The following is a 111,891-nucleotide window of genomic DNA, read 5'->3' on the forward strand; positions in this document are numbered from 1 at the left end:
GCTCCGCACCGCGCCATGTGGGTGGGTTTCCCCAGCCACGCCGAGCTGTGGCGGGAAGACCTCGACCAGGCCCAGGCCGAGGTGGCCGCCCTGGCCCGCGCCCTGGCCGGTCCCGGCGGCGAGCGCGTGCGGCTGATGGTGGTCGGCGACGAGGCCGAGGCCGCCGCCGCCGCCCTGCTGGGCGACACGGACGTCGAGATCGTCCGTGGCCAGTTCGGCGACATCTGGCTGCGCGACACCGGCCCGATCTTCATCGAGACCGCCGGCGGGGCCGTCGCGGCCGGCTTCCAGTTCAACGGCTGGGGCGGCAAGTACCAGATGGAGGGCGACGACATCGTCGCCGAGCAGATCGCCGCCGCCTCGGGCGCGCCGCTGGCCCGCAACGACTTCGTCCTGGAGGGCGGGTCGCTGGACCACGACGGCTCGGGCACGATCCTGACCACCCGCCAGTGCCTGCTGAACGCCAATCGCAACGCCGACTGGGACGAAGCCACGGCCAGCGCCGCCCTGGCCGCCGCCCTGGGCGCCAAGAAGCTTCTGTGGCTGGGCGACGGCCTGCTCAACGACCACACCGACGGCCATGTCGACAACCTGGCCCGTTTCGTCGCGCCGGGCGTGGTGGCCTGCCCGATGGCCTTCGGAGCCGACGACCCCAACGCCGAGGTCTATGCGCAAACCGCCAGGACGCTGGCCGCGATGACCGACAGCCGCGGTTCGCCCCTGCAGGTGATGCGCATCCCCTCGCCGGGCCGCATCCTGGACGAGGACGGCGAGATCATCCCGGCCTCGCACATGAACTTCCTGATCGCCAACGAGGCGGTGATCGTGCCGATCTACGCCGAGGAGTCGGGGGCCTTCGCCGTCGAGGTGATCAGCGGCCTGTTCCCCGAGCGCGAGGTGATCGGCCTGCCGTCGACCGCGATCCTGACCGGTGGCGGTTCGTTCCACTGCATCAGCCAGCAGGAGCCCGGCGAATGACCCGTACGCTCAGCGTCGCCGCCATCCAGACGTCCTACGGCATGGATCTGGCGGCCAACATCAAGAAGACCGAGGGCTTCATCCGCGAAGCCGCCGCCGGCGGCGCGCAGGTGATCCTGCCGTCCGAGCTGTTCCAGGGGCCCTATTTCTGCGTGACGCAGGAGGAGCGCTGGTTCGCGCAAGCCCATCCGTGGCGCGAGCATCCGGTGGTCAAGGCCATCGCTCCCCTGGCTGGCGAACTGGGCGTGGTCATCCCGATCTCGATCTTCGAGCGCGAAGGCCCGCACTATTTCAACAGCCTGGTGATGGCCGACGCCGACGGCGCGTTGCTGGGCGTCTATCGCAAGAGCCACATCCCCGACGGCCCCGGCTACCAGGAGAAGTACTATTTCCGGCCGGGCGACACCGGCTTCAAGGTCTGGGACACACGCTTCGGCCGCCTGGGCGTCGGCATCTGCTGGGACCAGTGGTACCCGGAGGCCGCCCGCGCCATGGCGTTGGCGGGGGCCGAGTGCCTGTTCTACCCCACCGCCATCGGCAGCGAGCCGCACGACCCGACCCTCAACACGACCTTGCCCTGGCAGCGGGCCATGCAGGGCCACGCGGTCAGCAACGTGATCCCGGTGGTCGGGGCCAACCGCATCGGCTTCGAGCCGTGGGAAGGCTATCCGAACGGCGGCCAGAGCTTCTACGGCTCCAGCTTCATCGCCGACCATCGCGGCGATCTGGTCAGCGAGCTGGGCCGGGACGACGAGGGGATCGTGGCCTCGACCTTCGACCTGGATTTCCTGCGGACCCACCGCGCGGCCTGGGGCTTCTTCCGCGATCGCCGGCCGGACCTGTACGGGGCGCTGGCGACGGGGCGGCCGGTTTAAAACTCACCCTCTCCCCATGGGAGAGGGTTCGTTATGAGCACCCCGTCGGGGCCCCGCTCGTCCGCGACGCCGCCACCTCGGCCTTGGCCGTGGCGAGATCCGCCTCGAACGCCGCGTTCTGGTGCAGTTTCGACACCATCGCCGAGCCCAGGTAGCGGCCGGCCTCGATGTCGCTCTGGAAGTGCACGCCGCAGATGATCCGGCTGTCGCCGAACTCGCGTCCGCGCGCCAGGACGGCGCTGGCGTGCTCGGGCGCGACCTCGGAGATCACCAGGGCCCACGACCAGCCGATCAGCCCGTGGCCGGACGGATAGGAGCCGTCGGTCTCGATCCATTTCTCGCGCGGCACGCAGATCGGCTTCTTGTTACCCACCGGCGGTCGCGGACGCCGGAACGCCGCCTTGGCCGGCTGGTAGAGCGTCGCCGCGTCGTCGGTCATCCGCAGCAGCATGCGGGTCAGGGTGGGGGTGGCCTCCGGACTGATCGTCGCGCCGGCGGCGCAGGAAAAGCTCTTGAAGCCCTGCTTGCCCGACAGGTCGGCGTCGGCGATCGCCTTGTCCCAGGCCGGCGTGCCGACCAGCTTGCGGGTTTCGTTGAAGGTCGCCCGGTCCGCCTTGCCCCGGGCCGAGTCCGGGGTCGGCGGCGGGCCGAGGATCGTCGCGCCGTCGAGACCCGGATTGGGGCCCAGATAGCCCTTGGGCGGCGTGGTCCAGCTGGCCGAACTGGCCGTCTTGGCCGGGGCGGCGGTCGGCGGGGAGAAGGCGTCGCGGATCGGCGCGCACCCGGCGACCAGCAGGCCGGCGAGAGTGATGGCGAGCAGGGCGTTGCGGGTCACGGGCGGTCTCCATCCGGTCATCCGCTCACAGAACGGCGACGATCGACCGCGTCAAGGCATGAAGCGCCTTGACGGATAGATATGTTATTTCATAACACATCTTAACGGTCGCTCCCTCGGCCAAGCTTGTCGGATTTCGCCCATGTCCCGTCGCGTCCTTTTCTCCGCCGCGAGCCTGCTGGCGGTCGCCCTCGTCGCGCCGCTGGCCCAGGCCGCCGAGACCCCGGCCGCCGTGGCCACCGGCGTCGCCCCCGAAGCGGGCGCGGGACCAGACGCCGTCGACAAGGTCGTGGTCACCGCCGCCCCCTACGCCGTGTCGCTCGACACCGTGACCAGCAGCGTCAATGTCATCACCCGCGACCAGCTGGACGTCGCCCCGGCGGCCGGCATCGGCGACATGCTCAACGGCCTGCCGGGCCTGCGCTCCACCTTCTACGGCCCCGGCGCCTCGCGGCCGGTGATCCGCGGCCTGTCGGGTCCCCGGGTGATGGTGCTGCAGAACGGGGTCGGCCAGGTGGACGCCAGCGCCCTGTCGCCCGACCACGCCGTGGCCAGCGACCCGGGCGAGGCCTCGCGCATCGAGGTGCTGCGCGGCCCCTCGACCCTGGCCTATGGCGGCTCGGGCATCGGCGGGGTGGTCAACATGATCGACGAGCGCGTGCCGTCGACGCCGGCCGCCAACGGCTTCGAAGGCCGGCTGTCGGCCTCGGCCTCGTCGGTCGACGACGGCTACGCCTACTCGACCGCGATCAAGGCCGGGAAGGGCCCGTTCGTGTTCGCCGCCGACCTGTCCAGCCGCCGCACCGACGACTACGACGTGCCCGTCGCCCCGGTCTCGGCCCGGCTGGCGGCCCGCGACGGCCTGACCGTCGATCCCGACAAGACCGTCAAGAACACCGACGTCGAGGTCGACGCCTACGGGGCCGGCGTCTCCTACGTCCACGACCGCGGCTTCTTCGGCGTGTCGGTCAAGCGCACCGACACCACCTACGGCGTGCCCTACGAGCAGATCCTGGCCCCGATCGACCCCAACGCCGAAGGCCCGGTCTCCATCCACCTGCAACAGACCCGCTACGACCTGCGCGGCGAGCAGGAACTGGACAATCCGTGGTTCGAGAAGGTCCGGGTCTCGATCGGCCACGCCGATTACGAGCACGCCGAGGTCAGCGTCGAGGACGGCGAGGTCGGCACCCGCTTCCTGTCGAACGGGACGGAAGGACGCGTCGAGCTGGTCCATCGCGAGCATGACGGCCACCAGGGGGCCATCGGCTTCCAGGCCCTGTCGCGCAGCTTCGAGGCGATCGGCGACGAGGCCTTCGTGCCCTCGACCGACATCAAGGAGTACGGAATCTTCACCCTGCAGCGCCTGGACCGCGGGACCTGGGGGATCGACGCCGGCCTGCGCTTCGATACCCGCTCGCTGAAGACGCCCGACGAGAAGCGCGATTTCGACAACATCTCGGCCTCGCTCGGCGTGTTCCTCAAGCCCACCGACCAGCTGTTCTATGCCCTGACCCTGTCACGCAACGGCCGGGCCCCGACCGAGTTCGAGCTGTTCGCCAACGGTCCGCACCCGGGCACTGGCGGTTTCGAGGTGGGCGACGACACCCTCGACAACGAGACCGTGACCTCGCTGGAGGCCACCGTCCGCTGGAAGGGCGAGCGCCTGCGCGCCGAGGGCCACCTGTGGGCCGCCAAGTATGGAAGCTTCATCGAGGAGGCCCCGACCGGCGCGGTCGAGGACGACCTGCCCGTCTACCAGTACTTCCAGACCAAGGCCGACTTCCACGGGGCCGAGTTCGAGGCCAGCTACGACGCCTGGCGCGGGGCGACCCAGTCGATCCGCCTGGAAACCACCTTCGACTGGGTGCACGGTGAGACCGACGCGGGCGTGCCGGCCCGCATCCCCCCGTGGTCGCTGGGCGGTTCGGTGGTGTGGAACATCCCGCGCGTCGAGACCACCCTGGAGGTCCGCCGCGTCGCCGAGCAGGACCGGGTGGCCGATTTCGAACTGCCCACCGACGGCTATACGGTGGTCAATCTGAAGGCGACGTTCAAGCCGATCGAGAACTCGCCGCTGCGCCTGTTCATCGACGGCCGCAACCTGACCAACGAGGAGACCCGCGAGCACGCCTCGTTCCTCAAGGACATCGCCCCGTCGCCGGGTCGATCGGTGCGGGCGGGCGTGGCCTGGAAGTTCTAGAGCCCGACCTGATTGCATCAGGCCGGGACTCTAGATTTCTGTTTTGGCGCATTTTCTTCACGCGAACCGGAATCCACTTCGCTCGAAAATGCTCTAGGCGGGCGGAACTCCCGCGCAGGGCGAACCAAGCGGGACCATAACGCCAAGGCGGAGGGGTTGATTGCGGGGCCCCTCCGGATCGGCTAGAAGCGCCGGACCTTTAAAGGCCGCCTGAGCGCAATAGGCGTCCGTTCATTAGCCTTTTGTCGAGCTGTTCATGGAAACGACCCAACCCGCCGGCGGGATCTCCGGCAACGTCCTGTTCTACAACTCGCCGGAGCCCCTGAGCCGCGAGCAACACGCCAAGCTGGGCCTGGTCCACAAGGACAAGCCCTACAGCTTCGCCCTCAGCGGCACCGCCGTGCCGCTCGCGGTCACCGAATTCGCGCCGGCCGCGCTGTCCTATCCGGTCATCTTCGCCGGCGAAGACCGCGTGCCGCTGGCCGTGATGGGCCTGAACACCGGCGAGAACCTGTTCGTCAAGGCCGATGGCGCCTTCGAGATCGGGGCCTACATCCCGGCCTATATCCGCCGCTATCCGTTCGTGCTGGCCAATGACGACGCGCAGGACCGTCTGATCGTCTGCATCGACCGCGGCTCCAGCCTGCTGGCCGAAGGCGGCGACACCCCGCTGTTCGACGAAAAGGGCGAGCCGACCGAATACACCCAGAACTGCATCAAGTTCTGCGACGACTTCGAAGTCGAACGCCGCCGCACCGACTCGTTCGTGCAACTGCTGAAGGACAACGACCTCTTCGAACTGAAGAAGGCGATCTTCACGCCGCAGGGCGCCAACGGCCAGCCGGGCGAGCCGCAGACCGTGGCCGAATATTTCGGCGTCTCGGAAGAAAAGCTCAACGCCCTGTCGCCGGAGAAGACCAAGGAGCTGCAAGCCAGCGGCGCCCTGGCCCAGATCTACGCGCACCTGGTGTCGCTGACCGGCTGGGACCGCCTGATCGCCCTGGCCTCCCAGCGCCAGGTCCAGACCGGCACGCTGAACTAAGCACGGCGCCTTCGGGCGTCGCGAAAGGCGGCGGATCCGAAAGGGTCCGCCGCCTTTTTCGTTTGGGGGTTGAAGGCTGAACCTAAAATCCGCTCATCCCGGCGAATGCCGGGACCCAGATCCCATAGCGGTGGGGATGATTGGATAAGCTCAGAGCCTTTGGCGTCAGACCCAGAGCTATTCCATCTGGGTCCCGGCGTTCGCCGGGATGAGCGGCGGTGGGAGGCCTTAAGCCGCCCGCCGAGCCTTCTTGACCTTGCTGATGGCGCGGTCGCGGCGCAGGCGCGACAGGTGGTCGATGAACAGCACGCCGGCCAGGTGGTCCATCTCGTGCTGGATGCAGACGGCGAACAGCTCTTCGGCCTCTTCCTCCACCGCTTCGCCCTGATAGTTCAGATAGGTCAGCTTGACCTTCGAGGGCCGCTCGACCGCGTCGTAATAGTCGGGCACCGACAGGCAGCCTTCCTCGTAGGCGAACAGCTCGTCGGACGACCAGGTGATCTTGGGATTGACGAAGTGGCGGGGCGCGGGCTCCTCGCCCTCGCGGGCCAGGTCCATGACGATGACATTGACCAGTTCGCCCACCTGGACGGCCGCCAGGCCGATGCCCGGGGCGTCGTACATGGTCTCCAGCATGTCGTCCATCAGGGCGCGCAGGGCGTCGTCGACGGCGGGCACGTCCTTGGAGACCTGCTTGAGAACCGCCAGATCGGCGGCGTTATCGACGGTGAGGATGCGACGGATGGCCATGATAAGTGTCAGGTAAGGGCCGCGCGGCCTGGGGTCAAGGCGACCTAAGGGCGCGGGGCGCCGTTCAGCCCAACACGGTCATGCTCAGGATTTGCCAAGCCAGCAGGCAGATGGCGCCGATCAGGATCAAGGCCGGTCCGCTCAGAGCCTTCACGCGCCCTTGCAGCAGCTTTTCGAAGCGCTCGGCGTCGATCGCCCGTTCGACCTTGGCCTTGCCGTAGGACTTGCTGACCAGCACGCCCGTGCGTCGCGCGTTGAGCACGGTCAGGCCTTGGGTCAGCAGCATGTAGAGCGACGCGATGATGGCGCCGGCGCAGGCGAAGAAGATCATCCGGCCAGCCTATGGTTTAGCTTGCAGCCTGGCAACCGAGGGTTCCGTCGCCGCCTCGCCCGCCAGCTTGATCAGCGGCCGCACCGCGCCCTCGACCGGCGTCAGCTCGGCGATTTCCTTGCCCTCGTGGTCCACCGACAGGTCCTCGAAGCGGCGGGCCTGGGTCAGGACCTGGCTTTCCAGCGAGCCGACGAACTGGTTGTAGCGGCCGACCGCCGCTTCCAGCGCCTTGCCCACCGAGCCGGCATGGGCCCCCATCACCGCGATGCGCTTGTAGAGCTCGCGGCCGACGGCGACGATGTTGGCGGCGTTCTTGGCCTGATCCTCGGCCCGCCAGCCGTAGGCGACCGCCTTGCACAGGGCGAACAGGGTGGTGGGGGTGACCAGCAGCACCCGACGGTCCATGGCCTCGGTCATCAGGTCGGGCAGGCGGTCCAGGGCGGCGGCCAGGAAACCGTCGCCGGGCACGAACATCGCCACGAAGTCGGGCGAGCCCTCGCTGGCGAACTGGTCCCAATAGGCCTTGGCGGAAAGCCCCTGCATGTGGGCGCGGACGCTGGCGGCATGGCGGATGAAGGCCGCCTCGCGCAGGTGCTCCTCGGTGGCCTCCTGGGCTTCGAGGAAGGCGTTGAGCGAGCACTTGGCGTCGATCACGAACACCCCGCCGCCGGGCATCTTAACCTTCACGTCCGGGCGGCGGCGGCCCTCCTCGCTGTCGATGCTGAACTGCTCCTCGAAGTCGAAGCGTTTATTGAGGCCAGCGGCCTCAAGAACGTTACGTAAAGTCTGCTCGCCCCAGCGGCCCTGGACGCCGGCCCCGCGACGCAGGGCGGCCGACAGCTTGCGGGCCTCGAACTGGGTGGCGACCGAGGCTTCCATCAGGGCGTTGATCTGGGCCTTGAGGCCGCCGGTCTCCTCGGCGCGGGCTTTCTCGACGGCGGTGACCTGGGCCTCGAACTTGGCCAGGGTCTCGGCCACCGGCTTGAGCTGGGCTTCGAGGCGGGCCTGGGAGAGCAGTTCGCGGCTCTTGAAGTTCTCCTCGGTGCGCTTGATCAGCGCCTCGGCGACGGTGTTGGCGGTCATGGTCGCCTGCTGGGCGGCCTGGGCGCGGATCAGTTCGCCCTGCGTGACCGCCTGGTCCTCCAGCAGCCGGGCCCGCTCGTCGGCCTGGACCAGCCGGGCGTTCAGCTCCCAGGCCCGGGCGTCGGCGCCGGCCGCGCGGCGCTGGCTGGCCAGGGCCCACAGCACGGCGACCACGGCGACAATCGCCAGCACGAGGGTGAGGATCAGGAACGGGTTGGAGAAGTTCATGCTCCGTTCTTAGCCGGAGTCGGGGGATCGGGAAAGCCAAGTCCTCCCCCCGTGGGGGAGGTGTCGGCGAAGCCGACGGAGGGGGGAGTGATCGGCAGGCGACCACACCTCCGATCGACGATCCTATAACTCCCCCCACCGATCGCTTCGCGATCGCCTCCCCCACAGGGGGAGGACTTTAAGTTAAGCCGGCCGTCTCGCCCGCAGCGCCTGGGCGATCGTCCCGTCGTCCAGCCAGTCCAAGTCGCCGCCGACCGGCACGCCACGCGCCAGCATGGTCACCGACACCCCGGTCGTCGCCAGGCGATCGGCCAGGTAGTGGGCGGTGGTCTGGCCGTCGACCGTGGCCGGCAGGGCCAGGATCACCTCGGTGATCTCGCCGCCGGTCGCCCGGCTCAGCAGTTCGCCCACCCGCAGCGCCTCGGGCCCGATCCCGTCCAGCGCCGACAGCAGGCCGCCCAGCACGTGGTAGCGGCCCTTGAACGACTGGCCGCGCTCCATGGCCCACAGCGAGCCGACCTCCTCGACCACGCACAGCAGGCGCGGGTCGCGGCCGCGGTCGGCGCAGATGGCGCAGGGATCGGAGGTGTCCAGCGAGCCGCAGGTCGAGCAGGTCCGCACCTTGGCCTGGGCGTCGACCAGGGCGGCGGTGAGCGGAGCGAGCAAAGTGTCCCGCTTCTTGAGAAGCGCCAGCGCCGCGCGCCGGCCCGAGCGCGGACCCAGCCCCGGCAGCTTGGACAGCAGGGCGATGAGGCGCTCGATCTCGGGTCCGGCGGAGGCGGCCATCAGGGTTTCGCCACCCGCGTGACCTGCGAATAGACCACCCGCCACTGGCCGTCGCGCCTGGCCCAGGTGTCGACGAACCGCACGACCAGGGCGAAGCGCTGGCCGCTGTCCGTGCCGGTCATGTTGACCCGGCCGCCGAGCAGGGCCGTGTCGCCGAGGACCTTCTCGACCGGCTCCTCGATGGTGAAGGGATCGAGCTTGAAGCCGGGGGTCACATAGTCGGCGATCAGCCGGGCCTTGTCCTGGACCTGACCCGCGCCGTTGACCAGCACGTAGTCGTCGGCCACCAGCCGTTCCAACGCCGCGCGGTCGCCATGCACCTGGGCCTCGTCATAGGCGTGGGCGGCGGCGGCCAGGTCGGCCGGCAAGGGCGCGGCCACCGCTAGGCCGGGCGCCAGCAGGGCCAGGATGGACAGGACGGCGAAGCGCCGGAAACGAGTTTGGACGGCAACCATCAGCGTGATCTCATCCCATTGAGTGTGTTGAGCCGGCCAGACTGGGCGGATCGGACCCGTCCCGAAAGAACCGATCTGCCAACCGCCCCGAATCGTCCCGCCAAGAGCATCCGGAGACGGATGCCAGGGCCGCCCGCTAGAACTTCATCCCCGGCATGCCGCCCATCAGGCCCGCCATCGGGCCGGCGGCCTCTTGCATCATCTGGGCCTGGGCCGCGTCCAGCTTGCGCTTGGCGTCGGCGTGGGCGGCGACGATCAGGTCGGCGATGACCTCGCCCTCGCCCGGCTCGACCAAGGTCTCGTCCAGCACCACGCGGGCCAGTTCGCCATTACCCCGCAGGGTGACGGTGACCATGCCGCCGCCGGCCGTGCCGTCCACGGTCAGTTCGGCCAGCCGCGCCTGGGCGTCGGCCAGTTTCTGCTGCATGGCCTGGGCCTGCTTCATCAGGCCGCCGAGGTCTTTCATGGTTCAAGCTCCAACTTCAAACGTGGCTCTCCCTCCCCCTGGAGGGGGGAGGGGCAGGGGTGGGGGTGGCGCCGCTGGTGGACACACTGCATCGCGGCGAAACCCTAAACGCTTCCACCCCCATCCCCGACCCTTCCCCCTCCAGGGGGAAGGGAGAAAACAAACTAGTCTTCCAGCTCGTCCGGCTCGATCGGCGGCGCCTCGGGCGTCAGGATCTTGCGGACCTCGACGATCTCGGCCCCGGGAAAGGCGTCCAGCACCGCGGCGACGAAGGGGTCGGCTCTGATCGATGCAAGTTCCTCCTTCTCTTCGCGCTTCTGGCGCTCGAGCAGGCTCTCGGCCCCGCCGCCGCCCTCGGCCGCCACCAGCCAGGGCTGGCCGGTCCATTCCTTCAGCGCCCGCACCAGCCGGCCGGCCAGATTGCCGGGCGCGTTGGGGGCGGGTTCGAAAGTGATCGCCCCGGGACGGAAGCTGATCGGCCGGACAAACTGCTCGACGTCGAGGCGCAGGCCGATGTCGCGCTTCTCGGCGATCAGCCGCACCACGTCCTCGAACGACGACAAGACCGGAGCCGCCGAGGCGACTGGAGCGGCCATCACCCGGGCCTGGGCGTTGACCGCCCCGCCGGCCTGGCCGCCGCCCATGGAGCCGCCGCCGCCGCCCGGACCGCCGCCCATGGGGGCGCCGTCGCGCAGCGCCTTCAGCGCCTCTTCCGGACCCGGCAGGTCGGCGGCGTAGCACAGGCGGATCAGCGCCATTTCGGCGGCGGCCATGGCGTCGGGCGCGCGGCGCACCTCGTCATGGGCCTTGAGCAGCATCTGCCACAGCCGCGACAGGGTCCCGGCCGAGGTCTGGGCCCCGATCGCGGTCAGGCGCGCGGCCTGTTCCTTGGGCAGGGTCAGGGCGTCGGGCCCCAGGGCCTTGGCCACCGAGGCGCCGTGGCAGTGGTCCAGCAGGTCCAGCATGACCACGGCCGGGTCGGCCCCGAAGCCCCACAGGGCGCGGAAGCCGGCCAGCGAATCGCCCGGCTTGCCGCTCATGACGTTCTCGAACAGGGCGATGGTCTGGCCGCGGTCGGCCAGGCCCAGCATGTCGCGAACCACGGCGGCGGTGACCGTCGAGCCGCGCTCGCCCTGGACGATGGCCTGGTCGAGCAGCGACAGGCCGTCGCGGACCGAGCCCTCGGCGGCGCGGGCGATCAGGGCCAGGCCGTCTTCCTCGACCTTGGCCCCTTCGTTGGCGGCGATGCGGCCGAAGTGCTTGACCAGCACGTCGGGCTCGACCCGGCGCAGGTCGAAGCGCTGGGTGCGCGACAGGATGGTCACCGGCACCTTGCGGATCTCGGTGGTGGCGAAGATGAACTTGGCGTGCGGCGGCGGCTCTTCCAGCGTCTTCAGCAGGGCGTTGAACGCCGCCGTCGACAGCATGTGCACTTCGTCGATGATGTAGACCTTGTAGCGGGCCTCGACCGGGGCGTAGCGCACCCCGTCCAGCAGCTCGCGCATCTCGTCGACCTTGGTGCGGCTGGCGGCGTCCAGTTCCAGCACGTCCATGTGCCGGCCTTCGATGATCGCCTTGCAGTGCCGGCCCTCGACGGTCAGGTCGACCGAGGGCTGGTGGACGGTGTCGGTCTCGTAGTTCAGGGCCCGGGCCAGCAGGCGGGCGGTGGTGGTCTTGCCCACCCCCCGGACGCCGGTCAGCATGAAGGCGTGGGCGATGCGGCCGGTGGAGAACGCATTGGCCAGAGTGCGGACCATGGCCTCCTGGCCGATCAGGTCCTCGAAGGTGCGCGGCCGGTACTTGCGGGCCAGCACGGTGTAGGCGGCGTCGGGGTCGGACGCCTGGCTGGTCATCGGCACGACGGCGGGCGCCGTGACCGGGGCGGCGGCGGGCGCGCCCCCGAAGATGTCGGCGGTGTTCTCGTCGCGCTCGTGTTCGGCCTCGGGGGGCTCATCCCACGGCGGCGCGGAATCGGTCTTGAGGTCGTCGTGGTCGGCCATGGTTCTCAGTGTAGAGCGCTGGAGCACGCAGCAAAAGGCTCGGCCCGCGCTTGCCGGGCAGAAGCTGACAGATTTCACTGGAAGATTTGGGGGAAGGTGGAGACCGGCAGACGACCCGGAGCGAAACTCGTTGTGGCTGCTGCCTCTCGGCCCTGACCAGATTGGCGAGGACTCCGCCCGTCACCGATCTCCAAGGCCTATATCGCGACTCCCGCGCGCCAATGCAAGATCGAGATGCGGGCGTGCGGCGTCGTGACGTCCGTTCGCGGCTGGTCTGGAGCGCCGACTTGATTGCATCAAGTCGGCGCTCCAGGTTTGTCGCAACGCATTTTCTTCACGCGAACCGGAATCCACTTCGCTCGAAAATGCTCTAGAGAAGCGTCATGGCTCTTTCGATCATCACCAACACCTTCGCCGGCAACCCGCTGGACCGCGCCGGCGAACGGCGCGGCGACGAGTCGTGGCTGGCCGAGAAGGCCGCCGACCCGCAGTCGCTGGCCGTGGCCATCTGGAACGGCAAGCCCCTGGTCGAGGACGCGCCACCTCCGGCGGACAAGGGCGGCGACGGCAAGTCGCCGGAAGCCAAGGGCGGCGTCCAGATCGCCTATCTGCGCGCCGACATGGCCAAGGACCTGGCCGCCACGCCCGAGCGGCTGCTGTTCCTGGGGCTGTGGAAGGACATCGCGGTGTTCGCCGTCGACCTGGAAGGCGGCCCCGATCCCGCCGAGGGTCCGTTGCAGGGCCTGGGCCGGTTCGAGGAGCTGCGCGCCATCGCCCCGACCCTGCCGCCGCCCGACGCCGGCATCCTGGCCACCGCCAAGTCGATGTTCGAATGGCGGCGCAAGCACAAGTGGTGCAGCAACTGCGGCCAGGAGACCCACGTCACCGACGGCGGCTGGAAGCGCCAATGCGCGTCCTGCAAGACCGAGCATTTCCCGCGCACCGACCCGGTGGCGATCATGCTGGCCCTGCACGACGGCAAGTGCCTGCTGGGCCGCCAGGCGGCGTGGCCGCCCGGCATGTACTCGGCCCTGGCCGGCTTCGTCGAACCCGGCGAGACCATCGAGGAGGCCTGCGCCCGCGAACTGATGGAGGAGGCGGGCCTGACCGCCACCGCCGTCCGCTACCACTCCAGCCAGCCCTGGCCGTGGCCCTCGTCGCTGATGATGGGCCTGATGGCCGACGTCGACAGCGCCGAGGCCGCCCCCGACCAGACCGAGCTGGAAGCGGTGAAGTGGTTCACCAAGGACGAGGCCAAGGCCCTGATCAAGGGCGAGCTGGAAGGCTTCTTCGCGCCCCCGCCGCTGGCCATCGCCCATCAGCTGATCAAGGCGTGGGCGGAGGAGGCTTAGGCTCAAAGGTCCTCCCCCCATGGGGGGAGGCGGTCGCGAAGCGACCGGTGGGGGGAGTTTTAGGACCTAAGATCCTGAACCGGCCGGCTGCCGATTACGCCCCCCACCGTCGGCTTCGCCGACACCTCCCCCACAGGGGGAGGACCTTGTGTTCTGACCCCTACCCGAACAGCACCATCAGCTCCCGCACCACCATCACCGCCAGGCAGATGGTCGACAACACGAACAGCAGGAACCGCAGGTTCACGATGTTCACCGTCACCTGCACCAGGCTGTGCAGCACGCGCAGGATCACGTAGGCCCAGGCCAGGTGCAGGGCCCAGCCGTCCGCATGGCCGCCGACCTGGATGGCCAGGGCCGCGGCGTAGAAGATGGTCGGCTGCTCCATCAGGTGGTTGTAGTTGTCGGCCGCCTGGCGGGCTCCGGCCGGCAGGCCGTTCAGACTGCCCGGAAACGCCGCGTCCTGCGGCTTGATCCCCGCCTTGCTCATCGCCGGCAGCCGCTGGACGTACATCCACAGCCAGACGGCCAGCGACCAGGCCACCAGCGCCATCACCGGCGCGATCAGAGTGTTCATGATTGTCCTCCCCAGGATCATTTGAGGCAGGTTAGGCGCCGATCGGTCAAATAGCGAAGCTTGCCGTTGCGGCAGGTGTCGGTCGGGGACAGACGCATGCGCCTGTCCCTAGTCAAATCCGACCTATCAGACCCGGTCCCGGAACGGATCGGCCGGATAAACGCCCAGGATCTCGAACTTGTCCGAGAAGAACTTCAGCTCGTCGAAGGCCAGGGCCAGGCTGCGGTCCTCGGGGCGGCCGTCGACCTCGGCGTAGAAGAAGGTCGCCGTGAAGTGACCGCCCTCCATGTAGCTTTCCAGCTTGGTCATGTTGACGCCGTTGGTCGCGAAGCCGCCCAGCGCCTTGTAGAGGGCGGCCGGCAGGTTGCGGACCTTGAACACGAAGCTGGTCACGCAGCGATGGGTGAACGGCGGCGGCTCGGGGGCCTTTTCGGCGGTCATCACCAGGAAGCGCGTGGTGTTGTTGCGCGCGTCCTCGATGTCGCGGGCCAGGATGTCGAGGCCGTAGATCTCGGCGGCCAGGGCGGGAGCCACGGCGGCGCGGGTCGGGTCGGGCTTGAGGGCCAGGGCCTTGGCGGCGCCGGCCGTGTCGCCGGCGCTCTCGTGGGCCAGGCCCAGCTTCTTGAGGCTGTGGCGGCACTGGCTGAGCGCGATCGGCATCGACGAGGCGATCTTCACCGTCTCCAGCGTCACGCCCCTGTTGGCCATCAGCTGGAAGCGGATCGGCTTGAAGCGTTCGCCGATGATCTTCAGGCCCGAAGCCGGAAGCAGGTGGTGGACGTCGGCCACGCGGCCGGCGATCGAGTTCTCGATCGGGATCATGCCCAGCTGGCAGGCCCCGGTCTTGATGGCCTCGAAGGCTTCCTCGAAGGTCGCGCAGGGCACGGCCTCGTAGTCGGGAAAATAGGTGCGGCAGGCCTCATGGCTGTTGGCGCCGGGTTCGCCCTGAAAGGCGATCTTCTTGAGGATGCTCATGCTTGTTTCCCGGCGCCCAGGGTCTTGGCGAACTGGCGCGCCGCTTCGAGGTCGGAAGGGTTGTCGACGGAGATCGGGGCCTCGGCGGCCACGGCGGCCCGCAGGGACAGGCCCAGCTCCATGGCCCGCAGCTGTTCCAGCTTCTCGCGCTTCTCCAGCGGCGAGGGCGGGGCGGCGTTGAAGGCCAGCAGGGCGGCGCGGCGGTAGCCGTAGATGCCGATGTGGCGCCAGATCGGCGCGTCGCCATAGAGGGTGGAGCGGGTGAAATAGAGGGCGCGGCCGGAAAAGCCATCCCGCTCCATGGCCAGCACCGCCTTGACCACGTCCGGGTTGCTCCGGTCGGCGGGCGAGGCCTCGGGAGCGACGACGGTGGCGATGTCGCAGTCGGGATGGGCGCTCAGCAGGTCGGCGCAGGCGGCCAGCACCGCGGGCTGCACGAACGGCATGTCGCCCTGCAGGTTGATGACCACGTCGTGGCGACCCTTGGGGTCCAGCACGTCGAGCGCCGCCAGGATGCGGTCCGAACCCGAGGCCAGGCCGGGGTCGGTCAGCACCGCCTGGCCGCCGGCCTTCTGGACGGCGGCGACGATCTCGATGTCGCCCGCCGCCACGGCCACCGGACCGATTCCCGCCGCCTGGGCCTGGCGCAGCACCCGCACGATCATCGCCACGCCGCCGATGTCGGCCAGCGGCTTGTTCGGGAGGCGGGTGGCCGCCATGCGGGCCGGAATGAGGACGATCGGATTCATGCTGGCGCCGGATACGGGGCAAAACCGTTGCTGCCCGGTTGCGCCTCGGGCGGTAGCGTGTAAGAGACGCGAGCGCAACATGGAGCGCGCGGGGGGAACCTCCGGGCGCGGATTCGGGCCTGTCGTCAGACGGCCCCCAAGAGGCTGGTAAGGCTTTAGATGAGCGACCTGACGTTCAACAAGATCGCTGGCGGCGTGCTGCTGACCGGCCTGATCATTTTCGGTCTGCGGGAAGCGTCGGACATCGTTTTCGCCAAGCACGAAATCGAAAAGCCCGGCTACGAGATCGCCGTCGCCGAAGAGGCCGGTGAAGGCGCCGCCGCCGCCGAGGTCGCGCCCGACTGGGGCAGCGTCCTGCTCGTTCCGGCCAATATCGAGGCCGGCAAGGCGGTCACCGCCAAGTGCGCCTCGTGCCACAGCTTCGAAAGCGGCGGCCCCAACGGCACCGGTCCGGACCTGTGGGACGTGCTGGGCCGCAAGCCCGGCTCGCACGGCGGCTTCGCCTATTCGGCGGCCATGACCGAGTTCGGCGGCAAGCAGCCGGTCTGGGACTACGACCACATCGACCAGTTCCTGAAGGCTCCGGGCAAGTACGTCTCGGGCACCAAGATGACCTTCGTCGGCCTGAAGAAACAGGAAGACCGCATCGCGGTCATCGCCTACCTCCACAGCTTGGGCTCCAAGCTGCCGGTGCCGGCTCCGAAGCCGGCCGGCGCGGCGCCCGCCGCCGCTGACGCCGCGGCGCCGGCCGCCGGTGCTCCCGCCGCTACCGCCGCTCCGGCGACCCCGGCTCCTGCCGCCGCCGCGCACTAGGCCGGCGGCCTTCGCGACAAGCATTCAAAGGCCGTGGGTTCGCCCACGGCCTTTTTGTTTGCCGTGGGTTTAGGCAATCGGGTCCGCCCCACAGCAAAGCTGGTTGCGCGATTTCCCTATTCCGTGAGTAGACTATCGAACCGCACCGTTTCACCGGAACCGTTCGAACATGACGCCTCGCCTCCTGGCCGCCGCGCTCGCCACGCTGATGATCGCCGCCCCGGTATCGGCCCTGGCCGCCAAGGCCCCGAAAGTGGCGCTGAAGTCGCTGGCCGACCTGCCGACCCCGCCCTATCCCTATGACGAGAAGGCCGACGCCGAGGCCGACGTGGCCGCCGCCCTGAAGCGCGCCAAGAAGGCCCACAAGCTGACCCTGATCGATTTCGGCGGCAACTGGTGCGCCGACTGCCGGATCTTCGCCGGCGTCATCGAGCAGCCCGACGTCAAGCCGTGGGTCGACAAGCACTACGAGGTCGTGACGGTGAATGTCGGCCGCTACGACAGGAACATGCAGATCCCGGCCCGCTACGGCGTCGACAAGCTGAAGGGCGTGCCCAGCTTCCTGGTGGTCGACGGCAACGGCAAGCTGGTCAATCCGGGCGCCTTCTTTGCCCTGACCGACGCCCGCAACATGACCCCGCAGTCGATCGTCGACTGGCTGGCCCAGTGGCCGAAGTAGCTAAGCTTGTCATCCCGGACGAGCGCGCAGCGCGACGATCCGGGACCGGCGCGTGAACGCAGGCGCTTCCGGCGGTCCCGGATAAGCCCTTCGGGCTTTCCGGGATGACAAGCCAAGGTTAGGGCCGCCGCCACCCCGTCGGCGCACCGCTGCCGGCCGCCTCGATCCGGGTGATCGCCTCTGCCAGGGGTTCGATCGCCACCGCCATGTGGTGGGCGTTGGCGTGCAGGATGGTGTCGGCGTCCAGCAGGATGGCCACGTGGCCCTTCCAGAACACCAGGTCGCCGCGCCGGCGATCGGCCTCGTTGATCGGCGGGAAGAACGCCAGCTGCATGTCGGTGTCGCGCGGGACCGCCTTGCCGCAGGCGGCCAGGGCCTGCTGGACCAGGCCCGAGCAGTCCAGCCCGAGAGATTCGCGGCCGCCCCACTGGTAGGGCGCGCCCAGGAAGCCCTGGGCCACGGCCACGGGGTCGCCCTGGGCCACGCCCACCGGCGACAGGTGGGCGGCGACGAACCACCCCGTGCCCTCGCCCTTGGCGAACCGGCCCTCGACGGCCTCGATCGCCGTCAGGGCGTTGAGCGAATAGAGGCCCACCGGGCTCGCCTTGATGTCCGGCTCGGCGAAGGCGTAGGTGCGCGGGACCGCGACCTGGTGGGTGGCCGGGGCTCCGGGCGCGGCCAGGTTCTCTTCGGCGACGAAGCCGACATAGCCGTCGCGGGCCGCCTGGCCCCAGGCGAAGCCGTCCTTGACCTCCAGCACCCGAAACAGCTCGCCGAACAGCAGCTGGTCCCATTGCTCGGCCATCGGATCGGCGGCCTTGCGCAGGGCGGCGGTGGGCGTGACCACCTGGCGAAGGCTGGGCGCCGCGTAGCGCTCAGCGCTGACCAGGCCCTGCAGGTCCAGGTCGGCCAGGTCCGGGCGGGCCAGGGTTGTTCTTGGGTCGTTCGGGCGCGGGTCGCTCATGCCCCGGCGCCCTTGGGGAACTTCGCCTTCAGCATGGCGTAGAGGCCGCGGATCACCTGGGCCTCGCCGCCGGCCGGGTGGCCCGGCCTGGCCTTGGGGTTCCAGGCGAAGATGTCGAAATGCGCCCAGACCCCGGTGGTCGGGGCGAAGCGTTGCAGGAACAGGGCGGCGGTCATCGCCCCGGCCTGGGCCCAGGCGTCGGGGTCGTTCTTGAGGTCGGCGATGTCGCTCTCGACCGCTTCGCGATAGCCGTCCCACAGCGGCAGGCGCCAGAGGGGGTCGCGGGCGGCCCGCGCGCCGACCTCGATCTCGCCGGCCAGGTCGTCGTCGGGGGTGAAGAACGGGATCACCTGCGGGCCCAGGGCGACGCGGGCCGCGCCGGTCAGGGTGGCCAGGTCGAGGGTCAGGACCGGCTCCAGTTCCGCCGCCCGGGTCAGGGCGTCGGCCAGGATCAGCCGGCCCTCGGCGTCGGTGTTGCCGACCTCGACGGTCAGGCCCGAGCGGGTGGCCAGCACGTCGCCGGGCCGCATGGCGTCGCCGGCGATGGCGTTCTCGACCACCGGGACCAGCACGCTCAGCGCCACCGGCAGGCCGGCGGCCATCACCATCCGACCCAGGGCCAGGGCGTGGGCGGCGCCGCCCATGTCCTTCTTCATCAGCCGCATGCCCGATGACGGCTTGATGTCCAGGCCGCCGGTGTCGAACACCACGCCCTTCCCCACGATCGCCACGCGCGGATGCGAGGCGTCGCCCCAGCTGATCTCGATCATCCGGGGCGCGCGGGTCGGCACGGCGGCGCGGCCGACGGCGTGGACGGCCGGATAGTTCTCGGTCAGCAGGTCGTCGCCGGTCACCACCGCGATCGTCGCGCCGTACCGCTCGGCGATCTCGCGGGCGATGGTCTCGATCTGCAGCGGCCCCAGGTCATTGGCCGGGGTGTTGATCATGTCGCGAGCCAGGGCGCAGGCGTGGGCCACCGCGCGGACCTCGTCCAGGTCGACCGCCGGGTCCGCGACCAGTCGTCGCGGCTCTTCACCGGTCCGCGGCCGATAGCGGTCGAACCTGTAGGCCCCCAGGGCGAAGGCCAGGGCGATCTGACCGGGGTCCAGCCCCTCGGGCGTCGCCGACAGGCGGAAGTCGCCGGCCGGCAGCCGGCCGGGCAGGGCGCGAAACAGCATGGCGTCGGCCTTGCCCTTCTCGCCCAGGCCGAGCAGCACGCGGTCCACGACCCCTTGCGGGGTCGGCAGGACCAGCACCTGGCCGGCCTTGGCCTTGAATTCCTCCAGAGCCACGAAGCCCTTCACGAAGCTGGGCCGGGCCTCGACGAAGGCGGCCAGCTCGGACTCGTAGAGGCAATGGATGGGCGTCGCCGCCCCATCCTCGGCGGACCGCAGCGAAGGGGCGATGATCGGTTCCGACATGGGCGCGCCTCAGGGGAGGAATTTATGCTTAACGATTCCTTGAGGGCCCCGCGCGAGGATGCGTGACCTTCCGGAGATCCGTCTTCATGTGTCGCAAGCGCGCGCTCCTCGCAACCGTTCTCGCCCCCGCCCTGCTGCTGGCGGTGTCGGGCCATGCCGCGGACAAGCCCGCGCCCGCCACCGTTACGGCCTCCGCGCCGCCCATGACGCCCCCGGCGTCGCGCAAGGCCGGCCCCGCCCAGCGGGCCGAGATGCAGCGCGCCGACCCGCTGATGCGCGCCGCCTTCTGGTCGAACGAACTGGACCTGGACGGCCGCGACCTGGAGGCCGGGGTCGGCCTGTCCCAGGCCCTGCGCGCCCTGGGCCGCTATGACGAGGCCGCCGACGCGGCCAGCCGCGTGCTGATCGCCGCCCCCGACAACTATGACGCCCTGATGGAGCTGGCGCGGGCCAATGTCGCGCGCGGCCAGGGCTTCTACGCCATCGACCCGGCCCGCCGCGCCGCCGCGCTGCAGCCCCGCGACTGGCGTCCGCAGTCGCTGCTGGGCGTGGCCTACGAACAGGCCAAGCGCGACGACGAGGCCGTGGCGGCCCACCGCCAGGCCGTGGCCCTGGCCCCGCTGGAGGCCGCGCCCCTGGCCAACCTGGCCATGCACATGGCGTCGAGCGGCGACCTGTCCGGCGCCGAGACGGTGCTGCGCAAGGCCGCCGCCTTGCCGACCGCGACCATCCAGGTGCGCCAGAACCTGGCCCTGGTGGTCGGGCTGCAAGGCCGCCTCGACGAGGCCGAGCGCCTGGCCCGCCAGGACCTGCCGCCGGAATCCGTGGACAACAACCTGGCCTGGCTGCGCGCCGCCACCGGCCAGTCCAGCCCCACGCGCTCGTGGGACGCGCTGAAGGCCGGGAGCTAGCCTTCCAACTCGCCGGCTATTCGTCGGTGCGGAACCAGAACACCGACTCGGTGTCCGGGTGATCGGAGCAGGATCCCTTGCCGATGATGGTGATCGGCTTCTTCATCGACCAGGCCGACAGCAGGGTCGCCAGCTTGGCCTGGCCGGCCGGCGTCGCCCCATTGAAGGCCCAGCGGTATTCCAGGCCAGGCCCCTGACAGCTCGGCACCGGTCCAGTGCGAACGCCCGCTTGGTTGAACAGCACCTTGCCGTCGTCCATGATGTAGATGATCGACACCAGGCCGCTCTGGCTGTCGGACGCATGGCTTGGTGCGGCCATGGCCACGGCGCCAAGGCACAGGGCCGCCGCGAGGAGCTTCATGTTCCAGTCTCCGTGAAGGCCAGGCTCGAAACGGCCAAGCTTGGTCGGATGATAGCCGGCGTCGCCGCCCTAGCAACCAGAGAGGGATGTTGGCCAAGCCGAATCCCGTCAGCGGTGCTTCAGCACGTCCTGGATCTTGATGATCGCCGGACCCATGATCACGACGAACAGCACCGGCAGGAAGAACAGGATCATCGGCACGGTCAGCTTGGCCGGCAGGGCCGAGGCCTTCTTCTCGGCGGCCGACAGGCGCAGGTCGCGGTTTTCCTTGGCCATCACCCGCAGGGCCGAGCCCAGGGGCGTGCCGTAGCGCTCGGCCTGGATCATCGCCGTGACCACCGAGCGGATGCCCGGGTGGTTGGTGCGCCGGGCCAGGCCTTCATAGGCCAGGCGCCGCTCGGGCAGATAGCTGAGCTCGGCGGTCAGCAGGCTGAGCTCCTCGGCCAGCTCGATCGAGGCCGAGCCGACCTCGGCCCCGACCTTGGCGACCGCCGCCTCGATCGACATGCCGCTTTCGACGCAGATCAGCATCAGGTCTAGGGCGTCGGGGAAGGCCGCGACGATCGACTCGCGGCGCTTCTGGGCGATGTTCTGGATGTAGAGGTTGGGCGCGTAGTAGCCCGCCGTCAGGGCGGCGAAACAGGCCGCCAGCTTCTGGATTGGCAGCAGGCCCAGACCGTTGATCAGGTAGAGGTAGAACGCCGCCACCGACGCGAAGACGAACGGCCCCACGAAGCGGAAGAAGTAGAAGGTCGAGACCGGCTTGGGGCCTCGGAAGCCGGCCTGGGCCAGCTTGTCGACGACCTTGGGGTCTTCCAGCAGCTTGGACAGCTGCAGACGATCGACGACGTTCTTGTACATCCCCTCGTCGGAGTGGCGCAGGGTGCCGCCGCCCTTCTGGGACAGGGCCTCGCGCGAGCGGCGACGCAGCTCCTCGCGGCGGTTGGCGACCGACTTCAGCCGGCCTTCCAGCCCGTTGCTGCTCATCACCGGCGCGGCCAGGGTGACGATGGTGGCGAACACCACGATGGCGATGAACGCGCTGAGCAGGTTCGAGGGATTGGTGAGCATCTCGATCATGGTCGCCTCTCCCTAGAACTTGAAGTTGATCATCTTGCGCATCACGAAGATGCCGGTGCTCATCCAGAAACCGCCCGCCAGCAGCATCAGGTGTCCGCGCGGGTCGGTGAACATCGGGGCCATGTAGGTGGGCGCGGTGATCGTGATCAGCGCCACCACGGCGGGCGGCAGGCTGCCGATGATGACGGCCGAGGCCACTGCTTCGGCCGACAGCGCCTTGATCTTCTCGGCCATCAGCTTGCGGGCCCGCAGCACCACCGAGAGGTTGCCCAGGGCCTCGGCCAGGTTGCCGCCGGTCTTGGCCTGGATCGACAGGACGATGGTGAAGAAGCGCAGCTCGCTGGTCGGCATGCGCTCGTACATCCGCTCCAGAGCCTGCTCCATCGACATGCCCATGCCGACGTTCTCGGTCAGCATCCGGAACTCGCCGGCCAGGGGCTCGGGGCACTCCTTGCCGATGATCTTCAGGCAGTCATGGACCGGCAGGCCCGACTTGATGCCGCGCACGATGATGTCGATGGCGTCGGAGAAGGCCTCGGTGAACTTCTTGGTGCGGGCCTTGGCCAGCATGCCGACCACCCAGCGCGGCAGGCCGACGCCGGCGGCGAACGCGGCGCCCAGCGCGATCAGCGGCATCTGGCGCAGGACCAGCAGCACCAGGCCGACGGCCAGGCCGATCCCGCCGCTGACGATCCAGAACATCCTGGTGTTGTCGCCCAGGCCCGCGGCGCGCAGGCGGGCGGCGATGGTCAGGGACGCCTTCTTCTTCTGCTGATCCTGCTCCTTGAGCGTCTTGAGGATCTGCTTGCGGCGGACGTCGGGGGTGTTGGCGTTGGCCTTGGCGCGGGCCGCCACCGCCTGACGATCGCCGCCGGCGATCAGCTGGGCGCGCTTGACGGTCTTGGTCGAGCCGCCGTCGCCGCCGGCGAACACGAAGCCCAGGCCCGCGATGGTGACGAAACCCAGGACACCGGCGAGGAGGAACAGCATCGCCTACTCCGCCGCGTCGAGGGCTTCGGCCAGCTCGCGCTCGAGGCCGTAATAGCGGGCGCGGTCCCAGAAGCGGGGGCGGCCGATGCCGGTCGAGCGGTGCTTGCCGATCACCTTGCCGTCGGAGTCCTCGCCGCTGATCTCGTAGACGAACAGGTCCTGGGTGACGATCACGTCGCCTTCCAGGCCGATCACCTCGGTGATGTGGGTGATGCGGCGCGAGCCGTCGCGCAGGCGAGCGGCCTGGATGACGACGTCGACCGAACCGACGATCATCTCCTTGATGGTCTTGGAAGGCAGGCCGTAGCCGCCCATGGTGATCATGCTCTCGATCCGGCTGATCGCCTCGCGCGGGCTGTTGGCGTGCAGGGTGCCCATCGAGCCGTCGTGGCCGGTGTTCATGGCCTGCAGCAGGTCGAAGGCCTCCGGGCCGCGGACTTCGCCGACGATGATCCGTTCGGGCCGCATCCGCAGGCAGTTCTTGACCAGGTCGCGCATGGTCACCGCGCCCTGGCCTTCCAGGTTGGGCGGCCGGGTTTCCAGGCGCACCACGTGCGGCTGCTGCAGTTGCAGCTCGGCGGCGTCCTCGCAGGTCACCACCCGTTCGGTCGGGTCGATGAAGGCGGTCATGGTGTTGAGCAGGGTGGTCTTGCCCGAGCCGGTGCCGCCCGAAATGACGACGTTGCAGCGGCAGGCGCCGATGACACCCAGGACCCGCGCCCCTTCCGGGCTGATCGACATGTAGTCGACCAGGTTCTTCATCGTCAGCTTGTCCTTCTTGAACTTCCGGATGGTCAGGGTGGGACCGTCCAGCGCCAAGGGCGGGGCGATGACGTTGACGCGGCTGCCGTCGGGCAGGCGGGCGTCGCAGATGGGCGAGCTTTCGTCGACCCGGCGGCCGACCTGGCTGACGATCCGCTGGCAGATGTTCATCAGCTGCAGATTGTCGCGGAAGCGGACATTGGTCAGCTGCACCTTGCCGCCGACTTCGATGAACACCCGGTGGGCGCCGTTGACCATGATGTCGGCGATGTCGTCGCGGGCCAGCAGGGGCTCCAGCGGGCCGTAGCCGAGGACGTCGTTGATGATGTCCTGGACCAGGTGCTCCTGCTCGGAGACCGACATCGAGACGTTCTTGATCGCCACCAGCTCGGCGACGATGTCGCGGATCTCCTCGGCCGCCGCCTTCAGGTCCAGCTGGGCCAGCTGGCTCAGGTCGATGGTGTTGAGCAGGGCGTTGAAGATCGTGGTCTTGGTGGCGTGGTAGTAGTCGCTCTGCTCGCGGACCACGTGGGTGGTCGGCGGCGCGCCCTGGGCGGCGCGCAGCTGGTCCAGGCCGTTGGTGGCCTTGGGACCGGCCGCCTTGGCTGGAGCCGGCGCGGCGGCCGGCGTCGCGACGCGTTCCTCGATGACGATCGGCTCGACGCGCTGGGGGCGCGTGGCGATGGCCGGCGCGCCGCTGGAAGCCGGCGGCGGCGCGTGGTCTTCCCGAACGGCGGCCTGGTCGCGCTTGCCGAACATGCCCCTACTTCTTCCTGAACAGGCCGGAGAGCACCGAGGCCTTCTGAGGGGGCGGCGGCTCGCGACGGCTGATCAGTCGCGCCAGGTGGTCGATGCCCTCGGCGGCCTTCGACTTGGGCGCGACCTCGGCGACCATCTGGCCGTTGTTGGCGGCCATGCCGAAGGGCTTGGGATCGAAGGGCAACACCAGGGACGGGGTCAGGCCCAGGGCCTCGCCGAAGTCCTTGACCGGAATCTCGGGCCGGCCGGGGACGCCGACCTGGTTGATCACCAGGCGGGGCGGGGCGTCGTTGGGGCGGGCCTGGCGGACCAGGTCGATGATGTTCTTGGCGTTGCGCAAGGAGGCCAGGTCCGGCGTGGCCACCACCACCAGGTCGTCGCTGCCGATCAGCACCCGGCGGGTCCAGGCGCTCCAGCTGTGTGGCAGGTCCAGCACCACGAAGGGCGCGGCGCCGCGGATCTTCTGGGTGACCTCCTCGAAGGCGTCGGCGCTGATCTCGTAGTCCTGGTCCAGGGTGGCCGGCGCGGCGAACAGCGACAGGCGGTCGCCGCAGCGGACCATCATCCGGTCCATCAGCACCGCGTCCAGCCGCTCGGGCTGGCCCAGGGCGTCGATGACGCCCTGCAGCGGGTCCTGGTTGAAGTCGAGGCCGGCGGTGCCGAACGGCAGGTCGAGGTCGACCATCACCGTGGCGGCCTGGATGCGCTCGGCCATCGACCAGGCGAAGTTGTGGGCCAGGGTCGAGGAGCCGACGCCGCCCTTGGCGCCGACGAAGGCGATCTGCCGGCCGACGAACGGCGCGGAGGGGTCGGCATAGAGGTTGGACACCGCGCGGATGATCTGCAGCGGGCCCTGCGGCTGGGTGATGTACTCGCTGACGCCGCGCCGCATCAGTTCGCGGTAGAGGGCGATGTCGTTGGTCTGGCCGATGACCACGACCTTGGTGCCCGGGTCGCAGACCTGGGCCAGGCCGTCGAGCAGGGCCAGCATGCGCGGCGCGGGATCCAGGCTCTCGACCAGCACCAGCGAGGGGGTCGACTGGTTCTGGTAGTAGGCGACGGCGGCTTCCAACCCGCCCGGCTGGACGCTGGTCGAGGCGCGGACCATCCGGCGGTCGGCCGAGGCGGCGTCCACCAGGCCGGCGGTTTCGGGGCGCGCGCAGAAGGCGTGGATGGTGATGCGCGGCACGGCCGCCTCGCCCATGTCCTCGCTCGTGGCGAGGGTCTCGGGCGTCGGGCTGTAGGCGCTGGGGGCCGGGGCGACCGGGGCCGGGGGCGGCGCGACGGGTTCGATCGTCAGGGTCGGCGCGCTCGGCGCGGGGGCGGCGGCCTGGACCTTCGGCGTATAGGGCGGCGCGGGCGGCGGCAGGTCGATGAACGGCGCGGCGCCGCCGTCGCCCGGTCGGGCGGGCGGGAAGTCGGCGAACGGGTCGTCCAGCCGGGTCGCGGGCGCCGGCGCGGCGCGCCACGGATCGGCGCCGGGCGCGGCGAACTCGTCGTCGGCGTCGAAGCCAAGGTCGAAGGGATCGTGGTCAGTGCGGGTGGTCATCAGTTGATCGCCTTCGAGACGACGCCGGTGGCCTGCTCTTCCTTGGCCGAGGCCGTGGTCTCGCCCCTGCGGTACTTGTTGATCACCGTGTCGCGGCGCCCGGCGTCGGCCGGAGTGCTGCCGCGCGGACCCAGCAGGTCCTCGGGATTGGCGATCTGGGCGGCCATGTTGGCGGCGACGGCGCAGCCGTAGTTCTCGTAGGGTTTGTTGTCCTTGGTCGCGGTGACGTTGTCCCATCCGCCGCATTGGGGGATCGAGGCCCGATAGCGCAGGAAGCCGACCTTCAGCGGCGCGTTCGGCGCGCCGCCGGCGTCATAGCCGACGATCCGCACCGCGGTCGCGGGGGCGCCCATGCCGACCAGGCGCGTGCGGGCGGCGAAGGCCATGCGGCCGGGGACGTCCGAATTGGGACCGCCCACGGGCGCGCTGATCAGGATCTCGCGCGCCTCGGCCTCGAGCCAGCGCCTCAGGAAGCCGTCGAGCGCCTGGTCCTGGGCGGGCGACAGGCCCTCGGCGTGCGGCGCCAGCAGCAGCTCGTCCGGATGGGCGTCGACCTTGACGCGGTTGGTCCACTGCTCGGTGTCGGTGCGCGGCGCGGCGGCCGTCTCGGCCTGTTCGCCCGTCGAGGCGCAGGCCGTCAGCAGCGCCAGGGCCAGGCCCGTCGCGGCCAGTTTCGAGAAGGTCGGAGGCGTAAGCCGATGAAGATGGGGTCGCGTCATGTCCGCGTTCTCACTCGATCACATAGCCGACGGGGCCCTGGTAGGCGCGCCCGGCGTTCGCGCCGGTCGGCGCCTTGACCACCTTGTTGAGGCGGCCCAGCAGGGCCGTGCTCATGTCGCTCGCCGTCTGCAGGCCGTCGGCCGGCGTCTGCAGGTCCTGGGGCCGGGTGGGGTCGACGATGTAGGGCGTGATGATCACCACCAGCTCGGTCTCGCCGTTCAGATAGTCGCGCGAGCGGAACAGCGAACCCAGGATCGGCAGGTTGGTCATGCCCGGCAGGGCGTCGATGTTCTGCTTGGTCTGCTGCTGCAGCAGGCCGGCGATCATCAGCGAACCGCCCGACGGCAGTTCGACCGTGGTCTCCGCTCGCCGCACGCTCAGGCCCGGCACCGTCAGCGAGGCCCCGCCGGTGGTGGAGGCCAGGGTGAAGGCCCCCAGGCTGCTCAGCTCGGAAACCTCGGTCGACAGCTTCAGTGAGATGCGGCCGCCCGACAGCACGACCGGCGTATAGCCCAGGCCGACGCCGTAGGGCTTGAATTCGATGCTCACCTTGCCGGTGGAGTCCTGTCCCGACGGCACCGGGAACTCGCCGCCGACCAGGAACTTGCCGGCCTCGCCCGACACCACGGTCAGGTTGGGTTCGGCCAGGGTGCGCACCAGGCCCACGCGCTCGAACGCCTGGATCATGCCCTTGCCGGAGTTCAGGCCGGGGCTGCCGGCGGTGTCCTTGACCGTGGCGGTGTTGCCGTTGATCACCTTGATCGGATTGCCGTTGGCGTCGACGGCGTCGAAGACCGTCGAGTGGACGACCTGGTAGCAGGTGCCGCTGACGCCGGCGGCGCAGGGCACCACCATCTGCGGCTGTTTGGTGGTGTCGCGCAGCCAGCCGCCGATGCCGCCGCCCAGCAGGCCGCCGTTCACCGCGTAGGTGGGGCTGAGGCCGAACTTGTACTGGGTCTCGCCCAGCTGGCCGAGCACGGCGTTGGAGTCGACGCCCAGCTGCTTGATGATGTTGCGCTGCACCTCGATGATGCGCACCTTGAGCATCACCTGGTCCTTGCCGGCGATGGCCAGCATGTTCAGGACGTTCTCGGGCTTGCCCACGAACTGGGCGGCGATCTGCGAGGCCATGTTGGATTCGCCGGCGTTGGCGACCAGGCCGGTCAGGATGACGCTGTCGCGGATCGGCTCGACCCGGATGTTGGCGTTGGGCAGCACGCGGCGCAGGGTGTCTTCCAGCTGGCCGGAATCCTGGTCGACGCGGATGGCCAGGGTCAGGATCTTGCGGCCGGCGGCGTCGAAGAACACCGCGTCGGTCGAACCCTGGCCCACGCCCAGCACATAGATGCGGCGCGGGCTGCGCAGCACGGCGTCGGCCACCTGCGGGTTGGTCACCAGCATGTCACGGACGTCAACGGGCAGTTCGATGATCGCCGACTTGCCCTTCGGCAGGTTCAGGTTCTGGCTGCCGGGGCCGGCGGTGAGGTCGACGCGCAGCACCTGTTCGGCGGGCGGGGCCATCGTCGGCGTCAGGGTCGCGCGCGGCGCGACGCGGGCCGGACGATAGGTGTGGGTGCCGCCGGCCGGTCCGTCGGCCAGGACGGCGGTCGACGAGGTCAGCACCAGGGCGGCGGCGAGCGAGGCGGAAAGGAGCCGGCGGATCATGGGCGGACCGCGATGTTTGAGGTCTGGCCGCCGCGATTGACGCGGACGACGTTGGACGCTTGGGAACGGACGCCCAGGCCGGACGGGCCGCCCAGGTCGGTGTAGGCGCGCAGGATCAGGGTGACCGGGCCGGCGGCCTTGGCGCGGGCCAGGGCCTCGGCCTCGATCGGCCCGACCTCGAGCGTGGCCGTGGCCGCGACGATGGTCTTGGCGTCCTTCTCGGCCGCCGTGCTCTGGTCGAGGGCCAGGACCCGCACGTTCTGCAGGATGGTTTCGGCGACGACCGTCTTGGCGGCGGCCTCGCCTTCGCCGCCGCTCTGGCCCTCGCGGGTCTGGAGGACGTCGACACGGTCGCCCGGCAGGACGAAGCCGCCGACCGCGGTCTCGGAGGTGACCGGCACGGCCATGGCGCGCTTGCCGGGCGACAGGACCACCGACAGGTAGCCGCCTTCGCCGCCGCGGACGATCTTGCGGGAGGTGATGGGTTCGCTGGCCAGGATCGGGTCGCGGACGATCGCGCCCTCGATGGCCTTTTCCGGGGTGACGCCGCCGATCATCCCGTCGGCCACGTCGCCCACCGCCTTGGCGGCCTTGGCGGTGGTCTTGGTCGGGGCGGGCGCGGCGGCGCCGTTGGTGATGAAGGCGGCGTTGATGGCGTCGGACGGCCAGGCCTGCCAGGTCACGTCGGCGGCGGTGAGGCGTTCGCCGATCACCAGGTCGCGCTTGGCGACCAGGACCTGGGTCATGGGCTTGTCGATGGCGGCCGGCGCCTGGACCACCGCCGCCGGCGGCGCCTTGCCGCCCATCGCCTTCTGCATGACCACGGCCAGGCCGATGGCTGAAACAGCGGCGACCAGGACGATCATGACGCGAAGAGGGTTCATGCGGGCGGGCTCTATCGACGGGGAGACAGGTCGGGGCGAGCCGCCTTCAGGCGATCACGCACGAATCGTCGGACGGCCTTTCTGGCCAGGTCGCATGCTCGCGCGGCCATGGTTAACAGCGACTAAAGGTGGCGCTTGGTATCGGCGATTGGGGCCGCGACAGGCTGACGCGGGTCGGGTTTCAGGCGCCGATGGCCACGGCCAGGGCGCCTTGCGGAAAGGTCGCCAGGGCGCCGACCGCGATGGCCACGCCGTAGGGGATGTCGCCGCCTTCGGCGCCCAGCTTGCGCACCCAGGCCGGGCCGCCGGCCACGATGGGCGCGAACCAGCCCGAACGCAGGCTGAGAAGGCCCAGGGTCAGGGCGCCGCCGGCCAGTCCGGTCGCCAGCATGAAGGAGAAGGCCGCCGGCCAGCCCAGCCACAGGGCCGCCGCCGCGAACAGCTTGGCGTCGCCGCCGCCGATCCAGTTGGCGGCGAACATGCCCATGCCGATCAGCAGCGCGCCGACCCCGATGGCCAGGCACAGGCCGATGGCGGCCAGCGAGGCGCCGCTGAGCAGCGCCGCCGGGACGAAGGCGACGATCAGGGCCAGGGAGATCCAGTTGGGGATCGTGAAGCTGGTGACGTCCTTCAGCGCGGCGACGACCACCAGCGCGGGGAAGACGAGCAGCAGGGCGAACTGAATGATCTGCATGACGGCCTTGCCTGTTCAATCGGCGCCAGTCTGGGCCGATCGCATGAAGCAATGGTTTCCCGCGCGGCGAAAATCTCGCCCCGAAGATTGAAATGAAAGGCTCCGGCGACCGGGCTGGAGCGCGTTCCGCTAGGGGGCGGGGGGCTTGTCCGTGAAGAGGTCGGCCCCGCTCTGGAACGCGTCCTTCACGTGGCCGCCGACCACGCCGACGACGCCGGCGATCACGGCGGCGATCATCGTGGCGATCAGGCCGTACTCGATGGCCGTGGCGCCGGATTCGTCGTTCAGGAAGCGGATTGCGAACTTCGACATGGCTGAGGTTCCTCATCAGGGAAAAAAAAGGCCCCGGCATTGCTGCCGAGGCCCTCTTTTTTCGAGCGTAGGCGGCTTACGGAGCCGCGGGAGCCGTCGCGCCGGTAACCGCGTCGTCGGCCTTCTGGAAGGCGTCCTTCAGCGAACCGCCCAGCGTGCTGACGACGGTGGCGATCACGACGGCGATCAGGGCGACGATCAGGCCGTACTCGATGGCCGTGGCGCCGGATTCATTGTTCAGGAAGCGGGTGACGAACTTCGACATGGTAGATCTCCTAGTCGGCAATTGGCTTTGGGCTCTCAAGCCGTGTCGACTTGCTCACCCCCGAAAACACGATCAATTTCGCCCACCTCGCTTAATGGCCAGTAAATGTCGGATGGTTTCGCGCGTTTTTTTGTTGGTTTACATAAATTTACTATTATCAACTCTTAACTGTACCACGTCACGGGGTCGAAAAACCCCTTGTGGTGCAACGGTTTCTGAATTGTCGGGAAGACTACAGAAGCTATGCTCTTAGGTCTTTATTGACCATTCCGAGTCATTCTGAGCCCGGCATCGAGCCTGGAAAGAATGATCATGCGCCGCCTGACCCTCGCCTTCTGCGCCTGCCTGAGCCTCGGCGTCACCGCCGCCGCCGCCCAGATTCCGGCCGCGTCGCTGTCCGTCGGCGCCGGCCAGGCCACGCGCATCTCGCTCTCGGCGCCCGTGCGCGACATCGTGGTCGGCGACCCGACCGTGGCCGATGTCAGCCTCGTCAACGACCGCACCCTGATCGTCATGGGCAAGAAGGCCGGCGCGACCACGCTGCTGGCCTTCGACGCCGGCGGCCGGCCGCTGGCCGACCGCCAGATCGTCGTCTCCGACATCCCCGACCAGGCGGTGGTCGTGCAGCGCGGCGTGACCACCTCGGCCTATGCCTGCGGCGACCGCTGCTCCCAGTTGGGCGGCGCGACGCCCGCCGGCGCCGACCCCATTAAATAGGTCTCGCGCCCACCCCCGAATGTTCAGGGGTCTAAACCTGTAATTAGGAACGCGGCCGCTAGACTGCGTGGCCTCCTCCTCCATGAGGCGCTGACGCGGACCCCTCCGGCATGGCCGATCAATCCCGACCGAACCGTTCGCCGGCCAGATCCGGCCTGATGCGCCGGTTCGCGCGCGCCCAGGAGGGCGCGACGGCGGTCGAGTTCGCCTTCGTCGCCATTCCGTTCTTCGGGCTGATCTTCGCGATCCTCGAGCTCGGCCTGGTGTTCCTGGTGTCGATCACGCTGGAGAACGCGTTGATAAACATCGACCGCCAGATCCGCACCGGCGAGTTCAAGAACAGCGCCGGCGCCAAGGAGGCGTTCAAGGCCGCCGTGTGCGCCCAGATGCCCGTGCCGAAAACCTCCTGCGACGCGGCGATCACCCTCGACGTGCGCGTCCTGCCCGCGTTCACCGGCTCCAATGACCTGAAGCGCCCCCCCGCCGGCGGCGCCTGCTGGAATCCGGGCGGCGCCAACTCGATCGTCCTGGTGCGCGGCTATTACAAATGGCCAGTGATCACGCCCCTGCTGCAGGGCGCGGTCGCCAGCGCCGACGGCCATCGGGAGATCACGTTCGCCGCCGTGTTCCGCAACGAACCCTACGACACCGAGCCCGTTCCCGAGGTCAAGTGCGCCGATGACACCTGATTTTCGTCCACGCCGCGCCCTGGCGACCCTGTGGCGTGATCGTCGCGGCGTCTCGGCGGTGGAGTTCGCCCTGATCGCGCCCGTGCTGCTGCTGTTCTATTGCGGCATGGCGGAACTGACCGAGGCGATGATCGCCCAGCGCCGTCTCAGCCACCTGGCCTCGTCGATCGGCGACGTGGTGGCGCGTTCCACCCAGTTGTCCGACGACCAGAGCGCCGACGTCTTCAAGGTGGGCGCGGTGCTGATGGCGCCGTTTCCCACCACGGACCTGCACATGTGCATCGTCAGCGTCGTCTCCGACGCCACGGGCAGGGACACCGTCGAATGGTCGGACAGCTCCAATGCGCCGGCCGACTGCCCGGCCGCCGGCGCTGTGCTGGATATCCCCGTCAGCGTGCTTCCGGCCAGCCACAGCGTGATCATGAGCAAGGCCAGCTACGACTACGAGTCGCCGATCAAGCTGGTGGCCCCCAAGGCCATCGCGTTCAAGCGCACCTTCTATCTGCGGCCGCGACTGTCGGACAAGGTGCTGCGGGTTCGCTGACGGCCCGGCGCGCCGGTTTCTAGAGCGCGTTTGCCTCAGGTGGAAGCGTCCCGCTCCCACTTCCGTCTTCCCGGCGAAGGCCGGGATCCAGATTCAGCCTGAGCGGCTCGTGGGTTTCACCTGGGCCCCGGCCTTCGCCGGGGAAACGGAGGAAAAGGGACGCGATTCAATGTGAGGCAAACGCCCTCTACAACCCGGCCCGCAGGCGCTCGACCAGGTCATGCGGCGCGAAGGCGCGGCCTTCGAAACGGGCGACGGGCCGCACACCGATCAGGCTGTTGGTCAGGAACGCCGCCTGAGCCCCTTCCAGGGCTTGCGCGTCCGCCGCGACCACCCCGGTTTCGACGCCCAGGGCGGCGGCCTTGGCCAGCACCCGCGCCCGGACGATCCCGTTCAGCACGCCGCAACTGAGGGCGGGGGTGAACAGTTTGTCGCCGGCGATCCAGAACAGGTTGGCCGCCGAGGCGCAGGCCAGTTCGCCCCGGTTGTTGAGCATCACCGCCTCGTCGGCGCCGGCCGCCAGCGCCTCTGCCCGGGCCAGCACGTTGTCCAGATAAGACAGGGTCTTGAGCCGCGCGGCGGGCGAGCCCTCGTTGCGGCGGGTCTTGGCCAGCACCAGGTCGGCCGGCGTGGAGATCGGCGCGGCAGGCGCGGCGCGGGCCATCATCCGGACCGCCGGGGCGGCGGGACGCTCCAGCCCCCGGCCGCCGGAGCCGGCCGTCAGGGTCAGCCGCACCGCCGCGCGGCCGGACTCCAGTCCCACCTCGCCCGGCGCGGCCCGGCACAGGCGCGCGGCCTCGTCCAGGTCGGGGGTCGGCAGGCCCAGGGTCTTGCAGCCGGCCGCCAGCCGGGCCAGGTGCGCGTCCAGGCACTCGATCTGGCCGTCGACCCACAGCAGGGTCTCGAACAGTCCGTCGCCCAGCAGCAAGCCACGGTCGTCCAGAGGAATCATCGATGGAACTCCTCGAGCAGGGCGCGGCGCAGGGCGGCGAACTTGGCCTCGGTCTCCAGGCGCTCGGCGTGGGGATCGCTGTCGGCGACGATGCCGGCTCCGGCCCGGGCTTCCAGCCGCCAGCTCGCCCCGTCTTGGAGTGAGGAGTCCTGTTCCAGGCCGACCGTGCGGATCAGCACGCTGGACTCGAACGCCCCGTCGACCCCGGCCCAGAACAGCGAGCCGCAATAGGGCCCGCGCGCGGTTTCCAGCTCGGCGATGACCTTCATGGCCTGGACCTTGGGCGCGCCGGTGATCGAGCCGGGCGGGAAGGCGGCGCGCAGCAGGTCGGCGGCGGTCAGGCCCGGCGCCAGCTTGGCCGTCACCGTCGAGACCAGGTGGTGGACGTTGGCGAAGGTCTCGACCTTGAACAGTTCGGGCGCGGCGACACTGCCGGGCGGGCTGACCCGGGCCAGGTCGTTGCGCATCAGGTCGACGATCATCAGGTTCTCGGCCCGGTCCTTGGCGCTGGCCGACAGCTCGGCGATCATCACCGCGTCCTCGGCCCGGTCGGCGCCGCGCGGCCGCGTGCCCTTGATCGGCCGGGTCTCGATCAGGAGGTCGCTGTTCCCGTCCTTGGCGGTCACCTTCAGGAACCGCTCGGGCGAGTTGGAGACCAGGGCCCGGCCCGGCAGTCGCAGATAGGCCGAGAACGGGGCCGGGCTGTCGGCGCGCAGGCGGGCGAACAGGTCGAACGGGTGAGCCCCCGCCGCCAGCCGCCCCGTCCAGGCGCGGGCGATGTTGGCCTGGAAGATCTCGCCGCCGACGATGCGCTCGACCACCTGGGCCACGGCCGCCTCGTAGGCGTCGCCGTCGCTGGCCTCGAGCGCGTCGCACAGCGGGCCTTCACGACCTTCTTCCAGGGGAGCGTCCTGGCCCGGCGCGTCCAGCCAGGTCAGCGCCGCCTCGGCCCGGGCCTGGGCGAAGCTGCGCGAGCCGCCGCGCCCGATCGCCAGCACCCGGCGCTGCAGGTGGTCGAAGGCCAGCAGGGCCGGATAGCGGGCGCAGGCCAGGTCCGGCCAGCCGGTGCGGGCCAGGCCGAGATGTTCCACCCGGTCGCCCAACTCGTAGCTGGCCAGGCCGACGACGCCGCCCTGGAACGGCGGGCCGTCCGGATCGACCGTCCGGGTCCCGCCGATCAGCCCGGCCAGGGCCTCGAACGGGTCGCGCGGGTCGTCGTCGGCCAGCACCAGCGTCGCGTCGGGGTCGCGCAGCAGGTAGGACCACCGCCCGGCCTGGCCGCCGGAGACCAGGGCGCAGGCGAAGGGCTCGTCCCGCCACGGGGCCGCGGCCCAGACCGGGTCGCGCCAGGGGGCGCTGATGAGGACGACGTGGCGCATCGGCGGGTGATACCGCCGCCCGTCCTCCAACGCCACGACTTCAAGCGACGCCTTACGTCTCGCGCTCACCGCCCTTGACCAGGAACAGCCCCAGGAAACCCAGCAGCAGCAGGCCGGCGATCGGCAGGAAGCCGCCGATCTGGCTCTTGAAGATCGCCGTGGCCAGGGCGACCAGCAGCGAGCCCAGCCAGACCGTGGCGGTGCCCGACAGGGCGTAGAGCCCGAAGAACGCCGCCGTTTTCTCGGGCGGGGCCAGGCGGATCAGCAGGGTGCGGCTGGAGGCGTACTGGGCGGTGACGAACACCGCGATCAGCAGGCCCAGGCCCAGATAGATCAGCTCCGGCGCGGTGCGGAACAGCGGGCCGTTCCAGATCGGCGCGTGAGCGGCCGGGTCGTAACTCCAGAAATACAGGATCTTGTCGCGTCCCATGCCCAGGGTGGCGATCAGCACCAGCAGCGAGCCGGCGATCTCCAGTTGCACGGCCTTGCGGGGCCCCAGCGTGCGGTCGAACCACGGGGCGATCAGGCCGCCGAACACCCCGAAGATGCTCAGCGAAATGCCGTAGGCCAGCATCTCCAGCGCGCCCCAGCCCATCAGCCCCGCCGCCAGCAGCCCGCCGAACACCAGCAACGCCGTCATGCCGTCATTGTAGAGCATGCGCGCGGCCAGGTAGGTGGCGACGTCCCGGTGGCCGCGCAGGTTGGCGAAGATGTCGCGCAGCATGGCGATCCCGGCCCGCATGCTGGCCATCCAGCTGCGGCCGGTGCGGGCCGCGTCGGGGGTCCACAGGAAGAACGGGATGGCGCCCACCAGCATGACCGCCGCCGCCAGGGGGCCGGAAATGCGGCTGGGCTCGTTCTTGCTGGCGTCCAGCCCGAACAGCGGCGCGTGCGGCACGCCCGGCCAGTCCACCTGGCCCGGCAGCACCATGCCCCACAGCATGAACACCAGCAGGGCCACCGACAGGCCGTTGGCCAGGGCGTAACCCAGGCCGGAAATCAGGGCGGCGCGGCCGGGCACGGCGCCGGCTGCCCGACCCAGCAGCGAATTGCTCAGCACGTCGCCCCAGTTATAGACCAGGCCCAGCACGATCAGCAGGGCGCTGACCGCCACCAGCGGCAGGCCGTCGGCCGGCATCGCCCACCACAGGCCCAGCAGCGCCGGGACCATCACGCCCAGCACGATGCCCAGCATCGGCTTGCGCGGACCGTACTGCTCGATCATCGCCCCCAGCAGCGGCGCGGTCAGGGCGGTCAGCAGGCCGTAGGTGGTGGAGATGTTGGCGATCAGGGCCTGGCCCTTGACGGGATCGCCGACCAGCACCCGCGAGAAGTAGGGCGAGAAGATGTAGATGGTGATCAGGATCACATAGGGGTCGCGCGCCCCCTGCTGGAGGATCCAGGCCAGCGCGCCGCGGGGCAGGCTGGACTTCAGCGGCGCGATCGGTTCGCCCTCCGCCCCTCGTTCGCCTTGGGGGACCGCCGCGGCGGCCGAGAACTCACTCATACGTTTCACACCCTGGTCGAAGGGGCCGCCGTCTGACGCGGTGACTTGAGGTCAGCGTGGCGTTGAAACGGGCGTTTGTCACGGGGCAAAGCAATGGTGGCGCTTATCCTACCACTCCCTTTTCAACCGTCATTCCGGGCCTTGTGCCCGGAACCCCTGGTTCAGCCGACGGTGAAGCGCCTTGGCGCGCCACACCTCCGCCCTCGCGGCGGAGAGAGATCCCGGGCACAAGGCCCGGGATGACGGTTGAATATGGAAATGAACGGAAGAAGGACCTAGCGCAGGATCAAGCCAGGATATGCGCCCGCACCGCCTCGCGCCCCGCCGCGTCCAGACCCACCGCCCGCTCCAGATAGCCGTCGACCGAACCGTACTGGCCCTTCATCTCCGCGATCGCCGTGGCCAGGTAATCGGCCTCGACGCCCATCGCCGTGCGCATCGCCGCGTCCGACGGGCGGCGGCCGGTGGCGGTCTCGATGATGGCCGCGAACTTCGGGCCCCGACGGGCGAAGCGCTCTTCGTTGTTGGTCAGCAGGTAGTCGTCGATGACGTCGTCGTCGGAGACCCCGGCCACGTGATGGGTCAGGGCGGCCAGCAGGCCGGTGCGGTCCTTGCCCGCCGCGCAGTGGATCAGCACCGGGCCGCGCGCTTGCGCCACCGCCTGGAAGTAGCGGCGGAACAGGTCCAGGTGGCGGTCCTTGAACGGAGCCCGGCGGTAGTACTCGACCAGGTAGTCGTGGATCGAGGCGACCGAGAGGTCCGAGCCGCGCAGGAAGGTGTGCCAGGGATCCTCGCCGGTCACGCCCATGTCGTTGTCGATGACCTGCGCGGCGAAGCCTTCCCAGCGGCGCGACGGGTCGCGCTCGCGCTCGTTGGGCCGGCGCAGGTCGACGATGGTGACGATGCCCAGCGCGGCCATCGCCGCCAGGTCCTGGTCCGTGGCCTCGGCCTGGTGGGCGGCGCGGAACAGCACGCCCTTCTTCAGTCGGCCTTGGCCGGCGGCGTAGTCGCCGAAATCGCGGAAGTTCTCGACGCCTTGCAGCGGGATGTGACGGGTCATGGCGGCTTGTTAGCGCCGTGCCGTGACGAAAGCGAGACGCTGGCGACGGAGATCGTGGGTTTCTGGAGGCTCAATAGAAGCCCTCCCCCTGTGGGGGAGGCGATCGCGCAGCGATCGGTGGGGGGAGGAATAGGCCGGTAGTCGAACCAACCTCCGCCCGCCCAAACTCCCCCCTCCGTCGGCTGCGCCGACACCTCCCCCAGAGGGGGAGGATCTAATCTCAGCCCATCACCTAAACGGCGGCTCGTCGAACGCCCGCAGCTTGCGCGAGTGCAGGTTGGCGCCTTCCTCCAGCAGCAGCTTGCAGGTCAGGATCCCGATCTGCAGGTGCTGGCTGATCGCCCGCTCGTAGAAGGCGTTGGCCTGGCCGGGCAGCTTGATCTCGCCGTGCAGCGGCTTGTCCGACACGCACAGCAGCGTCCCGTAGGGCACCCGGAAGCGATAGCCCTGGGCGGCGATGGTCGCCGACTCCATGTCGATGGCCACGGCCCGGCTCTGGTTGAAGCGCAGGGCCGAGAGGCTGTGGCGCAGTTCCCAGTTGCGGTCGTCGGTGGTGACCACCGTGCCGGTGCGCAGGCGCTTCTTCAGCTGCGGGCCGCTGTCGCCGCTGATCGCCTTGGCGGCGTCGTAGAGGGCGCGCTGCACCTCGGCGATCGACGGCACCGGGATCTCGGGCGGCAGCACGGCGTCCAGCACGTGGTCGTCGCGCAGATAGGCGTGGGCCAGCACGTAGTCGCCGATGGTCTGGGTGTCGCGCAGGCCGCCGCAGTGGCCGATCATCAGCCAGGCCTGGGGCCGCAGCACGGCCAGGTGGTCGCAGATGGTCTTGGCGTTGGACGGGCCGACGCCGATATTGACCAGGGTGATCCCCGTGCCGCCGGGGGTCATCAGGTGGTAGGCCGGCATCTGGTGCTTGCGCCAGGTCGATTCCGCCACCGCCAGTTCGGGATTGGCGGTGGCGGCGGTGATCATCAGCCCGCCCGAGCATGACAGGCCCTCGTAGGGGCTGCCTTCCTGGCCCAGCTGCTCGATGCCCCAGCGTACGAACTCGTCGACATAGCGGTGGTAGTTGGTGAACAGGATGAACTGCTGGACGTGCTCGGCCGGGGCGCCGGTGTAGTGCTTCAGCCGGGCCAGCGAGAAGTCGGTGCGCAGGCCGTCGAACAGGGCCAGCGGCCGGGTCTCGTCCATCGCCGGGTTCCAGACGCCGTCGGCGATCTCGTCGCCGATGAAGGCCAGGTCGGTGGTCGGGAAGAAGCGGGCGATGTCCTCGCTGCGCACGTCGGCCTGGTTCAGATCGATGGTGGCGTCCAGCACGTAGGGGTAGGGGATCTCCTGCTCGGAGCGGTCGATCTCGATCTCGACGTCGAAATCCTGCAGCAGCAGGGTCAGCTGCTCGACCAGATAGTCCCGAAACTGGGCCGGCTTGGTGACCGTGGTGGCGTAGACGCCGGGCCGGCTGACCCGGGCGTAGGCGCGCGCCAGCTTGGGCGGCAGGGCCTCGGGGTCGTAGATCAGGCGAAGTTCGGGATAGGCGAACGTCCCGTCGAACCGCGATTGCGGGTCGGGGCGGGTTCCGGTTTCGAGATAGGCGCGAAGCGCGGTCCGCAGGGCGTCGACGGCGCGTTCGTATTCCTGGTTCAGCCGTTCGACGACGGCGATTGCTTTTTCTTGGTTTGACATGGCGTCCTATATCAACGTTCCGGGGCGTTTTCCAGGCCAAGCGTCCAGACGACGCGCGCGGGCATGGACGAAGGCGTTTTCGTCGGCCACAAGGGTCGCAATCACCTGAGCGACGGGCGGGCGCGAAAACGCATGCCCCGTCGCCACGACTGGACGTTCGAGCGTGCGCGCTCGGCGGGGGAGCCTATGAACAAACGTTTCGCCTATCTGATCATCGCGTCCATGGTCCTGGGGATCCTGGTCGGCTGGGGTTGCAACCAGTTCCTGGACGCCGAGCACGCCAANATGAACAAACGTTTCGCCTATCTGATCATCGCGTCCATGGTCCTGGGGATCCTGGTCGGCTGGGGTTGCAACCAGTTCCTGGACGCCGAGCACGCCAAGGGSGCGGCCAAGTGGTTCTCGATGGGGACCGACGTGTTCCTGCGGCTGATCAAGATGATCATCGCGCCGCTGGTGCTGACCACGCTGATCGCCGGCATCGCCCACATGGAGGACGCCGCSGCGGTGGGGCGGATCGGGGCCAAGACCATGGGCTGGTTCATCAGCGCCTCGGCGGTGTCGCTGCTGCTGGGCCTGCTGATGGTCCACCTGCTGCATCCGGGCGCGGGGCTGAACCTGGCCGARGTCACCGCCTCGGGCGCGGCCCCGGCGGCGGCCACCACCGACGCCTTCACCCTGCAGGGCTTCCTGACCCACCTGGTGCCGGTGTCGATCTTCGAGGCCATGGCCAAGAACGAGATCCTGCAGATCGTGGTCTTCAGCCTGTTCGTCGGCACCGCCGTGGCCTCGCTGGACAAGAAGGCCCCGCAGGTGCTGGAGCTGGTCGAGCAGGGGGCCCAGATCATGCTCAAGGTCACCGGCTTCGTGATGAAGCTGGCCCCGGTGGCGATCTTCTGCGCCCTGGCCTCGACCATCGCCACCCAGGGCCTGTCGATGCTGGCCGTCTACGGCAAGTTCGTGCTGGGCTTCTACGCCACCATGGGCACGCTGTGGCTGCTGCTGTTCGTGGCCGGRTGGCTGGTGCTGGGCAAGCGGGTGATCCCGCTGTTCGGGGCGATCCGCGAGCCGGCCCTGCTGGCCTTCTCCACCGCCAGCTCCGAGGCCGCCTATCCGCGCATCCTCGACGTGCTGCCCAGGCTGGGCGTGCGCCGCCGCATCGTCTCGTTCGTGCTGCCGCTGGGCTATTCGTTCAACCTCGACGGCTCGATGCTCTACTGCACCTTCGCCACCATGTTCATYCTCCAGGCCCATGGSGTGCATCTGTCGATCCAGCAGCAGATCTTCATGCTGCTGCTGCTGATGGTCACCTCCAAGGGCATCGCCGGGGTGCCGCGCGCCTCGCTCGTCGTCATCATGGCCACCCTGACCTATTTCGGCCTGCCCGAGACCTGGATCGCCCTNTGCTGCTGATGGTCACCTCCAAGGGCATCGCCGGGGTGCCGCGCGCCTCGCTCGTCGTCATCATGGCCACCCTGACCTATTTCGGCCTGCCCGAGACCTGGATCGCCCTGGTGCTGGGCGTCGACCACCTGCTCGACATGGGCCGCTCGGCCACCAACGTCGTCGGTAACTCCGTCGCCGCCGCCGTCGTCGCCAAGTGGGAGGGGGAACTGGACGAGCCGGAGGGGGATGAGGCCGAAGAAGCGGTGGCTGTGACGGTCTAGGCGCTGTTGACAGTAGGCATCTTCGGCGAGGGCCGTGCGTCCTTCGAGGCTTCGCTTCGCTACGCACCTCAGGATGAGGAGCGTCGCAACTGAATTCCTCATCCTGAGGCGCCCTCCAGAGGAGGGCCTCGAAGGACGCACGGCGCTTCCCAGCCTGGACCGTTCAACCGCCCACGGACCCTAGGCCACGCCCCGGTCTCGGCGACACCATCGGTTGACTTCGGGGGGGAGAGGGCCAATCTCTTTCCCGAGGGATTTTGCTAGGAAGACCGCCATGAACGCCAAATCCATGATCCGGGCCAGCCTGCTGACGACGGTCCTCCTGGCCGCCGCCGCGCCCGCCTTCGCCGACGCCGCCGCCAAGGACGCCGCCCCGCGCCCGGCGCGCGCCTGCTTCTCGCTGTCGGACTGGTCGGGCTGGAGCGCCCCGGACAGGAACACCCTGCTGATGCGGGTGCGCAACCGCGACGTCTATCGCGTCGACCTCTCGCACGGAACCAGCCAGCTGACCTCGCCCGGCGTGCACATCGTCTCGGTGGTGCGCGGCACGGACACGGTCTGCAGGCCGATCGACCTGGACCTGCGGGTCTCCGACGGCCACTTCGCCATGCCGATCATGGCCAAGAGCATCACCCGCCTGTCGGCCGAAGAGATCGCCGCCCTGCCCAAGCGTGATCGGCCCTAGAGCATTTTCGAGCGAAGTGGACGCCGGTTCGCGTGAAGAAAATGCGCGAAACAAGGCGCATTTTCGAGCGCTCTACAGCCCTCATCGCACTGACATAGACCGCCGCTAGTCTTGGATCCCAGGCGCCCGCCACGGACGCCGCCAACTCGGAGAGCGTTCATGAGCTTGCTGGACAATCTGATGGGCGCCCTCGGCGGCCATGAAGGCGGCGCCGACCTGTCGGGGTTGATCGAGACCATCGGCGGCCAAGGCGCGGCCGGCGGGGTCGGCGGCCTGGTCGAGGCCTTCCAGAAGGGCGGCCTGGGCGCGGTGGCCCAGTCCTGGGTCTCCAGCGGCGCCAACCTGCCGATCTCGGCCGAACAGATCCAGGCCGTGCTCGGCTCGGGCGCGGTTGGCCAGTTCGCCGAGAAGCTGGGCGTCGACCCGCAGGTCGGCGCGGCCAAGCTGGCCGAACTGCTGCCGAGCCTGGTCGACAAGCTGACGCCGGGCGGTCAGCTGCCGACCGAAGGCCTGGGCGGCGCGGTCGGCGACCTGCTGGGCGGCTTCCTCAAGACGTAGCCGCCGCCTCCAGCAGGGCCACCACCATCGTATTGACCGGCGTGGCGATCCCGTGCCGGGCGCCCAGCCGCGCGATCACCCCGTTTCGGGCGTCCAGCTCCATCGGCCGACTGGCGGCCCGGTCGGCGTGCAGGGAATTGACCCCGTCGGCCGGACCGGCGCGATAGCCGGCCACCACCGTCTCGGGAAGGTCGTCCGGCAGGTCCGCGCCCTGCGCCCGGCCCACGGCCACGCATTCGCCGACCAGGGCCCGCATGATGTCGGCGATCGGCTCGCGCCGAGCGACGCCCGCCGGCTTCAGGGTCAGGGCGTTGACCGCCCCGGCGCAGTTGAGCGCCAGCTTCTTCCAGGCCGCGGTCCTGAAGTCGGCCGTGGTCGACACCGCGATCGGCGTGTGGGCGAAGAGGGCGACGAAGGCCTGGCCGGCCGCGCCCTCCGGAACCAGGATCGTCCCGTCCCGCCGCTGACGGACCCGGCCCGGCGCCGTGCGCTCGGCCGGGATATCGACCACCGCCGGGGTGATCCGCGCCGCGTCGACATAAGGCGTGAAGCGCTCGACGTGCTCGACGCCGTTCTGCAGCACCGCCACCCGGCTGGCCGGCCCGACCAGGGCGGCCAGCCAGGCGCCGGTCGCGGCGGCGTCATAGGTCTTGGTGGTGATCAGCGCCCAGTCGACGGGGCCCCGCTGATCAAGCAAGGCCTCGCCCGGCGAGGTCAGCACGCGCGGGCTGGCGACCAGCAGGCCTCCGGGCGTCTCGACCTCCAGCCGGTCGAAGGCCGTACGCGCGCAGACCTCGACGTCCAGCGCCGGGTTCTGGGCCAGCCACGCGGCCACCGCGCCGCCCACCGCGCCCGGTCCGATCACCGCAACCCGCATCAACATTCTCCAGACAAGAGGGGGCTCCAGACAAAGAGACGCCGCCCTCTCGCGAGGGCGGCGGCATGATATCCCCGACTTCCCTGCTCTTATTCAGCCGGCAGGGTGTTTTCCGAGCGCTTGGTCAGCATGTTGTCGAAACTCGACCACACGCCTTCGGCGCCGTGCCATTGGCCCTTGGTGGCGGCCTTGGAATATTCCGTGGCCCGGGCCTCGAAGAAGTTGGCGTGCTCCACGCCCGACAGCAGCGACTGCAGCCAGGGCAGCGGGTTTTCCTTGATGCCGTAGACTTCCGGCAGGTGCAGCTGGCGCAGGCGCCAGTCGGCGATGAACCGGATGTATTTCTTGATGTCGTCCGGGGTCATGCCCTGGATCTCGCCGGCCTCGAAGGCCAGGTCGATGAAGGCGTCTTCCATGGTGACCACGGTCTTGCAGCAGTCGACGATGTCGGCGGCCACGGCCTTGGTCACGCACTTCGTCTCGGCGTTGAACGCGTGGTAGAGCTTGATGATGCCTTCGCAGTGCAGGCTCTCGTCGCGGATCGACCACGAAACGATCTGGCCCATGCCCTTCATCTTGTTGAAGCGCGGGAAGTTCATCAGCATCGCGAACGACGCGAACAGCTGCAGGCCCTCGGTGAAGCCGCCGAACATGGCCAGCGTCCGCGCGATGTCGGCATTGGTCTCGACGCCGAACTTCTGCATGAAGTCGTGCTTGTCGCGCATGGCCTGGTATTCCATGAACGCGCCGAATTCGCTCTCCGGCATGCCGATGGTTTCCAGCAGCAGCGCGTAGGCCGCGATATGGATGGTCTCCATATTGGCGAACGACGACAGCATCATCTTCACTTCGGTGGGTTTGAACACCCGGCCGTAGCGTTCCATGTAGTTGTCGGCGACCTCGATGTCCGACTGGGTGAAGAAGCGGAAGATCTGCGTCAGCAGGTTCCGTTCCTTGTCGTTCAGCTTGACGGCCCAGTCCTTGAGGTCCTCGCCCAGCGGCACCTCTTCGGGCATCCAGTGGACCTGCTGCTGCTTCTTCCAGAACTCGTGGGCCCACGGATAGCGGAAGGGCTTATAGGCGCCGGAGGGGGTCAGGAGGCCGGGCGTGGTGATCAGCTTGGCGGACATCGAGAGCGGGCTCCAGGGCAGGCGGACACGAATCGGACGGACGGTTACAGTTCCTTGGTAGCGCAGCACCAACAGGCGCATCTAGTGGTCAGTTGGTCGCGGCACACAACATGTTGTGGGTAGATTGGCTAACCAAAGATGAACCCAGTTTACACCATCTATGGCGCGCTTGGCTCGGGCTCCGTGCCGGTCGAGGCGACATTGACCCTGCTGGGGCAGCCCCATGCCGTCGTCGAGGCGCCGACCTGGGAGGGCGAGGCCCAGCAGGCCAAGGTGGCGGGCGTCAACCCGCTCAGGCAGATCCCCGCCCTGGTGACGCCGGCCGGCGAGACGATCACCGAAAGCGCCGCCATCCTGATCTGGCTGGCCGACACCCATCCCGAGGCCAGGCTGGCCCCTTCGCTCGATTCGCCCCTGCGCGCCCAGTTCCTGCGCTGGATGGTGTTCGTGCCGGCCTCGATCTATTCGCTGTTCTGGGTGCGCGACGACCCCTCGCGGCTGGCCGGGCCGGACCCCGAGGTCCAGGCCCGGGTCAAGGCCGCCACCGCCGAACGCATCGCCGACTGCTGGGCGATGATGGAAAGCCAGATCACGCCCGGGCGCTACCTGTTGGGCGACGAGATGACGGTGCTCGACCTCTATGTCGCCGTGGTCAGCCGCTGGGGGCCGCGCCGTCGGCGGTTCCATGACGTGGCGCCGAGGATGGGCGAGGTGGTGCGCCGGGTGGACGCCGACCCGAGGCTGGCCGCGTTCTGGGCCGAACGCTTTCCGTTCGTCGAGGGGTGGGAAGAAAACGGGGCCGGCGGAGCCTGAGCGTGTCACAAAGTAGCGATTGCAACCCTGGGGGCTCCTGGTAACAGTAGAGCTTCAAGTTTGGGGGTTTGCTTTGAAAATGTTCCGTTTCCTGATGGTCGCCCTGGCGGCCGCCAGCCTGACCGCGTGCGCCAGTACGCCAAACGCGCTCAAGACCGACGTGCGCGACAAGATCTTCATCCAGGAGGTCAACGAGACCTGGGCGGCCGTGGACGGCAAGCGCGCCGAGAACGCCGACTACCTGACCGGCAAGGCGGATCTGCAGGCCCGCCTGAAGAGCGCCGTCGAAACGGAATTCAAGGCGTCGCCCTCGGGCTCCGACGCCGCCCGGTTCGAGATCACCGTCAAGAGCTACAGCCGCGTCAACGCGGCGATGGGCAACATCATCGGCGGCTCCAACATGGTCGTGGCCGACGTGCGCGTGGTGCGCATTTCCGACGGCGCCGAACTGGGCGTCTATAAGGACGTTGTCGGCATGCACGCCTCGAACGGCGGCCTGATCGGGGCCATCGCCCAGGCGGCGACCAAGCCCGACATCGTGGGCATCATGACCAACGGCTTCGCGGCCAACCTGCGCGCGAAGTTCAACAGCAAATAGGCGAAAGCCGCCATGACCCGCCGCTTCCTGACCATGGTCGGCGTTGTCATGGCGGCTCTTGCCGCGACGGCGATGGCCGAGCCGCCGCCGATCAATGTCGATCTGATCACGGTCAGCGGTCGTCACGGTCTGCCCAGGGGCGAAGGCTCGCCGATCGCCGGGCGGTTGCTGGTCAAGGACGTGACCGTCGATCCCTCGGCGGCGACCCTCTTCAAGACCGATGTCGCCACCGTCGGTTCGTCCCTGCGGCAAGGCGTCGAGAAGACCCTGCGCAATCACGGATACCTCGCCGCCGCCGCCGCCGAGCCGGCGGCCGGTGGCGCACCGCCTCTGGCGATCGTCGTGGAGATGTCGGGCCCGGACATCCAGGCCGATGCCGAGGGCGCCACCGCCATCGCGCGGCTGTCCGTCGGCCCGCCGGCGGACAGCCCGGCGATCGCCTGCCTGCCCTACACGGCCACCGGCAAGTTTCGCGCCTTGACGCCCCTGAAATCGGGCGGCGGCCAAAGGGCGACGGGCATCATCTTCGGAGCCTTGGCCGGCCCGGTGGGCGGGGTGTTCATGGCCAATCAGCTGCAGAACGCCACGGCCAACAATGTCGCGCTGAATTCCCGGCGGACCGTGGCGGCCGGCGAAGGCGTTTCGCCCCAGCACGGCGCCCCGGCCGTCGCCCGGCACGCGTCGATCAACGCCGTCCAGATGGCGCTGATCGATCTGGTCAAGCATCTGGGCGAGACCGAGGGCTGCAAAGCGCCCGCCAAGCCGCCCGTGATCGTCCCGCCGGTGGGCGTGCAGGTCCAGGCCGCGCCGACGCCCGACACCTAGAGCGTCGGGCGACGCCTTCCTGAACCCTCTCCCAGCGGGAGAGGGTTTTAGGCCTACGCCGCCGGCCGCCGGCGCAGCCGCGCCAGGCGTCGCAGCCGCCGCCAGAACCGGGTCTTTTCCGGTTCGGGATAGGGTTGCAGGTTCTTGTAGAACTCCTCGGCGCAGGCGCGCCACGAGAAGCCTTCGGCGAACTTGCGGACCACGCCGTGGTCGATGTCCAGGCAGGCCAGGCAGGCCTCGCGCAGGCCGTCGGTCTGGCCCGGGGCCAGGGCGCCGGCTCCCGAGCCGGGGATGATGTCGATCGGGCCGGGGGCCGAGAAGGCCGCCACCGGCACGCCGGCCGCCATGGCCTCGAGAATCACCAGGCCGAAGGTGTCGGTCAGGGACGGGAAGCAGAACACGTCGGCGCAGGCGAAGTAGCGGGCCAGTTCCGCGCCGAACTTGGCGCCGGTGAACACCACGTCGGGATATTTCTCGGCCAGCTCCTCGCGCTGCGGGCCGTCGCCGACGATCACCTTGGTGCCGGGCAGGTCCAGGCTGGCGAAGGCCTCGATGTTCTTCTCGACGGCCACGCGGCCGACATTGAGGAAGATCGGCCGGGCCAGGCCCTCGAACATGTCGGGCTCGCCCGTGACCCGGGGCTTGAAGACGTCGGTGTCGACGCCGCGCGTCCAGGGCGAGATGTTGCGGAAGCCGTGGCGGATCAGCTCGTCGCGCATGGTCGGGGTGGCGACCATCAGCCGGCCCGACGGCTTGTGGAACCAGCGCATGTAGGTGTAGCCGGCCGACAAGGGCAACGGCAGGCGGGCCGACACGTATTCGGGGAACCGCGTGTGGTAGCTGGTGGTGAACGGCAGCTTCCATTCCAGGCAGATGCGGCGGGCGGCCAGGCCGATCGGACCCTCGGTGGCGATGTGGATCGCCTCGGGCTCGAACGACTTGAAGCGCTCCATCACCGGCTCGTAGGCGCCGATGGCCAGCTTGATCTCCGGATAGGTCGGAAGCGGGAAGGTGGGGAACTGGTCGGGGCTGACGACGTCGACCTCGTGGTCCATGGCGCGCAGTTCGGCCATCACCTTGGTGAGGGTCCGAACCACGCCGTTGACCTGCGGTTCCCATGCATCGGTGGCGAGTAGTATCCGCATCAGGCGGCGGCAGGCTCCGCGATAGGGGGCTCGACAATGAGCGCCCGCGCCCGGTCGATCACCGACCAGGACCTAAGCTTGGACCATTCCAGGATTTCGAGCCGTCCGTCCATATGTTCCACGAGCGCGGTGCAGCTTTCCACCCAATCGCCGTCGTTCACATAGAGCACGCCGCCGATGTCGCGCATCTCGGCCTTGTGGATATGGCCGCAGATCACGCCGTCGACGCCGCGGCGACGCGCTTCGTCGGCGACCGCGGCTTCGAAGTTCTCGATGAATTGCAGGGCGTTCTTCACCTTGACCTTCAGATAGGCCGAGAGGCTCCAATACCCAAAACCAAGCTTTCGACGCGCGCGGTTGAGCAAGGTGTTCAGCATCAGGATGGTCCTATAGGACCAATCGCCGAGGAAGGCGAGCCACTTGGCGTGCTGCACCACCCCGTCGAACTCGTCGCCGTGCACCACCAGGTAGCGCTTGCCGTCGGCGGCCTCGTGGATGACGTCGCGGGCCACAACCACCCCACCGAAGTGGGTTCCGCAGAAGTCGCGAACCCGGTCGTCGTGGTTGCCGGGCACATAGATCACCTCGACCCCCTTGCGGGCCAGGCGCAGGATCTTCTGCACCACGTCGTTGTGGCTCTGCGGCCAGTACCAGCCGCTGCGCAGCTTCCAGCCGTCGATGATGTCGCCGACCAGATAGAGCTTGTCGCATTCCACGTGGCGGATGAAATCCAGCAGCAGCTCGGCCTGGCAGCCGCGCGTGCCCAGGTGGACGTCGCTGATGAAGATCGAGCGGTAACGGCGGACGTCGATGTCGTTGTCGATAGCCATGGCTTGCCCCTCGCGCGGTTCCCAAGCAGCGCCTGTGCGGCGTTCGAGGACCGATCCCCCCGGACCGGCCCCACCCAGGCGAGCTTTCCGGCGATTAAGCTGATTGCATGTCGCTTTCGTGAAATGGCGGCGGGGAAGGGGCGTGACGCCGCGCCGCACCCAGCGCCCGAAATTTCACCATCCGGCGAATCTGTGCGCCAGGGCCAAGCTTTGGTCGCCTTGCGCTGTTGCGGTGCAACATCGGTTTCACTAGATCAGGATCATGGACGCCGCTCGCCTCGCCAAGGATACGCCCAAGTCGCTGAAGACCCGGGCGAGGATTCTCGACTGCGCCATGCGGCTGATCGCCGACATGGGCTACCACGCCGCGACCAATCCGGTGATCGCCGATGCGGCGGGCCTGACGCGCGGGGCGATGCTCTACCATTTCCCGACCCGCGAGGCCCTGGTCGAGGCGGCCGTGGCCCACGTCCAGGCCGAGCGCTCGACCCTGTTCCGGGCCGCCGCCGACACCCTGCCGCCGGGGGGCGACGTCACCGAGCACGCCATCGACAGCTATTGGGACCTGCTGCACAGCGTGCCGTTCATGGCCTTCGCCGAGCTGGAGGCCGCCGGCCGCACCGACCCGGCGATCCACGCCCTGCTGGCCCCGGCCCAGGCCGAGTTCGACCGCGCCCAGGCCGGCGACCACTTCCTGAAGATCCTCCACGCGGGCGCCGGCCCGCGCTTCCAAGCCAGCCGGGATTTGGCGCGGTTCATGCTCGAGGGCCTGGCGCGGTCGACCCTGACCTATGACAGCGACGGGCGGCGGGAGCGGCTGCTGATGCTGATCAAGCGGGCGACGCACATGCTCAACCGCAAGGGCGACGTGCAGGATCTTTGGCCGGACTGAGGGGGGACGGGGACATGCTCTCACTCCACGGCCTCAGCCGTAGTCACGCAGCGCTCGCCGTGAGTGCGCGTCCCCAACGGATCCGCTGACTCTGCTTCCAGGCCTGCCTTCAGGATTAGGGTTTGAGGCCGTGGACGCATTGGGGACACGCACTCACCCCACGTTCGTGGTCGATTTTCGAGGCCTTGCCGTGAGAGCATGTCCCCGGCGGTCCACCGCCTGATCTTGGAGGAGACGCGGCATGGACCGATTCACCGGCGGTTGCCTGTGCGGCGGCGTCCGGATCGAGGCGTCGGGACGCCCGTACCGGGTCGGCGTTTGTCACTGTCTCGACTGTCGCAGGCATCACGGGGCGCTTTTTCACGCTTCCGCGGTGTTCCCTCAGGAGGCGGTGACGGTCGACGGTGAAACACGCGACTACGCCGGGCGGTTTTTCTGTCCCCGCTGCGGCTCGTCCGTTTTCGCGCGCTCCGCCGACGAGATCGAGGTGAACCTGGGATCTCTGGACGTCTCGGACCAGCTGAGGCCGACCTACGAACTCTGGACCGTCCGTCGCGAGTCCTGGCTGCCGCTGTTTCCGCTCACGAGACGATACGAGCGCGATCGTGAGGCCACGGATCGCCTTGAGACGTAGGTCGCATGGACGGCGCGTTCACAATCGCCCACGTCGCCCGCCCTTGAGCTTGTCGAGGGCGCGGCGGGCGTGTTCGGCTTGAGCCGCCATGGGGGCGGGCGGGGCGGTGATCGCCGCCTTTTCAGGTCGGCCACGGCCTTGGTGGCGGTCAGGCCCGCCGCGGCGGCGTCGAGCATCGAGCCCGTGGCGGGCTTGGCGCGGCCGGCCGGGACGATCAGGGCCACCTTGCGGGCCACGGCGGCCAGGTCGCCTATGGCCTTGGCCTTGTCGCGGGCCCGGCGGATCTCGGCGGGGTCGTCGCTGGCGTCCAGGATCGCCCAGGCCGCGTCGAGGGCGGCCATCAGCTTGAGCTGCAGGGTCAGGCACCATGTGGGGATGTCGGTCTGGGTCATGCCCCTAGGATGGGGCCGCCCCGGAAGGTGGGGACGGGAAACGTGCGTTTTTGTGTAAGGCGTTGAATTTGTTCGAGTCGTGAACGCGCGGCGCGGGGATAGAGCGCGGTCCGACGGCTGGGGACAGGCCCATGGGCCTGTCCCCAAACATGGCAGGGCTGTGGATAACTTCTGTGCGTGTCCCCGGCCCTTTCCCCGATCAGGCCTTCAGCGCCCTCGGCAGCACCTCGGCGAAGATATCCAGCTCCGCCGGGCTGGCCGTGCCCACCCGGATCCAGGTCGGATGGCGCGGGCTGTCGAACACCCGCACCTCGACGCCCAGCCCGGCCAGGGTCTTCTGGAACGCCAGGTTCGGCTTGCCGCAGTCCACGAACACATAGGTGCCGTGCGACGGCAGGAACTTGAGGCCGTTGGCCTGGCAGATCGCGTAGATCTTCTGGCGGCAGCCTTCCAGATAGGCCTTGGTCCCGGCCAGGTAGGCGGGGTCGCCGTAGCAGGCCAGGGCGGCGGCCAGGCCGGGGCGGCCCTTGTGGGTCGGGATCAGGCTCTTCAGCTGCTTGATCCGCGCCGGCTGGGCGATGACGAAGCCCACCCGCAGCCCGGCCATGCCATAGACCTTGGAGAAGGTGCGGGCCACGACCACGTCGTGACCGGCCCGCACCAGGTCGACCATCGAATGGACCGCCGGGTCGGGGCTGATCTCGATATAGGCCTCGTCGACGATGACCGGCGCGGTCTTGGCGGTCTCCACGCAGAAGGCGCGCAAGAGCGCCGGGTCGAGCAGCAGGCCGGTCGGGTTGTTGGGATTGCAGACATAGACGGCGCCGGCCCCTTTCGACCGGGCGGCCAGGGCCGGGAGGTCGATCTGCTGGTCGGCGGCCAGCGGGACCCAGTCGAGCCTGGCCCCCTGGCGCTCGGCATAGAGCAGGGGCGTGGCGTAGCTGGGTTGCGGCGAGACGATCGGACCCTTCGCGCTGAAGGCGGTCGACAGCAGCGACAGCGCCTCCAGCGAGCCGTTGCACAGCCCGACCTGGTCGGGGCGGACGCCCTCGCGCTTGGCGATGGCCTCGACCAGCGGCGGCTCCAGCGACCAGGCGTAGTAGGCGGCTTCGTCCATGGCCTTGATCGCCGCGCGACGGGCGGCGGGGCTGGGGCCGTAGGGGTTCTCGGTGACGCCCAGGTGGGCGCGGATGGCCGGCGGGGCCTTGGGGTCGACCGAGGTCTCGGCCGCGTTGGCCAGACCGGGGGCCAGGCCCGGGGCCAGGCCGGGCGCGAGCGCCGCGCCGCCGATCAACAGTCCAAAGGCCGTGCGCCGCGTCGTATCCATGGTTCCGCTCCTATCGTCGCCCGGTCCGTAGAGGGAGGACGTGACACGTTCGCGACGGGCCGCTCAAGACGTCTGGATCGGCAGGGCGGTGGTGAACTTGATCTGCTCCATGGCGAAGCTGGAACTGACGTCGGTGAGCGGGGCGGTGGCGATCAGCCGGCGGTAGAAGCGGTCATAGGCGGCGATGTCGCGGACCACGACCTTGAGCAGGTAATCGACGTCGCCGCTCATCCGGTAGAACTCGATCACCTCGGGCAGGGCCTTGGCTCCGGCCGCGAAGCTCGCCAACCATTCCTCGTCGTGACGGCCGGTCTTCACCGCCACGAACACCGTCAGCGACAGGTCCAGGGCCTCGCGATCGATCAGGGCGACGCGGGCGGTGATCACCCCGCTGTCCTGCAGGCGCTTGACCCGCTTCCAGCACGGGGTCTGCGACAGCCCGACCCGCTCGGCCAGTTCGGCGATCGGCGTGGTGGCGTCCTGCTGCAGGATGGCCAACAGGCGGCGATCGATCTGATCCAGTGAAATCATTCTCTAAGCATGCTCGTGAAGAGAACAGAATTCTCTATACCTGCCACGAGACCGCGTCTGAGACCATGTCATTCTCGCGAACAGGTCCATCATGGAGCCCGTGCATTCTCGAGGATTTTCCATGTTCGACGCCTTCACCCGCCATCCGCGTTCGGTCGACGAGACCTATGGCGAGCACATGGCCATGGCCTGGAGCTTCGCCTTCCCGATGTTGCTGGGCGGCGCGGCGTGCTTCGTCCACGGGATCTTCCCGTTCCTGTTCGAGACCACGGGCAGCCGCTGCGTGAAGCGGCTGCACGAACGCCTCGACCGGCGCGGACGCCACGCCCAGACCCAGACCGCGCCCCAGGGCGGCTGGTCGGCCTTCGACGCGGTGATCTGACCGAACCTAGTCCTCCCCTCCGGGGGGAGGTGTCGGCGAAGCCGACGGTGGGGGAAGGGTCGGCCGACGGCCAGGCCCGGGATAGTCGACCCCCAAAACTCCCCCCACCGATCGCTGCGCGATCGCCTCCCCCACAGGGGGAGGACTGAGCAGGAAGCGACCCCGCCTGTAACGCTGGCTGCACACGCTTGTCAGAAAAGGTCGCGGGCGGAGCATAATCCTCCCTCTTGGCGACATGGCGTCGCTGGCCCATGGTCCGCTCCGAGAGTCGGGAGGACCGCATGAGTTTCTGGACGCGCCGCAAGGCGATCGACACCGCCGCCGGCGATCCGGCCCACGCCCTGAAGAAGACGCTGAGCTGGTACCACCTGGTCGCCCTGGGGGTCGGGGCCATCGTCGGCACCGGCATCTACACCCTGACCGGGGTCGGGGCCGGGCTGGCGGGGCCGGGGGTGATCCTGTCGTTCCTGATCGCCGGGGCGGTCTGCGCCTGCGCGGCCCTGTGCTACGCCGAGCTGTCGACGATGATCCCGGCCTCGGGCAGCGCCTACACCTACAGCTACGTGGCCATGGGCGAACCGGTGGCCTGGTTCGTCGGCTGGAGCCTGATCCTCGAATACACCCTGGTCTGCGCGGCCGTGGCGGTGGGCTGGTCGGCCCACGCCCAGGGCCTGTTCCAGATGATGGGCTTTCCGCACGTCCTGCTGGCCGGGCCGCACCAGGGCGGCATCGTCAACCTGCCGGCGGTGATCATCTCGTTCGCCGTCGCGGGGCTGCTGGCCCTGGGCACCAAGGAGAGCGCCACGGTCAATATGGTGCTGGTGGCGATCAAGATCCTGGCCCTGGCCGCCTTCGTGGTCCTGACCCTGCCGGTGTTCGACGCCAGCCACTTCACGCCGTTCATGCCCAACGGCTTCGCCGCGACCCCGGGCCCCGACGGGGTCAAGGTCGGGGTGATGGCCGCCGCCAGCCTGATCTTCTTCGCCTTCTACGGCTTCGACGCGGTGTCGACCGCCGCCGAGGAGACCAAGAACCCCAAGCGCGACCTGACCATCGGCATCGTCGGCTCGATGCTGGTCTGCACGCTGATCTACATGGTCGTCGCCGCCGTCGCGATCGGCGCCTCGCGGGCCGAGGTGTTCTCCAAGAGCGAGGCCCCGCTGGTCTTCATCCTGGAGACCCTGAAATATCCGAGGATGGCCCAGCTGGTTGCTCTCGCCGCGGTGGTTGCCCTGCCGACCGTGATCCTGGCCTTCATGTATGGCCAGAGCCGGATCTTCTTCGTGATGGCTCGCGACGGCCTGCTGCCGGCCGGCCTGGCACGCGTCAACGCCAAGACCGGCACGCCGGTGCTGATGACTCTGCTGACCGGGGCCCTGTCGGCTCTGCTGTCGGGCCTGCTGTCGCTGAAGGATATCGCCGAGCTGGCCAATGCCGGCACCCTGGCGGCCTTCATCGCCGTGGGGCTGTCGGTGATCATCCTGCGGGTGCGCGACCCGGGCCGCGTCCGGGTGTTCTCGACGCCGATCTGGCAGGTGGTGGCCCCGGGCGCGATCCTCGGCTGCCTCTACCTGTTCTCCAGCTTGCCGCTGAAGACCCAGACCTACTTCCTCTACGCCCACGCGATCGGGTTCGCGGTCTATTTCCTGTACGGCGTGCGACGCAGTGTCCTCGCGCGGAGTGAGGCTTCCAGGGTGTAGAACGGGAGTCTCACGACCGTATCGCCCTGGGGGAACATGGCGCGTCTCGTCCGACCTGGATTCGTGCGGCCGACCCTCTGCCTGCTGTTGGCGGCGCCGTTGGTCGCCTGTGGCGGCGGGGGCGGCGGCGGTTCGGGGCCGACGCCGACCGTGGTCGCGCCCCCGCCGGTGGTTCCATCGCCCCCCCCGCCGCCGCCTCCGCCGCCGCCTATTCCCAGCGCCAGCAGCGCCGAATACCAGCGTAGCTGGGGGCTGGCGGCCATTCATGCCGACGCCGCCTACGCCAAGGGCGCGACCGGCCAGGGGGTCACCGTGGCGGTGGTCGATACCGGCGTCGACGGCTCGCGGCCCGACCTGGTCGGGGCCGTCTCGGCGGATTCCGTCGACATCATCGGCGCGCGCGGCGTTCCGGTCGGCACGGACCGCCACGCCACCCGGGTGGCCGCGGTCATCGCCGCGCGGTTCGACGGCGCGGGCGCGGTCGGCGTGGCCTATGAGGCCGGCATCCTGTCGATCCGGGCCGACGACGCCGCCAACGCCACGGTCGAATGCCCCGACTGCGTGTTCGGATCGGCCGACCTGGCCCGCGCCCTGGACTATGCGGTGTCCAAGGGGGCCAGGGTGGTCAACCTGTCGCTGGGCGGCGATGCGCCTCTGGGCGCGTCCTTCGAGGCGGCCCTGGCGCGCGCCACCGCCGCCGGGGTGGTGGTGGCCGCCTCCGCCGGCAACGACAGCCTGGCCAACCCCGACTGGCCGGCCCGCTACGCGACCGACCCGCGCTTCTCCGGCGCGGTGATCGCCGTCGGCGCCCTGGCCCAGACCGGAGCCCTGGCCAGTTTCTCCAACAAGGCCGGCGTCGCGGCCAACGGCTACATCGCCGCGCCGGGCGAGAGCCTGGCCACCGATTGCAGCGGCGCGAACTGCGCGGTGGTTTCCGGAACCTCGTTCTCCGCGCCGCACGTCTCGGGCGCCCTGGCGCTGCTGCTGCAGACCTTCCCCAACATCTCGGGGCGCGACGCGGTCGATATCCTGCTGCGCACGGCCGCCGACATCGGCCCGACGGGAACCGATTCGACCTATGGCCGGGGGGCGCTGGACCTGGCCCGGGCCTTCGCGCCGGTGGGGACCAGCAGCCTGCCCCTGGCCGGCGGCGAGACGACGGCGATCGTCGATCCGGGCGTCGGCGCCACGGCGACCGCCGCCTTCGGCTCGGCGCTGCGCCGGACCGACGGCCTCCGGACCGTGATCCGCGACGACTATCAGCGTCTCTTCCAGGTCAATCTCGCCGACGGCCTGCCGGGTGAGCGCCGGGCGGGCCTGCAGGCGCCGCCGATCCAGACCGCCAGCGACGTGGTGCTGGGCGGACCCGCCCTGGGCGGCCTGACCCTGGCCGTCTCGGTCGAGGCGCCGGTGTTCGAGGAGCGCCCGCACGATCCCGAGCCGTCACGGGCCCTGGGCCCCCAGCCGATGCGTTCGGTCCGGCTGCAAGGCGGTTTCGGCCGGCTGAGCCTGTCGACCTGGAGCGGCGAGGGCGGGGCCGCCGCCCCGGCCGGCGCCGCCGGCCGCGACGCCTTTCAGCTGGTCGCCCGCCCCGACCGGACGACCCAGGGCGCCCTGCGGTTCGGCCGCTTCGCCCTGCTGGCCGAACAGGGCTCGGCCCATCCGCGCCAGCCCTTGCAACTCACCGAAATCGAGGGCTCGGCTTACGCCTCGGCCACCGGCATGGTGCGGATCGGCGAGGCGATGATCAGCCTGACCGGCGGGGCGCTGGACGAACCCCTGGGCCCGCTGGGCTCCTACCTGACGCCCGGCGCCACCCTGGCCATGCCGGCCCGCACCCGTTTCGGGGCGGTGGCGTTCGACCTGTCGCCGAGACCGGGCCTGTCGCTGCGAGCCACGCTCTCGGTCGGCCGGACGGCGGTGGATGGCCGCCTGCTGGACCTGGACGACGCCGTCAGCAGCGCCTGGAGCCTGGCCGCCGGCCTCGATTGCCGCCTGGTCGGCTGGACCTGCTCGCGGTTGACCTTCGAGGTGGCCCAGCCCCTGCGGATCGAGCGCGGCCGCTTCCAGGCCACCCTGGCCGACGTGCCCCTGGCCTATGACGACCCCCTGACCTTCTCGACCCGCCGCTTCAGCGCCGCGCCCGGCGGCCGGGAGGTCGACCTCGATCTGGGCCTGGAGCAAGGCTTCGGGCCGCTGCGGACGCTGAGCGTGCGCACCAGCCTGACCCTGCAGCCCGGCCACCAGGCCGACGCCGGGCCGGAGGTGGGCGCCATCGCCACCTGGCGGTCGCGGTTCTAGGGCGCTTCTGGCTGCTGGGTCAGTCCGCGACCCATCTTCTTGACCCGTCATTCCCGCCCTTGTGGCGGGAACCCCTGGTTCAGCTGACGGTGAGACGCCTTGGCGCGCTGGCGCGCCACACCCCTGCGCCTGCGGCGGACAGAGAGGTTCCCGCCACAAGGGCGGGAATGACGACAAGATCGGGGGATCACCCTTAAATGGCGATACGCCTAGCCCCCTTTCCTTCTGACGCTCCCCCGCTACAGTCTGCGCAAAACAAGTGTTTGACGCAGGAAGGAACGCCATGGCCCTGGACCTCGAGACCCGCGATCAGCTGATCGACACGGTCCGCCGTTTCGTGACCGAGCGGCTGCGTCCGATCGAGGCCAAGGTGGCCGAGGACGACGCGGTGCCGGCCGAGGTCATCGAGGAGATGAAGGGCCTGGGCCTGTTTGGCCTGTCCATCCCCGAGGACTTCGGCGGCCTGGGCCTGAACATGGAGGAGGAATGCCTGGTCGGCATCGAGGTGGGCCGCGCCTCGCCGGCCTTCCGCTCGGTGTTCGGCACCAATGTCGGCATCGGCAGCCAGGGGCTGGTGATGTTCGGCACGGACGCGCAGAAGGCCAAGTGGCTGCCGGGCATAGCCTCGGGCCAGATCATCACCTCGTTCGCCCTGACGGAGGCCGAGGCCGGCTCCGACAGCGCCGCCGTCCAGACCCGCGCCGTCCGCGACGGCGACGACTATGTGCTGAACGGCTCCAAGCGCTACATCACCAACGCCGGCAAGGCCTCGCTGTTCACGGTGATGGCGCGGACCAATCCCGACGCCAAGGGCGGTTCGGGCGTCTCGGCCTTCCTGGTGCCGCGCGACCTGCCCGGCCTGTCTGTCAGCAAGCCCGAGAAGAAGATGGGCCAGCAGGGGGCCCACATCCACGACGTCACCTTCGACAATGTCCGCGTGCCGGCCTGGAACCGGCTGGGCGAGGAGGGCGAGGGCTTCCGGGTGGCGATGCAGGTGCTCGACCGCGGGCGGCTGCACATCGCCGGGGTCTGCGTCGGCGTGGCCGAGCGGCTGCTGGTCGACTGCGTGGCCTATGCCAGCGAGCGCAAGCAGTTCGGCCAGCCGATCGCCAGCTTCCAGTTGATCCAGGCGATGATCGCCGACAGCAAGACCGAAGCTTTGGCGGCCCGAGCTCTTGTTCTTGAAACAGCCCGCAAGCGCGACGCCGGCGAGAACGTCACCCTCGAGGCCGCCGCCGCCAAGCTGTTCGCCTCGGAGATGGTCGGCCGGGTCGCCGACCGGGCGGTGCAGATCTTCGGCGGGGCCGGCTATGTCGCCGACTACGGCATCGAGCGCCTGTACCGCGACGTGCGGATCTTCCGCATCTACGAGGGCACCAGCCAGATCCAGCAGCTGGTCATCGCGCGGGAGACGTTGAAGCGCGGGGGGTAGGGGATTTGCCGCCGGGGACAGGCACGTGTGCCTGTCCCCATCCGGCGCAGGATTTCAAGATTTGCCCAAAACGCAAAACACCTCCGCTGGCTCTGCGCGGAGCGTCCCCTGTAAGGACGCTCCGGCCGAGCCAGCGGAGGCGTGTTTAGATCCCCTCAGGAAAGCCTGGGGCGGGAGCTTTAGGCTTACGCGCCGCCCGGGAAGCGGAACGGGACCTTCACGGTGCCGGTCTTGGCGCCCATCGGCAGCTTTTCAGCGATGCACATGGCGGCCTTGTCGAAGCCCTTGCCCGCGGCGCTGTTGTCCACGACCTTGCAGGCCGAGAGCTTGCCGGCGTCGGCGGTGCATTCCAGCATCACCTGGGCGGCGTCGCGGGTGTTGGCGAATTGTTGCAGGCAACGGCCCATCTGGTCTTCAAAGCCACCGGCGGCCGAAGCCGCTTGAGCCACGAACAAGCTGCCAGCGATTCCCGCGGCAATAGCGATCGGATATTTCATCCCGCTGCTCCTAATAGTGTTGTCACGCCCTTCGGACGGTCGCGCCGTCTGGACGCCTGAGCTTTTTTGCAGGTGCGAGTTAAAATATCCTGAGTCATCGAAAGAATATGCATTTTTACTTATTGGTAACCACGCATACTTGGTCGGGACTTAAGTTTCACCTGAAACTAGACTCTAGAGATACGCGGGCGCGGGCCCGAGAATCCCTTTGGAACCAACGCCATGATCCGGCGTTCGCGGGGTGCGACACCCCCTGCGGCCAAGCGCCCTTAACCAAAGTCAGGAACTGTTAGGATTATACCGTGATGATCCCCCTCGAAGTTGGCGATCCGTGCGCACGGCCCGCCGCAAGAGGGGACATATCCGATGAAGCGCTTCCGGCTCGTCGATCTTCCATTGATCATCAAAATCGGCTTCGCGCCGGCGTTCGCGCTTCTGATGCTGGCCCTGATGGCCGGTGGGGCGATCATCGTCCAGAAGAGCCAGTCGGCCGCGCTCAAGCAGGTGGTCGAACAGGACATGCGCATCAACAGCGATATTCAGTCGCTGTCGCGCCGCATCACCAAGGCGCACGGCGCGCTCTATCAGATCCTGGCCTCCAAGGCCGATCCGATGGCGCCCGCGGCCGGGCCGCGCATCACCCAGCTGCTCGCCGAGTTCGACGCCCTGGGCAAGGAAACCAAGGGCCTCTCGGCTCGCCTGCCCGCCTCTGAACGCCCCAAGATCGCCTCGCTGGTCAAGTCGCTCGACGAATGCCGCAGCGCCATCGACACGGTCAGCGGCATGATCGACGTCGACATCGGCATGGCCAACAGCTTCGCCGGCAGCTTCGAAGACACCTATGTCAAGATGGCCGCCCAACTTCAGACGGTCGTCGATGACGCCGCGGGCCGCGCCACCAAGCAGGCCGCCAAGCGTCAGGCCGAAGCCGCCGCCGCGATGAGCGCGACGATCGTCATGTCGCTGATCACGCTCTGCGCGGTCGCCGGCCTGGCCTTCATGACCGTGATGACCACCCGCAAGTCGATCGGCGACATCGCCGGGGCCACCGAGAAGCTATCGCAGGGCGACAACGGCATCGACCTGGAAAAGCTGACCCGGGGCGACGAGCTGGGCGCGATCGTCCGCTCGCTGAAGGTGTTCCGCGACAACCAGCTGCACCTTGAGCAACTACGCGCCGAGCAGGAGAAATCCGCCGCCCTGACCGCCGACGAGCGTCGCGCCAAGGAGGAGGCCGCCGCCACCGCCGCCCGCGAGAACGCCCTGGTGGTGTCGTCGCTGGCCGATGCGCTGGAGCACCTGGCCAAGGGCGACCTGACCTTCCGCGTCCAGGCCGACTTCCCCGGCGAGTACCGCAAGCTGAAGGACGATTTCAACGCCGCCATCACCCAACTGCAGGAAACCATCAAGGTCATCGCGGCCTCGACGGATGGCCTGCGCACCGGCGCCGACGAAATCGCCCACGCCTCGGACGACCTGTCGCGCCGCACCGAGCAACAGGCCGCCTCGCTGGAAGAGACCGCCGCCGCCCTGGACGAATTGACCGCCACCGTCCGCCGGACGGCCAGCGGCGCCAAGCAGGCCTCGGAAGTGGTTTCCAGCACCCGCGGCGAGGCCACCCATTCGGGCCAGGTCGTGCACGAGGCCGTGTCGGCCATGGGCGCGATCGAAGACTCGTCCAAGAAGATCAACCAGATCATCGGCGTCATCGACGAGATCGCCTTCCAGACCAACCTGCTGGCCCTCAACGCCGGCGTCGAAGCGGCGCGCGCCGGTGACGCCGGCCGTGGCTTCGCGGTCGTCGCCCAGGAAGTGCGGGCCCTGGCCCAGCGCTCGGCCGAAGCGGCCAAGGAGATCAAGACCCTGATCTCGTCCTCGACCCAGCAGGTCAGCCAGGGCGTCAGCCTGGTCGGCCAGACCGGCGAGGCCCTGCAGCGGATCGTCACCAAGGTCGGCGAGATCGACGCCCTGGTCACCGAGATCGCCGCCTCGGCCGCCGAACAGGCGACCGGCCTCAACGAGGTCAACACCGCCGTCAACCAGATGGACCAGGTGACTCAGCAAAATGCGGCGATGGTCGAGCAGTCGACCGCCGCCACCCACTCGCTGAAGGGCGAAACCGGTGAGCTGGTGCGCCTGATCGGTCGCTTCCGGGTGGGCGACGGCCGCCAGCAGACGGCGTCCTACGAGCGTCCGCAGATGGCCGACCCCGCCTACCACGCACCGGCCCACAATCCCGTGGCCGAGCAGCGCGCCCGCCTCAACACCTTCGCCCGACCCGGTCGTGGCGGAGCCGCCACCGCCGCAGCCCCGGCCAGCGACGGTTGGGAGGAGTTCTGATGACGACAGCGATCGCCTTGCCCGAAACCCTTGATCTCAAGGCTTCGGGTCCTCTCAAGCAGGCGTTCGTCGAGCGTCGGGGTCAGGACATCGAAGTCCATGCCGACCAGGTTCGCCGGCTCGGCGGCCTGTGCCTGCAGGTCTTGCTCGCGGCCCGCAAGGCCTGGGCGGAAGACGGCAAGCCCTTTTCGATCACGGCCCCTTCCGAGGCCTTTGTTGAAACCACCCGTCTGTTCGGCGCCGAAGGGGCGCTGTTCCCGGCGGATTACCAAGGAGCTGCATCGTGACGCGTACTGTCCTCACGGTCGATGACTCACGCACGATGCGGGACATGCTGCGCATGGCTCTCTCCGGCGCCGGGTTCAATGTCGTCGAAGCCGTCGACGGCGAACACGGGCTGGAGGTTCTCTCCGCCCACCGCCCCGACGTGATCATCACCGACATCAACATGCCCAAGCTGGACGGCTTCGGCTTCATCGAGGCGGTGCGGGTCGACGACGACTATCGCGCCATCCCGATCCTGGTGCTGACCACCGAAAGCGATCCCAGCAAGAAGCAGCGAGCCCGTGAAGCCGGCGCCACCGGCTGGATCGTCAAGCCGTTCAACCCCGAGAAGCTGGTCGAAGCCATCCGCCGCGTCGCGGCCTGATCGACCGCTAACCACCAGGGCGCTTTGTAGGAAGTCGGGGAATGGACGAGCTAGAGGCCATCAAGGTCACCTTCTTTCAGGAATGCGAGGAACTCCTCGCCGATCTTGAAGGCGGGCTCTTGGCCATGCAGGACGGCAACGACGATGGCGACACCGTCAACGCCGTGTTCCGCGCCGTGCACTCGATCAAGGGCGGGGCGGGGGCGTTCGGCCTCGAGCCGCTGGTGCGTTTCGCCCACGTGTTCGAGACGCTGCTCGACGCGCTGCGTTCGAACGAGATTCCCGGCACCGCCGACCTGACCGCCGTCCTGCTGCGCGCTTCGGACGTGCTGGCCGACCATGTCAGCGCCGCCCGCGGCCTGGGCATGGTGGACATGGACGCCTCGGCCGCCATGGCCGCCGAGTTGAAGGCCTGGACCGATCCCAGCGCCGCCGCCGTCGCCGCCGCGCCGGTGGAGGACGCGCCCGAATTCGAGGGCTTCACCCCGATCGTCATCAGTGGTGACGACGGCATGGACGACGACGACCTGGGCTTCGACTTCCAGCCGATGACCATCAGCCTGGACGCGCAAGCCGCCGACGTGGCCGTGCTCGACAACGTCTGGACGGTTTCGATCCGTCCGAAGTCGGACCTCTATCGCAAGGCCAACGAGACCGGCCTGCTGCTGCGCGAGCTCGCGCGTCTCGGCCCGATCCAGGCGACCCTGGACGACAGCGCCCTGCCGACCCTGGAATTCCTCGACGCCGAAGCCGCCTATGTCACCTGGAGCGTTCGGCTCGAGACCGAGCAGGGCGAAGAGGCCATCCGCGAGGTCTTCGAATTCGTCGACGGCGACTGCGAGCTGGAAATCACCCGCGGCGAGGCGCCCGTCGCCGACGTGCTGGCCAGCCTGATGGAAGTCGCCCTCCCCGAACCCGCCGCGCCTGTTGAAGCGCCGATCGCCGTCGCGCCGGTGGCTGAAGTCGCGCCGCCCGCGCCGGTCGCCGTCTCGGCTCCGGTTCCCGCGACGCCGCCGGTGGCCGCCAACGCCCCGGCCGCGGCCCCCGCCGCGAAGCCGGCTCAGATCGAAGTGCCCGGTCCCGGCCAGTCGGTGATCCGCGTCGACCCCGAGCGCATCGACCGCCTGATCGACCTGGTCGGCGAGTTGGTCATCAACCAGGCCATGCTGGCCCAACGGGTCGGCGAGTACGGCATCGCCCCGTCCTCGAACCTGGCCATGGGTCTGGATGAGCTGGAACAGCTGACCCGCGAGATCCAGGACAGCGTCATGGCCATCCGCGCCCAGCCGGTGAAGTCGGTGTTCCAGCGCATGCCGCGCCTGGTCCGCGAAGTCGCCAACATGACGGGCAAGCAGGCCCGCCTGGTGATGGACGGCGAGAACACCGAGGTCGACAAGACGGTCATCGAGCGTCTGGCCGATCCCATTACCCACATGCTGCGCAACGCCATCGACCACGGGCTGGAAAGCCCCGAGGAGCGCAAGGCGGCCGGCAAGAATCCCGAAGGCGTGGTGCGCCTGGCGGCCCTGCACCGCAGTGGCCGGATCGTCATCGAGGTCCAGGACGACGGCCGCGGCATCAACCGCGAGCGGGTGCTGTCGATCGCCGTCAAGAAGGGCCTGATCTCGCCGGACCTCACCCTGACCGACGAGGAGATCGACAACCTGATCTTCCTCCCGGGCTTCTCGACCGCCGACAAGATCTCGGACGTCTCGGGGCGCGGCGTCGGCATGGACGTGGTCAAGCGCAGCGTCCAGGCGCTGGGCGGCCGCATCTCGATCGCCTCGCGCCCGGGCCTGGGCTCGACCTTCACCCTCAGCCTGCCCCTGACCCTGGCCGTCCTCGACGGCATGGTGGTCGACGTGGCCGGCGAGACCCTGGTCATTCCGCTGGCCTGCATCGTCGAGAGCCTGCGGCCCAAGGCCGAGGAAATCCGGCCCCTGGGCCCGACCGGTTCGGTGCTGGCGGTGCGCGACAGCTTCGTGCCGCTGATCGACGTGGGTCTGACCCTGAACTACCGCAGCAAGTCGCCGCCGCCGACCGAGGGCGTGGTGCTGCTGGTCGAGGGCGAGGACGGCTCGCGCGCCGCCCTGGTGGCCGACGCCATCCACGGTCAGCGCCAGGTGGTCATCAAGTCGCTGGAGCAGAACTACCAGCAGGTCGAGGGCGTCGCCGCCGCGACGATCCTGGGCGACGGCCGCGTGGCCCTGATCCTCGACGTCGACGCCGTGATCAACCTGCGCCGACGCGGCCCGCCGTCGCCGTCCGACCCCACCCTCATCGCCGCGGAATAGCCCGATGACCGAACCCCACTCCAACTCCAGCGCCGAGACCCGCGAACTGATCTCGTTCCGCGTGGGCGAGCAGGAATACTGCGTGGACATCATGGCCGTGCGCGAGATCCGCGGCTGGAGCCCGGCGACCACCTTGCCGCAGTCGCCCGCCTACATGCGCGGCGTCATCAACCTGCGCGGCGCGGTGCTGCCGATCATGGACCTGGCCTGCCGCATCGGCATGCCGACCACCGAGCCCAGCGTGCGCAGCGTATTCATCGTCGTGCAGGCCGGCGACCGGACGGTGGGCCTGCTGGTCGACGCGGTGTCCGACATCCTGTCGATCACCGACGACCTCTGCCAGCCGACGCCCGACATCGCCTGCGAAAACGTCCGACATTTCGTGCGCAACATCATTTCCCTGGAAGGCCGGATGATCAGCGAAATCTCGCTGGACCGCCTGCTTCCCGAACGCGAGGCCCTGGCCGCCTAGATGACCACGTCCTCAAGCTCCTTCACCGATCGCCGCGAGGCCCTCGTCGACGGCGAGTTCGCCTTCACGAGCGCCGACTTCAAGCGGATCGCGGCCCTGCTGTACGATCAGGCCGGCATCAGCCTGCCCGACAGCAAGGCGACGCTGGTCTATTCGCGCCTGGCCAAGCGCCTGCGCACCCTGGGTCTGAAGACCTTCAGCGAGTACTGCGCGTTCGTGGCCCAGGACGGCAATGTCGACGAGCAGCAGAACATGCTGCGGGCCCTGACCACCAACGTCACCCGCTTCTTCCGCGAGCCGCACCACTTCGACGACCTGCGCGCCAACATCCTGGAGCCGATGGCCGACAAGGTCCGGGCCGGGGGCCGCCTGCGCCTGTGGTCGGCGGCCTGCTCGTCGGGTCAGGAGCCCTATTCGATGGCCTTCACGGTGCTGTCGGTGTGGCCCAACGCGGCCGACCTCGACATCCGCATCCTGGGCACCGACATCGACACCAACGTGCTGGCGACCGGCCGGGCGGCGGTCTATGAGGAGCAACTCCTCGAAGGCATTCCCGCCAACATGCGCAATCAGTACTTCGAGCGCGACGCCAGCGACCGCCGCAGCTTCCGCGTCTGTGAAGCCGCCCGTCAGATGGTCGCGTTCCGCGAGCTGAACCTCAACGGCCCCAGCTGGCCGATGAAGGGTCCGTTCGACGCCATCTTCTGCCGCAACGTGGTGATCTATTTCGACGAACCCACCCAGGAGCGGGTCTGGCAGCGCTTCGCGCCGCTGGTCGCCCCGGGCGGCAAGCTCTATGTCGGCCATTCCGAGCGCGTCGGCGCTTCGGTCACGGCCTTTGAAAGCGCCGGCTTGACCGCCTATCGCAAGGCGGGGCGCTGATGGCCAAGATACGTGTTCTCGTCGTCGACGACTCCGCCACCATGCGGGGCCTGATCACGGCCGCCCTCAATCGCGACCCGGACATCGAGGTGGTCGGCGCCGCCGGCGACCCGTTCGAGGCCCGCGGCATGATCAAGGCCCTCAATCCCGACGTCGTCACCCTCGACATCGAGATGCCGAACATGAACGGCATCGAGTTTCTCGAGAAGATCATGCGCCTGCGGCCGATGCCGGTGGTCATGGTCTCCAGTCTGACCCAGGCCGGGGCCGAGATGACCCTGCGGGCCCTGGAACTGGGCGCGGTCGACTGTGTGGCCAAGCCGACGATCGCCACCAACACCGCCGACACCCTCAACGAGGTGGCGGTCAAGGTGAAGGCCGCGGCCCGCGCCTCGGTCCGCACCAAGGCCGACGGCGCGCCGGCCGTGCGCCGCAAGGACTACATGCCCTCGGGCGACATCGTGGCGATCGGCTCGTCGACCGGCGGGGTGGAAGCCCTGCTGTCGATCCTGAGCCAGTTCACCGAGACCTGCCCGCCGACGGTGATCACCCAGCACATGCCGGCCACCTTCACGGCCAGCTTCGCCGCCCGGCTCGACCGGGCCAGCGGCGCCAAGGTGCAGGAAGCCGTCGACGGCGCCCTGCTGGAGCCCGGCAAGGTCTATGTCGCTCCGGGCGGCGCCACCCATCTGGAAATCGTCCGCTCGGCCGGTCTAAGGTGCCGCCTGACCCAGGGCGACCCTGTCAGCGGTCACCGGCCTTCGGTCGACGTGCTCTTCAACTCGGTGGCCCAGGCCGTCGGCGAGAAGGCGGTCGGCGCGATCCTGACCGGCATGGGCCGCGACGGCGCGCAGGGCCTTCTGGCCATGCGCAAGGCCGGGGCCCGCACGGTGGGCCAGGACGAGCAGAGTTGCGTCGTCTACGGCATGCCGCGTACGGCCTTTGAACTCGGCGCGGTGGAGAAGCAGGCTTCCCTGTCCTCCATGGGCCAAACCATTCTCGATCTGGCCTCCGCGAGGCGATGAACCCATGCCCCAAGCAAGCACCATTTCCGTTCTCGTCGTCGATGACCAGCTGACCATGCGGGCGCTGATCCGCAACGCGTTGCAGCAGATCGGTTTCAAGGACATCCGTGAAGCGCCCGACGGCGAGGAGGCCCTCAAGAACCTCCTGGCCAAGCCGGCCAACCTGGTCATCTCGGACTTCAACATGCCGAAGATGGACGGCCTGGCCCTGCTGCGCGCCGTGCGTTCGCATCCGCCGATCCGGCAGACGGCCTTCGTCATGCTGACCGGCCGGGCCGACCGCGAACTCGTGCAGCGCGCCGTGCAGTTCGGCGTCAACAACTACTGCGTCAAGCCGTTCACGGTCCAAGGCCTGCGGGACAAGATCGAGCAAGTCTTCGGGCAACTGACATGAACCCACGCGACCCTCACGCGGAAGACTCCGGGCCAGCGGTCAAGATCCACGTCACCCAGGGCGAAAGCCACGTGTCGTCGGACCCCAGCGTGGTGATGACGACGGTCCTGGGGTCGTGCATCGCCGCGTGCCTGCGCGACCCGACCACGGGCATCGGCGGCATGAACCACTTCCTGCTGCCCGACACCGGCGGCCGCAAGAACAACGACAATGGCGACGCCGTCCGCTACGGCGCCTACGCCATGGAGCTGCTGATCAACGGCCTGCTGAAGAAGGGCGCCCGGCGCGACCGTCTCGAGGCCAAGATCTTCGGCGGCGGCAAGCTGTTCGACGGCCTCTCGGACGTCGGCGCCAGCAACGCCGAGTTCGCCGAACGCTTCCTGCGCGACGAGGGCATCCCGATCGTCTCGTCCAGCACCGGCGGCCTGTCGGCCCGGCGGGTCGAGTTCTGGCCGGCTTCCGGCCGGGTTCGCCAGCGCCTGGTCGCCGTCGACAACGCCCCGACCGAAGTCCGTCGCCCCGCACCCGCGCCTGCCCCCAGCGGCGGCGACCTGGAGCTGTTCTGACCTCATGACCGCCCAGCCGCGCCTCGTGTCCGATACTCTCGCCGCCCAACGCGCCGCTCCGGGCCAGCTCGCCGTGGGCGAGCTGTCGCGTCGGCTGGCGGCGGAGCTGTCGGCGGCGGCGATGATCTGCCGCGACTGCGAACACATCGCCGGCGACCTGGCCAGCGGCGGCGCGGCGCTGGAGAACCTGTCCCGCCTGCAGGCCCTGGACGAGCTGAGCCAGCGCCTGCACGGCCTGTCGGACGTGCTGACCCGCATCGGACAGCATGCTTCGGGCGAGTGGAACATGGCGATCGAGCCGCTGCTCGAGGGCCTGGGCCTGGCCGACCTGGTGGTCCGCCTGCGCGACGCCGAGCAGCACAAGGGCTGGAACGCCGAGGCCGGCGAGCTCGACTTCTTCTAGGAGGGCCGGTGATGCGTGAAATGCTCCAGGCCTCCACACGCATCAACCTCGACAAGGTCAGCGTGCTGATCGTCGACGACAGCGCCCCTTCGCTGGATCTCCTGGCCCAGGTGGTGTCGGGCTTCGGCGTCAAGACGCTGCAACGCGCGGACTCGGCCAGGGAGGCCCAGCTGCACCTGCGCGACAAGGCCTTCGACCTGATCATCAGCGCTACCAACATGGCCGGCGTCGACGGCTACGAACTGGTCAAATGGCTGCGGCGCGCCGCCCTGGAAGCCAACCGCTACGTGCCGGTGATCCTGGTCTCCGGCCACACGCCGCCATCGCAGGTGTTCAAGGCGCGCGACGCCGGGGCCAATTTCACCGTCGCCAAGCCGATCACCCCCAAGGTGCTGCTGGAGCGCATCCTGTGGGCGGCCAAGGAAGAGCGCCAGTTCATCGAGTGCGACAGCTATCTGGGCCCCGACCGGCGGTTCAAGAACGAGGGCCCGCCGATCGGCGTCGAGGGCCGCCGCCGCGACGACCTGCGCGGCGACCTGAGCGACCTGGCCGGCGACAACATGTCCCAGGAACAGATCAACGGCCTCATGCGGCCTTCGAAGGTGAAGCTATGAGCGTCGTCCGCAAGTTCCGGGCGCCCAACCGCCTGTCGATGCTGATCAAGGCCAGCGGCGGCAAGATGGCCAAGGACGCCCTGGCGGCCGCCGACACGGCGCTGGAGCCGCTGCGCGCCCCGTCCCTGGCCGTGCTCGACGCCGCCCTGTCCGAGATCGAAGGCCGGTTCGGCAAGCCGGCCGCCGCCACGCGGGCCGGCGAGGCCTATCAGGACCTCTACGCTCTGGCCCTGCGGATCATCGACGTCTCCGGCTTCCTGCCCGGCTCGTGCGTGGACCAGGCGGCGATCTCGTTCTGCGCCCTGGTGGACAACTGCGCCGAGGCGGACGTCTGGCGCTGGGATGCCATCGACGTGCACATCAACGCCCTGCGCCTGTTGCGGGCCAGCGGCCTGACCCCCGACCAGAGGCGGGCGGTGATCGACGGGCTCAACAAGGTCAGCCAGCGTCGGATCGACGACGCCTGAGTCTGGGCCTGGGCCTGGGCCTGAGACCTGGCTCCGGCGCCATGTGACCGAAACGACACGATTGCGACATCGCCATGCCTTGCGACCCAAAGCCCACCTTGTGGCCGATGGTTTCATTTGGTACCGGTGACATTGCTACCGGTGTCAGGACAACATCTTTGGATGTGACACCGGTGTCAAAAATGACGGCCTGGAACGGTCGCGCGGGAAGGAAGCGCGAACGCAACTCGGCCGGGCGATGCGAGAGCATCGTTCAGAAGAATGTGGTTACGGGAGGAGGAACCATTGTCTCAGGTCTCTAAGGGGCGCGCGCGCGCGCTCAAAATCGGCGTGTCGTCGGGCGCTCTCGCCATGGCGCTGCTCACGTCCGGCGCGGCGATGGCGCAGGAAGCCGCGGCTCCGGCCGACAACACCGCGGTCGAAGAAGTGGTTGTCACCGGCTTCCGCAAGTCGCTCGACGCGGCGCTGAACGTGAAGCGGACCGCCGTCGGTTCGGTCGACGTGATCGTCGCCGAAGACATCGCCAAGTTCCCCGATCAGAACCTGGCCGAGTCGCTGCAACGCATCCCCGGCATCTCGATCGTCCGTGACGGCGGCGAAGGTCGCGCCATCACGGTGCGCGGCCTGGGCTCGCGGTTCACCCGCGTGCGCGTCAACGGCATGGAAGCGGTCGCCACCACCTCGGACGGCGCCAGCGCCAACCGCGAGCGCGGTTTCGACTTCAACGTCTTCGCTTCGGAGCTGTTCAGCTCGCTGGTCGTGCACAAGACCGCCGAGGCTTCGCTCGACGAGGGCTCGCTGGGCGCGGTCGTGGACCTCAACACCGGCAACCCGCTGGCCGGCAAGGACGGCGTCACCTTGGCGCTCAGCGCCCAGGCCCAGTACAACGACCTGAGCGACAAGTTCGGGCCGCGTCTGGCCGGCCTGTTCAGCTATCGCCACCCCAGCGGCGTCTGGGCCGCGTCGGTTTCGGGCGCCTATTCCAAGCAGGAGCAGATCGAGGCGACCAACAACACCGTGCGGTGGTCGCAGGCCCGCTTCAACAAGGTGGGCGGAACCAACTGCTTCACCACCCAGAACAGCGGCGGGACCTACGTGCCCAGCGTCGCGTGTAACGAAGTCGCCCTGGCCTTCCACCCGCGTATCCCGCGCTATGGCCAAGTCACCCACAACCGCGAGCGCCTGGGTCTGACCGGCAGCTTCCAGTACGCGCCTTCCGACCGCACCAAGCTGTCGGTCGATGGCCTGTATTCGCAGTACAAGGCGGTCCGCAACGAGAAGTGGGCCGAGGTCCTGTTCCGCTCCAACGAGCGCTCGATCAGCGTCCGCGACTACACGATCGACGGCGACAACAACCTCATCAAGGGCACGTTCGACAACGCCTGGGTGCGGCTTGAGCACTACGAGCGGAAACTCGACACCACCTTCTACCAGCTCAGCACGAACCTGACCCACGAGTTCTCGGACAAGTTCAAGGTGCAGGCTCTGGCCGGCTTCTCGAAGTCCGATGCCGATATCCCGTACGAAACGACGATCATCTTCGATGACCGCGACGCGACCGGTTACAAGTACGACTATACCGACATGAAGAAGCCGGTGCTGGCGTTCGGCACCAGCATCAGCGATCCGACGAACTTCCAGTTCGCCGAATTCCGCGACCGTCCGTCGAACAACACCAACAAGTTCAAGACGGTGGGCTTCAACGCCGACTGGGCCATCACCGACGAGCTGACCTGGAAGGCCGGCGCCGTCTTCCGCCAGTTCGACCTGGACCTGCGCGAAGGCGCTCGGGACTCGACCTATTGCGCCGCGTTCACCTGCGCGGCCGGAGCCTACGGTGCGCCGGTTACCTCGGCCCTGACCACGAACTTCACCCTGACCGGCGCGGGCGCGCCGGCCGGCACCACGACCAGCTGGGCGGCGCCCAACCTGGACGCGGCGACGGCCCTGATCAACCTCTACAACCGTCCGCTGATCCAGCAGGCCGGCAACACCCGTTCGGTGACCGAAAAGGACACTGGCGCTTTCCTGCAGTTCGACGTGAAGAGCCAGATCGGCGGTCTCGACTACGCGCTGAACGCGGGTACGCGTTACGTGAAGACCGAACAGACCTCGATCGGGATCAACAGCGGCCAGACGGTCACCGTCGATCGTACCTATGAGGACTGGCTGCCCGCGGCCAACCTGGCCCTGTATCCGACGGACAAGATCATCGTCCGCGCCTCGGCGGCCAAGGTCATGACCCGGCCCAACCTGGGCAACCTGACCCCGGGCGGCTCGGTGGATGGTTTCAACTACCGGATCACCTCGGGCAATCCGCAGCTGAAACCGTACCGCGCCACGGCCTACGACGCCTCGGTGGAATGGTACTTCGCCCGCGAGTCGATCTTCTCGATCGCCGTGTTCAAGAAGGACATCGCCAGCTTCCCGCTGACCCAGTCGATCCAGGGCACCTATGCGTCGACGGGGCTTCCGCTGTCGCTGATCCTGGCCAGCTCGCCGGCGGCGGGCAATCCCGAAGGGCGGCCGTGGACGATCGCCACGACGATCGATGGCGAGGGCGCGTCGCTGAAGGGCGTCGAGTTCGCGATCCAGGGACCGTTCAGCTTCCTGCCCGGCTTCTGGTCGAACTTCGGCGGCATCGCCAACCTGACGCTGGTCGACTCCAACGTCGACTATGGCGTCAATGGCCCAGCCACCGTCGCGACCGGTACTTTCCCGACCCTGGTCAGGCGCACTGAAACCGCGACCCTGTTCGACCTGTCGAAGCGCGCCTTCAACGTCACCCTCTACTACGAGGCCGACAAGTTCAGCGCCCGGGCGTCGGCGGCCTATCGCAGCGGCTTCATCGACGCGACCAGCGACACCGGTAACGTCTTCGAAGGCTACAACAGCTCGATCAACGTCGACGCCTCGATGCGCTACCGGCTGAATGACCAATTCGAGGTCTCCCTCGAAGGCACCAACCTGACCGACGAATACCGCGATCGCTTCACCGATCTCGAGGCGGACCGCAACTACGAGTACAACCACTTCGGACGGACGATCATGTTCGGCTTGCGCTACAAGATGTAGCGCCGTCGAGCCCCGAGCCGGGCTGAGACGAGGAAGGCCGCCAGCTCACGCTGGCGGCCTTTTTCTTTGGCGATCCAGGAAGGGCGGTCGCGGTCAGGCCGCCGTCCGCCCACCGATCCAGGTTTCCCGCACCCGCAGGTCGTCGTCCAGCAGCACCAGGTCGGCGGCCTGACCGGCGGCGATGGTCCCGCGTTCGGCCGCCAGGCCCAGGAAGGCGGCGGGCGCGCGCGAGGCGATGGTCACGGCGTCTTCCAGCGACAGGCCCAGCATCGACACGGCGTTGCGCACCGCGCCGACCATGTCGAGGTCCGAGCCGGCCAGGGTGCCGTGGTCGTCGACGCAGACGCCGTCGACCACGCGGATATGCCGGCCCTGCAGGTCGAAGCTCTTGTCGATCATGCCGACGGTCGGCATGGCGTCGGTCACCAGCATGAAGCGGTCCAGCGGGCGGGTGCGCAGGGCGATGCGCAGCACGGCGGGATCGACATGGCGGCCGTCGACGATGATGCCGCACCAGGCGCTCTGGCTTTCCAGCGCCGCCCCGACCACGCCCGGCTCGCGGCTGGTCAGCGGCGACATGGCGTTGAACAGGTGGGTGAAGCCGGTGAGGCCCGCGTCCAGCGCCTTGCGCGTCGTGCCGTAGGCGGCGTTGGTGTGGCCGGCCGCGACCGTCACGCCGGCCGCGACCAACTGGCGGACCATGTCCGGCGTGGTGGTCTCCGGCGCCAGGGTCACCAGCGTCTTGCCGCGCTTGAGCGAGCTCAGCAGGGCCACGGCCTCGTCGTCGAGGACGCGGAACTTGCTGGGGTCGTGGATGCCCTTGCGTTTGACGTTGAGGAACGGGCCCTCGATGTGGACGCCCAGCACGCCGGGAACGCCGGCCTCGATCGCCTGTTCGGCGGCCCGCATGGCCGCGTCGACCACGGCCAGGTCGTCGCTGATCAAGGTCGGCAGGAAGCCGGTGGTGCCGTACGGCCGGTGCGCCGCGCCGATGGCGGCGATCGCCTCGACGGTGGTCGCGTCGTTGAACAGCACCCCGCCGCCGCCGTTGACCTGGGTGTCGATGAAGCCGGGAACCAGCAGGCCGCCATCCAGGTCGTGACGGCGTGCGCCATCAAGCGTTCCTGGCGGCGTGTCAGCGCTGTCCAAGACGCCTTCGATCCGTCCGTCGCGGATCGCCAGGGCCTTGCCCTCGACGATCCCAGTCCGAGTCAGGATGCGGCCATTGACGAGTACAAGCTGCATCAGACGGTTTCTGTGACCTTGTTGAGGTGCGGCGGGCTGTCGGGATCATAACCCCGAGCGACCGACAGCGCGTTGGCCATCCGGTAGAAGCTCTGGATCATCAGGATCGGCTCGACGACCGGGTGGGCGGCCAGGGCGGGCAGCACGCCGGCGCCCCCCAAAGACGCGGAAGAGCCGCCGGCCCCGGCCAGCAGTACGTCGGCGCCGCGCTCGGCCAGGCCCTTGGCCACGGCGTCGACGCTTTCGCGGCTCTCGTCGTTCTGGGCGAAGACCAGGGCGGGGAAGCCCGGCTTCACCAGGGCCATCGGGCCATGCAGCACCTCGGCGGCGCTGAAGGCCTCGGCGTGCAGGCCGCAGGTCTCCTTGAACTTCAGGGCCGCCTCCTGGGCGACGCCGAAGCCGACGCCGCGGCCCAGGACATAGAGGTTGCGGGCCAGCTTCAGCTGTTCGACGGCCGGGGTCCAGTCCAGGGTCCAGGCCTCGGCGAGCAGGGCGGGCAGGCTGGAGAGCGCGGCGGTCAGTTCCGCGTCCTGCGTCCAGGCGGCCACCAGTTGGGCGATGGCGGCCAGGGCGGCGATGTAGGACTTGGTGGCCGCGACGCTCAGCTCGGGGCCGGCGTGCAGCGGCAGAACCTCGTCGGCCAGGGCGGCCAGCGGCGAGTTCACGTCGTTGACCAGGGCGATGGTGAAGGCCCCGGCGTCCTTGGCGGCTTGCACCGCCGACAGCAGGTCGGGGCTCTTGCCCGACTGCGAAATGGCCAGGTAGAGCACGTCGTCCAGGCCCTGGGGCGCGGCGTAGACCGAGCTGACCGACAGGGCGGCCGACGAGGTCAGCACGCCCGTGCGGGTCTCGATCAGGTATTTGGCGAAGGTGGCGGCGTGGTCGGAACTGCCGCGGGCGCAGGTCACCACGGCGCGCGGCGGGTTGGCGCGCAGGCGTTCGGCGATCTTGTGGGCCCGGCCGGCGTTGGCGCCCAACTGGGTGGCGACGACTTGCGAGGCCTGGCCGGCTTCCAGGAACATGCGGGTCGATTCCGCCGTCAGCCGCGCCGGCCCAGTGGAAGGCGAGACGGGGGGTGCGGGTCGGGTCAAGACGTTAGCCTCCAAGACGGGCGTTCCTTCAGATAAGCGCGAGGGGCCCAATCAGGCTCCCTCGATCAGGAAAGGGCGTTCAGTTCGGCGACGAAGTCGTAGGCGTCGCCGCGGTAATAGGACTGGGTGACCTCCACCGTCCGGCCGTCCTTCAGGAAGCCCCGGCGTTCGATCAGCAGGCCGGCGTCCTTGACCGGCACGCCCAGCAGGTCGGCCTGCTCGGCCACGAACAGCACGGCGCGCAGGCGTTGCAGGGCACGGGCCGGACGATGGCCGGTCTGTTCCAACGCCTCATAGAGCGAGGTCTCGACCACGTCGACCGAGGGCAGGGCGAAGGCGGCGATGGTGGTGTACTCCACCGCCATCGGGGCGCCGTCCGCGTAGCGGATGCGGGCGAAGCGATAGACCGGCGTACCGGGCGACAGGCCCAGGGTCAGCGATTCCTCCGGGGTGACCGTGCCTTCGGCCCGGCTGATCCACTCGCTGCGCGGTATGCGACCGCGCGAGATCATGTCCTCGGTGAACGACGACAGCTTCGAGAAGCTCTTTTCCACCCGGGCGGCGACGAAGGTGCCGGCCCCCTGGCGGCGCGTCAGCAGGCCTTCGCTGACCAGGCCGTCCAGCGCCTTGCGAACGGTGATCCGCGAAATGCTGAACTCTTCGGCCATGTCGCGCTCGGCCGGCAGGGCGTCGTCGGGCGAGAGGATCTTCTTTTGGATGGCCTCGCGGAGGGCGCGTTGCAGTTGCTTGTAGAGCGGCGCGTGATCCTGACCGTGTCCGTCCAGGCCTCCGATCCTTTCAGAAAACATCGTCAATCTGGCACCCCCGCGCAAATCCGCGCCATCTCGTGATCACCGAGATAGCATATGACCATTTCCGTACCAATAAGAACCTGGTCTGCAATTGGTTCTTTTTTGGCCTTGTCATCCGATAAATTTCCGTCACAGTTCCCGTCCGAGGCCCGAGAAGTACCGCACTCTACGGACGTCCGCAGAAAATTGGTATCAGATTGGGCTTGGGGTTCGGCTCCGGGCCCGAGGGTCCGGAAAAAGGGGAGAAGCCGAGTATGAGAAATTTCCACAAGACCATTCTGACTGCATCCGCCAGCGCGCTGGCGGTGGCCATGGCCATGCCGGCCTTCGCGCAAGACAATACCCAGGTCGAAGAGGTTGTCGTCACCGGTATCCGCGCTTCGTTGCAGGCCTCGGTCGTGGCCAAGCGCAACGCCGACGCCGTCATCGACGTGATCACCGCCGAGGACATCGGCAAGTTCCCGGACAAGAACGTCGCTGAATCGCTGCAACGCGTCCCGGGCGTCACCATCCAGCGCGAGTTCGGCGAAGGCGAGCGGATCTCGATCCGCGGCACCGCCCCGACCCTGAACCGCACCCTGCTTAACGGCCACGCCGTGGCCACCGCCGACTGGTTCATTCTTGACCAGTTCAAGGCCAGCCGCAGCTTCAACTACCTGATGCTGCCGTCGGAAATCGTCGGCAAGGTCGAGGTCTTCAAGAGCCCGATGGCCGACATCGACGAAGGCGGCGTGGGCGGCACGGTCAATGTTCATACCCGCAAGCCGCTCGACCTGGCCCCGCTGTCGGTCTCCGGTTCGCTGCAGGCCTTCCATGACGAGAAGTCGGGCAACACCGATCCGACCGCCTCGGCCATGCTCAGCTGGCACAATGACGACAAGACCCTGGGCGTCCTGGTCGGCGGAATCTACGACAAGCGCCGCATCCGTCGCGACGGCATCGAGGTCCTGGGCTACCAGGCCGTCACCACCGCTTCGGGCAGCGGCAACATCACCGGCATCACTCCGGGCCAAACCGTCTACGCGCCCAGCCTGATCGGCTCGTCGCTGTTCACCCAGACGCGCGAGCGCAAGGGCGCCAACTTCGCGGTCCAGTTCGCCCCGACCGACAAGTTCGAAGTGAACCTGACCGGCCTCTATTCGAAGATGGACGCCGACAACTTCAACCAGAACTACATGGCGTGGGTCAGCAACAAGATCGGCGCCCTGGCGACGACGCCGACCGAGCACTTCAACATCACCAAGGTCAGCAACGGCACGGCCGTCGCCGGCAACTTCGACCAGCCGGGCGGCCAGGGCGTGGTGTTCGACGCCATCGACCGCATCGCCCACACCAATGTCCGCTCGATCGACCTGGACGGCGCCTATCGTCCGTCGGACCTGTGGGAGTTCCATGGCCGCATCGGCTATACCGACGCCAAGGGCTCGACCGACCTGCAGCCCTTCTGGGAAACCGCCGCCGCCACGGGCCTGAGCTACGACCTGTCGGGCGGCCTGCCCAAGGTTTCGTTCACCGACATCAATCCGACGACCGCCGACGACGAAATGGCGCTGGGCTGGGCCTCGGCCAACACCACCGTCAACGACGACAACGAGTTCTACACCTTCGTCGACGGCGAGCGGTTCCTTGACGCCGGCGCCTTCAAGTCGGTCAAGTTCGGCCTGAAGTACACCGACCACGACCGCGACGTCGTCCAGACCTACGGCCAGCGCCGTGCGTTGCTGGACTGGACGACTCCGGGCCTCACGGCCTGCACCGGCGGCGGCAACGCCACGCCGCACCCGTGCAAGCTGGCCGACGTCGCCGGCGGTCTGACGCCGGGCGACTATCTCGACGGCATCAAGGGGGCGGGCGTCCTCAGCAGCTATCTGATGGCCGACAAGAACAAGATCGAGGCGGTCTATGCTGGCCTGCCCAAGGCGGCGCAGTGGAACTCCGCGATCGGCGGCGCCCAGACCGGCGGTTGCGTGGGCCTGGTGAACTGCGACCACTTCGGGCCGCTGGAAAGCTTCACGTTCAACGAGAAGACCTTCGGCGGCTACCTCCTGGGCAATCTGAAGGGTGAGGGTTGGCGCGGTAACGTCGGCGTCCGCGTCGTCCAGACCAAGATCGAGACCAGCGCCTGGCAGGTGGGCGTTCCCACCGGTACGGCGGGGGCGATCAACAACCCGTTCGGCCTGATCGCGCCGATCACGGCCGAGAAGGACTATACGGACATCCTGCCCAGCGTGAACTTCGCGTTCGACGTGAGGGACGACCTGGTCCTGCGCCTGGCCGCCGGTCGCGTCATGGCCCGTCCGGACTACGCCCAGATGGCCGCCTTCACCTCGCTGACCGAATCCCTGCTGACCGGCAGCGGCGGCAATCCGAACCTGGATCCCTACCGCGCCAACCAGTACGACGCCTCGCTGGAATGGTACTTCGCGCCGCAATCGATCCTGGCGGTCGACTTCTTCTACAAGGACATCTCGACCTATATCGTCCAGGGCGCGACGACCGAGCGGCTGCCGCTGCAGGTGAACGATCCGAACGACGCGCGGGTTACCAACCCGGCCAACAACTGCGTGCTGCAAAGCGCCAGCCTCTACACCTGTAACTACAGCGTCGGTCGCCCGGTCAACGTTCCGGGCGGCGAGACCAAGGGCTTGGAGGTCAACTTCCAGATGCCCGTGTGGAACGGCTTCGGCGTGCTGGCCAACTACACCTACACCGACGCCGGCTCGACCTCGGGCGTGCCGGTGCCGTCCAGCTCCAAGCACATCTACAACATCAGCGGCTATTACGAGAACGAGCGCTTCAGCGCCCGCCTGTCCTACAACTACCGGTCCAAGTTCTTCGTCGACTACGACGCCGAGCGCGGCTTCCGTGAGCTGTGGTCGGACTCGATCGCCTCGCTGGACGCCTCGGCCAGCGTCAACCTGACGCAGAATGTCTCGCTCAGCCTCGACGCGATCAACCTGACCGACGAGAAGCAGACCGACAACTACGACAACGACAAGAACCGTCCGGCCCGCATCTACAAGAACGGCCGCATGGTCTTCGGCGGTGTCCGCTTCAAGTTCTAGTCGCTTACCGGGGACCTTCGACCGTCCGGTCGGAGGTCCCGTCATCCTCCTAGAGATCGTTGCATCGGGGGCGGCATGGTTCAGGATCGTTTCATGACCTGTCCGCCGCCGCCGATCGCGACCCAAGTCCTCCTGACTGCAAGCACGGAGCTGGGGCGGAGCGGTCAAACGCTCCGCCCGCTTTTTGCCGCCTGTCAGCGGACGGGCATCCTCACATGATCCTCGCGTCCAAGTCCTTCGTTCGAGCCGTCGCCCAGGCGGGCGCGCTGATGGCGTCCGCCGCCGTGCTGGCCTTCGCCGCCGCCGCCGCCGCCGCGTCTCCGGCCCTGACCCTCACCCCCGCGCCGGCCCAGGCCCAGCTGGGGCAAGGGACCTTCGCCCTGACCGCCAGGACCCGGATCTTCGTCGCCAAGGGCGATGTCGAGGCCAAAGGGGTGGCTCACCAGCTTTCCGACCTGATCCTCAGGGCCCGGGGGTTGAAACTCGCCGTCGTGGAGGGCCCGCGGCCCGCCGGCGAGGCAGGTGTCGTCCTGGCGCGGGGCGACGTCGCCGACAGCGCCGAGGCCTATGCTCTCGACATCGGCCCGACCGGCGTCATCGTCACCGCCGCCAAGCGCGCCGGCCTGTTCTATGGCGCGGTCAGCGTCTGGCAGTTGGCCGTGCAGGACGCCGCCAAGGGGCCCGCCCAACTGCCCGCCGTCAGCATCGACGACAGCCCCCGCTTCGTCTGGCGCGGCTTCATGCTCGACAGCGCCCGCCACTTCCAGAAGGTGGAGACGATCAGGGCGATCATCGACGCCATGGCCGTCCACAAGCTCAACGTCCTGCACTGGCACCTGGTCGACGACCAGGGCTGGCGGCTGGAGATCAAGAAGTACCCGAAGCTGACCTCGGAGGGCGCCTGGCGCGTCCCGGCCGGCGCGGCGGGCCGCGATCCCAAGACCGGCAAGCCTATCCGCTACGGCGGCTTCTATACCCAGGACCAGGTGCGCGACCTCGTCGCCTACGCCGCCGCGCGCGGGATCACCGTCGTCCCCGAGATCGAGATGCCGGGCCACGCCCTGGCCCCGCTGGTCGCCTATCCCCAATACGGCATGACCCCCAACCCACCGCGCGAAAGCATGGGCGACTGGGGGGTGTTTCCCTACCTCTACAACACCGACGACCAGACCTTCGCCTTCCTGAACGACGTCCTCGACGAGGTCATGGACCTGTTCCCGTCGGAATATATCCATGTCGGCGGCGACGAGGCGGTCAAGGACCAGTGGAAGGCCAGTCCGGCCATCCAGGCCAGGATCGCGCAGCTGGGCGTCAAGGACGAGCACGGCTTGCAGAGCTGGTTCATCCAGCGCGCCGAGAAGCACATCAATGCCCGCGGCCGGCGGATGATCGGCTGGGACGAGATCCTCGAAGGGGGCCTGGCCCCCAACGCCACGGTGATGTCCTGGCGCGGGATCGACGGCGCGGTCGCCGCCGCCTCGCAGGGCCACGACGCCGTCCTGGCCCCCGACAGCACGCTCTACATGGACCGCCGCCAGAGCGCCTCGGCCGACGAGCCGCCCGGCCGGCTGAAGATCGTCAGCCTCAAGGACGTCTACGACTTCGACGCCGCGCCCGCCGCGCTGACGCAAGCTCAGCGCGCCCACATCCTGGGCCTGCAGGCCACCGCCTTCACCGAGCACATGCGCACCGACGAGCGGCTGCAGAAGATGACCTTCCCGCGCCTGGTCGCCGTGGCCGAGAATGGCTGGACGCCCGCAGCCCAGCACGACTGGAACAGCTTCGCCGCCCGCCTGCCGGCCGAGATGGCGCGGCTGGACGCCCTGGGCGTTGCTCACGACACCGTGCCGTACGAGCCCCAGGCGACCCTGACCCCGGCCGAAGGCGGCAAGGTCTCGGTGGTGCTGGCCTCGGGCCTGGGCCTGGGAGAAATCCGCTACACCGCCGACGGCGCCGTCCCGACGACGGCCTCGCCGCTCTACGACGCCCCGCTCGGGGTCGCGCCGGGCAAGACGATCCGGGCTCGGACGTTCCTCGACGGCCAGGGTTTCGGCCGGGTCCGCGACTATCCCGTCAGCCTGCTGGCCGCCAATACCCGCGACAGCCGCCAGCTGGAGGTGTGCGGCAACGGCATCAACCTGTCGCTGGAAGACGATGCGCCGGTGACCGGTCAGCGGGCGGTGTTCGCGGTCGACCTGATGAACCCGTGCTGGGTCTGGAAGGGCGCCGACCTGTCGTCGGCCCTGAAGCTGACCGCCCGCATCGGCCAGGTCCCGTTCAATTTCCAGATCGGCGCCGACAAGGCCAAGATCCCGCTGCGGACCCCGGCCACGCCGGCCGGCGAACTGGAAGTGCGCCTGGACGGATGCGCGGGCGAGGTCGTCGCCGCCATCCCCTTGGGCGCCGCCGCTCGCGGGCCGGGCCTGGGCGCCGTGTCGGGCGTGCTGCCGCCGCGTGGCGGCCGGCATGACCTGTGTCTGACCTTTACAGCCAGGAGCGTCGAGCCGACGCTGGTGCTGGACAGGGTCACGCTGACACCAGCCAAGAACTAGAGTTTCAAGGAAGCAGGGAAGCGTCCGTGTCCAATCTCGTACTGTCCTCGCCGCTCAAGGGCTGGATCGCCCCGCTCGACGAGACGCCCGACGCGGTGTTCGCCGAGCGCATGCTGGGCGACGGCCTGGCCATCGATCCGCTGGGCTCGACCCTGCACGCCCCGTGCGACGCGCGGGTCATCGCGGTGCACGGCACGCGCCACGCCATCACCCTGCGGGCCGACAACGGCGCCGAGATCCTGATGCATGTCGGCCTGGAGACGGTCGGCCTGGGCGGCGACGGCTTCGAGGCCCACGTCCAGGACGGCCAGGCGGTGAAGTCGGGCGACAAGCTGATCAGCTTCGACCTCGACCTGCTGTCCTTGCGGGCCCGAAGCCTGATCACCCCGATCGTCATCACCAATCCCGACGCCTTCCAGATCGTCCGCCGCGAGCAGGACCACGTGGTCTCGGTCGGCGATTTCCTGATGGAGCTGGCCCCGATGGGCGAGGCGACGGCCGTATCGCCGGTCGCCGGGGGCGAGGTGGTCCGTGAGGTCGTCGTGCCGTTGGCCCACGGCATCCACGCCCGCCCCGCCGCCCGCATCGCCGAGACCGCCCGCAAGTTCGCCGCCGAGGTAGCCCTGGTCGCCGTCAACCGCCGGGCCAGCGCCAAGAGCCCGGTGGGGGTGATGTCCCTGGCCATCCGCCACGGCGACCGCGTCAGCGTGGTGGCCAGCGGCCCCGACGCCGAATATGCGGTCATCGCCATCGTCGAACTGATCGAAGGCGGCATGGGCGAGAGCGCGGCCCTGCCGCCGACCGCCGCTGCCCCCTCTCGTCTTGGCGCCGTGGTCGAGGCCGTCCGCGCCGCCCACCCGAGCGAGCCGGGCCTGCTGCGCGGCGTGATGGCCGCGCCGGGCCTGGCCATCGGCCAGGCGGTGCGCTTCCTCTCCAGCGACATCGTCGTCGTCGAGGCCGGAACCGGCGCGGCCAACGAGCGCGCCGCACTGGAGGGCGCGCTGGCCCACGTCCGCGCCCGCATCGAGAAGGCCGCCGGCAAGGGCGACACCGCCCGCAAGGCGATCCTCGGCGCCCACCTGGCCTTCCTGGAAGACCCCGAACTGGCCGCCGCGGCCCACCGGCTGATCGCCGACGGCAAGGGCGCGGGCTTCGCCTGGCGCCGCGCGGTCGGCGGCTATGTCGAGGCCCTGCGCGGCCTGGGCGACCGCCGTCTGGCCGAGCGGGTCGACGACCTGATCGACCTGGAACGCCAGGTGCTGCGCGCCTTGACCGGGGAAGAAGACGAGGCCCGGGTGCTGCCGCCGGGCGCCATCCTGCTGGCCGATGAACTGCTGCCCTCGCAACTGATGGGCCTGGATCCCGGCCAGGTCGCCGGCCTGTGCACCGCCAAGGGCGGGCCGACCTCGCACGTCGCCATCCTGGCCGCCGCCATGGGCCTGCCGGCCATCGTCGCCGCCGGCCCCGGCGTGCTGGACGTGGCCGAGGGCACGGGGTTGATCCTCGACGCCGAGGCCGGCACGCTTCGCATTGGACCGGATGCCGGCCAGCTGGCCGACGCCCAGACCGCCATCGCCGCCCGCCACGAGCGCAAGGCCGCCGCCAAGGCCGCAGCCCACCAGGAAAGCCGCACCGCCGACGGCGTGCGTATCGAGGTGTTCGGCAATGTCGGTTCGCTGAACGACGCCCTGGCCGCCGCCGCCAACGGCGCCGAGGGCTCGGGCTTGCTGCGCACCGAGTTCCTGTTCCTCGAACGCGACACCCCGCCCGACGAGGACGAGCAGGCCCGCCAGTACCAGGCCATCGCCTCGGCCCTGGACGGCCGCCCGCTGATCATCCGCACCCTGGACGTCGGCGGCGACAAGGCCGCGCCCTACCTGCCGATCCCGGCCGAGGAGAACCCCGCCCTGGGCCTGCGCGGCGTGCGCGTCAGCCTGTGGCGGCCGCACCTGCTGAAGACCCAGCTGCGCGCCATCCTGCGGGTCAGGCCGCTCCTGCAGTGCAAGATCATGGTCCCGATGATCGCCAGCCTCGACGAACTGCGCGCCGTCCGCGCCGTGCTGGAAGAGGCAAAGCGCGAGCTGGGGATCACCGAGCGGATTGAACTGGGGGTGATGATCGAAACCCCGGCCGCCGCCGTCACCGCCGACCTGCTGGCCGCCGAGGCCGACTTCCTGTCGGTGGGCACCAACGACCTGACCCAGTACGTGCTCGCCATGGACCGGGGCAATCCCGAGCTGGCGGCCCGTATCGACGCCCTGCACCCGGCGGTGCTGCGGATGATCGCCCAGACCTGCGCCGGCGCGGCCAAACACCATCGCTGGGTGGGCGTCTGCGGCGGCCTGGCCTCCGACCTCGTAGCCGTGCCGGTGCTGGTCGGGCTGGGGGTCACCGAGCTTTCCGCCACGGCCGCCACGGTGCCCGAGGTCAAGGCCCTGGTCCGCACCCTGAACGTCGAGGCCTGTCAGGCCCTGGCCCGCCAGGCCCTGGACCAGACCTCGCCCGAGGCGGTGCGCCAACTCTGCAAAGCCTTCCAGGCTGGAGCCTAAGCGATGAAGTCCCCGCTCGAATTCCTCCAGCCCCTGGGCCGCGCCCTGATGCTGCCCATCGCCGTCCTGCCGGTGGCCGGGCTGCTGCTGCGGCTGGGCCAGCCCGACCTACTGGGCATCGCCTTCGTGGCCGCGGCCGGCGACGCGATCTTCTCCAACCTGGGCCTGCTGTTCGCCATCGGCGTGGCGGTCGGCTTCGCGCGCGAGAACAACGGCGCGGCCGGCCTGGCCGGGGTGGTCTGTTTCCTGATCGCCACCGAGGGCGCCAAGGCGCTGCTGCACGTGCCGCCGGAAACCGTGGCGGGCCTGGTCCAGGCCCATGCCGACCTGGCTTCGGCGGCCTACAAGACCAAGGCCCTGGCCAAGCTCAGCGTGCCGATCGGCATCGCCTCGGGCCTGATCGGCGGGGTGTTCTACAACCGCTTCTCGACCTTCAAGCTGCCGGAATACCTGGCCTTCTTCAGCGGCCGGCGCTTCGTGCCGATCATCAGCGGCTTCGCGGGCCTGGGCGTCGCGGTGCTGATCGGGCTGGGCTATGACGGCATCAACGGCGCCGTCGACGGGGCCAGCCGGGCCATCGTCGGTTCGGGCGAGCTGGGCCTGCTGGTCTACGGGTTCCTCAACCGGATCCTGATCGTCACCGGCCTGCACCACATCCTCAACAACATCGCCTGGTTCGTGATCGGCGACTATCACGGCGCCACCGGCGATCTGCGGCGGTTCTTCGCCGACGACCCCAGCGCCGGCGGCTTCATGAGCGGGTTCTTCCCGGTGATGATGTTCGGCCTGCCCGCCGCCTGCCTGGCCATGTACCACACGGCTCGTCCGGAGAAGAAAAAGGCGGTCGGCGGCATGCTGACCTCGCTGGCCCTGACCTCGTTCCTGACCGGCGTCACCGAGCCGATCGAGTTCAGCTTCATGTTCCTGGCCCCGCTGCTCTACGTGGTGCACGCGGTGCTGACGGGCGTGGCCATGGCGCTGATGAACGCCCTGGACATCAAGCTGGGCTTCACCTTCTCGGCCGGCCTGTTCGACTATGTGCTGAACTTCGGCAAGGCCACCCACCCGCTGTGGCTGGTCCCGCTCGGCCTGGCCTATGCCGGCGTCTATTACGGCCTGTTCCGGTTCTTCATCGTCAGGTTCGACCTCAAGACCCCGGGCCGCGAGACCGAGGACGACGTCGCGGTGGCCGAGGTGACCACCGGCGGCGGTCGTGGCGCCGACTTCCTCGCCGCCCTCGGCGGGGCGGGAAACCTGGTCTCGATCGACGCCTGCACCACCCGCCTGCGCCTGATCGTCGTCGAGCAGGCCGGGGTCAGCGAACCGGCCCTCAAGGCCCTGGGCGCGCGCGGCGTGGTCAAGCCCTCTGACAAGGCTCTGCAGGTGGTGCTGGGCCCGATCGCCGACCAGGTGGCCGGCGAGATCCGCGCGGCGGCCGGCGCCCTTGGGGGCGGCGCTCCGGTCGCCCAGCCGGCATCCAAGCCGGCATCCAAGCCGGCGGTGGCGACGACCAGGGCCGCCGCCGCCCTGCCGACCGCCGCCGATGACGATCGCGCCCAGGCCCTGGTCGCCGCCCTGGTCGCCGCCCTGGGCGGAGCGGGCAATGTCGAGACGGTGAGCAGCTGTTCCAGCCGCCTGCGCCTGCTGGTCCGCGACAACGACCGGATCGATGACGCGGCGCTGACGGCGCTGGGCGCGCGCGGCGTGGTCCGGCTGGGCGACCGCGTCGTGCACGTGGTGCTGGGCGCCGACGCCGAACGCATCGGCGAGGCCGTGCGCTGCCTGCTGCCGGGCTGAATGGAGGGATGGACGTGACTCAGCCGATCAACGACATCCTGATCGTCGGCGGCGGCACGGCCGGCTGGATCACGGCCGCCTACCTGGCCCGCCGCCTGGGCTCGATGCGGCCGGACGGGGTGCGCATCACCCTGATCGAGTCCAGCGAAATCGGCATCATCGGGGTGGGCGAGGGCACCTTCCCGACCATCCAGAACACCATGCGGACCATCGGCGTCGACGAGGCGCGGTTCATGCGCGAGGCCGGGGCGGCCTTCAAGCAGGGCATCCGGTTCGTCGACTGGAAGACCGCGCCCCAGGACGGTGTTCACAGTCACTACTACCACCCCTTCGCCCAGCCCCGCCTGCTGAACGGCGGCCTGGACCTGGCGCCCTACTGGCTGATGGGCGAGGCCGGGAACATCCCGTTCTCCGACGCCGTCACCCTGCAGGACAAGGTTTGCGACGCGATGCGCGGGCCCAAGCGGGTCGACGACCCGCAGTACGGCGGGCCGATGGCCTATGCCTACCACTTCGACGCGGGGAAGCTGGCCGGCCTGCTGCGCGACGTCGGCAAGGCCACCGGCGTCAAGCATCTGCTGGGCAACGTGCTGAGCGTCAACAAGACCGACGACGGGTCGATCGCCTCGGTCACCACCCGTGAGCACGGTGACCTGACCGCCGACCTCTATGTCGACTGCACCGGTTTCGCCGGCGCCCTGATCGGCGACGCCATGGGATCAGGCTGGATCGACAAGAGCGACGTGCTGTTCGTCGACCGGGCCCTGGCCCTGCAGGTCCCCTACGGCCGGCCCGACGCGCCCGTCGCCACCACCACCATCTCCACCGCCCACGAAGCCGGCTGGACCTGGGATATCGGCCTGCCCGAACGCCGGGGCACGGGCTACGTCTATTCCAGTCGTCACACCACGGACGATCGAGCCGAGCAGATCCTGCGCGGCTATGTCGGCAAGGCCGGCGACGGCCTGACGCCGCGCCTGCTGAAGCTGAAGGTCGGCCACCGCGACCGGCACTGGGTCAAGAACTGCGTCGCGGTCGGCCTGTCGGGCGGCTTCCTGGAGCCGCTGGAATCCACCGGCATCGTGCTGATCGAGGCCGCCGCCTACATGCTGGCCCGCAACCTGCCGCGCCGGGGCGGGATGGAGGCGGCCGCCCGGCAGTTCAACACGGCGATGACCGACCGCTACCTGCGAGCCATCGACTTCATCAAGCTGCACTACTGTCTCAGCCAGCGCACCGACAACAGCTTCTGGACCGACAACGCCGATCCGGCCTCGATCCCGGAGACCCTGCGCGACCACCTGGCGATGTGGAGGCACCGGCCGCCGAACGTCTTCGATTTCCCCAACCTCCACGAGTCGTTCAAGTACTTCAATTACCAGTTCATCCTGTACGGCATGGGCTTCGCGACCCAGGTCGATCCCGCCGCCCACCTCCACGGCGAACTGGCTCGGGCCGACTTCATGCGGGTGCAGGAGGCCGGGGTCCGCGCCGCCGCCAGCCTGCCCGACCATCGCGCCTTGCTGACCCAGATCTACGCCCACGGCTTCAGCACCAAGGTCCCGGACGCCGCCATGGCCGAGGCCGCCGAAAGCCTGCGCCGGTGAGCGAGCCGGCCTTCGACGCCGCCCAGGATCCGCATGTCGAGGTCCTGCGGGTCGGGGCCGAGCAGCATCCGGTGCTGCTGGTCGACGGCCTGCTGATCGGCGTCGAAGGCCTGGTCGACTTCGCCGCCGACACCGCCGTCCTCGCCCCGGTGAAGTCGGCCGCCAACTTCTATCCCGGCGTGCGCGCCCCCGCGCCCGGCGGCTATGTCCGGGCGCTGATCAAGGCCCTGCGGCCGCATCTGGCCCAGATGTTCGGCGCGCCGATCGGCGGCCAGGCCCACATCACCAGCGCGCTGTCCATGGCCACCCTGCCGGTCCAGGCCGCCAACCTGGCCCAACGTCTGCCGCACATCGACACCACCCAGCCCAACCAACTGGCGATCCTGCACTATCTGTGCGGCCCCGAGCACGGCGGCACGGCCTTCTATCGCCACCGCGCCACGGGGTTCGAGGCGATCGGCCCCGATCGTGGCCCGGCCTATTTCGCCGCCCTGCGCGACGAGATCGCGGGCGGGGAGGCTTCGGGCGGTTACATCGTCGGGTCCAGCGACCTGTTCGAACAGACCGCCGCCGTCACGCCGGTGTTCAACCGAGTGATCGTCTATGCCAGCAACCTGCTGCACGCCGGCGTGCTGCCCGATCGGCCGCTGAGCCAGGACCCGCGCCTGGGCCGGCTGACGGCCAACACCTTCTTCCGTTTCGAGCCGCGCTGACCCGCAAGCCCCGCGCCGTCCACGCAAGGTCGGAGCAAAGAAAGTGCAAGTCACGGCAATCGCGTCCAATCGCCGGGCCGGCGAAACGCCTAGCGTTCCTCCGGGTCCGCCAAGCCAGGCGGGCCGGATCGACAGCCGAGAGACGGGCCCATGACCACTTCTTCCGACGGGACGCCCTCCGGCGAAATGGAGGACCTGTCGCGGCGCGGCGTCGTCACCGGCGGCCTCGGTCTGGTCCTGATGGCCGCCGCCGTCCCGTCGCTCGCGCCGTCCGCATCCTCCGCGGCCACGCCCCAGGCGTCGCCCAAAGCTCCAGGAGCCACCATGAGCAGCAGCACCATCAAGACCAAGGACGGGACCGAGATCTACTACAAGGACTGGGGTCCCAAGACCGCCCAGCCGATCGTCTTCCACCACGGCTGGCCGCTGAGCGGCGACGACTGGGACGGCCAGATGATGTTCTTCCTGGGCCAGGGCTTCCGGGTCATCGCCCATGACCGGCGCGGCCACGGCCGCTCGTCCCAGACCGACACCGGCAACGAGATGGACACCTACGCCGCCGACGTCGCGGCCCTGGCGGCCCATCTCGACCTGAAGAACGTCATCCACGTCGGCCACTCGACCGGCGGCGGCGAAGTGGCGCGCTACGTGGCGCAATATGGCGGCGGCGGCCCGGTGGCCAAGGCCGTGCTGATCAGCGCCGTGCCGCCGATCATGCTCAAGACCCCCGCCAATCCGGGCGGCCTGCCGATCGAGGTGTTCGACGGCTTCCGCGCCGCCCAGGTCGCCAACCGCGCCCAGTTCTTCCGCGACGTCGCCGCCGGCCCGTTCTACGGCTTCAACCGTCCCGGCGCGAAGGTCTCCCCGGCCGTCGTCGACAACTGGTGGCGCCAGGGCATGATGGGCGGGACCAAGGCCCACTACGATTGCATCAAGGCCTTCTCCGAGACCGACTTCACCGAGGACCTCAAGAAGATCGACGTACCGGTGCTGGTGCTGCACGGCGAGGACGACCAGATCGTGCCGATCGCCGACAGCGCCCCGCTGTCGGCCAAGCTGCTCAAGCACGGCACGCTGAAAACCTATCCGGGCCTGCCGCACGGCATGTGCACGACCCACCCGGAGGTGATCAATCCGGACCTGCTGGCCTTCTTCAAGGCTTAGGGGTTTCGACTGGAGGTTGGAAGGGCGCCCGCTTCCGGCGGGCGCCCTTCTGGCTACAGCTCCATGGCACTGTCATCCCGGGCGGAGCGAAGCGTAGACCCGGGACCGACGCGTGAACGCATGCGCTTCCGGCGGTCCCGGATCGGCGCGCTATGCGCTTGCCCGGGATGACAACGGAGGGGTGGTTCAAGCCGTCCGCACCGCCAGGATCACCGACGTCCACCCCGCCAGCGTCACCACCTGACCCTCGACCTGGCCCTCGACCTCGGCCTCGCCGAACACCACGCCGTCGACGGTCAAGCGGCCGGGCAACGCGTAGCGCACCGTCTCGCGTCCGAAGTTCAGCACCACCACCAGCCCCGCGCCGCGCCGATAGGCGAAGACCTGCTCGTGCTCCGGATCGAGGTCCTCATAGGTCCCATCCCGCAGGTCCGCCGAGCCCCGCCGCCAGGCGATCAGGGCGCGGCAGTGGTTCAGCACCGAGTCCGGCCGCGCGGCCTGGTCCTGGGCGTTGATGGCCGCCGCATTGGGATTGACCGCCAGCCACGGCTTGCCCGTCGTGAAGCCGCCGTGCGGGCCGGCCGTCCACTGCATCGGGGTGCGGGCGTTGTCGCGGCCCATGGCCCGGGCGTTGGCCAGGTATTCCGCCTCCGACACCCGCCCGGCCAGGTCGCGCCAGCGGCCGGCCACCTCCAGGTCGTCGAAATCGTCCAGGCTCTCGAACGGAGAGTTGGTCATCCCCAGCTCCTCGCCCTGATAGAGGAACGGCGTGCCGCGCTGGGTGAGGATCAGGGTGTTGAGGACCTTGGCCGAGCGCTCGACCCAGGCCGGGTCGTCGTCGCCGAAGTGCGAGACCGAGCGCGGGTTGTCGTGGTTGGACAGGAACTGGGTGTTCCAGCCGTAAGGCCCGACCGCCGCGTCCAGCTGGCTGTACAGCGCCTTGAGCCGAGGCAGGGTCCAGGAGGTCTTGCGCCAGCCGTCGATGTCCATGCGGACGATGTCGAAATTGATCACCAGGTCGAGCTCGCCGCGCCGGCTGTCGATCAGGTCGCGGGCCGCGTCGGGGGGCACCCCGAACGCCTCGCCGACCGTCAGGGTGTCGTAGTGCGCCAGCACCTCGCGGCGCATCTCGCGCAGATGGTCGTGCAGCCTGGGGCCCGAGGCGTAGACGAACTGCGGCGCGCGACGCTGGGCCGGTGTCAGGTCGGGCAGGCCGGGCTGCTTGGCGATGAACGGGATGACGTCCATCCGGAAGCCCGACACCCCCTTGTCCAGCCAGAACCGCATCAGGTCGTACACTTCGGCCCGGACCTCGGGGTTCTCCCAGTTGAGGTCCGGCTGCTTGGCGGCGAAATAGTGCAGGTAGTACTGGCCGGTCGCCGCATCCTGCGTCCAGGCCGGACCGCCGAAGAAGGCCGGGTAGTTGTTGGGCGGCCCCCCGCCCTGACTGCCTTCCTTGCCGTCGCGCCAGATGTAGTAGTCGCGGTAGGGGTTGTCCCGGCTCTTGCGGCTCTCGACGAACCAGGCGTGCTCGTCGCTGGTGTGGTTGACCACCAGGTCGATGATCAGCCGCATGCCGCGGGCCATCATCCCGGCCAGCATCGTGTCGAAGTCGGCCATGGTCCCGAACCGCGCCATCACCTTGCGGTAGTCGCGGACGTCATAGCCGTTGTCGGCGTTGGGACTGTCGAAGTGCGGCGACAGCCAGACCACGTCGACGCCGAGGTCCTTCAGGTGGTCGAGCCTGGCGGTGATGCCCGGGATGTCGCCGATCCCGTCGCCGTTGGAGTCCATGAACGAGCGGGGATAGATCTGGTAGACGACGGCGTCCTTCCACCAGGGACGGGGGGCGTCCAGCGGCGTCTGGCGATCATCACGGCTCACGAAGCGACTCTCCCTGACGCACGGCGTACAGAACGAGACGCTACCGCGCCGAAGCGTGGTCGTCGCGAAGGTTGTCGATGAGGTTAGTGGCGGAGAGGGTGGGATTCGAACCCACGGTGCCCTTCCAGGCACGCCGCATTTCGAGTGCGGTACATTCGACCACTCTGCCACCTCTCCAGGGGGTCTTCAGGGGTCGCCCGGGGGCGGCCTTGAGTGAGGGCGGGATACCTAGCGGCGTCGCCGGAAGAGCGCAAGGGCCTGTGACACGCTTTTGTGTCGCGGGGCGCGGTTTCCCGGTTCAGCGCCCACCGCGCCTAGGCTTTCGGGTACAGAACCATCTGGGTGCAGCGGAAAAGCGCGATGGTCTTGCCGGTGGCCTCGGCGGTGACGACGGCGTCCCAGACCTGGGTGGTGCGGCCGCCATGGACCAGGCGGGCCTCGGCGGCGACGCCGTCGCCCTCGCGCGCCGTGCCCAGGAAGTTGGACTTCAATTCGAGGGTCGTGAAGCCGCTGGCCCCTTCGGGCAGCGAGACCACGCAGCCGTAGCCGCAGGCGCTGTCGGCCAGGGCGATCACGCTGGCGGCGTGCAGGAAGCCGTTGGGGGCCATGTGATGCCGGGCGACGGTCATCCGGCCGCACACCAGGCCGGCGACGGCCGTGCTCCATTCCAGGCCCAGGAGGCCTGGCAGGGCGCCGACCTGGGCGGCGGTCAGCTGGGCGCTTCTATCGGTGTCGGTCATGGTGGCAATCCAGATGCTTCGTATGCGAAACATCTAGGTGCGAAGGCTGGCCTCGCGCAAGTTAGTTTTTAAATAGAACTGATGTCGACCGGCTGGAACCGCAGGCCGTCGTCGTCGGCGGGCGGCAGGCGGAAGGCCCGGATTCCGACCTGCAGGGCAGGGGCGGTCATCGGGCCGGGCGAGGCCAGGGCGGCCGCGCGGCGGGCCGCGAAGGCCTGGGCGGGGACGGCGTCGCCGGCGTCGACATTGCCGGCGCGGTGATCGGCGACCGTGGCGCTCCAGGCGTCGCCGTCGGCCCCGACCTGGCCGCTCAGCAGCCGGGTCTGGGGCGGCAGGGCCAGCAGCAGGCGGGCGGCGGCGTGCAGGCCCTCGGCGTCGGCGCCGGGCGCATCGCTGTCGCCCAGGCCCTGGTCCGGCGGCAGGATGGCCGCGCCGGTGAACACGACGTTGCCGATCCGGTAGGCCACGGCGCCGGGCAGGCGGCCGGGCAGGGCGATGGCGGTGATCTCGACGCCGCCCATCGGCAGGGCCTCGCCGTCCTGGGCCAGCTTGTCGAAGTCCCAGCCGTCGAGGTCGACGCCGTCGGCGCCGAGCACCGGGACCAGGCGCTTGAGGCTGTCGAGCACGCCGGCCCCGATGCAGATCGAGGCGCCGGTCTCGTACTTCACGTGGCCGGCAGCCGAGATGTGGCCGGTGTGGACGCCGGTCTCGAGGATCCAGGTGGGGCCCAGGTCGCGGGCCCGGGCGTCGGCGATGATCGCGTCGACGAAGCGGGTGTCGACGGCCTGGGTCAGCGGATCATAGTCGAGCACGGGGTCGACGAAGGCGCAGAGCAGGGTGGCTGGGTCGGCGATCAGATAGGTCACCCGACCAGTGGCGGGGTGATGGAAAGCGGTTATTTCCGGCTGCATGCTTACGCCCGATAGTGCCCGAGGATCGGCACCTTGACCGCAAGCTCTTAAGTATAGGCGAACGCCGATCTAGTTCATTCGTCCGCGAGGCGATTGGTCGCGACCCGTAGGCGTCAAGGGCGATCGGCGGCCGTGCAGGTGCGGGCGTCGCCGCGCATCTGGGTCACCCAGGGCGGCTCGACATAGCGGTCGCCGTCGCGGAAGCCGGGCGCGCAGCCTTCGGGCGTGTCGCTCTTCGAGCGGCCGCCGCCGCGCATGTCGAGCGACAGGGCCAGGGACTGCGAGGTTCCACCGCGTGGGCCCCAGCCGTAGCCGCCGTCATAGCCGCCGAGCCCGTCATAGCCGTAGCCGCCGCCGTAACCGTAGCCATAGCCCCGGCCGTGCTTGCCGTAGTCGGTCTGGCCGACCGCGATGCCCAGGGTGCTGGCCTCGCCGATCGGGATCAGGGTCGAGACATAGCCGCTGCGATAGCCGCCGGTGCCGATGCTGACGCCGGTCTCGCCGTGGATCTGGCGCTTGCCGTCCGGACCCAGGGGGTAGCCGTTGACGTCGACGTTCGGACGCATGGCGTAGCCGTTCGGGCCGTTATCGACCCGCTCGATCGGCGGGGAGTCGGCCAGCCAGGCGGCGACCTGGTCCTGGGTGCTCACCGGCTTGGCCGCGCGGGCGGCCTCGGCCTGGACCTTGGCGTCGGCCTGAGCCTTGGCGATCTCGGCCTCGGTGGGCGGCTTGGCGGCGGTGCGCGAGGCGGTGGCGACGACCTCGTCGGAGGCGTCGCGGGCCAGGGCGACGCCCGGCAGGGCCAGGGGCGCGGCCAGAAGCGCGAAAGCGAGGGCGAAACGGGACGCGAGCATGGACGTAACCTCCGACCGTTCCACCTTGGACCCGGCCGTGAGCCGAATTAGGGCCTTAATGTATCGGAACCGCAAGGTGTAGCTGGGGTGGCGATCACAGCGCTTCAAGGGCCGCCTCCAGCGCCGCCATGTCGGGCGGCAGCGGGGTCTCGAAGCGCAGGGTCTCGCCGGTGATCGGATGGACGAAGCCCAGCACGGCGGCGTGCAGGGCCTGGCGGGCGAAACCGATCTCCTGGATCGCCGCCTTGACCGGCGCGGCCGGCGCGCCGGCCCCGTAGACCGGGTCGCCCAGGCAGGGCGCGCCCTTGCTGGCCATGTGGACGCGGATCTGGTGGGTGCGGCCGGTCTCCAGCCGGCAGGCGACCCGGGCGGCCAGCGGCTTGGCGGCGGGGCCGAAGGTCTTTTCCACGCGATAGTGGGTGGTCGCCTCCCGGCCGCCGGTCTTCAGCACCGCCATCTTCTTGCGGTCGCCGGGCGAGCGGCCCAGGCGGGTCTGGATCGTGCCGACCACCGGGTGCGGCGCGCCGCGGGTCAGGGCCAGGTACATGCGATCGATGTCGTGCTCGGCGAACAGCGCCGACAGTCCCTGGTGGGCGGCGTCGGTCTTGGCCGCGACCATCACGCCCGAGGTCTCCTTGTCCAGCCGGTGGACGATCCCGGGGCGGGCGACGCCGCCGATCCCCGACAGGCTGTCGCCGCAGTGGTGCAGCAGGGCGTTGACCAGGGTGCCGGTCTCGCAGCCGGGGGCCGGGTGGGCCGCCATGCCGGCCGGCTTGTCGATGACGATGAGATAGGCGTCCTCGTAGAGCACGCTCAGCGGAATGTCCTCGGGCAGCGGCTCGGCGGCGACCGGCGGCGGCACCACCACCGCATAGGTCCCGGCCACGGCCTTGGCCGAGCCATTGGTCAGCGGGACGGCGGCGCGGCCCGGGGTCGCCAGCGACACCTGGCCGGCGGCGATCAGCGCCTGCAGCCGGGCCCGCGACAGGTCCGGCGCGGCGGTGGCCAGGGCCTTGTCCAGCCGCTGGCCGGCCAGGTCGGCCTCCAGGACGATCAGCAGCGTCTCGCCGGTCCCGGCGCCGGCTTCCTGGGCGTCGAAGTCCTCCAGTTCGTCGTCTGGCGTCGTCAAGGGGGGCGGCGGCTCGCTCAAGGTCGTCTTCACGGCTCCGTCACGGGGATGTCGCGTCGGCGACATCGCCCACGCCTAACGGCTCAGGTTCAAAGCCTTGCGTACGAAGGGGATAGTCGATGCGCGCGTTCCGCACCACCTTGCTCATGACCGCCGTCAGCGGCCTGGCCCTCTCCGCCGGACTGGCCCACGCCGCCGACTTCGCCCCGGCCGCCGCCGGACCGGCCGACGGACCTTTGGACGGTCAGGTCGAACAGGTCATCGTCACCGCCCAGAAGCGCGAGCAGAAGACCCTCGACGTGCCCATCGCCCTGACCGCCTATTCGGGCGCGATGCTGGAGAAGTTGGGCATCCAGGAGTTCGAGGAACTGGGCCAGTTCGTGCCGGGCTTCGACGTCCAGAACCAGTCGCCGAACAATCCGGGCTTCGTGATGCGCGGCATCACATCGGATTCCGGCGAGGCCACCAACGAGCCGCGGGTGTCGGTCTACCAGGACGGGGTTTCGGTCTCGAAATCGCGCGGCTCCTACACCGAACTGTTCGACCTGGAGCGGGTCGAGGTGGCCAAGGGACCGCAGTCGACCCTTTACGGTCGAGGCGCGCTGATCGGCGCCGTCAACATCATCCAGGCCAAGGCCCGGCAGGGCCAGGACTGGAACGCCAAGCTCGAGGCCGGCGACAACGGCTACTGGATGGGCGAGGGCATGATCAACATGCCGCTGACCGACAGCCTGGCCGTCCGCCTGTCGGGCCGCGTCAAGCAGCGCGACGGCTATGTGAAGAACCTGCTGGGCGGCGAGGACTTCAATTCGACCGACACCAAGGCGGTGCGCCTGGCGATCAACTACGCCCCGGGCGACCGCTTCAAGCTGGACGTGATCTACAACTACGAGACCGACAATCCGTCGGGCACCTCGTTCAAGTCGCTGACCTATCTGCCGACCAACCCGACCACCGGCGCGGTGATCGGCGACCTGGGTCGCAATTCCGGCGCGGCGCTGTCGACCGTGGCCGGTTTCGAGAACGACCAGAAGCTGGGCCTGAACCGGCGCCTGTGGAGCCTGACCGGCCTGGCCAGCTACAAGCTCAGCGACAGCCTGACCCTCAACTCGATCTCGGCCTATCGCTACTTCACCGGCGAGGAGGTGTTCGATCCGGACGGCTTCTCGCTGCCGCTGTTCACCTTCGCCGAGGACGCGCAGGGCAAGTCGGCCAGCCAGGAGTTCCGCCTCAACTACGACGCCGGCGGCAGGATCAGCGCCTTCGGCGGCGTCAGCTATTTCTGGGAAGACGGCTCGCAGCGCGTGCCGCTGCTGATCAACGAGAAGGTCGGGGCTCTGTTTCTGACCGGGAAGCTGCCCTTCCCCAACGGCTTGCCGCTGCCGACGATCGTCGCCGTGACTCCGGCCGCCCTGCCGGCCAACCACCTGGAGGAGTCGACCAACTTCGGCAAGACCAAGTCCTACGACCTGTTCGGCGACGTCACCTACCACGCCACGGACAAGCTCGAACTGGCGGCGGGCGTTCGCTACACCTACGATGACAAGGAAAGCGGCTACGCGGCCTCGATCAACGGCCCGTCGGTGCTGGGCGGCAGCTCGCCCACCGCGGGGGCGCGCGGTCTGATCGTGCAACCCACGGCCGGCGGCCTGGCCCAGTATCGCGGCTTCACCGACTCTGGCGCGACCTATCGTCTGGTCGCTCGTTACGCCGCCACCCAGAACATCAACATCTACGGCTCGGTGTCGACCGGCCGTCGTCCCAAGGTGATCTCGGCGGGCGCGCCCTCGGTTCCCAACGGCGCGGTGAACTTCCGCGAAGTCGCCGCCGAAGAGGTCACCTCCTACGAGGTCGGGGCCAAGGGCGCGCTGCTGGACAATCGCCTGACCCTGGAAGGCGCGGTCTATCGCTACGACTACAGCAACTTCCAGACCAGCATCCGCAACCCCAGCAATCCCAGCCAGATCATCTCGGCCAACGCCGGCGAGGCCAAGTCGACCGGCTTCGAGGGGCAGGCCACCTTCCAGGCCACGCCCGAGGCCTCGGTGTTCGCCACCTACGGCTACAGCCACGCCCGGTTCGGCTCGGGCCTGTTCGAGGGCAACCGCTTCCGCCTATCGCCCGACCATTCGCTGTCGATCGGCGCCAGTCTGTCGAAGACGGCGCTGGGCGGCCGCTTCACCTTCGTGCCGACCTATACCTGGCAGTCGGCCCAGTTCTTCGACAACAACAACGACATCCCGGCCCTGCAGACCACCACCGGCGTCATCAAGGACACGGTGCAGAACGAGCGGCAGAAGGCCTTCGGCCTGGCCAACCTGCGGGCGTCCTACCAGCCTGATGGCGGCACGGTGAAGTATGAGGCCTTCGTGACCAATCTGTTCGACCAGGACTATATCAAGGACGCGGGCAACACCGGCGACGCGTTCGGCATCGCCACCTTCATCGCCGGCGAGCCTCGGTTCTTCGGGGTGTCGGTGTCGATCCGGCGGTAGGACTGGACTGGGGATGCGCGCACGCGCGTGTCCCCCGGCGTCCGCGCTTTCCGTCCGTTCCCGTCTTGTATTTGCGCCGGCGTCACGCTCCTGTTGTGTCCCGCCGGTAACGCACCAGAAGACCAAGCCGCGCAGTGGCTCCCTGGGGAGATGACCATGACCATCGATCGACGCAGGGCCCTGGCCCTTTTCGGCCTGGGCGGCGTCGGCGCGGCGGGCCAGGCCATGGCCGCCTCGCCCAAGGGGTTGCACGCCGGACCGGCGACCTTCGAGCACGGCGTGGCCTCGGGCGACCCGTTGCAGGACCGGGTGATCCTGTGGACCCGGGTCACCGCGCCGGGCGCCAAGGCGTCGGTCGGCGTGCGCTGGGACGTGGCGACCGACGCGGCCTTCAAGACCATCGTCAAACAGGGCCGCGCCACCGCCGACGCCGCCCGCGACCACACGGTCAAGGTCGACGTCGTCGGCCTGAAACCGGCCACGGACTATTTCTACCGCTTCCGCCAGACCGTGAACGGCAAGCCGACGGGAAAGCCGATCACCGGCCGCACCCGCACCCTCCCGGTCGGCCCGACGAAGGACGCCGTGCTGGCTGTGGTGTCCTGCGCCCTCTATCCGGCCGGCTATTTCAACGCCTATGACGCCATCGCCAGGCTGCCGCGCGTCGACGCGGTGCTGCACCTGGGCGACTATATCTACGAGTACGGCGCGGCGGCCGACGACTACGGCATGGCCTCGCCGACCGCCAAGACCCGCCTCCCCGATCCGCCGCGTGAGATCCTCAGCCTGGCCGACTACCGCCGCCGTCACGCCCAATACAAGACCGACCCCGCCCTGCAGGCGGCCCACGCCCGCGCGCCGTGGATCGTGGTCTGGGACGACCACGAGACCGCCGACAACAGCTGGATCGGCGGGGCCGAGAACCATCAGCCCGGCTCCGGGCCAAAGGGGGAGGGCGACTGGGCCACGCGCAAGGCCGCGGCCCTGAAGGCCTATTACGAGTGGATGCCGATCCGCGAGGTCGCGCCCGGCGCCCTGCCGGAAGCCGCCTGGCGGCGCTTCCAGTTCGGCGACGTCGCCACCCTGATGATGACCGAGACCCGGCTGACCGCCCGCACCCACCAGCTGGACTACGGCCGCGACCTGGCGGGCAAGGACGGCAAGCCCGACGTCGCCGCCTTCCGCGCCAGGCTGAACGACCCGACCCACCGGATGATGGGCGAGGGCCAGGAGCAGTGGCTGGCCCGCGAGATCGACGCCTCGGTCAAGGGCGGCGTGGCCTGGCAGGTGCTGGGCAACCAGGTGGTGATGGCGCGGGTCGCCAGCCCCGACCTCAAGGCGACCATGGGCCCCGAGGCCTACGGCGCGATGCTGACCAAGCTGCCGGACTATGTCGCCAAAGCGGTCGAGCAGGGCCGGTCGCTGTCGGCGCTAGACGTTCCCGGCAACCTCGACGCCTGGGACGGCTATCCGGCCGACCGGGCGCGGGTCTACGACATCTTCAAGGCCGGCAAGGCCCGGCCGATCGTGCTGGCCGGCGACAGCCACGCCTTCTGGGCCAACGAGCTGTGGGACGACGCGGGGACCAGCCGCGTGGCGGCCGAGTTCGGCGTCACCTCGGTGACCTCGCCCGGCTATAGCGACTACCTGCCGGGCGCGCCTATCAGCGCGGCCTATGTCGCCCGCAACAAGGAAGTGAAGTTCACCGACCAGGGCGCCAAGGGCTTCCTGCTGCTGACCCTCGAGCACGGCCGGGCGACGGGCGAGCTGATCGCCGTGTCGACCATCCTGGCCCCCACCTATGACACCCGGGTGCTCAAGCGGTTCGTGGTGACACCGGGCGACGGCGGCGGGGTCAAGGCGTTGGCGGAAGCTTGAGGGCTAAAGCCGGGTGTCATCCCGGACAGCCTCTGCGAGGCTTCCGGGATGACAACATGAAGATGGACTTCAACCGCGGCCCTCAGCCGATCCGCATGGACAGCTCGACGTCCTCGGCGAACGGCGTGGACAGGTAGCCTTCCGCCGGCGAGCGGACGCGCGCCAGGTATTCGGGGCTGTAGTCGGCGTTGTCGGCGACGATCAGGGCGCCCGGCCGCAGGCGGCTTTCCACCAGGCCCAGGATCTCGGGATACAGCGCCTTGGCGCCGTCCAGCAGCAGCAGGTCGATCGTCTCGGGAAGATCGACGGCCAGGGTCTCCAGGGCGTCGCCTTGGCGGATCTCGACCAGGTCGATCAGGCCGCCGGCCGTCAGGTTGCCCCGGGCCCGCTCCACCTTGGACGGCTCGAACTCGCTGGTGATCAGCACGCCGCCGCCGTTGTCGCGCAGGGCCGCGGCCAGGTAGAGGGTCGAGACGCCGAACGAGGTCCCGAACTCGACAATCGTCCGGGCGCCGCAGCCGCGGGCCAGCATGTAGAGCAGCAGGCCCGTCTCTCGCGAGACGGCCAGCGGGAAGTCCTTCATCTGGCTGTAGAAGTCGAGATAGTCGGTCTTGCTCTGCATCAGGCGCCGATGCTGTTCGACCGACAGGGCCGCCGCCAGGGGACTGTTCATCGGCGAGGCGGCGTCGGCCTCCTCGAACAGACGATCCAGCAGGGGCGCCACCGGGGCGGTGGTCAGGGTGTTCATGGGAAATTCCGGTCTGAAAGGCGCGTCCTTGCGCCGCCTCGAAAAATGCGACTAATTCGTCAGATTGACTATTCGCATCGCCCCAGGCCCCGATGACCGAACGCCCAAGCCCCCGGATTTCCTCGCGAAAACAGCCTCGCCAGGCTCGCTCGACCGAACTCGTTTCCGCCATTCTGGAGGCCGCTGTTCAGGTTTTGGCCAAGGAGGGCGCGGGGCGCTTCACCACGGCGCGGGTCGCCGAGAAGGCCGGGGTCAGCGTCGGGTCGGTCTATCAGTACTTCCCGAACAAGGCCGCGATCCTGTTCCGGCTGCAGAGCGACGAATGGCGCCAGACCACCCATCTGCTGCGCGCCATCCTCGAGGACGTCGAGCGCCCGCCGTTCGAGCGGTTGCGCACCCTGGTCCACGCCTTCATCCGCTCCGAATGCGAGGAAGCCGAAATGCGCGTGGCGCTCAACGACGCCGCTCCGCTCTATCGCGACGCGCCCGAGGCCCAGGACGCCAAGGCGGCGGGCGCCGACATCGTCCAGGGCTTCCTGCGCGAGGTGCTGCCCGAAACCCCGGAGACCCTGCGGATTCTGGCCGGCGACCTGATCAAGGCCACGCTCAGCCAGGTGGGCAAGGCGTTCTCGGAGACGCCGAGAACCGAGGCCGAGATCGCGGCCTACAGCGACGCCATGGCCGACATGTTCCAGGCCTACTTGCGAAGCCTCCAGCGACCCTAGCGCCGTTCCAGGGCGATCCGCACGCCGAACGCCACGAACACCCCGCCGGTCACCCGGTCCAGCCACTTGACCACGCCGGGCTTGCGCAAAGCCTTGGCGATCGGGGCGGTGGCCAGGATCAGGCCGCCGGCCCAGGCCAGGCCCATGACCACGTGGATCGAAGCCAGCAGCAGGCCGAAGGCGGCCGGGCTGGCGCCGGTCGGGACGAACTGCGGCAGGAACGACACGTAGAACACCCCGACCTTGGGGTTCAGCAGGTTGTTCCAGAAGCCCTTGGCCAGGGCCGCGCCGAGGCCGCCGGCCGGCGACGCCCCATCGGCCCCGGTGTCGAAGCTGGCGCGCGGCCTGCGCAGCAGATTGATCCCCAGCCAGACCAGATAGGCGGCGCCCGCCCATTTCAGCGCGGTATAGGCGGCGTGCGAGGCGACCAGCAGCGCTCCGGCCCCGAACGCCGCCGCCGCGCCCCAGGCCAGGCAGCCCAGGCCGATCCCCACGGCGACCGCCGTCGCCCGCCGCCAGCCCTCGGCGGCGGCCGTGCGTAGCACCAGGGCGGTGTCGAGGCCCGGGGTGATGGTCAGCAGGCCGGCGGCGAGGCTGAAGGCGATCAGGGCCTGGGCGGTGGTCATCGGATCGCGCCTCGAAGGGTGAGGGAGTGGGTCACCAATCCGTGGGGCCAGGGGCCAGGAGGCTGACATAAACAGCGGCTGCGATAAGAGCCAACAGGAAGCATGCCCTGGCTCGCATCGTGGCGCGGGTGATCCGCGGGTCGGCGATCTTGCGATGACAGGCGGTGAACAACCAACCTGCCGTTGAAGGCAAATGCAGGCGTTGGGCGGGCAGATACTCAAGCGGCGTGCCGCGCAACTGAAGTTCATCGAAGCGGCCCTGCAGCCAGAAGGCGTTGGCCAGCAAGCCCACGGCGCCGCCCAGCCCGAACCCGACGCTGGCCAGGAAGAGCAGTATGGTCATCTGGCGATCTCCTCCCTTTCTGCAAATCGCTTCGGCGCCCGCTGGACACCGACCATTCAGCCTGGCGCGATGAAGGAAGCCCTACGCCTCGCGCTCCACCAAGGCGCCATTCTCCCACACCCGGTAGAAGCACGAACGGAAGCCCACGTGGCAGGCGCCCCCGTCGCCTTGCGGGCGGACCTTGATCAGCACGGCGTCCTGGTCGCAGTCGATGCGCAGCTCGGTGACGACCTGCAGCTGGCCGCTGGTCTCGCCCTTCTTCCAGAGGCTGTCGCGAGAACGGCTGAAATAGTGGGCGATCCCGGTGTCGAGGGTCAGCTTCAGGGCTTCATCGTTCATCCAGGCGAACATCAGGATCTCGCCGGTGTCGGCGTGCTGGGCGATGGCGGCGACCAGGCCGTTGGCGTCGAAGCGCGGGGCGATCGCGGCGCCGCGCTCCAGCGCGGTGGTGTCGGGGGCGGGGGGGAAGAGCGGGGAGGCGGTCATGGTGCGACATATGGCGCCGGCGCCCCCGTCCAGGCTAGGGTCAAAGACTGGATCAAGGGCCGGGTCGCGGACCTGGACGGCCGGACGCGGCCCTGGGCGGAGCGCTCGCGATTCAACGGCTGGGTCTACGAGTTCCTGCTGTTTGGCCTCAAGCAGGCCTGGGCCTGCCTGTTCGGCGGGCTGATGCTGGCCCTGATCGTCGGAACGTTCCTGCTGTGGCCGAGGGGGGCGCCGTTAGCCCGTTACGATTTCCTGGTGGTCGCCGCGCTCGCCATCCAGGTCGCCCTGCTGGCCCTGAAGCTGGAGCGCTGGGACGAGGCCGTGGTGATCCTGGTCTTCCACGTCGTCGGCACGGTGATGGAGGTGTTCAAGACCGCCCACGGCTCGTGGATCTATCCCGAGCCCAGCCTGTTGCGGATCGGCGGCGTGCCGCTGTTTTCCGGTTTCATGTACGCCTGCATCGGCAGCTATATCGCCCGGATCTGGCGGCTGATGGACTTTCGGTTCGTGGGCTATCCGCCGATCTGGACCACCTGGGTCCTGGCGATCCTGGCCTATCTGAACTTCTTCACCCATCACTACGGGCCCGACATCCGGATCGGCCTGTTCGCGGCCTCGGTGGTGCTGTTCGGCCGGACCTGGGTGGTGTTCACACCCGACCGGACGCCGCGCCGCATGCCGCTGCTGCTGGGCTTCGTCCTGGTGGCGCTGTTCATCTGGTTCGCCGAGAACCTCGGCACCCTGGCCGGCGCCTGGGCCTATCCCAGCCAGAGGGACGGCTGGCGCATGGTGTCGATCGGCAAGCTGGGCGCCTGGTACCTGCTGATGCTGCTCAGCTACGTGCTGGTCACGGCGGTGCACAAACCAAGTCCTCCCCCCGTGGGGGAGGTGTCGGCGCAGCCGACGGAGGGGGGCGTTTGCTGATGTGGGTCGACTCCCCCCACCGGCGCCTTCGCGCCGCCTCCCCCACGGGGGGAGGAACGTTGTCCGTCCCGTGTCACCATTCCAGCTTGGCGTCGGTCTCAGTGGAAAGTGGCGCTTCGAGCCACTCGCGTTCTTCCTCGGTCAGGCCCGCCTCGGCCATGGCCCTGGCTTCCTCGGCCCAACCCTCGCGGGGATGCTTTCTCGGCGCGGCACCGACCGCAACGATGACGATGCGGCCGTCTTCCAAGGTCACGTCCACGGCGTCGCCGGTCTCCGCGCCTATGCTGGCGAGGAAGGGCTTGGGAAGCACGACGCCGGCCGAACTGCCGATCTTGCGCAGCGAGGTTTGCATGACGCCGTCTCCGTTGGACCAGAGTTATACCGTCTGGGCCATAGATCTGCCAGATCGCTCACAGAAGATCGTGAAGCGGAGCAGCCGTAGATTGGGCGCTTGTGGATCCGAGCAGGACGTCCTGACCGCCGGCTCGATAGCGAAGCTCCACCACCTGTTGAAGGCGGCCTACAAATGTCGCTGCTCGCATGATCGTCCCCTACTTCCAGATCGGCTTGCCGTCCCCCGGCAGCCCCAGCCGCGCCCATTTCTCGCTGACCGCGTCGATCACCGTCTGGTCCATGCGGATCTCCTCGCCCCATTCGCGGTGGGTCTCGGGCGGCAGCTTGTCGGTGGCGTCCAGGCCGATCTTCGACCCCAGGCCGCTCTCGGGACTGGCGAAGTCGAGATAGTCGATCGGAGTGTTCTCGATCACCGTGATGTCCCGGGCCGGGTCCATCTTGGTGCTGATCGCCCACATCACGTCCTTCCAGTCGCGGGCGTTGATGTCGTGGTCCACGACGATCACCCACTTGGTGTACATGAACTGGCGCAGATAGCTCCAGACGCCCAGCATCACCCGCTTGGCGTGGCCCGGATAGGCCTTCTTCATCGACACCACGGCGATGCGATAGCTGCAGCCCTCGGGCGGCAGCCAGAAGTCGACGATCTCGGGGAACTGCTGGCGGATCAGCGGGATGAACACCTCGTTCAGCGCTTCTCCGAGTACGGACGGTTCGTCCGGCGGCCGGCCGGTGAAGGTGGTCAGGTAGATCGGGTCCTTGCGCATGGTGATCGCCGTCACCTGGAAGACCGGGAACTTCTCGACGCTGTTGTAGTAGCCGGTGTGGTCGCCGTAGGGGCCCTCGTCGGCGTATTCGTCGAGCAGGACGTGGCCCTCGATGACGATCTCGGCGTGAGCCGGGACCATCAGCGGCACGGTCTTGGCCGGTACGAGGTCGACCTTAGCGCCGCGCAGCAGGCCCGCGAATTGATACTCCGAGAGCGTGTCCGGCACCGGGGTCACGGCGGCCAGGATGGTGCCGGGATCGGCGCCCAGCACGGCGCAGGCGGGCAGGGGGTCGCGGTTACCGGCCTTCTTGTGCCGCGCGTAGTGCTGGGCCCCGCCGCGATGGGCCAGCCAGCGCATGATGCAGCGGTCCTTGCCGATCACCTGCATGCGGTAGATGCCCAGGTTGAAGTCGTCCTCGCGGTCCTTGCCCGGGCCCTTGGTGACCACCAGCGGCCAGGTGATCAGCGGGGCCGGCTCGCCGGGCCAGCAGGTCTGGACGGGCAGCTTGGACAGATCGATCTGATCGCCGGTCAGCACCACCTCCTGCACCGGGGCCTTCTTCACCGTGCCCGGCCGCATGGCCATCACGGTCCTGGCCAGGGGCAGCATGTCGAGGGCGTCCTTCAGGCCCTTGGGCGGCTGGGGCTGGCGCAGGAAGGCCAGCAGTTCGCCGACCTCGCGCAGCTCGCCGGCCGTGGTGCGCGGCTCGCCGCCCAGGGTGACTCCCATGGCCACGCGCTTGACCGTGCCGAACAGGTTGGCCAGGGCCGGCATCGGCGAGCGCGAGCCGTCGGGCAGGATGACGTTCTCGAACAGCACCGCCGGCCCGCCGGTGGCCAGCAGTCGTGTCTGGATCTCGGTCATCTCCAGCACGGTCGAGACCGGCTCGGTGACCCGTACCAGCTCGCCTTTCGCCTCGAGGACGTCGATGAATTCGCGAAGCGAGCGATAGGCCATGCGGGACTCCTGAACGGCGCGGAACCTAACCGTTTTTTTCGGACTGGCTACGGCGAGCTGAACGCCTGGAGCAGGACAGCGCGAAGACTGGCCAGGCGCTCGGGCGTCATTTCGCCCAGCGAGCCGCGCTTGTCGGGCGGAATATGGGCCATTGGGTCGCCGTTGGTCTGGAACACGAAATGGTCGAACATCCCGCGCCAGACCTCGCGCTCGCCGGGCGGCAGGCCGCGCACGCTGGCCAGGGCGTGCACCAGGGCCACCAGCGGCGGGCTCAGCAGGGCCGGGGCCTCGTTCCACCAGTAATTGATCAGCACGGTGAAGGGGTCGAGCGACTCGACGTTGTGGAACCAGCAATAGGGGATGTAGATCGCGTCCCCCGGCTCCAGCTCGGCCACCTGCGCCGCCGCCAGGGCCGACGGGAAGTTGGGGTAGCGGTCCAGGTCGGGCCTGGCGAGGTCCACCATGCTGACGGGCGGCCCCGCCGGGGTGAAGTCGAATGGCCCCAGATAGAGGTTCTTCAACTGGTCCGGTGGAAACAGGGTGAAGCGCCGCCGCCCGGCCACCGCGCAGGCGATGTTGTGGCTCATGTCGAAATGGGTGGCGGTGGTGATGGCGTTGCCGATCCAGATGCGCGGCCCGACCTTGGGGTCGACCAGGGCCAGTCGATTGGCCTCGGCGAAGCCCGGCAGTTGCCCCGTCGTTGGCGTCGATTGCACGGCGATCGCCGGCGGCCTGGCGACGGGTCGCAACTCGAGCAGCGCGCCCAGCACCCTGGCCAACGGCATCTCGTCGCGCTGGAAGTTCAGGCCGCCCAGGTCGTCGCTGTAGAAGAACCGCCCGTCGATCTCGGCGCCGCCGCTCAGCACGGTGACCGGGGCGCCGGTGTCGAGACCGCCAAGATAGGCGACCAGCGCCTCGTCCGATCGGCGGCCGGCCGCCACGGCGGGCCAATCGGTGACCAGGCCCTTGAGGATCGCGGGCTGGCCGGCAGGCAGGATCTCGGCGCGGAACCGCGCGGGATCGACGTCGCGATACTCCGGCGTCCGGGGCAGAGGGGTCATCGTCAAGGCCGGAAGCTCCCCGTGCGGACCGCTCCTTCGTAGAGCAAGGTCCGGCGGCCCCGCAAGCTCGACCCTAGGCGCCGCTCGCCGGGCGTGATCCTGTGGCCGCGATCCTTCGAGGGTTGCACGAGAACAACGCCGATGACCGACGCCGCGTCCGAAACCCCCGATCCGCGCGCCGCGCGCCGCGCGACGATCATCCGCCTGGCCACCGGCCTGGCCCAGGGCCTGCTGCTGTACGGCCTCTACCAGGCCGACAAGTCCAAGGTCTGGCCGGCCACCCAGCGCGAGCTGTACGCGGCCCTGCTGATGGTCTTCCTGTTCGCGCCGTTCGTGGTGCTGGCCGGCGTCTCGGCCCTGCGCTTTCGCACCCTGGCGGTCTGGAAGGGCGTCGCCGCGCTCGTCGCCGCCGGCCTCGGCGCCTATGGCGTCTGGAGCGGCGACCCCGCCGCCAAGGGCGTCGATGGCCTGGGGCCGCAGACCTTCTTCGCCATCGCCGCCTTGATCTTCATCGGCCATCACCTGGTCGAGCCGGCCGACGTGGAGCGGCGGCGCATCGCCCGCTATCCCACCTATTTCGACGTCACCTGGAAGCACGGCGTGCAGGCGGTGCTGTCGCTGGGCTTCACTGGGGCCTTCTGGCTGCTGCTGTTCCTGGCCGCGGCCCTGTTCAAGCTGATCGGGGTCGACGCCATCGAAAAGCTGATCCGGCACGAGTGGTTCATCTTCCCCGCCACCGCCGTGGTGTTCGCCGCCGCCGTGCAACTGACCGACGTGCGGGCCAATCTGGTGCGCGGGGTGCGCACGGTCGTGTTGACCCTGCTGGCCTGGCTGCTGCCGCTGATGGCCCTGATCGCCGCCGCCTTCCTGCTGACCCTGCCGTTCACGGGCCTGGAGCCGCTGTGGAAAACCAAGAGCGCCACGGCCATCCTGCTGACCGCCGACGCCTTCCTGATCCTGCTGGCCAACGCCGCCTACCAGGACGGGACCGAGACGACCGCCGTGGTGCTGAAATGGGCCGCGCGGCTGGCCGGGGTGCTGCTGGTCCCGATCACCGTGCTGGCCGCCTATGGCCTCAGCTTGCGCATCGGCCAGTACGGTCTCAGCCCCGACCGGATCATCGCCGGGGCCTGCGTGCTGGTCGCGGCGGGTTACGCGGTCGGCTATGCGACCGCCGCCGTGCGGCCGGGCGCCTGGATGCGGACGCTGGAGGCGACCAACATCGCCATGGCCTTTGTCGTCATCGCCGTGCTGCTGGCCCTGTGCACGCCGGTGGCGGATCCTCGGCGGCTGTCGGTGGAAAACCAGGTCAAGCGGCTGCACGCGGGCAAGGTGAAGCCAGACGACTTCGATTTCGCATTCCTGCGCTTCAATGGTGGACGAGTCGGCCGCGATGCGTTGGTCGCGCTTGGCAAGGATCGAGACGTCACGATCGCGGAGCTTGCCGGCAAGGCTTGGAACGCGCCGTCCTATCAAGCGGCGAAGTTGTCCGGAAAGCCCTTTGCGAACGCGCACGTCTATCCCGCCGGCGCCGTCCTCCCCGAAAGCTTCGTCAAGCAGGACTGGATAGGTGACAACTGGCTGACATGCGCTGCGGCAGGAGGCGATTGTGACATCGTCATGCTGGACACGAACGGCGATGGCGTGGCCGAGGTGCTGGTCAACGATGGATCGGTGTTCGAGGTCTACCGGCAGGGCGCAGATCGGCGCTGGATCAAGATCGCGGTCACCGCGCCTTCCTGCGTTGACGACGATTTCCGGGCGAAGCTGGGAGCGATTCCGCCGCGCATGGCCCCACCGCCTCCGGACCTCAAGGATGTGGTGATCGGTGGGCGCAGCCTGCGCCTGGTGCCGCCTCCACCCGATTGCGTGGTCGAACGCATCGTCGTGACAGGTTCGGTGGAGCGCTAACCCACGCCCTCGCTCACCGCGTTCAGCCGCGCATACACCCCGCCCGCCGCCTTCAACTCCCCGTGCCGCCCTTCCTCGACCACCCGGCCGTTCTGGAACACCAGGATGCGGTCGGCGCCGCGCACGGTCGACAGGCGGTGGGCGATGACGATGGTGGTGCGGCCGGCCATCAGGGCCTCGGCGGCTTCCTGGACCTGGCCCTCGGTCTCGACGTCGAGCGAGGAGGTGGCCTCGTCCAGCACCAGGATCGGGGCGTCGGTCAGGAAGGCGCGGGCGATGGCCACGCGCTGGCGCTCGCCGCCCGACAGCTTGATGCCGCGCTCGCCCACCAGGGTGTCGTAGCCCTGGGGCAGCTTGAGGATGAAGTCGTGGGCGCGGGCCTTGGTCGCCGCGGCGATCACCTCGGCGTCGGTGGCGTCCGGCCGGCCATAGGCGATGTTGTCGCGCAGCGAGCGGTGGAACAGGGCCGGGTCCTGCGGCACCACGGCGATGGCGCGGCGCAGGCTGCCCTGGGTCACGCCGGCCACGTCCTGGCCGTCGATGACGATGCGGCCGCCCTGCAGGTCGTGCAGGCGCTGCACCAGCTTGACGAAGGTCGACTTGCCCGAGCCCGTCGGCCCGACCAGCGCCACCCGCTCGCCCGGCGCGATGGTCAGCGAGAAGTGGTCGTACAGCGGCGCGCCCGCCGCCTTGTAGCGGAAGGTGACGTCCTCGAAGACGATCCTGCCGTGGCCCCCCGGGCCCGTACTGGGCTGGAAGTCCGGGGCGCCGGGCGCGTCGGCGATCTGTGGCGCCAGGTGCTCCCAGGCGGCCAGGTCCTCGGTGTCGTCCAGGCCCTTCTGCAGCATGCGGATGTTCTCGCCCATGTTGCGCAGGTAGCCGCTCATCAGCATGAAGGCGGTGATGGCGAAGGCCACGTCGCCGGGCGTCGCCTGGCCCTGGCTCCAGGCGTGGATCATCGCCGCCGTCAGCCCGCCTTGCAGCACGACCAGCAGCAGGTTCTGGCCCAGCCAGACATTGGTGAACTTGTGCCAGGTGACCATCACCGCCTCGCGCCAGGCGGCGGTGACTTCGGCGACGCGAACGCTCTCGCGGGCCTCGGCCCCGAAGCTCTTGACCGTCGGGTTGGAGGTCACGGCGTCGGCCAGGCTGGCGCCGATCTTCGAATCCAGGGCGTTGGACCTCAGGTTGGCGGGCCGCACATAGCGGGTGGTGACCACGACGTTGACGGTGACATAGGCGGCGACCACCACCAGGGCCACGATCCCGGCCATGGGCTGGCGCAGCAGCAGCATCACCGACAGCCCGACCAGCACGATCAGGCTGGGGGCCAGCCAGATGGTCACCGCGTCGGTCACCGAGTCGTAGCCCCACATCGCGCGGGTCAGCTTGCGCACCGTCGCGCCGGCGAAGCTGTCGGCGTGCCAGTCGGACGAGAAGGCCTGGACGCGGACGTAACCCTCGTTGGTCATCTCCTCCATGTTGCGGGCGGCCAGCGGAATCCAGAACCGCATGGCCAGGTTGCGGATCAGCGAGAAGCCCAGATAGACGCCGACGAACCACGCCCAGGCCGACCAGGCCGAGGGCAGGGCGGCGGGGCCGCGCGAAACCGTGTCGATCAGCTTGCCCGAGGCCCAGGGCAGGGCCAGGTCGAAGGCGATGGCCAGCAGGGTCAGGCCGACGCCGGCGATGAACAGGCCTTTGCGGCGCAGCCAGAAGCGCGCGATGAAGCCCAGCACGCGAGCATTGCTCAGGGCGCGGCGGCGGCCGGTGTCGTCCTCGTCTTCGAATGCGTCGCTCATGGTGGGGGGTAGATAGGCGCTTAGCGCTTGTTTTTCGACCCGCCAAACGGACGCCACCGCAAGTACCAGCGGATCGCCGGCCCGATGACGGGGGTGCGCAGCAGCGGCCGCACCGCGTGGGGCCGGGTCTTCAGGAAACACAGCACCGCGCCGATCCAGAACACCGTGGTCGGCAGGCCGGGCGTCACGACGCCCACCGCGCCGATCGCCAGCAACCCGCCGCCCAGGCCGTCCAGCGTCCAGCGCACGGGGCGGGACAGGGGTTTTCGGGGCGGGCGGGGGAGGTTGGTCATTGAGGGTGAATGTGGGCGATCACGTGAGGGTTCGCTACCTCTGAGGTGCTCAAGTCCTCCCTCTGTGGGGGAGGTGTCGGCGCAGCCGACGGTGGGGGGAGTGATCGGCCGACCGCCACAGCCTGGATCGACGATCCCAAACTCCCCCCACCGATCGCTACGCGATCGCCTCCCCCACAGGGGGAGGAGCTCGCCGCGCTCAAGCGAACCGCAGGTGGCTCGACGTCCGCCCCCGCAGCCCCGCCTTGATCCGCGGCCCGAACTTCGTGCCCGAGGTCAGGCGCTCGACCATGCTGACGTCGCCGGCCCGGACGAACGCCCGCGCGGCGGCGGTCCACAGCGCGGTGGTCACTGGGTGGGGCGCGACGGCGCCGGCGGCCAGGCCCAGGGCCAGCAGGCTCCAGGCTTCGATGCGGTCGATGACCTTGGCGGGCCCGCCGAAGGGGGTGATCAGGGTGTTCCGGGTCATTTGTCGCATCCGTCGCTTCGATGGCTTCACCTTGATCGTCACGGCGAGATCGATCCAATTGATCGTTCTTTGGAACGAGATCGGAAAGCTCTATGCGCCGGGTCCGGGATGAAGGGGTTTTTGGATCGGGGGTCATGCGATCGCCCCGCTTTGCCGGCGAGGAGAAGGGCGCTAAGCCATGCCCATGAGCGACACCGCCACCGCCATCCTGCCCGACGCCGCCGCCGGCAACTGGGTCGATCGCCATGCGCCGCCACCCTTGCGGCCGTGGCTGAAGCTGGGACGGTTCGACCGGCCGGCGGGGATCTGGCTGCTGATGCTGCCCGGCTGGCAGGGCATCGCCCTGGCGGCGGCCGGCAAGGGGCAATGGCCCAACCCGTGGCTGCTGGTCGCCTTCTTCGTCGGCGCGGCCCTGATGCGGGCGGCCGGCTGCGCCTTCAACGACATCGTCGACCGCGACTTCGACGCCCAGGTCAGCCGCACGGCCATGCGGCCCATCCCGGCCGGGCTGATCAGCGTCAGGCAGGCCTGGGGCTTCGTGGTCGGCTGCTGCCTGGTCAGCCTCTGCATCCTGCTGACCCTGGGCTGGCTGGCGGTGGGCCTGGGCGTGCTGTCGCTGGGCCTGGTGGCGGCCTATCCGTTCATGAAGCGCATCACCTGGTGGCCACAGGCCTGGCTGGGCCTGACCTTCAACTGGGGCGCGCTGCTGGGCTACGCCGCCGCCACCCACGGCCTGACCTGGGCCGCCGTGCTGCTCTACGCCTCCGGCATCTTCTGGACCCTGGGCTACGACACGATCTACGCGGTGCAGGACCTCGAGGACGACGCCCTGGCCGGGGTGAAGTCGTCGGCCCGCCGGCTGGGCGAGGCCGCGCCGAGGGGCGTGCTGGCCTTCTACGCCGCCTGTTTCGTGCTGGTGATCGCCGCCGCCTGGGCCGGGAACGTCGGGCCGCTGTTCCTGCCGTTGGCGGCGCTGCTGGCCGTCCACCTGTCGCGTCAGGCCGCCCGCCTGCGGCTGGATGACCCGGCCGGGGCGCTGGCCCTGTTCAAGTCCAACACCCATGCGGGGTTCGTGCTGTTCCTGGCCCTGGTGGCGGGGATGTGGAAGCCGGCGGGGTTCTAGGGGGCTTTTTTGACGCCCCCACGGTTGTCATCCCGGAAGCCTCGCAGAGGCTGTCCGGGACCCAGGGGCGGTGCGCATGGCCCCTGGGTCCCGGGTCTGCGCTTCGCTCCGCCCGGGATGACAACGAAAGAGTGGAGCGGAAGAGGCGGTCAGAACGGCCCGTTGCGATAGACCCGCTCCAGGCTCCGCTCCAGCTCGCCCAGCCGGCGATCATACGACCGGTTGAGGCAGGCGCGCTGGGCCCCGCAGCCCCGGCGGTCGCGCAGCCACTGGCGCTGCTGGTCCTCCAGGGCGCCGCGGGCGCCCATGCCCATGGTCTTGCGGTTGATGTCGTAGAGCACCGCCATCCGCACATCCTTGTCGTTCAGCGCCAGGTTCGCGCAGATCGCCTTCTCGTCGGGGCTTCGGGCCCGGTCGCAGTCGAAGCTGGCGGCTTGGGCCGCACCGGCGACGAAGGCCAGCGCCAGGGCGGCCAGAAGCATTTTCATGGGTGTCTCCAGACGGTTACGCCGCGTCATCCTGTAAGCCGCAAGCTGAATGTGGCATGATGGGCCCATGGCCGTAGCATCCCGCGTCAAACCCTCGGAGCTGTTCACGCCCGCCGAATGGGCGCCGCTTTCGGCGCGTTCGCGCTGGATCGGGCTGGCCCTGGTGGCCCATGCCTGGGCGGTGATCATCGCCGCCGGCGCCCTGTTCGTGATCTGGCCCAACCCGCTGACCTACCTGCTGGCGGTGATGCTGATCGGGGCCCGCCAGCTGGGCCTGGCCATCCTGATGCACGAGGCGGCGCATGGCGGGCTGCACCCCGACCTCAAGGTCAATGACTGGGTCGGCGAATGGCTGTGCGCGGCCCCGACCGGCGCGTCGCTGGCCAAGTACCGGCCCTATCACCTGACCCACCACAAGTTCGCCCAGCAGGCCGAGGACCCGGACTTGGTGCTGTCGGCCCCGTTCCCGACCACCCGGGCCTCGCTGCGCCGCAAGATCATCCGCGACCTGACCGGCCAGACCTTCTTCAAGCAGCGGTTCGGACCGTTCTTCGGGAAGCTGAAGAGCGACCAGCCCAGGGGCGCGATCTTCAGCGGCGAGGTCGCGCGCCAGAAGCCGTTCCTGCTGTGGAATCTGGGTCTGCTGGTGGGGCTGAGCGCCGTGGGCCTGTGGTGGGCCTGGCTGGCCCTGTGGATCGTGCCGATGGCGACCTGGTTCCCGCTGGTCACCCGGCTGCGCAACATCGCCGAACACGCCCTGGTGGCCAAGGACGAGCCCGACCCGTTCCGCCACGCCCGCACCACCGGCGCCAACTGGATCGAGCGGGCGCTGATCGCGCCCTACCACGTCAACTTCCACGCCGAGCATCACCTGTTCATGCAC

At 69.1% G+C, this 111,891-nt stretch carries 105 protein-coding genes, 1 tRNA gene, 1 other RNA gene and 2 pseudogenes (2 of these 109 cut by a window edge); 51 read left to right on the plus strand and 58 right to left on the minus strand.

The annotated features are described in order from the left end of the window. Both ASD79_RS01795 and aguB read left to right on the plus strand, forming a co-directional pair. Positions 1-978 carry the 3' portion of an agmatine deiminase family protein gene (locus ASD79_RS01795; RefSeq protein WP_056719855.1) on the plus strand. 27 nt of this gene lie to the left of the window's left edge, so 978 of the gene's 1,005 nt are visible here — the last part of the coding sequence; its start codon lies off the left edge, out of view; the stop codon is at positions 976-978. Next, the gene (aguB, locus tag ASD79_RS01800; protein ID WP_056719341.1) at positions 975-1,853 is read left to right on the plus strand and encodes an N-carbamoylputrescine amidase; all 879 of its coding nucleotides are present in this window, start codon (positions 975-977) and stop codon (positions 1,851-1,853) included. The genes ASD79_RS01795 and aguB overlap by 4 nt, the downstream gene beginning before the upstream one ends. Before the next feature lie 31 nt (positions 1,854-1,884). On the opposite strand, the gene ASD79_RS01805 is transcribed toward aguB, so the two are convergent. After that, entirely contained in the window at positions 1,885-2,688 is an 804-nt protein-coding gene (locus ASD79_RS01805; protein ID WP_056719342.1) for a phosphatase PAP2 family protein, read from the minus strand. Between the two features lie 142 nt (positions 2,689-2,830). Here ASD79_RS01805 and ASD79_RS01810 point away from each other — a divergent pair, with 142 nt between their 5' ends. After that, a complete protein-coding gene (locus tag ASD79_RS01810; protein ID WP_056719343.1) occupies positions 2,831-4,891 on the plus strand; it encodes a TonB-dependent receptor in 2,061 nt (686 codons plus the stop codon). Between the two features lie 256 nt (positions 4,892-5,147). Next, the gene (locus ASD79_RS01815) at positions 5,148-5,933 is read left to right on the plus strand and encodes a SapC family protein (protein WP_056719344.1); all 786 of its coding nucleotides are present in this window, start codon (positions 5,148-5,150) and stop codon (positions 5,931-5,933) included. Between the two features lie 228 nt (positions 5,934-6,161). Here ASD79_RS01815 and def read toward each other — a convergent pair whose 3' ends face one another. The 8 genes from def to ffs form a co-directional block, all read right to left on the minus strand. Then, complete coding sequence (def, locus tag ASD79_RS01820; protein WP_056719345.1) at positions 6,162-6,683, minus strand: peptide deformylase; 522 nt, start codon at positions 6,681-6,683, stop codon at positions 6,162-6,164. A 64-nt stretch (positions 6,684-6,747) separates the two neighbouring features. Further along, positions 6,748-7,014, minus strand: coding sequence for a hypothetical protein (locus tag ASD79_RS01825; protein WP_056719346.1), 267 nt, complete (start codon positions 7,012-7,014; stop codon positions 6,748-6,750). A gap of 9 nt (positions 7,015-7,023) precedes the next feature. Next, entirely contained in the window at positions 7,024-8,325 is a 1,302-nt protein-coding gene (locus ASD79_RS01830) for a DNA recombination protein RmuC (protein WP_056719347.1), read from the minus strand. A gap of 183 nt (positions 8,326-8,508) precedes the next feature. Then, complete coding sequence (gene recR, locus ASD79_RS01835) at positions 8,509-9,111, minus strand: recombination mediator RecR (protein ID WP_056719348.1); 603 nt, start codon at positions 9,109-9,111, stop codon at positions 8,509-8,511. After that, a complete protein-coding gene (locus ASD79_RS01840; RefSeq protein WP_056719349.1) occupies positions 9,111-9,566 on the minus strand; it encodes a nuclear transport factor 2 family protein in 456 nt (151 codons plus the stop codon). Before ASD79_RS01840 ends, recR begins: the two co-directional genes overlap by 1 nt. Positions 9,567-9,702: 136 nt before the next feature. Then, complete coding sequence (locus tag ASD79_RS01845; protein ID WP_056719350.1) at positions 9,703-10,032, minus strand: YbaB/EbfC family nucleoid-associated protein; 330 nt, start codon at positions 10,030-10,032, stop codon at positions 9,703-9,705. 164 nt (positions 10,033-10,196) lie between these two features. After that, a complete protein-coding gene (locus tag ASD79_RS01850; RefSeq protein WP_056719351.1) occupies positions 10,197-12,032 on the minus strand; it encodes a DNA polymerase III subunit gamma/tau in 1,836 nt (611 codons plus the stop codon). A 97-nt stretch (positions 12,033-12,129) separates the two neighbouring features. Further along, positions 12,130-12,222: signal recognition particle sRNA small type (gene ffs / locus ASD79_RS23085), an RNA gene on the minus strand. 193 nt (positions 12,223-12,415) lie between these two features. Between ffs and nudC the strand changes: the two genes are divergently transcribed. Beyond that, complete coding sequence (nudC, locus tag ASD79_RS01855; protein WP_056719352.1) at positions 12,416-13,384, plus strand: NAD(+) diphosphatase; 969 nt, start codon at positions 12,416-12,418, stop codon at positions 13,382-13,384. A gap of 160 nt (positions 13,385-13,544) precedes the next feature. Here the strand turns inward: nudC and ASD79_RS01860 are convergent, their stop codons facing one another. From ASD79_RS01860 to ASD79_RS01870, 3 genes are all read right to left on the minus strand, one after another. Further along, the gene (locus tag ASD79_RS01860; protein ID WP_156400363.1) at positions 13,545-13,964 is read right to left on the minus strand and encodes an MAPEG family protein; all 420 of its coding nucleotides are present in this window, start codon (positions 13,962-13,964) and stop codon (positions 13,545-13,547) included. Between the two features lie 123 nt (positions 13,965-14,087). Beyond that, entirely contained in the window at positions 14,088-14,936 is an 849-nt protein-coding gene (locus ASD79_RS01865) for a prephenate dehydratase (protein ID WP_056719354.1), read from the minus strand. Beyond that, positions 14,933-15,685 (minus strand): 3-deoxy-manno-octulosonate cytidylyltransferase, encoded by a 753-nt coding sequence (locus tag ASD79_RS01870; RefSeq protein ID WP_056719355.1) that lies wholly within the window; start codon positions 15,683-15,685, stop codon positions 14,933-14,935. Before ASD79_RS01870 ends, ASD79_RS01865 begins: the two co-directional genes overlap by 4 nt. 159 nt (positions 15,686-15,844) lie before the next feature. Between ASD79_RS01870 and ASD79_RS01875 the strand changes: the two genes are divergently transcribed. Next, complete coding sequence (locus tag ASD79_RS01875; protein ID WP_056719356.1) at positions 15,845-16,498, plus strand: cytochrome c family protein; 654 nt, start codon at positions 15,845-15,847, stop codon at positions 16,496-16,498. 169 nt (positions 16,499-16,667) lie between these two features. Beyond that, entirely contained in the window at positions 16,668-17,177 is a 510-nt protein-coding gene (locus ASD79_RS01880; RefSeq protein WP_056719357.1) for a co-chaperone YbbN, read from the plus strand. 118 nt (positions 17,178-17,295) lie between these two features. Here the strand turns inward: ASD79_RS01880 and ASD79_RS01885 are convergent, their stop codons facing one another. Both ASD79_RS01885 and ASD79_RS01890 read right to left on the minus strand, forming a co-directional pair. Further along, positions 17,296-18,141, minus strand: a complete 846-nt coding sequence (locus ASD79_RS01885) for an NlpC/P60 family protein (protein WP_056719358.1) — start codon at positions 18,139-18,141, stop codon at positions 17,296-17,298. Next, positions 18,138-19,562, minus strand: a complete 1,425-nt coding sequence (locus ASD79_RS01890; protein ID WP_056719359.1) for a M17 family metallopeptidase — start codon at positions 19,560-19,562, stop codon at positions 18,138-18,140. Before ASD79_RS01890 ends, ASD79_RS01885 begins: the two co-directional genes overlap by 4 nt. A gap of 86 nt (positions 19,563-19,648) precedes the next feature. On the opposite strand from ASD79_RS01890, the gene ASD79_RS01895 reads away from it, so the two are divergent. Beyond that, complete coding sequence (locus ASD79_RS01895; RefSeq protein WP_056719360.1) at positions 19,649-20,473, plus strand: tetratricopeptide repeat protein; 825 nt, start codon at positions 19,649-19,651, stop codon at positions 20,471-20,473. A gap of 16 nt (positions 20,474-20,489) precedes the next feature. Here ASD79_RS01895 and ASD79_RS01900 read toward each other — a convergent pair whose 3' ends face one another. The 11 genes from ASD79_RS01900 to ASD79_RS01950 form a co-directional block, all read right to left on the minus strand. Further along, a complete protein-coding gene (locus tag ASD79_RS01900; protein WP_056719361.1) occupies positions 20,490-20,834 on the minus strand; it encodes a hypothetical protein in 345 nt (114 codons plus the stop codon). A gap of 108 nt (positions 20,835-20,942) precedes the next feature. Then, the gene (locus ASD79_RS01905) at positions 20,943-21,914 is read right to left on the minus strand and encodes a type II secretion system F family protein (protein ID WP_056719362.1); all 972 of its coding nucleotides are present in this window, start codon (positions 21,912-21,914) and stop codon (positions 20,943-20,945) included. Positions 21,915-21,926: 12 nt separating this feature from the next. Next, complete coding sequence (locus ASD79_RS01910) at positions 21,927-22,904, minus strand: type II secretion system F family protein (protein ID WP_056719363.1); 978 nt, start codon at positions 22,902-22,904, stop codon at positions 21,927-21,929. A 3-nt stretch (positions 22,905-22,907) separates the two neighbouring features. Then, positions 22,908-24,425 carry a CpaF family protein gene (locus ASD79_RS01915; RefSeq protein ID WP_056719364.1) on the minus strand — a complete coding sequence of 506 codons (1,518 nt, stop codon included), beginning with the start codon at positions 24,423-24,425 and terminating at the stop codon, positions 22,908-22,910. Between the two features lie 4 nt (positions 24,426-24,429). Continuing rightward, the gene (locus ASD79_RS01920) at positions 24,430-25,974 is read right to left on the minus strand and encodes a CpaE family protein (protein ID WP_056719365.1); all 1,545 of its coding nucleotides are present in this window, start codon (positions 25,972-25,974) and stop codon (positions 24,430-24,432) included. Further along, positions 25,974-26,693 (minus strand): CpaD family pilus assembly lipoprotein, encoded by a 720-nt coding sequence (locus tag ASD79_RS01925; protein ID WP_056719366.1) that lies wholly within the window; start codon positions 26,691-26,693, stop codon positions 25,974-25,976. Before ASD79_RS01925 ends, ASD79_RS01920 begins: the two co-directional genes overlap by 1 nt. 10 nt (positions 26,694-26,703) lie before the next feature. Beyond that, positions 26,704-28,359 carry a type II and III secretion system protein family protein gene (locus ASD79_RS01930; protein WP_056719367.1) on the minus strand — a complete coding sequence of 552 codons (1,656 nt, stop codon included), beginning with the start codon at positions 28,357-28,359 and terminating at the stop codon, positions 26,704-26,706. Then, on the minus strand, positions 28,356-29,243 hold the full coding sequence (cpaB, locus tag ASD79_RS01935) for a Flp pilus assembly protein CpaB (protein WP_056719368.1): 888 nt from the start codon (positions 29,241-29,243) through the stop codon (positions 28,356-28,358). Before cpaB ends, ASD79_RS01930 begins: the two co-directional genes overlap by 4 nt. 181 nt (positions 29,244-29,424) lie before the next feature. Then, positions 29,425-29,937, minus strand: coding sequence for a prepilin peptidase (locus ASD79_RS01940; protein ID WP_056719369.1), 513 nt, complete (start codon positions 29,935-29,937; stop codon positions 29,425-29,427). Between the two features lie 129 nt (positions 29,938-30,066). After that, positions 30,067-30,249 (minus strand): Flp family type IVb pilin, encoded by a 183-nt coding sequence (locus tag ASD79_RS01945; protein WP_056719370.1) that lies wholly within the window; start codon positions 30,247-30,249, stop codon positions 30,067-30,069. Positions 30,250-30,325: 76 nt separating this feature from the next. Next, complete coding sequence (locus ASD79_RS01950) at positions 30,326-30,514, minus strand: Flp family type IVb pilin (RefSeq protein ID WP_056719371.1); 189 nt, start codon at positions 30,512-30,514, stop codon at positions 30,326-30,328. 312 nt (positions 30,515-30,826) lie between these two features. On the opposite strand from ASD79_RS01950, the gene ASD79_RS01955 reads away from it, so the two are divergent. The 3 genes from ASD79_RS01955 (at position 30,827) to ASD79_RS01965 (ending at position 32,464) form a co-directional block, all read left to right on the plus strand. Beyond that, complete coding sequence (locus tag ASD79_RS01955; protein ID WP_056719856.1) at positions 30,827-31,231, plus strand: pilus assembly protein N-terminal domain-containing protein; 405 nt, start codon at positions 30,827-30,829, stop codon at positions 31,229-31,231. Positions 31,232-31,341: 110 nt separating this feature from the next. Next, positions 31,342-31,920, plus strand: a complete 579-nt coding sequence (locus ASD79_RS01960; protein ID WP_056719372.1) for a TadE/TadG family type IV pilus assembly protein — start codon at positions 31,342-31,344, stop codon at positions 31,918-31,920. Next, complete coding sequence (locus ASD79_RS01965) at positions 31,910-32,464, plus strand: TadE/TadG family type IV pilus assembly protein (RefSeq protein ID WP_056719373.1); 555 nt, start codon at positions 31,910-31,912, stop codon at positions 32,462-32,464. Before ASD79_RS01960 ends, ASD79_RS01965 begins: the two co-directional genes overlap by 11 nt. 187 nt (positions 32,465-32,651) lie before the next feature. Here the strand turns inward: ASD79_RS01965 and ASD79_RS01970 are convergent, their stop codons facing one another. From ASD79_RS01970 to ASD79_RS01990, 5 genes are all read right to left on the minus strand, one after another. Then, a complete protein-coding gene (locus tag ASD79_RS01970) occupies positions 32,652-33,416 on the minus strand; it encodes an aminotransferase class IV (protein WP_056719374.1) in 765 nt (254 codons plus the stop codon). Then, a complete protein-coding gene (pabB, locus tag ASD79_RS01975) occupies positions 33,413-34,795 on the minus strand; it encodes an aminodeoxychorismate synthase, component I (RefSeq protein ID WP_056719375.1) in 1,383 nt (460 codons plus the stop codon). Before pabB ends, ASD79_RS01970 begins: the two co-directional genes overlap by 4 nt. Before the next feature lie 52 nt (positions 34,796-34,847). Beyond that, a complete protein-coding gene (locus ASD79_RS01980; RefSeq protein ID WP_056719376.1) occupies positions 34,848-36,302 on the minus strand; it encodes an MFS transporter in 1,455 nt (484 codons plus the stop codon). Positions 36,303-36,588: 286 nt separating this feature from the next. Further along, positions 36,589-37,362, minus strand: coding sequence for a tyrosine-protein phosphatase (locus tag ASD79_RS01985; protein WP_056719377.1), 774 nt, complete (start codon positions 37,360-37,362; stop codon positions 36,589-36,591). A 228-nt stretch (positions 37,363-37,590) separates the two neighbouring features. After that, on the minus strand, positions 37,591-39,045 hold the full coding sequence (locus tag ASD79_RS01990; protein ID WP_056719378.1) for an AMP nucleosidase: 1,455 nt from the start codon (positions 39,043-39,045) through the stop codon (positions 37,591-37,593). Between the two features lie 285 nt (positions 39,046-39,330). On the opposite strand from ASD79_RS01990, the gene ASD79_RS25455 reads away from it, so the two are divergent. From ASD79_RS25455 to ASD79_RS02010, 4 genes and pseudogenes are all read left to right on the plus strand, one after another. Next, on the plus strand, positions 39,331-40,448 hold a 1,118-nt coding region (locus ASD79_RS25455), incomplete at its 3' end, for a dicarboxylate/amino acid:cation symporter (RefSeq protein ID WP_056719857.1). 1 nt (position 40,449) lies between these two features. Next, positions 40,450-40,712 (plus strand): annotated as a pseudogene (locus ASD79_RS02000) (dicarboxylate/amino acid:cation symporter); the annotation flags it as partial. Positions 40,713-40,986: 274 nt separating this feature from the next. After that, the gene (locus ASD79_RS02005) at positions 40,987-41,397 is read left to right on the plus strand and encodes a DUF6491 family protein (RefSeq protein ID WP_056719380.1); all 411 of its coding nucleotides are present in this window, start codon (positions 40,987-40,989) and stop codon (positions 41,395-41,397) included. Positions 41,398-41,556: 159 nt separating this feature from the next. Continuing rightward, positions 41,557-41,955, plus strand: a complete 399-nt coding sequence (locus tag ASD79_RS02010; protein WP_056719381.1) for a YidB family protein — start codon at positions 41,557-41,559, stop codon at positions 41,953-41,955. Here ASD79_RS02010 and ASD79_RS02015 read toward each other — a convergent pair. Both ASD79_RS02015 and ASD79_RS02020 read right to left on the minus strand, forming a co-directional pair. Beyond that, entirely contained in the window at positions 41,945-42,835 is an 891-nt protein-coding gene (locus ASD79_RS02015; RefSeq protein WP_235524323.1) for a 2-dehydropantoate 2-reductase, read from the minus strand. The two genes, ASD79_RS02010 and ASD79_RS02015, sit on opposite strands and share 11 nt — an antisense overlap. 86 nt (positions 42,836-42,921) lie before the next feature. Then, the gene (locus ASD79_RS02020) at positions 42,922-43,962 is read right to left on the minus strand and encodes a ribonucleotide-diphosphate reductase subunit beta (RefSeq protein ID WP_056719383.1); all 1,041 of its coding nucleotides are present in this window, start codon (positions 43,960-43,962) and stop codon (positions 42,922-42,924) included. A gap of 138 nt (positions 43,963-44,100) precedes the next feature. Here ASD79_RS02020 and ASD79_RS02025 point away from each other — a divergent pair, with 138 nt between their 5' ends. The 3 genes from ASD79_RS02025 (at position 44,101) to ASD79_RS02035 (ending at position 46,198) form a co-directional block, all read left to right on the plus strand. Further along, positions 44,101-44,775, plus strand: coding sequence for a glutathione S-transferase family protein (locus ASD79_RS02025; protein ID WP_056719384.1), 675 nt, complete (start codon positions 44,101-44,103; stop codon positions 44,773-44,775). A gap of 79 nt (positions 44,776-44,854) precedes the next feature. After that, on the plus strand, positions 44,855-45,373 hold the full coding sequence (locus ASD79_RS02030) for a hypothetical protein (RefSeq protein WP_056719385.1): 519 nt from the start codon (positions 44,855-44,857) through the stop codon (positions 45,371-45,373). Between the two features lie 12 nt (positions 45,374-45,385). Continuing rightward, positions 45,386-46,198, plus strand: coding sequence for a hypothetical protein (locus ASD79_RS02035; protein ID WP_056719386.1), 813 nt, complete (start codon positions 45,386-45,388; stop codon positions 46,196-46,198). Between the two features lie 53 nt (positions 46,199-46,251). On the opposite strand, the gene ASD79_RS02040 is transcribed toward ASD79_RS02035, so the two are convergent. Both ASD79_RS02040 and ASD79_RS02045 read right to left on the minus strand, forming a co-directional pair. Continuing rightward, positions 46,252-47,343, minus strand: a complete 1,092-nt coding sequence (locus tag ASD79_RS02040; RefSeq protein WP_056719387.1) for a glycosyltransferase family 1 protein — start codon at positions 47,341-47,343, stop codon at positions 46,252-46,254. Beyond that, positions 47,343-48,173, minus strand: a complete 831-nt coding sequence (locus ASD79_RS02045; RefSeq protein WP_056719388.1) for a UDP-2,3-diacylglucosamine diphosphatase — start codon at positions 48,171-48,173, stop codon at positions 47,343-47,345. The genes ASD79_RS02040 and ASD79_RS02045 overlap by 1 nt, the downstream gene beginning before the upstream one ends. Positions 48,174-48,435: 262 nt before the next feature. On the opposite strand from ASD79_RS02045, the gene ASD79_RS02050 reads away from it, so the two are divergent. Both ASD79_RS02050 and ASD79_RS02055 read left to right on the plus strand, forming a co-directional pair. Next, on the plus strand, positions 48,436-49,065 hold the full coding sequence (locus tag ASD79_RS02050) for a TetR/AcrR family transcriptional regulator (protein ID WP_056719389.1): 630 nt from the start codon (positions 48,436-48,438) through the stop codon (positions 49,063-49,065). Between the two features lie 241 nt (positions 49,066-49,306). Beyond that, a complete protein-coding gene (locus ASD79_RS02055; protein WP_056719390.1) occupies positions 49,307-49,699 on the plus strand; it encodes a GFA family protein in 393 nt (130 codons plus the stop codon). Between the two features lie 18 nt (positions 49,700-49,717). Here ASD79_RS02055 and ASD79_RS02060 read toward each other — a convergent pair. The 3 genes and pseudogenes from ASD79_RS02060 to ASD79_RS02070 all read right to left on the minus strand — a co-directional run bounded on the left by ASD79_RS02060 (position 49,718) and on the right by ASD79_RS02070 (position 51,949). Continuing rightward, positions 49,718-50,091: pseudogene (locus ASD79_RS02060) on the minus strand (hypothetical protein). Between the two features lie 199 nt (positions 50,092-50,290). Continuing rightward, positions 50,291-51,418, minus strand: a complete 1,128-nt coding sequence (locus tag ASD79_RS02065; protein ID WP_056719391.1) for a histidinol-phosphate transaminase — start codon at positions 51,416-51,418, stop codon at positions 50,291-50,293. A gap of 63 nt (positions 51,419-51,481) precedes the next feature. After that, a complete protein-coding gene (locus tag ASD79_RS02070; RefSeq protein ID WP_056719392.1) occupies positions 51,482-51,949 on the minus strand; it encodes an Lrp/AsnC family transcriptional regulator in 468 nt (155 codons plus the stop codon). A gap of 121 nt (positions 51,950-52,070) precedes the next feature. On the opposite strand from ASD79_RS02070, the gene ASD79_RS02075 reads away from it, so the two are divergent. The 4 genes from ASD79_RS02075 (at position 52,071) to ASD79_RS02090 (ending at position 57,764) form a co-directional block, all read left to right on the plus strand. Continuing rightward, positions 52,071-52,331, plus strand: coding sequence for a DUF6356 family protein (locus tag ASD79_RS02075; RefSeq protein ID WP_056719393.1), 261 nt, complete (start codon positions 52,071-52,073; stop codon positions 52,329-52,331). 251 nt (positions 52,332-52,582) lie between these two features. Continuing rightward, positions 52,583-54,031, plus strand: coding sequence for an amino acid permease (locus ASD79_RS02080; RefSeq protein ID WP_056719394.1), 1,449 nt, complete (start codon positions 52,583-52,585; stop codon positions 54,029-54,031). 36 nt (positions 54,032-54,067) lie between these two features. Continuing rightward, a complete protein-coding gene (locus ASD79_RS02085) occupies positions 54,068-56,332 on the plus strand; it encodes a S8 family peptidase (RefSeq protein WP_056719395.1) in 2,265 nt (754 codons plus the stop codon). Between the two features lie 283 nt (positions 56,333-56,615). Further along, positions 56,616-57,764, plus strand: coding sequence for an acyl-CoA dehydrogenase family protein (locus tag ASD79_RS02090; RefSeq protein ID WP_056719396.1), 1,149 nt, complete (start codon positions 56,616-56,618; stop codon positions 57,762-57,764). Positions 57,765-57,949: 185 nt separating this feature from the next. Here the strand turns inward: ASD79_RS02090 and ASD79_RS02095 are convergent, their stop codons facing one another. Next, the gene (locus tag ASD79_RS02095) at positions 57,950-58,261 is read right to left on the minus strand and encodes a hypothetical protein (RefSeq protein WP_007675680.1); all 312 of its coding nucleotides are present in this window, start codon (positions 58,259-58,261) and stop codon (positions 57,950-57,952) included. A gap of 366 nt (positions 58,262-58,627) precedes the next feature. Between ASD79_RS02095 and ASD79_RS02100 the strand changes: the two genes are divergently transcribed. From ASD79_RS02100 to ASD79_RS02160, 13 genes are all read left to right on the plus strand, one after another. Further along, complete coding sequence (locus ASD79_RS02100; protein ID WP_056719397.1) at positions 58,628-60,601, plus strand: methyl-accepting chemotaxis protein; 1,974 nt, start codon at positions 58,628-58,630, stop codon at positions 60,599-60,601. Beyond that, positions 60,601-60,888, plus strand: coding sequence for an STAS domain-containing protein (locus ASD79_RS02105; RefSeq protein WP_056719398.1), 288 nt, complete (start codon positions 60,601-60,603; stop codon positions 60,886-60,888). The genes ASD79_RS02100 and ASD79_RS02105 overlap by 1 nt, the downstream gene beginning before the upstream one ends. After that, positions 60,885-61,250 (plus strand): response regulator, encoded by a 366-nt coding sequence (locus ASD79_RS02110; RefSeq protein WP_012284373.1) that lies wholly within the window; start codon positions 60,885-60,887, stop codon positions 61,248-61,250. Before ASD79_RS02105 ends, ASD79_RS02110 begins: the two co-directional genes overlap by 4 nt. Positions 61,251-61,291: 41 nt before the next feature. Beyond that, entirely contained in the window at positions 61,292-63,544 is a 2,253-nt protein-coding gene (locus ASD79_RS02115) for a chemotaxis protein CheA (protein ID WP_056719399.1), read from the plus strand. A 4-nt stretch (positions 63,545-63,548) separates the two neighbouring features. Next, positions 63,549-64,016 (plus strand): chemotaxis protein CheW, encoded by a 468-nt coding sequence (locus tag ASD79_RS02120; RefSeq protein ID WP_056719400.1) that lies wholly within the window; start codon positions 63,549-63,551, stop codon positions 64,014-64,016. Then, positions 64,017-64,898, plus strand: coding sequence for a protein-glutamate O-methyltransferase CheR (locus ASD79_RS02125; RefSeq protein ID WP_056719401.1), 882 nt, complete (start codon positions 64,017-64,019; stop codon positions 64,896-64,898). Further along, on the plus strand, positions 64,898-65,923 hold the full coding sequence (locus ASD79_RS02130) for a chemotaxis response regulator protein-glutamate methylesterase (protein WP_056719402.1): 1,026 nt from the start codon (positions 64,898-64,900) through the stop codon (positions 65,921-65,923). The genes ASD79_RS02125 and ASD79_RS02130 overlap by 1 nt, the downstream gene beginning before the upstream one ends. A 4-nt stretch (positions 65,924-65,927) precedes the next feature. Next, the gene (locus ASD79_RS02135) at positions 65,928-66,317 is read left to right on the plus strand and encodes a response regulator (protein ID WP_007675655.1); all 390 of its coding nucleotides are present in this window, start codon (positions 65,928-65,930) and stop codon (positions 66,315-66,317) included. After that, entirely contained in the window at positions 66,314-66,883 is a 570-nt protein-coding gene (locus ASD79_RS02140; protein ID WP_056719403.1) for a chemotaxis protein CheD, read from the plus strand. Before ASD79_RS02135 ends, ASD79_RS02140 begins: the two co-directional genes overlap by 4 nt. A gap of 4 nt (positions 66,884-66,887) precedes the next feature. Further along, the gene (locus tag ASD79_RS02145) at positions 66,888-67,286 is read left to right on the plus strand and encodes a hypothetical protein (protein ID WP_056719404.1); all 399 of its coding nucleotides are present in this window, start codon (positions 66,888-66,890) and stop codon (positions 67,284-67,286) included. Between the two features lie 11 nt (positions 67,287-67,297). Further along, a complete protein-coding gene (locus ASD79_RS02150; RefSeq protein WP_056719405.1) occupies positions 67,298-67,900 on the plus strand; it encodes a response regulator in 603 nt (200 codons plus the stop codon). Then, complete coding sequence (locus ASD79_RS02155) at positions 67,897-68,367, plus strand: hypothetical protein (RefSeq protein ID WP_056719406.1); 471 nt, start codon at positions 67,897-67,899, stop codon at positions 68,365-68,367. Before ASD79_RS02150 ends, ASD79_RS02155 begins: the two co-directional genes overlap by 4 nt. 351 nt (positions 68,368-68,718) lie before the next feature. Then, complete coding sequence (locus tag ASD79_RS02160) at positions 68,719-71,442, plus strand: TonB-dependent receptor (protein ID WP_235524298.1); 2,724 nt, start codon at positions 68,719-68,721, stop codon at positions 71,440-71,442. 93 nt (positions 71,443-71,535) lie between these two features. Here the strand turns inward: ASD79_RS02160 and nagA are convergent, their stop codons facing one another. From nagA to ASD79_RS02175, 3 genes are all read right to left on the minus strand, one after another. Further along, the gene (gene nagA / locus ASD79_RS02165) at positions 71,536-72,687 is read right to left on the minus strand and encodes an N-acetylglucosamine-6-phosphate deacetylase (protein ID WP_056719408.1); all 1,152 of its coding nucleotides are present in this window, start codon (positions 72,685-72,687) and stop codon (positions 71,536-71,538) included. Continuing rightward, positions 72,687-73,709 carry an SIS domain-containing protein gene (locus ASD79_RS02170; protein ID WP_235524324.1) on the minus strand — a complete coding sequence of 341 codons (1,023 nt, stop codon included), beginning with the start codon at positions 73,707-73,709 and terminating at the stop codon, positions 72,687-72,689. Before ASD79_RS02170 ends, nagA begins: the two co-directional genes overlap by 1 nt. A 134-nt stretch (positions 73,710-73,843) precedes the next feature. Then, positions 73,844-74,587: a GntR family transcriptional regulator gene (locus ASD79_RS02175; protein WP_056719410.1), complete on the minus strand. Its 744-nt coding sequence runs from the start codon at positions 74,585-74,587 to the stop codon at positions 73,844-73,846. 257 nt (positions 74,588-74,844) lie between these two features. On the opposite strand from ASD79_RS02175, the gene ASD79_RS02180 reads away from it, so the two are divergent. From ASD79_RS02180 to ASD79_RS02210, 7 genes are all read left to right on the plus strand, one after another. Further along, on the plus strand, positions 74,845-77,655 hold the full coding sequence (locus ASD79_RS02180) for a TonB-dependent receptor (RefSeq protein ID WP_056719411.1): 2,811 nt from the start codon (positions 74,845-74,847) through the stop codon (positions 77,653-77,655). A 215-nt stretch (positions 77,656-77,870) separates the two neighbouring features. Next, entirely contained in the window at positions 77,871-80,207 is a 2,337-nt protein-coding gene (locus ASD79_RS02185; protein WP_082584771.1) for a family 20 glycosylhydrolase, read from the plus strand. A gap of 26 nt (positions 80,208-80,233) precedes the next feature. After that, positions 80,234-82,756 (plus strand): phosphoenolpyruvate--protein phosphotransferase, encoded by a 2,523-nt coding sequence (gene ptsP, locus ASD79_RS02190; protein WP_056719412.1) that lies wholly within the window; start codon positions 80,234-80,236, stop codon positions 82,754-82,756. A 3-nt stretch (positions 82,757-82,759) separates the two neighbouring features. Then, complete coding sequence (nagE, locus tag ASD79_RS02195) at positions 82,760-84,553, plus strand: N-acetylglucosamine-specific PTS transporter subunit IIBC (RefSeq protein WP_056719413.1); 1,794 nt, start codon at positions 82,760-82,762, stop codon at positions 84,551-84,553. A gap of 8 nt (positions 84,554-84,561) precedes the next feature. After that, positions 84,562-86,160: a tryptophan halogenase family protein gene (locus ASD79_RS02200; protein WP_056719414.1), complete on the plus strand. Its 1,599-nt coding sequence runs from the start codon at positions 84,562-84,564 to the stop codon at positions 86,158-86,160. Then, positions 86,157-86,873 (plus strand): DUF6445 family protein, encoded by a 717-nt coding sequence (locus tag ASD79_RS02205; RefSeq protein WP_056719415.1) that lies wholly within the window; start codon positions 86,157-86,159, stop codon positions 86,871-86,873. Before ASD79_RS02200 ends, ASD79_RS02205 begins: the two co-directional genes overlap by 4 nt. 324 nt (positions 86,874-87,197) lie before the next feature. Next, positions 87,198-88,037: an alpha/beta fold hydrolase gene (locus ASD79_RS02210; protein WP_200952276.1), complete on the plus strand. Its 840-nt coding sequence runs from the start codon at positions 87,198-87,200 to the stop codon at positions 88,035-88,037. A 186-nt stretch (positions 88,038-88,223) separates the two neighbouring features. Here the strand turns inward: ASD79_RS02210 and ASD79_RS02215 are convergent, their stop codons facing one another. The 6 genes from ASD79_RS02215 to ASD79_RS02240 form a co-directional block, all read right to left on the minus strand. Then, positions 88,224-89,921 (minus strand): alpha-glucosidase, encoded by a 1,698-nt coding sequence (locus tag ASD79_RS02215; protein WP_056719416.1) that lies wholly within the window; start codon positions 89,919-89,921, stop codon positions 88,224-88,226. A gap of 87 nt (positions 89,922-90,008) precedes the next feature. Beyond that, a tRNA-Ser gene (locus ASD79_RS02220) sits at positions 90,009-90,098 on the minus strand. A 137-nt stretch (positions 90,099-90,235) separates the two neighbouring features. After that, on the minus strand, positions 90,236-90,661 hold the full coding sequence (locus ASD79_RS02225; RefSeq protein ID WP_056719417.1) for a PaaI family thioesterase: 426 nt from the start codon (positions 90,659-90,661) through the stop codon (positions 90,236-90,238). Between the two features lie 68 nt (positions 90,662-90,729). After that, positions 90,730-91,572 (minus strand): MBL fold metallo-hydrolase, encoded by an 843-nt coding sequence (locus ASD79_RS02230; RefSeq protein WP_056719418.1) that lies wholly within the window; start codon positions 91,570-91,572, stop codon positions 90,730-90,732. 113 nt (positions 91,573-91,685) lie between these two features. After that, positions 91,686-92,426, minus strand: coding sequence for a hypothetical protein (locus tag ASD79_RS02235; RefSeq protein WP_056719419.1), 741 nt, complete (start codon positions 92,424-92,426; stop codon positions 91,686-91,688). A 94-nt stretch (positions 92,427-92,520) separates the two neighbouring features. Beyond that, positions 92,521-93,555, minus strand: coding sequence for an RluA family pseudouridine synthase (locus ASD79_RS02240; RefSeq protein WP_056719860.1), 1,035 nt, complete (start codon positions 93,553-93,555; stop codon positions 92,521-92,523). A gap of 119 nt (positions 93,556-93,674) precedes the next feature. On the opposite strand from ASD79_RS02240, the gene ASD79_RS02245 reads away from it, so the two are divergent. Both ASD79_RS02245 and ASD79_RS02250 read left to right on the plus strand, forming a co-directional pair. Beyond that, a complete protein-coding gene (locus ASD79_RS02245) occupies positions 93,675-96,050 on the plus strand; it encodes a TonB-dependent receptor (protein ID WP_056719420.1) in 2,376 nt (791 codons plus the stop codon). A gap of 156 nt (positions 96,051-96,206) precedes the next feature. Further along, entirely contained in the window at positions 96,207-97,928 is a 1,722-nt protein-coding gene (locus ASD79_RS02250; protein WP_056719861.1) for an alkaline phosphatase, read from the plus strand. An 82-nt stretch (positions 97,929-98,010) separates the two neighbouring features. On the opposite strand, the gene ASD79_RS02255 is transcribed toward ASD79_RS02250, so the two are convergent. Beyond that, positions 98,011-98,676, minus strand: a complete 666-nt coding sequence (locus tag ASD79_RS02255; protein ID WP_056719421.1) for an O-methyltransferase — start codon at positions 98,674-98,676, stop codon at positions 98,011-98,013. A gap of 92 nt (positions 98,677-98,768) precedes the next feature. On the opposite strand from ASD79_RS02255, the gene ASD79_RS02260 reads away from it, so the two are divergent. Next, on the plus strand, positions 98,769-99,401 hold the full coding sequence (locus ASD79_RS02260; protein WP_056719422.1) for a TetR family transcriptional regulator: 633 nt from the start codon (positions 98,769-98,771) through the stop codon (positions 99,399-99,401). Here ASD79_RS02260 and ASD79_RS02265 read toward each other — a convergent pair. The 3 genes from ASD79_RS02265 to hisI form a co-directional block, all read right to left on the minus strand. Next, positions 99,398-100,027 (minus strand): LysE family translocator, encoded by a 630-nt coding sequence (locus ASD79_RS02265; protein ID WP_056719423.1) that lies wholly within the window; start codon positions 100,025-100,027, stop codon positions 99,398-99,400. The two genes, ASD79_RS02260 and ASD79_RS02265, sit on opposite strands and share 4 nt — an antisense overlap. 31 nt (positions 100,028-100,058) lie before the next feature. Beyond that, on the minus strand, positions 100,059-100,370 hold the full coding sequence (locus tag ASD79_RS02270) for a hypothetical protein (RefSeq protein WP_056719424.1): 312 nt from the start codon (positions 100,368-100,370) through the stop codon (positions 100,059-100,061). Between the two features lie 81 nt (positions 100,371-100,451). After that, positions 100,452-100,856, minus strand: coding sequence for a phosphoribosyl-AMP cyclohydrolase (gene hisI, locus ASD79_RS02275; RefSeq protein ID WP_056719425.1), 405 nt, complete (start codon positions 100,854-100,856; stop codon positions 100,452-100,454). Positions 100,857-100,907: 51 nt separating this feature from the next. On the opposite strand from hisI, the gene ASD79_RS02280 reads away from it, so the two are divergent. Next, positions 100,908-101,780, plus strand: a complete 873-nt coding sequence (locus ASD79_RS02280; protein ID WP_056719862.1) for a DUF817 domain-containing protein — start codon at positions 100,908-100,910, stop codon at positions 101,778-101,780. 73 nt (positions 101,781-101,853) lie between these two features. Here ASD79_RS02280 and ASD79_RS02285 read toward each other — a convergent pair whose 3' ends face one another. From ASD79_RS02285 to ASD79_RS02295, 3 genes are all read right to left on the minus strand, one after another. Continuing rightward, the gene (locus tag ASD79_RS02285) at positions 101,854-102,132 is read right to left on the minus strand and encodes an AbrB/MazE/SpoVT family DNA-binding domain-containing protein (RefSeq protein ID WP_056719426.1); all 279 of its coding nucleotides are present in this window, start codon (positions 102,130-102,132) and stop codon (positions 101,854-101,856) included. A gap of 199 nt (positions 102,133-102,331) precedes the next feature. Continuing rightward, positions 102,332-103,861: a UbiD family decarboxylase gene (locus ASD79_RS02290; RefSeq protein WP_056719427.1), complete on the minus strand. Its 1,530-nt coding sequence runs from the start codon at positions 103,859-103,861 to the stop codon at positions 102,332-102,334. A 47-nt stretch (positions 103,862-103,908) separates the two neighbouring features. Next, positions 103,909-104,922 carry a cupin-like domain-containing protein gene (locus tag ASD79_RS02295; RefSeq protein WP_056719428.1) on the minus strand — a complete coding sequence of 338 codons (1,014 nt, stop codon included), beginning with the start codon at positions 104,920-104,922 and terminating at the stop codon, positions 103,909-103,911. Positions 104,923-105,063: 141 nt separating this feature from the next. On the opposite strand from ASD79_RS02295, the gene ASD79_RS02300 reads away from it, so the two are divergent. After that, positions 105,064-106,833: a DUF4153 domain-containing protein gene (locus tag ASD79_RS02300; RefSeq protein WP_056719429.1), complete on the plus strand. Its 1,770-nt coding sequence runs from the start codon at positions 105,064-105,066 to the stop codon at positions 106,831-106,833. On the opposite strand, the gene ASD79_RS02305 is transcribed toward ASD79_RS02300, so the two are convergent. The 3 genes from ASD79_RS02305 to ASD79_RS02315 all read right to left on the minus strand — a co-directional run bounded on the left by ASD79_RS02305 (position 106,830) and on the right by ASD79_RS02315 (position 109,397). Further along, positions 106,830-108,635 carry an ABC transporter ATP-binding protein gene (locus tag ASD79_RS02305; RefSeq protein WP_056719430.1) on the minus strand — a complete coding sequence of 602 codons (1,806 nt, stop codon included), beginning with the start codon at positions 108,633-108,635 and terminating at the stop codon, positions 106,830-106,832. The genes ASD79_RS02300 and ASD79_RS02305 overlap by 4 nt on opposite strands. 20 nt (positions 108,636-108,655) lie before the next feature. Then, a complete protein-coding gene (locus tag ASD79_RS02310) occupies positions 108,656-108,883 on the minus strand; it encodes a DUF454 family protein (protein WP_235524301.1) in 228 nt (75 codons plus the stop codon). A gap of 244 nt (positions 108,884-109,127) precedes the next feature. Further along, positions 109,128-109,397, minus strand: coding sequence for a hypothetical protein (locus ASD79_RS02315; protein ID WP_056719432.1), 270 nt, complete (start codon positions 109,395-109,397; stop codon positions 109,128-109,130). Between the two features lie 178 nt (positions 109,398-109,575). Here ASD79_RS02315 and ubiA point away from each other — a divergent pair, with 178 nt between their 5' ends. Continuing rightward, positions 109,576-110,520, plus strand: coding sequence for a 4-hydroxybenzoate octaprenyltransferase (gene ubiA / locus ASD79_RS02320; RefSeq protein ID WP_200952264.1), 945 nt, complete (start codon positions 109,576-109,578; stop codon positions 110,518-110,520). Between the two features lie 149 nt (positions 110,521-110,669). On the opposite strand, the gene ASD79_RS02325 is transcribed toward ubiA, so the two are convergent. Further along, complete coding sequence (locus ASD79_RS02325) at positions 110,670-111,008, minus strand: lysozyme inhibitor LprI family protein (RefSeq protein WP_056719434.1); 339 nt, start codon at positions 111,006-111,008, stop codon at positions 110,670-110,672. Between the two features lie 67 nt (positions 111,009-111,075). Between ASD79_RS02325 and ASD79_RS02330 the strand changes: the two genes are divergently transcribed. Beyond that, positions 111,076-111,891: the 5' portion of a fatty acid desaturase family protein gene (locus tag ASD79_RS02330; RefSeq protein WP_156400321.1), read on the plus strand. 126 nt of this gene lie beyond the right edge of the window; only the first 816 of its 942 coding nucleotides appear in the window; it begins with the start codon at positions 111,076-111,078; the stop codon falls past the right edge of the window.

Source organism: Caulobacter sp. Root655 (assembly GCF_001427665.1).
Lineage (GTDB): Bacteria > Pseudomonadota > Alphaproteobacteria > Caulobacterales > Caulobacteraceae > Caulobacter.

Bases quoted from the DNA above. Each gene is read 5' to 3' on its own strand.
- ASD79_RS01900 (WP_056719361.1), bottom strand. From the start codon at position 20,834: ATGAAGCTCCTCGCGGCGGCCCTGTGCCTTGGCGCCGTGGCCATGGCC.
- ASD79_RS02145 (WP_056719404.1), top strand. From the start codon at position 66,888: ATGACCGCCCAGCCGCGCCTCGTGTCCGATACTCTCGCCGCCCAACGC.
- ASD79_RS02325 (WP_056719434.1), bottom strand. From the start codon at position 111,008: ATGAAAATGCTTCTGGCCGCCCTGGCGCTGGCCTTCGTCGCCGGTGCG.
- ASD79_RS01830 (WP_056719347.1), bottom strand. From the start codon at position 8,325: ATGAACTTCTCCAACCCGTTCCTGATCCTCACCCTCGTGCTGGCGATT.
- ASD79_RS01990 (WP_056719378.1), bottom strand. From the start codon at position 39,045: ATGTCAAACCAAGAAAAAGCAATCGCCGTCGTCGAACGGCTGAACCAG.
- ASD79_RS02050 (WP_056719389.1), top strand. From the start codon at position 48,436: ATGGACGCCGCTCGCCTCGCCAAGGATACGCCCAAGTCGCTGAAGACC.
- ASD79_RS01840 (WP_056719349.1), bottom strand. From the start codon at position 9,566: ATGGTTGCCGTCCAAACTCGTTTCCGGCGCTTCGCCGTCCTGTCCATC.
- recR (WP_056719348.1), bottom strand. From the start codon at position 9,111: ATGGCCGCCTCCGCCGGACCCGAGATCGAGCGCCTCATCGCCCTGCTG.
- ASD79_RS01925 (WP_056719366.1), bottom strand. From the start codon at position 26,693: ATGACGCGACCCCATCTTCATCGGCTTACGCCTCCGACCTTCTCGAAA.
- ASD79_RS02180 (WP_056719411.1), top strand. From the start codon at position 74,845: ATGAGAAATTTCCACAAGACCATTCTGACTGCATCCGCCAGCGCGCTG.
- aguB (WP_056719341.1), top strand. From the start codon at position 975: ATGACCCGTACGCTCAGCGTCGCCGCCATCCAGACGTCCTACGGCATG.
- ASD79_RS01850 (WP_056719351.1), bottom strand. From the start codon at position 12,032: ATGGCCGACCACGACGACCTCAAGACCGATTCCGCGCCGCCGTGGGAT.
- ASD79_RS01920 (WP_056719365.1), bottom strand. From the start codon at position 25,974: ATGACCACCCGCACTGACCACGATCCCTTCGACCTTGGCTTCGACGCC.
- ASD79_RS01890 (WP_056719359.1), bottom strand. From the start codon at position 19,562: ATGTCGGAACCGATCATCGCCCCTTCGCTGCGGTCCGCCGAGGATGGG.
- ASD79_RS01885 (WP_056719358.1), bottom strand. From the start codon at position 18,141: ATGAGCGACCCGCGCCCGAACGACCCAAGAACAACCCTGGCCCGCCCG.
- nudC (WP_056719352.1), top strand. From the start codon at position 12,416: ATGGCTCTTTCGATCATCACCAACACCTTCGCCGGCAACCCGCTGGAC.
- ASD79_RS01980 (WP_056719376.1), bottom strand. From the start codon at position 36,302: ATGAGTGAGTTCTCGGCCGCCGCGGCGGTCCCCCAAGGCGAACGAGGG.
- ASD79_RS02255 (WP_056719421.1), bottom strand. From the start codon at position 98,676: ATGAACACCCTGACCACCGCCCCGGTGGCGCCCCTGCTGGATCGTCTG.
- ASD79_RS02160 (WP_235524298.1), top strand. From the start codon at position 68,719: ATGGCGCTGCTCACGTCCGGCGCGGCGATGGCGCAGGAAGCCGCGGCT.
- ASD79_RS02045 (WP_056719388.1), bottom strand. From the start codon at position 48,173: ATGGCTATCGACAACGACATCGACGTCCGCCGTTACCGCTCGATCTTC.
- ASD79_RS01960 (WP_056719372.1), top strand. From the start codon at position 31,342: ATGGCCGATCAATCCCGACCGAACCGTTCGCCGGCCAGATCCGGCCTG.
- ASD79_RS01915 (WP_056719364.1), bottom strand. From the start codon at position 24,425: ATGTTCGGCAAGCGCGACCAGGCCGCCGTTCGGGAAGACCACGCGCCG.
- ASD79_RS01870 (WP_056719355.1), bottom strand. From the start codon at position 15,685: ATGAATCCGATCGTCCTCATTCCGGCCCGCATGGCGGCCACCCGCCTC.
- ASD79_RS02185 (WP_082584771.1), top strand. From the start codon at position 77,871: ATGATCCTCGCGTCCAAGTCCTTCGTTCGAGCCGTCGCCCAGGCGGGC.
- ASD79_RS02080 (WP_056719394.1), top strand. From the start codon at position 52,583: ATGGTCCGCTCCGAGAGTCGGGAGGACCGCATGAGTTTCTGGACGCGC.
- ASD79_RS01945 (WP_056719370.1), bottom strand. From the start codon at position 30,249: ATGTCGAAGTTCGCAATCCGCTTCCTGAACGACGAATCCGGCGCCACG.
- ASD79_RS02010 (WP_056719381.1), top strand. From the start codon at position 41,557: ATGAGCTTGCTGGACAATCTGATGGGCGCCCTCGGCGGCCATGAAGGC.
- ASD79_RS02040 (WP_056719387.1), bottom strand. From the start codon at position 47,343: ATGCGGATACTACTCGCCACCGATGCATGGGAACCGCAGGTCAACGGC.
- cpaB (WP_056719368.1), bottom strand. From the start codon at position 29,243: ATGAACCCTCTTCGCGTCATGATCGTCCTGGTCGCCGCTGTTTCAGCC.
- ASD79_RS02065 (WP_056719391.1), bottom strand. From the start codon at position 51,418: ATGGATACGACGCGGCGCACGGCCTTTGGACTGTTGATCGGCGGCGCG.
- ASD79_RS02005 (WP_056719380.1), top strand. From the start codon at position 40,987: ATGAACGCCAAATCCATGATCCGGGCCAGCCTGCTGACGACGGTCCTC.
- ASD79_RS01825 (WP_056719346.1), bottom strand. From the start codon at position 7,014: ATGATCTTCTTCGCCTGCGCCGGCGCCATCATCGCGTCGCTCTACATG.
- ASD79_RS01985 (WP_056719377.1), bottom strand. From the start codon at position 37,362: ATGACCCGTCACATCCCGCTGCAAGGCGTCGAGAACTTCCGCGATTTC.
- ASD79_RS02170 (WP_235524324.1), bottom strand. From the start codon at position 73,709: ATGTTCCTGGAAGCCGGCCAGGCCTCGCAAGTCGTCGCCACCCAGTTG.
- ASD79_RS01880 (WP_056719357.1), top strand. From the start codon at position 16,668: ATGACGCCTCGCCTCCTGGCCGCCGCGCTCGCCACGCTGATGATCGCC.
- ASD79_RS02260 (WP_056719422.1), top strand. From the start codon at position 98,769: ATGACCGAACGCCCAAGCCCCCGGATTTCCTCGCGAAAACAGCCTCGC.
- ASD79_RS01845 (WP_056719350.1), bottom strand. From the start codon at position 10,032: ATGAAAGACCTCGGCGGCCTGATGAAGCAGGCCCAGGCCATGCAGCAG.
- ASD79_RS02295 (WP_056719428.1), bottom strand. From the start codon at position 104,922: ATGACCCCTCTGCCCCGGACGCCGGAGTATCGCGACGTCGATCCCGCG.
- ASD79_RS01970 (WP_056719374.1), bottom strand. From the start codon at position 33,416: ATGATTCCTCTGGACGACCGTGGCTTGCTGCTGGGCGACGGACTGTTC.
- def (WP_056719345.1), bottom strand. From the start codon at position 6,683: ATGGCCATCCGTCGCATCCTCACCGTCGATAACGCCGCCGATCTGGCG.
- pabB (WP_056719375.1), bottom strand. From the start codon at position 34,795: ATGCGCCACGTCGTCCTCATCAGCGCCCCCTGGCGCGACCCGGTCTGG.
- ASD79_RS02175 (WP_056719410.1), bottom strand. From the start codon at position 74,587: ATGTTTTCTGAAAGGATCGGAGGCCTGGACGGACACGGTCAGGATCAC.
- nagA (WP_056719408.1), bottom strand. From the start codon at position 72,687: ATGCAGCTTGTACTCGTCAATGGCCGCATCCTGACTCGGACTGGGATC.
- ASD79_RS02135 (WP_007675655.1), top strand. From the start codon at position 65,928: ATGCCCCAAGCAAGCACCATTTCCGTTCTCGTCGTCGATGACCAGCTG.
- ASD79_RS01875 (WP_056719356.1), top strand. From the start codon at position 15,845: ATGAGCGACCTGACGTTCAACAAGATCGCTGGCGGCGTGCTGCTGACC.
- hisI (WP_056719425.1), bottom strand. From the start codon at position 100,856: ATGACCGCCTCCCCGCTCTTCCCCCCCGCCCCCGACACCACCGCGCTG.
- ASD79_RS01950 (WP_056719371.1), bottom strand. From the start codon at position 30,514: ATGTCGAAGTTCGTCACCCGCTTCCTGAACAATGAATCCGGCGCCACG.
- ASD79_RS02305 (WP_056719430.1), bottom strand. From the start codon at position 108,635: ATGAGCGACGCATTCGAAGACGAGGACGACACCGGCCGCCGCCGCGCC.
- ASD79_RS02075 (WP_056719393.1), top strand. From the start codon at position 52,071: ATGTTCGACGCCTTCACCCGCCATCCGCGTTCGGTCGACGAGACCTAT.
- ASD79_RS02245 (WP_056719420.1), top strand. From the start codon at position 93,675: ATGCGCGCGTTCCGCACCACCTTGCTCATGACCGCCGTCAGCGGCCTG.
- ASD79_RS01865 (WP_056719354.1), bottom strand. From the start codon at position 14,936: ATGAGCATCCTCAAGAAGATCGCCTTTCAGGGCGAACCCGGCGCCAAC.
- ASD79_RS02230 (WP_056719418.1), bottom strand. From the start codon at position 91,572: ATGCAGCCGGAAATAACCGCTTTCCATCACCCCGCCACTGGTCGGGTG.
- ASD79_RS02115 (WP_056719399.1), top strand. From the start codon at position 61,292: ATGGACGAGCTAGAGGCCATCAAGGTCACCTTCTTTCAGGAATGCGAG.
- ASD79_RS01905 (WP_056719362.1), bottom strand. From the start codon at position 21,914: ATGATCGAGATGCTCACCAATCCCTCGAACCTGCTCAGCGCGTTCATC.
- nagE (WP_056719413.1), top strand. From the start codon at position 82,760: ATGAAGTCCCCGCTCGAATTCCTCCAGCCCCTGGGCCGCGCCCTGATG.
- ASD79_RS02105 (WP_056719398.1), top strand. From the start codon at position 60,601: ATGACGACAGCGATCGCCTTGCCCGAAACCCTTGATCTCAAGGCTTCG.
- ASD79_RS02155 (WP_056719406.1), top strand. From the start codon at position 67,897: ATGAGCGTCGTCCGCAAGTTCCGGGCGCCCAACCGCCTGTCGATGCTG.
- ASD79_RS02250 (WP_056719861.1), top strand. From the start codon at position 96,207: ATGACCATCGATCGACGCAGGGCCCTGGCCCTTTTCGGCCTGGGCGGC.
- ASD79_RS02030 (WP_056719385.1), top strand. From the start codon at position 44,855: ATGTTCCGTTTCCTGATGGTCGCCCTGGCGGCCGCCAGCCTGACCGCG.
- ASD79_RS02095 (WP_007675680.1), bottom strand. From the start codon at position 58,261: ATGAAATATCCGATCGCTATTGCCGCGGGAATCGCTGGCAGCTTGTTC.
- ASD79_RS01955 (WP_056719856.1), top strand. From the start codon at position 30,827: ATGCGCCGCCTGACCCTCGCCTTCTGCGCCTGCCTGAGCCTCGGCGTC.
- ubiA (WP_200952264.1), top strand. From the start codon at position 109,576: ATGCCCATGAGCGACACCGCCACCGCCATCCTGCCCGACGCCGCCGCC.
- ASD79_RS02090 (WP_056719396.1), top strand. From the start codon at position 56,616: ATGGCCCTGGACCTCGAGACCCGCGATCAGCTGATCGACACGGTCCGC.
- ASD79_RS02130 (WP_056719402.1), top strand. From the start codon at position 64,898: ATGGCCAAGATACGTGTTCTCGTCGTCGACGACTCCGCCACCATGCGG.
- ASD79_RS02125 (WP_056719401.1), top strand. From the start codon at position 64,017: ATGACCACGTCCTCAAGCTCCTTCACCGATCGCCGCGAGGCCCTCGTC.
- ASD79_RS02035 (WP_056719386.1), top strand. From the start codon at position 45,386: ATGACCCGCCGCTTCCTGACCATGGTCGGCGTTGTCATGGCGGCTCTT.
- ASD79_RS02120 (WP_056719400.1), top strand. From the start codon at position 63,549: ATGACCGAACCCCACTCCAACTCCAGCGCCGAGACCCGCGAACTGATC.
- ASD79_RS02285 (WP_056719426.1), bottom strand. From the start codon at position 102,132: ATGCAAACCTCGCTGCGCAAGATCGGCAGTTCGGCCGGCGTCGTGCTT.
- ASD79_RS01815 (WP_056719344.1), top strand. From the start codon at position 5,148: ATGGAAACGACCCAACCCGCCGGCGGGATCTCCGGCAACGTCCTGTTC.
- ASD79_RS02210 (WP_200952276.1), top strand. From the start codon at position 87,198: ATGAGCAGCAGCACCATCAAGACCAAGGACGGGACCGAGATCTACTAC.
- ASD79_RS02070 (WP_056719392.1), bottom strand. From the start codon at position 51,949: ATGATTTCACTGGATCAGATCGATCGCCGCCTGTTGGCCATCCTGCAG.
- ASD79_RS01940 (WP_056719369.1), bottom strand. From the start codon at position 29,937: ATGCAGATCATTCAGTTCGCCCTGCTGCTCGTCTTCCCCGCGCTGGTG.
- ASD79_RS02200 (WP_056719414.1), top strand. From the start codon at position 84,562: ATGGACGTGACTCAGCCGATCAACGACATCCTGATCGTCGGCGGCGGC.
- ASD79_RS01965 (WP_056719373.1), top strand. From the start codon at position 31,910: ATGACACCTGATTTTCGTCCACGCCGCGCCCTGGCGACCCTGTGGCGT.
- ASD79_RS02290 (WP_056719427.1), bottom strand. From the start codon at position 103,861: ATGGCCTATCGCTCGCTTCGCGAATTCATCGACGTCCTCGAGGCGAAA.
- ASD79_RS02270 (WP_056719424.1), bottom strand. From the start codon at position 100,370: ATGACCATACTGCTCTTCCTGGCCAGCGTCGGGTTCGGGCTGGGCGGC.
- ASD79_RS02100 (WP_056719397.1), top strand. From the start codon at position 58,628: ATGAAGCGCTTCCGGCTCGTCGATCTTCCATTGATCATCAAAATCGGC.
- ASD79_RS02315 (WP_056719432.1), bottom strand. From the start codon at position 109,397: ATGACCCGGAACACCCTGATCACCCCCTTCGGCGGGCCCGCCAAGGTC.
- ASD79_RS02265 (WP_056719423.1), bottom strand. From the start codon at position 100,027: ATGACCACCGCCCAGGCCCTGATCGCCTTCAGCCTCGCCGCCGGCCTG.
- ASD79_RS01810 (WP_056719343.1), top strand. From the start codon at position 2,831: ATGTCCCGTCGCGTCCTTTTCTCCGCCGCGAGCCTGCTGGCGGTCGCC.
- ASD79_RS02300 (WP_056719429.1), top strand. From the start codon at position 105,064: ATGACCGACGCCGCGTCCGAAACCCCCGATCCGCGCGCCGCGCGCCGC.
- ASD79_RS02225 (WP_056719417.1), bottom strand. From the start codon at position 90,661: ATGACCGACACCGATAGAAGCGCCCAGCTGACCGCCGCCCAGGTCGGC.
- ASD79_RS02055 (WP_056719390.1), top strand. From the start codon at position 49,307: ATGGACCGATTCACCGGCGGTTGCCTGTGCGGCGGCGTCCGGATCGAG.
- ASD79_RS02150 (WP_056719405.1), top strand. From the start codon at position 67,298: ATGCGTGAAATGCTCCAGGCCTCCACACGCATCAACCTCGACAAGGTC.
- ASD79_RS01910 (WP_056719363.1), bottom strand. From the start codon at position 22,904: ATGCTGTTCCTCCTCGCCGGTGTCCTGGGTTTCGTCACCATCGCGGGC.
- ASD79_RS02085 (WP_056719395.1), top strand. From the start codon at position 54,068: ATGGCGCGTCTCGTCCGACCTGGATTCGTGCGGCCGACCCTCTGCCTG.
- ASD79_RS02025 (WP_056719384.1), top strand. From the start codon at position 44,101: ATGAACCCAGTTTACACCATCTATGGCGCGCTTGGCTCGGGCTCCGTG.
- ASD79_RS02020 (WP_056719383.1), bottom strand. From the start codon at position 43,962: ATGTCCGCCAAGCTGATCACCACGCCCGGCCTCCTGACCCCCTCCGGC.
- ASD79_RS02235 (WP_056719419.1), bottom strand. From the start codon at position 92,426: ATGCTCGCGTCCCGTTTCGCCCTCGCTTTCGCGCTTCTGGCCGCGCCC.
- ASD79_RS02140 (WP_056719403.1), top strand. From the start codon at position 66,314: ATGAACCCACGCGACCCTCACGCGGAAGACTCCGGGCCAGCGGTCAAG.
- ASD79_RS01930 (WP_056719367.1), bottom strand. From the start codon at position 28,359: ATGATCCGCCGGCTCCTTTCCGCCTCGCTCGCCGCCGCCCTGGTGCTG.
- ASD79_RS01895 (WP_056719360.1), top strand. From the start codon at position 19,649: ATGTGTCGCAAGCGCGCGCTCCTCGCAACCGTTCTCGCCCCCGCCCTG.